The organism is Lysinibacillus sp. UBA5994, from assembly GCF_002429725.1.
GTDB lineage: Bacteria > Bacillota > Bacilli > Bacillales_A > Planococcaceae > Lysinibacillus > Lysinibacillus capsici.
Genome location: NZ_DJAU01000035.1, coordinates 1 through 115,343 on the forward strand (window position 1 = coordinate 1; position 115,343 = coordinate 115,343).

General features: G+C 37.7%; 111 protein-coding genes and 3 riboswitches (1 of these 114 running past the window's edge). Of the genes, 25 read left to right on the forward strand and 86 right to left on the reverse strand.

The window, feature by feature from the left end:
- From B3D98_RS11855 to mutY, 8 genes are all read right to left on the reverse strand, one after another.
- Positions 1-893 (reverse strand): ABC transporter permease (locus B3D98_RS11855; RefSeq protein WP_288583159.1); only part of this gene is annotated, 893 nt, incomplete at its 3' end.
- A gap of 225 nt (positions 894-1,118) precedes the next feature.
- Positions 1,119-2,735 (reverse strand): ABC transporter substrate-binding protein, encoded by a 1,617-nt coding sequence (locus tag B3D98_RS11860; RefSeq protein ID WP_048394768.1) that lies wholly within the window; start codon positions 2,733-2,735, stop codon positions 1,119-1,121.
- A gap of 30 nt (positions 2,736-2,765) precedes the next feature.
- Entirely contained in the window at positions 2,766-3,746 is a 981-nt protein-coding gene (locus B3D98_RS11865) for an ABC transporter ATP-binding protein (RefSeq protein WP_112116672.1), read from the reverse strand.
- Complete coding sequence (locus B3D98_RS11870; RefSeq protein ID WP_288583163.1) at positions 3,721-4,734, reverse strand: ABC transporter ATP-binding protein; 1,014 nt, start codon at positions 4,732-4,734, stop codon at positions 3,721-3,723. The genes B3D98_RS11865 and B3D98_RS11870 overlap by 26 nt, the downstream gene beginning before the upstream one ends.
- A gap of 296 nt (positions 4,735-5,030) precedes the next feature.
- Positions 5,031-6,776: an ABC transporter ATP-binding protein gene (locus B3D98_RS11875; protein ID WP_288583164.1), complete on the reverse strand. Its 1,746-nt coding sequence runs from the start codon at positions 6,774-6,776 to the stop codon at positions 5,031-5,033.
- A 179-nt stretch (positions 6,777-6,955) separates the two neighbouring features.
- The gene (gene ntdP, locus B3D98_RS11880; protein ID WP_004230486.1) at positions 6,956-7,507 is read right to left on the reverse strand and encodes a nucleoside tri-diphosphate phosphatase; all 552 of its coding nucleotides are present in this window, start codon (positions 7,505-7,507) and stop codon (positions 6,956-6,958) included.
- Positions 7,508-7,825: 318 nt separating this feature from the next.
- Positions 7,826-8,005, reverse strand: a complete 180-nt coding sequence (locus B3D98_RS11885) for a gamma-type small acid-soluble spore protein (protein ID WP_004230485.1) — start codon at positions 8,003-8,005, stop codon at positions 7,826-7,828.
- A gap of 77 nt (positions 8,006-8,082) precedes the next feature.
- Entirely contained in the window at positions 8,083-9,132 is a 1,050-nt protein-coding gene (gene mutY / locus B3D98_RS11890; RefSeq protein WP_048394777.1) for an A/G-specific adenine glycosylase, read from the reverse strand.
- A gap of 197 nt (positions 9,133-9,329) precedes the next feature.
- Here mutY and B3D98_RS11895 point away from each other — a divergent pair, with 197 nt between their 5' ends.
- Positions 9,330-10,316 (forward strand): metal-dependent hydrolase, encoded by a 987-nt coding sequence (locus tag B3D98_RS11895; protein WP_054549020.1) that lies wholly within the window; start codon positions 9,330-9,332, stop codon positions 10,314-10,316.
- Positions 10,317-10,352: 36 nt separating this feature from the next.
- On the opposite strand, the gene B3D98_RS11900 is transcribed toward B3D98_RS11895, so the two are convergent.
- Genes B3D98_RS11900 through recX form a run of 3 tightly spaced genes read right to left on the reverse strand, consistent with a single transcriptional unit; the run spans position 10,353 to position 11,752 of the window.
- A complete protein-coding gene (locus B3D98_RS11900) occupies positions 10,353-10,622 on the reverse strand; it encodes a YfhJ family protein (RefSeq protein ID WP_048394780.1) in 270 nt (89 codons plus the stop codon).
- On the reverse strand, positions 10,623-10,952 hold the full coding sequence (locus tag B3D98_RS11905; protein ID WP_036076977.1) for a YfhH family protein: 330 nt from the start codon (positions 10,950-10,952) through the stop codon (positions 10,623-10,625).
- A complete protein-coding gene (recX, locus tag B3D98_RS11910) occupies positions 10,949-11,752 on the reverse strand; it encodes a recombination regulator RecX (protein ID WP_036219262.1) in 804 nt (267 codons plus the stop codon). The genes B3D98_RS11905 and recX overlap by 4 nt, the downstream gene beginning before the upstream one ends.
- A 205-nt stretch (positions 11,753-11,957) precedes the next feature.
- Here recX and B3D98_RS11915 point away from each other — a divergent pair, with 205 nt between their 5' ends.
- The 3 genes from B3D98_RS11915 to rlmD (B3D98_RS11925) all read left to right on the forward strand — a co-directional run bounded on the left by B3D98_RS11915 (position 11,958) and on the right by rlmD (B3D98_RS11925) (position 15,175).
- A complete protein-coding gene (locus tag B3D98_RS11915) occupies positions 11,958-12,866 on the forward strand; it encodes a TIGR01777 family oxidoreductase (RefSeq protein WP_103118836.1) in 909 nt (302 codons plus the stop codon).
- Positions 12,867-12,933: 67 nt separating this feature from the next.
- Positions 12,934-13,758 carry a polysaccharide deacetylase family protein gene (locus tag B3D98_RS11920; RefSeq protein ID WP_009371550.1) on the forward strand — a complete coding sequence of 275 codons (825 nt, stop codon included), beginning with the start codon at positions 12,934-12,936 and terminating at the stop codon, positions 13,756-13,758.
- A 37-nt stretch (positions 13,759-13,795) separates the two neighbouring features.
- Complete coding sequence (gene rlmD / locus B3D98_RS11925; protein WP_288583171.1) at positions 13,796-15,175, forward strand: 23S rRNA (uracil(1939)-C(5))-methyltransferase RlmD; 1,380 nt, start codon at positions 13,796-13,798, stop codon at positions 15,173-15,175.
- Positions 15,176-15,500: 325 nt separating this feature from the next.
- Here the strand turns inward: rlmD (B3D98_RS11925) and B3D98_RS11930 are convergent, their stop codons facing one another.
- Positions 15,501-16,136 (reverse strand): hypothetical protein, encoded by a 636-nt coding sequence (locus B3D98_RS11930; protein ID WP_066038229.1) that lies wholly within the window; start codon positions 16,134-16,136, stop codon positions 15,501-15,503.
- Between the two features lie 237 nt (positions 16,137-16,373).
- Entirely contained in the window at positions 16,374-17,558 is a 1,185-nt protein-coding gene (locus tag B3D98_RS11935; RefSeq protein WP_288583173.1) for an MFS transporter, read from the reverse strand.
- Positions 17,559-17,929: 371 nt separating this feature from the next.
- Here B3D98_RS11935 and B3D98_RS11940 point away from each other — a divergent pair, with 371 nt between their 5' ends.
- Positions 17,930-18,115 carry an SE1561 family protein gene (locus tag B3D98_RS11940; protein ID WP_016995373.1) on the forward strand — a complete coding sequence of 62 codons (186 nt, stop codon included), beginning with the start codon at positions 17,930-17,932 and terminating at the stop codon, positions 18,113-18,115.
- Between the two features lie 40 nt (positions 18,116-18,155).
- Here the strand turns inward: B3D98_RS11940 and B3D98_RS11945 are convergent, their stop codons facing one another.
- Positions 18,156-18,956 carry a YwqG family protein gene (locus B3D98_RS11945; protein WP_054549016.1) on the reverse strand — a complete coding sequence of 267 codons (801 nt, stop codon included), beginning with the start codon at positions 18,954-18,956 and terminating at the stop codon, positions 18,156-18,158.
- Between the two features lie 188 nt (positions 18,957-19,144).
- Here B3D98_RS11945 and B3D98_RS11950 point away from each other — a divergent pair, with 188 nt between their 5' ends.
- Positions 19,145-20,683 (forward strand): fumarate hydratase, encoded by a 1,539-nt coding sequence (locus B3D98_RS11950; RefSeq protein WP_048394791.1) that lies wholly within the window; start codon positions 19,145-19,147, stop codon positions 20,681-20,683.
- Between the two features lie 272 nt (positions 20,684-20,955).
- Positions 20,956-22,860: a heavy metal translocating P-type ATPase gene (locus tag B3D98_RS11955; RefSeq protein ID WP_054549015.1), complete on the forward strand. Its 1,905-nt coding sequence runs from the start codon at positions 20,956-20,958 to the stop codon at positions 22,858-22,860.
- Positions 22,861-23,034: 174 nt separating this feature from the next.
- On the opposite strand, the gene B3D98_RS11960 is transcribed toward B3D98_RS11955, so the two are convergent.
- The gene (locus tag B3D98_RS11960; protein WP_004225576.1) at positions 23,035-23,952 is read right to left on the reverse strand and encodes a YihY/virulence factor BrkB family protein; all 918 of its coding nucleotides are present in this window, start codon (positions 23,950-23,952) and stop codon (positions 23,035-23,037) included.
- A gap of 22 nt (positions 23,953-23,974) precedes the next feature.
- Positions 23,975-24,301, reverse strand: coding sequence for a YtxH domain-containing protein (locus tag B3D98_RS11965; RefSeq protein WP_115674536.1), 327 nt, complete (start codon positions 24,299-24,301; stop codon positions 23,975-23,977).
- Between the two features lie 177 nt (positions 24,302-24,478).
- Between B3D98_RS11965 and B3D98_RS11970 the strand changes: the two genes are divergently transcribed.
- The gene (locus B3D98_RS11970; protein WP_004225580.1) at positions 24,479-24,700 is read left to right on the forward strand and encodes a DUF1128 domain-containing protein; all 222 of its coding nucleotides are present in this window, start codon (positions 24,479-24,481) and stop codon (positions 24,698-24,700) included.
- A 54-nt stretch (positions 24,701-24,754) separates the two neighbouring features.
- Here B3D98_RS11970 and motB read toward each other — a convergent pair whose 3' ends face one another.
- Together motB and motA are read right to left on the reverse strand one after the other, a co-directional pair.
- Positions 24,755-25,519, reverse strand: a complete 765-nt coding sequence (motB, locus tag B3D98_RS11975; RefSeq protein ID WP_115674537.1) for a flagellar motor protein MotB — start codon at positions 25,517-25,519, stop codon at positions 24,755-24,757.
- A complete protein-coding gene (gene motA, locus B3D98_RS11980; RefSeq protein ID WP_004225583.1) occupies positions 25,503-26,306 on the reverse strand; it encodes a flagellar motor stator protein MotA in 804 nt (267 codons plus the stop codon). Before motA ends, motB begins: the two co-directional genes overlap by 17 nt.
- Before the next feature lie 191 nt (positions 26,307-26,497).
- On the opposite strand from motA, the gene B3D98_RS11985 reads away from it, so the two are divergent.
- The 3 genes from B3D98_RS11985 to B3D98_RS11995 all read left to right on the forward strand — a co-directional run bounded on the left by B3D98_RS11985 (position 26,498) and on the right by B3D98_RS11995 (position 28,758).
- A complete protein-coding gene (locus tag B3D98_RS11985; protein WP_054549013.1) occupies positions 26,498-27,739 on the forward strand; it encodes an aminopeptidase in 1,242 nt (413 codons plus the stop codon).
- A gap of 140 nt (positions 27,740-27,879) precedes the next feature.
- Complete coding sequence (locus B3D98_RS11990; RefSeq protein ID WP_004225590.1) at positions 27,880-28,014, forward strand: hypothetical protein; 135 nt, start codon at positions 27,880-27,882, stop codon at positions 28,012-28,014.
- A gap of 180 nt (positions 28,015-28,194) precedes the next feature.
- Positions 28,195-28,758 carry a beta-class carbonic anhydrase gene (locus B3D98_RS11995; protein ID WP_004225593.1) on the forward strand — a complete coding sequence of 188 codons (564 nt, stop codon included), beginning with the start codon at positions 28,195-28,197 and terminating at the stop codon, positions 28,756-28,758.
- Between the two features lie 72 nt (positions 28,759-28,830).
- Here the strand turns inward: B3D98_RS11995 and B3D98_RS12000 are convergent, their stop codons facing one another.
- Both B3D98_RS12000 and B3D98_RS12005 read right to left on the reverse strand, forming a co-directional pair.
- Positions 28,831-29,418 (reverse strand): GNAT family N-acetyltransferase, encoded by a 588-nt coding sequence (locus B3D98_RS12000; protein WP_054549012.1) that lies wholly within the window; start codon positions 29,416-29,418, stop codon positions 28,831-28,833.
- A gap of 160 nt (positions 29,419-29,578) precedes the next feature.
- Positions 29,579-30,403, reverse strand: coding sequence for a polyphosphate kinase 2 family protein (locus B3D98_RS12005; protein ID WP_048394803.1), 825 nt, complete (start codon positions 30,401-30,403; stop codon positions 29,579-29,581).
- 199 nt (positions 30,404-30,602) lie between these two features.
- Between B3D98_RS12005 and B3D98_RS12010 the strand changes: the two genes are divergently transcribed.
- Positions 30,603-31,316: a hypothetical protein gene (locus B3D98_RS12010; protein WP_048394805.1), complete on the forward strand. Its 714-nt coding sequence runs from the start codon at positions 30,603-30,605 to the stop codon at positions 31,314-31,316.
- 29 nt (positions 31,317-31,345) lie between these two features.
- Here the strand turns inward: B3D98_RS12010 and map are convergent, their stop codons facing one another.
- Both map and thiT read right to left on the reverse strand, forming a co-directional pair.
- Positions 31,346-32,101 (reverse strand): type I methionyl aminopeptidase, encoded by a 756-nt coding sequence (gene map / locus B3D98_RS12015; protein ID WP_048394807.1) that lies wholly within the window; start codon positions 32,099-32,101, stop codon positions 31,346-31,348.
- A 162-nt stretch (positions 32,102-32,263) separates the two neighbouring features.
- Complete coding sequence (thiT, locus tag B3D98_RS12020) at positions 32,264-32,824, reverse strand: energy-coupled thiamine transporter ThiT (RefSeq protein ID WP_259951024.1); 561 nt, start codon at positions 32,822-32,824, stop codon at positions 32,264-32,266.
- A 134-nt stretch (positions 32,825-32,958) separates the two neighbouring features.
- Positions 32,959-33,066, reverse strand: a riboswitch (TPP riboswitch).
- A gap of 125 nt (positions 33,067-33,191) precedes the next feature.
- Here thiT and B3D98_RS12025 point away from each other — a divergent pair.
- Both B3D98_RS12025 and B3D98_RS12030 read left to right on the forward strand, forming a co-directional pair.
- Entirely contained in the window at positions 33,192-33,515 is a 324-nt protein-coding gene (locus B3D98_RS12025; protein ID WP_054549009.1) for a DUF4870 domain-containing protein, read from the forward strand.
- 55 nt (positions 33,516-33,570) lie between these two features.
- Positions 33,571-33,693: a hypothetical protein gene (locus B3D98_RS12030; protein ID WP_004225603.1), complete on the forward strand. Its 123-nt coding sequence runs from the start codon at positions 33,571-33,573 to the stop codon at positions 33,691-33,693.
- A 40-nt stretch (positions 33,694-33,733) separates the two neighbouring features.
- Here the strand turns inward: B3D98_RS12030 and B3D98_RS12035 are convergent, their stop codons facing one another.
- The 9 genes from B3D98_RS12035 to B3D98_RS12075 all read right to left on the reverse strand — a co-directional run bounded on the left by B3D98_RS12035 (position 33,734) and on the right by B3D98_RS12075 (position 46,320).
- On the reverse strand, positions 33,734-36,814 hold the full coding sequence (locus tag B3D98_RS12035) for an AAA family ATPase (RefSeq protein ID WP_288583191.1): 3,081 nt from the start codon (positions 36,812-36,814) through the stop codon (positions 33,734-33,736).
- Positions 36,811-37,968 (reverse strand): exonuclease SbcCD subunit D, encoded by a 1,158-nt coding sequence (locus B3D98_RS12040; RefSeq protein WP_054549007.1) that lies wholly within the window; start codon positions 37,966-37,968, stop codon positions 36,811-36,813. The genes B3D98_RS12035 and B3D98_RS12040 overlap by 4 nt, the downstream gene beginning before the upstream one ends.
- 140 nt (positions 37,969-38,108) lie before the next feature.
- Positions 38,109-39,011: a GDSL-type esterase/lipase family protein gene (locus B3D98_RS12045; RefSeq protein WP_288583195.1), complete on the reverse strand. Its 903-nt coding sequence runs from the start codon at positions 39,009-39,011 to the stop codon at positions 38,109-38,111.
- 31 nt (positions 39,012-39,042) lie between these two features.
- Positions 39,043-40,272 (reverse strand): aminopeptidase, encoded by a 1,230-nt coding sequence (locus tag B3D98_RS12050; RefSeq protein WP_004225611.1) that lies wholly within the window; start codon positions 40,270-40,272, stop codon positions 39,043-39,045.
- A 1-nt stretch (position 40,273) separates the two neighbouring features.
- On the reverse strand, positions 40,274-41,422 hold the full coding sequence (locus tag B3D98_RS12055; protein WP_004225614.1) for a DEAD/DEAH box helicase: 1,149 nt from the start codon (positions 41,420-41,422) through the stop codon (positions 40,274-40,276).
- A gap of 215 nt (positions 41,423-41,637) precedes the next feature.
- A complete protein-coding gene (locus tag B3D98_RS12060) occupies positions 41,638-42,339 on the reverse strand; it encodes an aspartate/glutamate racemase family protein (protein ID WP_288583201.1) in 702 nt (233 codons plus the stop codon).
- Positions 42,336-43,568 carry a hypothetical protein gene (locus B3D98_RS12065; protein WP_054549004.1) on the reverse strand — a complete coding sequence of 411 codons (1,233 nt, stop codon included), beginning with the start codon at positions 43,566-43,568 and terminating at the stop codon, positions 42,336-42,338. Before B3D98_RS12065 ends, B3D98_RS12060 begins: the two co-directional genes overlap by 4 nt.
- 55 nt (positions 43,569-43,623) lie before the next feature.
- Positions 43,624-44,706: a C39 family peptidase gene (locus tag B3D98_RS12070; protein ID WP_269897872.1), complete on the reverse strand. Its 1,083-nt coding sequence runs from the start codon at positions 44,704-44,706 to the stop codon at positions 43,624-43,626.
- Between the two features lie 117 nt (positions 44,707-44,823).
- Complete coding sequence (locus B3D98_RS12075) at positions 44,824-46,320, reverse strand: class I adenylate-forming enzyme family protein (protein ID WP_257962115.1); 1,497 nt, start codon at positions 46,318-46,320, stop codon at positions 44,824-44,826.
- A gap of 244 nt (positions 46,321-46,564) precedes the next feature.
- On the opposite strand from B3D98_RS12075, the gene B3D98_RS12080 reads away from it, so the two are divergent.
- A complete protein-coding gene (locus B3D98_RS12080) occupies positions 46,565-47,158 on the forward strand; it encodes a metallophosphoesterase family protein (protein ID WP_048394823.1) in 594 nt (197 codons plus the stop codon).
- Between the two features lie 40 nt (positions 47,159-47,198).
- Here the strand turns inward: B3D98_RS12080 and B3D98_RS12085 are convergent, their stop codons facing one another.
- The 6 genes from B3D98_RS12085 to B3D98_RS12110 form a co-directional block, all read right to left on the reverse strand.
- Entirely contained in the window at positions 47,199-48,950 is a 1,752-nt protein-coding gene (locus tag B3D98_RS12085; protein ID WP_004225627.1) for a methyl-accepting chemotaxis protein, read from the reverse strand.
- 281 nt (positions 48,951-49,231) lie between these two features.
- Positions 49,232-49,816, reverse strand: a complete 585-nt coding sequence (locus tag B3D98_RS12090; RefSeq protein ID WP_004225628.1) for a DUF305 domain-containing protein — start codon at positions 49,814-49,816, stop codon at positions 49,232-49,234.
- 102 nt (positions 49,817-49,918) lie between these two features.
- On the reverse strand, positions 49,919-50,107 hold the full coding sequence (locus B3D98_RS12095) for a cysteine-rich CWC family protein (RefSeq protein WP_054549001.1): 189 nt from the start codon (positions 50,105-50,107) through the stop codon (positions 49,919-49,921).
- Positions 50,108-50,185: 78 nt separating this feature from the next.
- Positions 50,186-50,383: a hypothetical protein gene (locus B3D98_RS12100; protein ID WP_054549000.1), complete on the reverse strand. Its 198-nt coding sequence runs from the start codon at positions 50,381-50,383 to the stop codon at positions 50,186-50,188.
- 12 nt (positions 50,384-50,395) lie between these two features.
- Complete coding sequence (locus tag B3D98_RS12105) at positions 50,396-50,605, reverse strand: hypothetical protein (protein ID WP_004225632.1); 210 nt, start codon at positions 50,603-50,605, stop codon at positions 50,396-50,398.
- A gap of 44 nt (positions 50,606-50,649) precedes the next feature.
- Positions 50,650-50,883: a hypothetical protein gene (locus B3D98_RS12110; RefSeq protein ID WP_048394826.1), complete on the reverse strand. Its 234-nt coding sequence runs from the start codon at positions 50,881-50,883 to the stop codon at positions 50,650-50,652.
- 133 nt (positions 50,884-51,016) lie between these two features.
- Here B3D98_RS12110 and B3D98_RS12115 point away from each other — a divergent pair, with 133 nt between their 5' ends.
- Positions 51,017-51,511 carry a L,D-transpeptidase family protein gene (locus B3D98_RS12115; protein WP_048394827.1) on the forward strand — a complete coding sequence of 165 codons (495 nt, stop codon included), beginning with the start codon at positions 51,017-51,019 and terminating at the stop codon, positions 51,509-51,511.
- A gap of 39 nt (positions 51,512-51,550) precedes the next feature.
- On the opposite strand, the gene B3D98_RS12120 is transcribed toward B3D98_RS12115, so the two are convergent.
- Positions 51,551-52,318: a DUF2935 domain-containing protein gene (locus tag B3D98_RS12120; RefSeq protein ID WP_288583208.1), complete on the reverse strand. Its 768-nt coding sequence runs from the start codon at positions 52,316-52,318 to the stop codon at positions 51,551-51,553.
- Between the two features lie 210 nt (positions 52,319-52,528).
- On the opposite strand from B3D98_RS12120, the gene B3D98_RS12125 reads away from it, so the two are divergent.
- Positions 52,529-54,202 (forward strand): ribonuclease J, encoded by a 1,674-nt coding sequence (locus B3D98_RS12125; protein ID WP_048394832.1) that lies wholly within the window; start codon positions 52,529-52,531, stop codon positions 54,200-54,202.
- 44 nt (positions 54,203-54,246) lie between these two features.
- Here B3D98_RS12125 and B3D98_RS12130 read toward each other — a convergent pair whose 3' ends face one another.
- Entirely contained in the window at positions 54,247-54,900 is a 654-nt protein-coding gene (locus B3D98_RS12130; RefSeq protein WP_048394834.1) for a hypothetical protein, read from the reverse strand.
- A gap of 211 nt (positions 54,901-55,111) precedes the next feature.
- Between B3D98_RS12130 and B3D98_RS12135 the strand changes: the two genes are divergently transcribed.
- A complete protein-coding gene (locus B3D98_RS12135; protein ID WP_004225641.1) occupies positions 55,112-55,501 on the forward strand; it encodes a helix-turn-helix domain-containing protein in 390 nt (129 codons plus the stop codon).
- A gap of 41 nt (positions 55,502-55,542) precedes the next feature.
- Here the strand turns inward: B3D98_RS12135 and B3D98_RS12140 are convergent, their stop codons facing one another.
- On the reverse strand, positions 55,543-56,418 hold the full coding sequence (locus B3D98_RS12140; protein ID WP_048394836.1) for a radical SAM/SPASM domain-containing protein: 876 nt from the start codon (positions 56,416-56,418) through the stop codon (positions 55,543-55,545).
- Positions 56,419-56,612: 194 nt separating this feature from the next.
- On the opposite strand from B3D98_RS12140, the gene B3D98_RS12145 reads away from it, so the two are divergent.
- Positions 56,613-57,026: a hypothetical protein gene (locus B3D98_RS12145; RefSeq protein WP_048394838.1), complete on the forward strand. Its 414-nt coding sequence runs from the start codon at positions 56,613-56,615 to the stop codon at positions 57,024-57,026.
- Positions 57,027-57,228: 202 nt separating this feature from the next.
- Here B3D98_RS12145 and B3D98_RS12150 read toward each other — a convergent pair whose 3' ends face one another.
- The 3 genes from B3D98_RS12150 to B3D98_RS12160 all read right to left on the reverse strand — a co-directional run bounded on the left by B3D98_RS12150 (position 57,229) and on the right by B3D98_RS12160 (position 61,969).
- Complete coding sequence (locus tag B3D98_RS12150; RefSeq protein ID WP_288583210.1) at positions 57,229-58,632, reverse strand: SpoVR family protein; 1,404 nt, start codon at positions 58,630-58,632, stop codon at positions 57,229-57,231.
- Positions 58,633-58,676: 44 nt separating this feature from the next.
- A complete protein-coding gene (yhbH, locus tag B3D98_RS12155) occupies positions 58,677-59,834 on the reverse strand; it encodes a sporulation protein YhbH (RefSeq protein WP_048394843.1) in 1,158 nt (385 codons plus the stop codon).
- 239 nt (positions 59,835-60,073) lie between these two features.
- On the reverse strand, positions 60,074-61,969 hold the full coding sequence (locus tag B3D98_RS12160) for a PrkA family serine protein kinase (RefSeq protein WP_039884612.1): 1,896 nt from the start codon (positions 61,967-61,969) through the stop codon (positions 60,074-60,076).
- A 212-nt stretch (positions 61,970-62,181) separates the two neighbouring features.
- Here B3D98_RS12160 and B3D98_RS12165 point away from each other — a divergent pair, with 212 nt between their 5' ends.
- On the forward strand, positions 62,182-63,177 hold the full coding sequence (locus tag B3D98_RS12165) for a M23 family metallopeptidase (protein WP_288583211.1): 996 nt from the start codon (positions 62,182-62,184) through the stop codon (positions 63,175-63,177).
- Positions 63,178-63,439: 262 nt separating this feature from the next.
- Positions 63,440-65,134, forward strand: a complete 1,695-nt coding sequence (locus B3D98_RS12170; RefSeq protein WP_115674550.1) for a methyl-accepting chemotaxis protein — start codon at positions 63,440-63,442, stop codon at positions 65,132-65,134.
- A 56-nt stretch (positions 65,135-65,190) separates the two neighbouring features.
- Here B3D98_RS12170 and B3D98_RS12175 read toward each other — a convergent pair whose 3' ends face one another.
- From B3D98_RS12175 to B3D98_RS12200, 6 genes are all read right to left on the reverse strand, one after another.
- Positions 65,191-65,865, reverse strand: coding sequence for a hypothetical protein (locus tag B3D98_RS12175; RefSeq protein WP_054548995.1), 675 nt, complete (start codon positions 65,863-65,865; stop codon positions 65,191-65,193).
- Positions 65,866-66,002: 137 nt separating this feature from the next.
- The gene (locus B3D98_RS12180; protein WP_048394850.1) at positions 66,003-67,493 is read right to left on the reverse strand and encodes a sodium:solute symporter family protein; all 1,491 of its coding nucleotides are present in this window, start codon (positions 67,491-67,493) and stop codon (positions 66,003-66,005) included.
- Between the two features lie 21 nt (positions 67,494-67,514).
- Positions 67,515-68,267 carry an SDR family NAD(P)-dependent oxidoreductase gene (locus B3D98_RS12185; protein ID WP_009374257.1) on the reverse strand — a complete coding sequence of 251 codons (753 nt, stop codon included), beginning with the start codon at positions 68,265-68,267 and terminating at the stop codon, positions 67,515-67,517.
- Entirely contained in the window at positions 68,257-70,008 is a 1,752-nt protein-coding gene (locus B3D98_RS12190) for a methyl-accepting chemotaxis protein (protein ID WP_288583212.1), read from the reverse strand. The genes B3D98_RS12185 and B3D98_RS12190 overlap by 11 nt, the downstream gene beginning before the upstream one ends.
- Before the next feature lie 105 nt (positions 70,009-70,113).
- A riboswitch (cyclic di-GMP riboswitch) is annotated at positions 70,114-70,199 on the reverse strand.
- Between the two features lie 202 nt (positions 70,200-70,401).
- Positions 70,402-70,596, reverse strand: coding sequence for a hypothetical protein (locus B3D98_RS12195; protein WP_004225659.1), 195 nt, complete (start codon positions 70,594-70,596; stop codon positions 70,402-70,404).
- Between the two features lie 141 nt (positions 70,597-70,737).
- Complete coding sequence (locus tag B3D98_RS12200) at positions 70,738-71,232, reverse strand: DUF1456 family protein (RefSeq protein ID WP_103118849.1); 495 nt, start codon at positions 71,230-71,232, stop codon at positions 70,738-70,740.
- 184 nt (positions 71,233-71,416) lie between these two features.
- Here B3D98_RS12200 and B3D98_RS12205 point away from each other — a divergent pair, with 184 nt between their 5' ends.
- Positions 71,417-71,620, forward strand: coding sequence for an alpha/beta-type small acid-soluble spore protein (locus B3D98_RS12205; RefSeq protein ID WP_004225662.1), 204 nt, complete (start codon positions 71,417-71,419; stop codon positions 71,618-71,620).
- Positions 71,621-71,690: 70 nt separating this feature from the next.
- Here the strand turns inward: B3D98_RS12205 and B3D98_RS12210 are convergent, their stop codons facing one another.
- Positions 71,691-72,887 carry an MFS transporter gene (locus B3D98_RS12210; protein ID WP_004225665.1) on the reverse strand — a complete coding sequence of 399 codons (1,197 nt, stop codon included), beginning with the start codon at positions 72,885-72,887 and terminating at the stop codon, positions 71,691-71,693.
- 302 nt (positions 72,888-73,189) lie between these two features.
- Positions 73,190-74,527 carry a trypsin-like peptidase domain-containing protein gene (locus tag B3D98_RS12215; RefSeq protein ID WP_288583216.1) on the reverse strand — a complete coding sequence of 446 codons (1,338 nt, stop codon included), beginning with the start codon at positions 74,525-74,527 and terminating at the stop codon, positions 73,190-73,192.
- Positions 74,528-74,820: 293 nt separating this feature from the next.
- Here B3D98_RS12215 and B3D98_RS12220 point away from each other — a divergent pair, with 293 nt between their 5' ends.
- Positions 74,821-75,141: a general stress protein gene (locus B3D98_RS12220; RefSeq protein ID WP_054548992.1), complete on the forward strand. Its 321-nt coding sequence runs from the start codon at positions 74,821-74,823 to the stop codon at positions 75,139-75,141.
- A 226-nt stretch (positions 75,142-75,367) separates the two neighbouring features.
- On the opposite strand, the gene B3D98_RS12225 is transcribed toward B3D98_RS12220, so the two are convergent.
- The 5 genes from B3D98_RS12225 to B3D98_RS12245 form a co-directional block, all read right to left on the reverse strand.
- Positions 75,368-76,027, reverse strand: a complete 660-nt coding sequence (locus B3D98_RS12225) for a zf-HC2 domain-containing protein (RefSeq protein ID WP_048394860.1) — start codon at positions 76,025-76,027, stop codon at positions 75,368-75,370.
- A complete protein-coding gene (locus B3D98_RS12230; protein WP_048394861.1) occupies positions 76,014-76,508 on the reverse strand; it encodes an RNA polymerase sigma factor in 495 nt (164 codons plus the stop codon). The genes B3D98_RS12225 and B3D98_RS12230 overlap by 14 nt, the downstream gene beginning before the upstream one ends.
- A gap of 264 nt (positions 76,509-76,772) precedes the next feature.
- Positions 76,773-77,741, reverse strand: coding sequence for a tRNA dihydrouridine synthase (locus B3D98_RS12235; RefSeq protein WP_066038210.1), 969 nt, complete (start codon positions 77,739-77,741; stop codon positions 76,773-76,775).
- Positions 77,742-78,048: 307 nt separating this feature from the next.
- Complete coding sequence (locus B3D98_RS12240; protein ID WP_048394864.1) at positions 78,049-79,032, reverse strand: bile acid:sodium symporter family protein; 984 nt, start codon at positions 79,030-79,032, stop codon at positions 78,049-78,051.
- Positions 79,033-79,043: 11 nt separating this feature from the next.
- Entirely contained in the window at positions 79,044-80,429 is a 1,386-nt protein-coding gene (locus B3D98_RS12245) for an FAD-binding oxidoreductase (RefSeq protein WP_048394866.1), read from the reverse strand.
- 225 nt (positions 80,430-80,654) lie between these two features.
- Here B3D98_RS12245 and B3D98_RS12250 point away from each other — a divergent pair, with 225 nt between their 5' ends.
- Positions 80,655-81,380 (forward strand): FadR/GntR family transcriptional regulator, encoded by a 726-nt coding sequence (locus tag B3D98_RS12250; RefSeq protein WP_066038209.1) that lies wholly within the window; start codon positions 80,655-80,657, stop codon positions 81,378-81,380.
- A gap of 221 nt (positions 81,381-81,601) precedes the next feature.
- Here the strand turns inward: B3D98_RS12250 and rlmD (B3D98_RS12255) are convergent, their stop codons facing one another.
- The 16 genes from rlmD (B3D98_RS12255) to B3D98_RS12330 all read right to left on the reverse strand — a co-directional run bounded on the left by rlmD (B3D98_RS12255) (position 81,602) and on the right by B3D98_RS12330 (position 100,705).
- Complete coding sequence (rlmD, locus tag B3D98_RS12255) at positions 81,602-82,969, reverse strand: 23S rRNA (uracil(1939)-C(5))-methyltransferase RlmD (protein ID WP_066038233.1); 1,368 nt, start codon at positions 82,967-82,969, stop codon at positions 81,602-81,604.
- A gap of 109 nt (positions 82,970-83,078) precedes the next feature.
- Entirely contained in the window at positions 83,079-83,201 is a 123-nt protein-coding gene (gene cydS, locus B3D98_RS12260) for a cytochrome bd oxidase small subunit CydS (protein ID WP_004225690.1), read from the reverse strand.
- A 13-nt stretch (positions 83,202-83,214) separates the two neighbouring features.
- Complete coding sequence (locus B3D98_RS12265) at positions 83,215-84,240, reverse strand: cytochrome d ubiquinol oxidase subunit II (RefSeq protein WP_004225693.1); 1,026 nt, start codon at positions 84,238-84,240, stop codon at positions 83,215-83,217.
- Positions 84,237-85,583 carry a cytochrome ubiquinol oxidase subunit I gene (locus B3D98_RS12270; RefSeq protein ID WP_288583224.1) on the reverse strand — a complete coding sequence of 449 codons (1,347 nt, stop codon included), beginning with the start codon at positions 85,581-85,583 and terminating at the stop codon, positions 84,237-84,239. Before B3D98_RS12270 ends, B3D98_RS12265 begins: the two co-directional genes overlap by 4 nt.
- A gap of 429 nt (positions 85,584-86,012) precedes the next feature.
- Positions 86,013-86,927, reverse strand: a complete 915-nt coding sequence (locus B3D98_RS12275) for a diacylglycerol kinase (protein WP_004225701.1) — start codon at positions 86,925-86,927, stop codon at positions 86,013-86,015.
- Between the two features lie 72 nt (positions 86,928-86,999).
- The gene (locus B3D98_RS12280) at positions 87,000-87,563 is read right to left on the reverse strand and encodes a thioredoxin family protein (protein WP_054548986.1); all 564 of its coding nucleotides are present in this window, start codon (positions 87,561-87,563) and stop codon (positions 87,000-87,002) included.
- 157 nt (positions 87,564-87,720) lie between these two features.
- Positions 87,721-89,148 carry an Asp-tRNA(Asn)/Glu-tRNA(Gln) amidotransferase subunit GatB gene (gatB, locus tag B3D98_RS12285; protein ID WP_016995192.1) on the reverse strand — a complete coding sequence of 476 codons (1,428 nt, stop codon included), beginning with the start codon at positions 89,146-89,148 and terminating at the stop codon, positions 87,721-87,723.
- Between the two features lies 1 nt (position 89,149).
- Entirely contained in the window at positions 89,150-90,613 is a 1,464-nt protein-coding gene (gene gatA / locus B3D98_RS12290; RefSeq protein WP_004225706.1) for an Asp-tRNA(Asn)/Glu-tRNA(Gln) amidotransferase subunit GatA, read from the reverse strand.
- Between the two features lie 24 nt (positions 90,614-90,637).
- The gene (gatC, locus tag B3D98_RS12295; RefSeq protein ID WP_004225708.1) at positions 90,638-90,925 is read right to left on the reverse strand and encodes an Asp-tRNA(Asn)/Glu-tRNA(Gln) amidotransferase subunit GatC; all 288 of its coding nucleotides are present in this window, start codon (positions 90,923-90,925) and stop codon (positions 90,638-90,640) included.
- Between the two features lie 233 nt (positions 90,926-91,158).
- Entirely contained in the window at positions 91,159-92,298 is a 1,140-nt protein-coding gene (locus B3D98_RS12300) for a CamS family sex pheromone protein (protein WP_054548985.1), read from the reverse strand.
- Between the two features lie 121 nt (positions 92,299-92,419).
- A complete protein-coding gene (gene ligA, locus B3D98_RS12305; RefSeq protein ID WP_288583229.1) occupies positions 92,420-94,423 on the reverse strand; it encodes an NAD-dependent DNA ligase LigA in 2,004 nt (667 codons plus the stop codon).
- Between the two features lie 14 nt (positions 94,424-94,437).
- Positions 94,438-96,690, reverse strand: coding sequence for a DNA helicase PcrA (pcrA, locus tag B3D98_RS12310; RefSeq protein ID WP_054548983.1), 2,253 nt, complete (start codon positions 96,688-96,690; stop codon positions 94,438-94,440).
- Between the two features lie 32 nt (positions 96,691-96,722).
- Positions 96,723-97,412 carry a heptaprenylglyceryl phosphate synthase gene (locus B3D98_RS12315; RefSeq protein ID WP_054548982.1) on the reverse strand — a complete coding sequence of 230 codons (690 nt, stop codon included), beginning with the start codon at positions 97,410-97,412 and terminating at the stop codon, positions 96,723-96,725.
- A 111-nt stretch (positions 97,413-97,523) separates the two neighbouring features.
- Positions 97,524-97,844 carry a YerC/YecD family TrpR-related protein gene (locus tag B3D98_RS12320; RefSeq protein WP_004225717.1) on the reverse strand — a complete coding sequence of 107 codons (321 nt, stop codon included), beginning with the start codon at positions 97,842-97,844 and terminating at the stop codon, positions 97,524-97,526.
- A gap of 15 nt (positions 97,845-97,859) precedes the next feature.
- Positions 97,860-98,915: a DUF3048 domain-containing protein gene (locus B3D98_RS12325; RefSeq protein ID WP_054548981.1), complete on the reverse strand. Its 1,056-nt coding sequence runs from the start codon at positions 98,913-98,915 to the stop codon at positions 97,860-97,862.
- A gap of 68 nt (positions 98,916-98,983) precedes the next feature.
- Positions 98,984-100,705, reverse strand: coding sequence for an adenine deaminase C-terminal domain-containing protein (locus B3D98_RS12330; protein WP_281217430.1), 1,722 nt, complete (start codon positions 100,703-100,705; stop codon positions 98,984-98,986).
- A gap of 201 nt (positions 100,706-100,906) precedes the next feature.
- Here B3D98_RS12330 and B3D98_RS12335 point away from each other — a divergent pair, with 201 nt between their 5' ends.
- On the forward strand, positions 100,907-101,332 hold the full coding sequence (locus B3D98_RS12335; RefSeq protein ID WP_288583247.1) for a hypothetical protein: 426 nt from the start codon (positions 100,907-100,909) through the stop codon (positions 101,330-101,332).
- Positions 101,333-101,438: 106 nt separating this feature from the next.
- Here the strand turns inward: B3D98_RS12335 and purD are convergent, their stop codons facing one another.
- The 14 genes from purD to B3D98_RS12405 form a co-directional block, all read right to left on the reverse strand.
- Positions 101,439-102,695 (reverse strand): phosphoribosylamine--glycine ligase, encoded by a 1,257-nt coding sequence (purD, locus tag B3D98_RS12340; RefSeq protein WP_288583249.1) that lies wholly within the window; start codon positions 102,693-102,695, stop codon positions 101,439-101,441.
- Positions 102,696-102,776: 81 nt separating this feature from the next.
- Positions 102,777-104,303 (reverse strand): bifunctional phosphoribosylaminoimidazolecarboxamide formyltransferase/IMP cyclohydrolase, encoded by a 1,527-nt coding sequence (gene purH / locus B3D98_RS12345; RefSeq protein WP_288583251.1) that lies wholly within the window; start codon positions 104,301-104,303, stop codon positions 102,777-102,779.
- 113 nt (positions 104,304-104,416) lie between these two features.
- On the reverse strand, positions 104,417-104,986 hold the full coding sequence (purN, locus tag B3D98_RS12350; protein WP_004225729.1) for a phosphoribosylglycinamide formyltransferase: 570 nt from the start codon (positions 104,984-104,986) through the stop codon (positions 104,417-104,419).
- Positions 104,986-106,041 carry a phosphoribosylformylglycinamidine cyclo-ligase gene (gene purM, locus B3D98_RS12355; protein ID WP_288583255.1) on the reverse strand — a complete coding sequence of 352 codons (1,056 nt, stop codon included), beginning with the start codon at positions 106,039-106,041 and terminating at the stop codon, positions 104,986-104,988. The genes purN and purM overlap by 1 nt, the downstream gene beginning before the upstream one ends.
- Positions 106,042-106,125: 84 nt before the next feature.
- The gene (gene purF, locus B3D98_RS12360) at positions 106,126-107,550 is read right to left on the reverse strand and encodes an amidophosphoribosyltransferase (protein WP_288583257.1); all 1,425 of its coding nucleotides are present in this window, start codon (positions 107,548-107,550) and stop codon (positions 106,126-106,128) included.
- The gene (gene purL, locus B3D98_RS12365; RefSeq protein ID WP_048394894.1) at positions 107,526-109,760 is read right to left on the reverse strand and encodes a phosphoribosylformylglycinamidine synthase subunit PurL; all 2,235 of its coding nucleotides are present in this window, start codon (positions 109,758-109,760) and stop codon (positions 107,526-107,528) included. The genes purF and purL overlap by 25 nt, the downstream gene beginning before the upstream one ends.
- On the reverse strand, positions 109,747-110,430 hold the full coding sequence (purQ, locus tag B3D98_RS12370; protein ID WP_048394895.1) for a phosphoribosylformylglycinamidine synthase subunit PurQ: 684 nt from the start codon (positions 110,428-110,430) through the stop codon (positions 109,747-109,749). The genes purL and purQ overlap by 14 nt, the downstream gene beginning before the upstream one ends.
- Positions 110,431-110,432: 2 nt before the next feature.
- Entirely contained in the window at positions 110,433-110,681 is a 249-nt protein-coding gene (purS, locus tag B3D98_RS12375) for a phosphoribosylformylglycinamidine synthase subunit PurS (protein WP_054548974.1), read from the reverse strand.
- Positions 110,682-110,683: 2 nt separating this feature from the next.
- A complete protein-coding gene (purC, locus tag B3D98_RS12380; RefSeq protein ID WP_048394896.1) occupies positions 110,684-111,394 on the reverse strand; it encodes a phosphoribosylaminoimidazolesuccinocarboxamide synthase in 711 nt (236 codons plus the stop codon).
- Positions 111,395-111,522: 128 nt separating this feature from the next.
- Complete coding sequence (purB, locus tag B3D98_RS12385) at positions 111,523-112,818, reverse strand: adenylosuccinate lyase (protein ID WP_004225746.1); 1,296 nt, start codon at positions 112,816-112,818, stop codon at positions 111,523-111,525.
- A 13-nt stretch (positions 112,819-112,831) separates the two neighbouring features.
- Entirely contained in the window at positions 112,832-113,956 is a 1,125-nt protein-coding gene (gene purK / locus B3D98_RS12390) for a 5-(carboxyamino)imidazole ribonucleotide synthase (RefSeq protein ID WP_004225748.1), read from the reverse strand.
- Positions 113,953-114,441, reverse strand: coding sequence for a 5-(carboxyamino)imidazole ribonucleotide mutase (gene purE / locus B3D98_RS12395; protein ID WP_288583262.1), 489 nt, complete (start codon positions 114,439-114,441; stop codon positions 113,953-113,955). Before purE ends, purK begins: the two co-directional genes overlap by 4 nt.
- 208 nt (positions 114,442-114,649) lie before the next feature.
- Positions 114,650-114,748: riboswitch (purine riboswitch) on the reverse strand.
- Positions 114,749-114,841: 93 nt separating this feature from the next.
- On the reverse strand, positions 114,842-115,036 hold the full coding sequence (locus B3D98_RS12400) for an NETI motif-containing protein (protein WP_036076850.1): 195 nt from the start codon (positions 115,034-115,036) through the stop codon (positions 114,842-114,844).
- A gap of 104 nt (positions 115,037-115,140) precedes the next feature.
- Positions 115,141-115,343 carry the 3' portion of a hypothetical protein gene (locus B3D98_RS12405; protein ID WP_288583265.1) on the reverse strand. 64 nt of this gene lie beyond the right edge of the window, so 203 of the gene's 267 nt are visible here — the last part of the coding sequence; its start codon lies off the right edge, out of view; its stop codon occupies positions 115,141-115,143.

Genomic DNA, 115,343 nt, shown 5'->3' on the forward strand with positions numbered 1-115,343 from the left:
TCCCTGAAGCCAATCGCATCATAAATATAACGACCAATTCCTGGCCAACTAAAAATCGTCTCTGTTAAAATGGCACCACCTAGCAGTAATCCAGTTTGTAGACCAATTACCGTTAACACAGGAATAACTGCATTCTTTAATGCATGCTTATAAACAACAATAAACATTTTTTGTCCTTTTGCTCTTGCAGTCCTTACATAATCTGAACGCATAACTTCCAGCATGGAGGACCTTGTGATTCTGGCAATGATAGCCATCGGAATCGTTGCAAGTGCTACTCCTGGTAATATTAATCGTTTTATAACTTCGATGAATTGATCAAAGCGGCCTTGAATAAGCGTATCCAATAAATAGAAATGGGTTATGGCGGTAATTGGATTTCGCACATCTTCTCGACCAGATGTAGGCAGCCATCCAAGCTTACTACTAAATGTCCATTGCTCCATCAATCCAAGCCAGAACACGGGTACAGATACACCGATTAACGCTATAATCATTGCTGTATAATCAAACCAAGAATTTTGGAACCACGCAGAAATAATGCCAGCATTCACACCAATAACAATCGCAATGATCATCGCAAATAGTGCAAGTTCGGCCGTTGCTGCAAAGTATGGGAAAATTTCTTCTGATACAGGTAGTTTCGTACGTAGGGAAACCCCTAAATCTCCCTGAAAAATACCTGCTAAGTAACTAAAATATTGTGTATACCAAGGCTTATCTAATCCTAAACTTGCGTTTAACGCCTCGACCGCCTCTTTTGTTGCCTGTTGTCCTAAAATAACTTGTGCTGGATTTCCAGGAATTGCCCGTATCAACATAAAGACGATAAAAGTCATTCCAAGCAAAACTGGGATTAGTTGAAGTAAACGTCTCCCCATATAGTGAAGCATTTTCATCACCTCTCTATGATTTTCATAATCTACTGTGAAGTCTTTATATACTGTTGAAAGGTTGAGCCTTCACTAAACGGTTTTGAATGTTTAGTTGAATTCTTTCATACAGGAAATAATCATTATCTTTACTTGAAAAGAATCTGCGAGATTTCCACGGCTTACCCGCAGAAAAGCAAGCAGATTCTTCACATTCCTTTGTTCAATTAAAAATGATGAAATTTACTATTGAATATCTACTGCATCTAAACGGTCAGAACCAGTAGGATGCGCAATGTAATTTGTAACTTTCTTGTTAGCAGCTAAAATTGGAATAGAGTGAGCAAGTGGAACCCATGGAGCATCTTCAGAAATAATTACTTGAGCTTGCTTATAAAGTTCATTACGCTTGTCTTCATCAATCTCAGTTTGAGCAGCTGTTAATATCTTGTGTAATTCTGGATTATCATAGAACGTATAGTTATTAGAACCAATATTATCGCCGTCTAATAACGTGTATAGGAAGTTATCCGCATCCCCATTATCGCCTGTCCAGCCAAGTAGGAATGCATCCGCTTCACCGTTTTGAGCTTTTTCTAAATACGTAGCCCATTCAAATGACACAATTTTAGATTTAATACCCACGTCTTCTAAGTTCTTTTGAATCGCTTCAGCCACTTTTTGTCCGTCTGGCATGTATGGACGTGGTACTGGCATTGCCCATAGCTCAATTTCCTTGCCATCGTAGCCTGCTTCAGCAAGTAATGCTTTCGCTTTTTCAGGATCATACGTATAGCCTGTCACTTCATCGTTATAACCAGAAATTACTGGTGGCATTGGGTTTTTCGCTGGCTCAGCTAGCCCTTCATAAAATGCATCTACTAATGCTTGTTTATCAATTGCATAGTTGACTGCTTGACGCACTTTTACATTATCAAAAGGAGGACGTGTAACAGTTAAACCAAGGTAACCAACGTTCATAGATGGACGTTCGATTAACTGTAAATTAGCATCACCTTCGATTGTTGCTTTATCAGATGGGCTTAAGCCATCAGCTACATCAATATTGCCTGCTAATAAATCATTTAAACGTGCTGAGTTTTCTGGAATAGAACGATAAATTACTTTATCTAATTTAGGATAGCCATCAATATAGTAGTCCGGGTTTTTCTCAATTGTGATTGAATCATTACGTACCCAGCTAACAAATTTGAATGGACCTGTTCCTACAGGATTTGCAGATAAACCTTCTTCATCTGCTTCAAATGCTGTTGGAGAAGCAATCGCAAATGGTGACATTGCTAAATTTTTCAGGAATGGTGCTTGAGGTTGACTTAACTTAAAGACAACTGTGTAGTCTCCCTCTGCAGTTACTGATTCAATTACTTGCTTATCACCAACGACAAATTGCGAACTAAAGTAAGGGTGTTTATCTGCACCTGTTTTCCAACGTTCAATATTTTTAACAACAGCCTCAGCATTGAAATCTGTGCCATCATGGAATTTCACACCTTCTTGTAGCTGGAAAGTATACGTTAAACCATCCTCTGATGCCTCCCATGATTTGGCTAAGCCTGGTTGAATTGTTACATCTTGCTCTCCGAAGTTTACAAGTGTTTCATAAATATTAGCTGTCACCGTGAAGGATTCACCGTCTGTAACAACAGCAGGGTCAAGTGCTACAGAATCTCCACCACGACCATACACTAAAATTTTTGGTTCTCCACTGCTAGCTGTATCGCCACCAGTTGAAGTATCTTTACTACCCGTATCCTTAGTATCTGAGCCGCCACAAGCTGCTAAGATTGTCGAGAGAATAAGGAGTAGCATTACACCTAAAGTCCAAAACTTCTTTTTCTTCATCGAATTTCCCCCTATGAGTTTTTATATCATTTAATGTTGGAGTGCCTCGTAAAGATGGCAAGCAACATAATGACCTGGTTTCACTTCTTGCATTTTAGGTACTACCTGTGAGCATTGATCCTTTTTAAACGGACATCTCGTATGGAAAGTACAACCGCTTGGCGGATTTGATGCACTTGGAATATCTCCAGAAATGATGATCTGTTCCCGTTCAAACGTAGGATCTGGAACAGGAACCGAAGATAAAAGTGCTTGTGTATATGGATGAAGCGGTTCAGCATATAAATCCTCACTCGCTGTCAGCTCAACTAATTTACCTAAATACATAACGCCAACTCGATTACTAATATGACGCACAACCCCTAAATCATGGGAAATAAAAATATAAGTTAGCCTTAAATCCTTTTGCAGCTTTTGCAATAAATTCAAAACCTGTGCCTGGATGGATACATCAAGTGCAGATACTGGCTCGTCCGCAATAATTAAGCGTGGATTGGTCATCAGGGCTCTAGCAATGCCAATACGTTGCCTTTGCCCTCCACTAAATTGATGCGGATAGCGTTTGATATGATATTCATTCAATCCAACAATCTCAAGTAGCTCCAACACTTTTTGTTTTCGCTCTTTGGCATTACCTATCCCATGAACAATAAGAGGCTCCTCTAAAATTTTGCCGATGTTATGGCGAGGATTTAGTGAGGCATAGGGATCCTGAAAAATCATTTGAATATCTCTACGTGCCTTCCTCATTTCGTTGTTGGATAATTCTGAAATCATTTTACCTGCGAATTCTATCTTACCTCCAGTGGGCTCTAGTAAACGCATTAATAAGCGACCCGTTGTGGATTTACCACAGCCTGATTCGCCAACAATTCCTAATGTTTCTCCTTCAAATACTTCAAAGGAAACATCATCTACAGCCTTTACATCCCCGGCATGTGAATTAAGGACTCCTTTTCGAATCGGAAAATATTTTTTTAACCCCTCAACCTTTAATAACGCTTTCGACACGTTGCTCCACCTCCTGTTTTTCTAGTAAAAAACATCTCGATTTATGATTCTCTGCTGCTTCAAATAAAGGTGGTGTTTCCTGTAAACAACGTTCCATTGCATATTGACATCGTGCTGCAAAACGACAGCCTACTTGAATATTTCCTGGTTTCGGTACACTTCCAGGAATGGAGTATAAATTTTCCTTTTTATAACGCATGTCAGGTACTGATTGAATGAGTCCTTGTGTATAGGGATGTTTAGGATTAGTGAAAATTTCATGAATCGGCGCCTCTTCCACTATTTGTCCTGCATACATAACAATCACTCGCTCACAGGTTTCCGCGACAACCCCCAGATCATGTGTAATTAACAACACAGCTGTATTCAATCGTTTATTTAAGTCTTTCATAAGCTGTAAAATTTGGGCTTGTATTGTAACATCCAATGCAGTTGTAGGCTCATCTGCAATTAATACTTGAGGATCACAGACAAGTGCCATGGCAATCATCACACGTTGACGCATACCGCCAGACAGCTGATGTGGGTAGTCCTTTAGCAATTCCTCAGCACGTGGTAGACCCACCAATTTCATAATTTCAACCGCTCTTGCAAACGCTTCCTTTTTCGACCATTTTGGATTATGGATTAATATAGCTTCCTTTAACTGGTCACCAATCGTGAACAAAGGGTTTAGCGAAGTCATTGGCTCTTGGAAAATCATTGCAATGTCTTTTCCACGTATTTTTTGCATTTGCTTATCCGTACATTTAGCAATATTTTTGCCATCTAGCAAAATTTCTCCACCCGTTATTTTACCTGGTGGTGATGGAATTAATCCCATGATGGACAGCGACGTAACACTTTTACCACTTCCCGATTCTCCTACAATCCCTAAAATTTCTCCTTCATGGACAGAAAAATCGATATCGTCTACAGCAGGAATTTGCCCATTATCTGTGAAAAAGGTTGTTTTCAAACCTTTTATTTCTAGTAGTTTTTTCCTCATGTGTAACGCCCCACCCTACCTATATTTTACTTAAATGTATAATAATATTAATAGAATACTATAACTTTCGTTAAATTCCTTATTTTCAGATAATTCTAACTAAAAATCCTTACTCTTTCAATCATTAATATTCTGCAAATTACATAGAATTTCTACAATAATCGCCTTCCATAATAATAAAATCTTATAAAGAGATAATTTTTTACATTTTTCAAAAAAAAATAGCCTTCCATTTTCGAATAAATGAAAGACCTTTTTTGAAAAAATTTCTTAAACCGTGTAATTTTCGGGAAATTTTAATCTAAGTGCTGTACTTGGAATAAATTATAATATGTTCCTTGACTGTCCATTAACTGTTCATGTGTTCCACTTTCGATTAATTGACCATGATCGATGACGAAAATCTTGTCAGCATGGGTAATTGTAGAAAGACGGTGCGCAATAATAATAGTTGTTCGTTCATGAGCAAGCTTGTCTAATGATTCTTGAATCAGTGCCTCACTTTCCAAATCTAATGCAGAAGTAGCCTCATCCAGGATTAGAATTGGTGGATTTTTTAAAAACACACGCGCAATGGCAACTCGTTGTTTTTGTCCGCCAGAGAGCTTTACTCCTCTTTCCCCAACCTTTGTGTCATAACCATTAGGCAGACTCATAATAAAGTCATGGGCATTTGCCGCTTTGGCTGCTTCGATGACCTGTGCATCTGTTGCATCTGGTTTCCCCATTAATATATTCTCTTTGACAGAGTCACTAAAAAGTATATTGTCTTGCAGGACAATACCAATTTGAGATCGTAAAGAATGTAAAGTAACATCCCGTACATCTTTTCCATCAATGGTCACTTTCCCGCTTGTTGTATCATAAAAGCGAGGAATTAAACTGATAATCGTTGACTTACCACCACCACTCATCCCTACAAAGGCAACAGTCTCCCCAGGATTTATCGTTAAATCGATAGCATCTATAATAGGTGAGCCAGTTTCTTCATATTGGAAGGATACATTGTGAAAGCGAACCTGCCCATTTGCATGTGGTAGTTCACCAGCATAGTCCTTATCCTTGACTTCATAAGGCTCATCTATTAAATCGAACATTCGATCCATTGAAGCGATTGACTGTGTTAAAGTTGTGGACGAGCTAACAAGTCGACGAAGTGGGCCATATAAACGTTCAATATAAGCAATAAAAGCAACCATTGTTCCAACTGAAAGTGACCCATTTATTACTTGATAGCCCGCATAGGCTATAACTAGTAATGGTGCTACATCTGTAATGGTATTCACGACAGCAAATGATTTTGCGTTCCACTTTGTTTGATCAAGCGCTTTTTCTAAAAACTCACCGTTTGCTGAATCGAACAATTTTTGTTCATGCTTTTCTAAAGTAAAGCTTTTAATAATGCTCATACCAGCTACACGTTCATGTAAATAGCTTTGTACACCTGCAAGTGCTTGAGAACGTTTCCGTGTCAAATCTCTCAATTTGCCAAAGAAGTATTTCACACTGAAAGCATAAAATGGAAATGCGACCAACGCTACTAGTGTTAGCTTCACATCCATGGTTAGCATAATGGCAATCGCAATTACAATCGTCGCCAAATCTAACCAAACATTCATTAACCCCGTCATGACAAAGGTTTTTGTTTGTTCAACGTCATTAATTACCCTTGAAATAACATCCCCTGCCCGTGTATTGGCATAATACCTTAAGCTTAAACGCTGTAAATGTGCATAAATTTCCTTACGAATATCAAATAGTACCTTGTTGCTTACGTGTTGTGCAAAATATTGTCGATAATACTCAATAGGTGGACGGATAATAAAGAACACAATAATAGTTCCACCTAGCCAATAAAATAGTTCTTTTGTTTTTTCTACATCTGTTAAGTCATCTGCTGCAATAATATCGTCTAGCACAATCTTAATGAGCAGTGGAATAAATAGTGGAATAGCAAATTTTACTATACCAATGATAATCGTTAAAATAATTTCCCATGTATATGGTTTAACAAAGCGCATATATCGCTTAATGCTTCCCAATTTATCATCACATCCTTACAAAAAGAAACAGACATCCGAAGATGAATGCCCTAAGTATTATAGCAATATTTTGATTAAAATACAGTTATGATGACTTTATAGCGAACTATTTTACCTTTACCTTAACAACACTCTGTCCCCTCCAATAAAAAAACACCTATTAGTTAAACTAATAGGTGTCATGATTGATCATCTGACTGCATATCAAGCTGGAACTTGTAACGATTTGTCCAGACATCGATGAAATCGGGTGCAAATGGTCCTCTTTTTTGTTGAATCCAGCTTATTAATTTATCGACATTGCGCTTTAAAATCTTATCTATGACATCAGGATAAGACATTTCCTTACGATGGAGCTCATATTCATCCTCGTCTAAAAGGGTATAAGACATGTCAGGAAAAACTTTAATATCTAAATCATAGTCGATATATTTAATGGCATTATTATCGAAAACAAATGGTGAGCTTAGATTGCAATAATAATACACACCGTCTTCACGTAGCATACAGATGATGTTAAACCAGTGTTCCGCATGGAAGTAGCAAATAGAGGGCTCTCTCGTTAGCCATGTACGACCATCGGATTCTGTCACAAGTGTCCGTTCATTCGCACCGATTACGATATTTTTCGTTCCTTTTAAAACCATCGTTTCTTGCCAAACACGGTGGATACGGCCATTGTGCTTATAACTATGTATTTGTATCGTTTCTCCTTCTACCGGTAATGCCATTTTGTTAGCCCACCTTTTCGTCTATGCTACCTAAATCTAGCAGTCTCTAGTATATTATAGCAATGTGTACGCGAAAGGTGTAGTTAGAAAACCACAAATTTCACTACGCTATTTTGAATTTGTATAAAATTTAGTCAATTATAAGCGAATTTTATTATAATGTCAGCTTTGATGGGATTTTTTAGTTAATGCCATAGAGAATTTCCTTTTAAGCTGACGATTTACTTACCTAAACAATTTAAAAGGGGCTGTCTTTTTCATCTTTTCGGATTTAAGACAGCCCCTTAGAGGTAAATGCAATTATGCAATTACAAAGTGTTACTCACCTAAATCTTGGTTAGTTTTTGAGAAACGGCCAGAAGCTGGAGCTTTCTTTTGCTCTGCTTTCGCATTTTGCTTTTGCACTTCATTTACGTCCGTTTCATAACCAAACTCTTCACTTTGACGTTGCATGTTTTTATTCGGTTGGAAATTTTGGTTGTTTTGTTTTTTCATCATTCATTCACCTCCACGCTAGTTATTGTGTACGGAGGTGATGACTTTTATGCTCATGTATCAATGATTTTAAGAAGGTTTTATTTTCCTGCCGTTTGCTTTTTTACTTCATCCCAAATTTTTAGCATAGGCACAGGCATCGGTAAAAGTTCTATTTGCTCACGATTTAGCCAATCACCTAGCTCAGTCGATTCGCATTTTATATAATAGCTATTTAAATGCCAAGTTAAATGTGAAAAAACATGTTTAAATGTAAGTAATTCATGTTTGGCTTGGACAATTACTTTATATTCCATTGTAAAGTTTTCTACCGAAGATTGGCTTGTATCAATCATTGGAAATTGCCATAGATTAGCTAGCAGGCCTTGCTCAGGACGTTGTTGCATTAAAAATTGTCCTTTGTCATTTTCATATACGAGAACATCATATGTGAGATGCTTCATTTTTATCTTTTTTGATTTGACAGGTAATTTTTCTGGTTCTCCCTCATTAAAAGCTGTGCAATACTCTCTGACTGGGCATAATAAACATTTTGGAGAGGTAGGTGTACAAATAAGTGCACCCAGCTCCATTAAGCCCTGGTTAAACGATGAAGCATGATCAGGATCAATTAGTTCCTCAACCGCACTTTCGAAAATTTTCTTCGTTTTGGGAATAGCTATATCTTCATGTATATCAAGCACTCTACTTAGAACCCGCATAACATTACCGTCAACTGCATGTTCAGGCTTATTATAGGCAATACTTAAAATAGCACCTGCAGTATAGGGACCAACTCCTTTTAATTTAGATATTTCATGGCGATTGTCAGGTACTATACCACCGTAATTTTCTATAACCTCACGAGCACCTGCTTGTAAATTGCGAGCACGAGAATAATAGCCAAGACCTTCCCAATGCTTTAATAAGTATTCTTGGGGTGCTTCCGCAAGCAAATCTAATGTTGGAAAACTTTCCATAAAGCGATTGTAATAAGGAATAACTGTGTCGACACGTGTCTGTTGTAGCATCACTTCAGATACCCAAATTTTATAAGGATCTGTTGTGTGTCTCCACGGTAAATCACGCTTCTCTGTGTTAAACCAGTCAACTAATGATTGTCGAAATTCTGTTACATATGGGTAATTCACAGTGACCTCCGTTGTTTTTACGATTTAATTTATGATGAAAAGGGTATACAATGAAGAAAAGAATATTCGTGGAAGATCGACAATAAGCGTCGCTTTCGCACGAGTGTCAGAATATTTCAATATACCTTTTATTATGTTCGAAATAAAGTTGTATGCACATTGTACTCGATTTTAATGCATACTAGGAGTGGATATTTTTGGATTCAGGTACACATTTCGTTATGGGTATTGCCCTTGGCGGTCTTGCATTAGCTGACCCTGTAGTAGCCAATCATTCAATGACTTTTACAGCAGTAATGGCAGGTACAATTATTGGCTCACAAGCTCCAGATGTCGACACTGTGTTAAAACTACGTAATAACGCCATCTATATCAGACATCATCGAGGAATTACACACTCACTACCAGCTGTAGCTATATGGCCTATTTTAATTACAATTGTTTTATCACTGATTTTGCAAGATGTGAATGTGTTACATTTATGGCTTTGGACATTTTTAGCTGTTGCACTTCATGTTTTTGTCGATATTTTTAACGCGTATGGTACACAAGCAATTCGACCTTTCTCTCGAAAATGGGTTGCGTTAGGTGTCATTAATACCTTCGATCCCATCATTTTTACCTTACATTGTGTAGGTATTGTGTTATGGGCATTTGGCACAAATCCAGTATGGACATTCAGTATCATGTACGTGGTTATCGTGATTTACTATATTTTGCGTTTTGCTGTGCAAAAAGCAGTAAAAAACGCGGTGCATCATACTATTCAAGATGAAGAATATGTCATTGTAGCACCTACTATGCGCTTCTTCCACTGGCGAATCGCAGCAAAGTCCAAAACTCATTATTATGTTGGCCGTGCTTATGGAAGGACTGTTAATATTTACGATAAATTCGAAATTAAGCCTTTGCCTAAAACTGCGCTTGTAGATGCTGCAATGAAAGATCCTAACTTAGCTGCATTTGTGTCTTTCTCTCCTATGTATCGATGGGAGATTTCCGAGCTTGAAAACGGCTTAATAGAAGTAAGGTTAATCGATTTGCGTTACCGTAGTGACAATCGCTATCCTTTCGTTGCCGTAGCACATTTAAATGATGCGAATGACATTATTACGTCTTACACAGGCTGGATCTTTACAGAAGATAAGCTACAGAAAAAACTACAAATTGGTGCGAGTAATTAAGCAGTAAACCCTGACCAATATTGGTCAGGGTTTTTATTATTGTACCATATCATCACTAGCATCTAGTAAATGTATATACTTCGGATTGCGCCCTGCAAAAGCATGTAGTTTATCACCATAGCTAGCAATTAATTGACGAACAAGATTTTCTGTATACTCTGCCCCACGATAATCATACCCTGCTTTCGCGGCAGTTGATTCAAAGTCACTCCATAACAACTCCACCCAAACCTGTGCCCGTCCAACAGACATCTGAGGATTCTTTGCAAGTAACTCTTGTGTTAGTTTCTCAATTTTTTCATCCATTTATTTGCCCACCTTTACTGGTGAAAGGATAGATACTGGTAGTGCCTCTTGGTACTTGTCTCCGCCTAAACGATGACCCCAAGCAAAGCGTCCCTTCAAATAATCTACTTGGAAAAACTCATTATCTGAACCATCAATACGATACATTTCTCCTGGAACGATTGTATCAAGATCCACTAAATAAGCCGCAGCCATTAAAGCTTTGCGTTCATAAACAGCAAACTCATTGATGATCCCTAGCTGTTCTGCCTTTCGAGCTTTCTCTTTTAGAAAAGCAATTTCCTCTCGCAATTCATGTTCAGACATAGCTGCATAATTTTTTTCACTCATTCTTCATTCTCCTTCTCTTCTATAAAACGATCTATTACTTCTATAGGAAAACCCTTTTGATAGAGCGCCTGTTTAACCTTCATTTTTAGCTCATAACCAGTATACTTCGATACGTACTTTTTCCAAACTTTTTCGCCTTGAGCATCAAGTAGCTGCTGCCAGTTGTCATCATCCTGCCCTATCTCAACTTGGCTAAGCACCTCTTCTACAATCGAGAAAGCATACCCTTTTCTTAATAAGTAATCCTGAATTTTGGTCTTAATCTGTGTTGGGGTCTTCTTGCTCTCCGCTCGAACAATTTTCTCTGCCAGTTGCTTCGCCAGTTTTACTTGTTCCTCAAAACTATATGTAGCAAGCACCTCATCCTGCAAGTTTTTCTCAATGCCTTTTTTGATCATGTCTTGTCTAATGGCTCTTGGTCCTTTTTTCATAGTAGCTTTCTTTGTATCAAGCAGAGCCTTTGAATAGTTTTCATCATTAATAAAGCCATAGGATTTTAACTTTTGGATTGCCTCTAACACTACAGCTTCTCCAAATTCTAAGTTGAGCAGTTTTTTCTTAACCTCATGCTCACTTCGCATTTGATATGAAAGGAAGTTTAACCCCTTATTAAATGCCTTACGTATCTCATCTTCATAGGCAATCTCTTGAATTTCGAATTCATCGAGCACCTTTCCCTTTGTTAAACCAAATTGAATGAGAATGGCTTCATCAACCGGAAAAGCATACTCTTCATTTAAATAGATATTATAGCGTTCAGGATTGTTTTTTTGACGTGCAATTTTTGTAATCATACGCATAGCAAACACCTCACTATTATCATTATAGCATTTCTTTAGGAGGGATCTGACAATTAGCACGGTTAATTTCCCTATGTTCGCGGGCATTCTCTTCCCTTCCACGGGTAAACTTTCTTCTCTGCAATTAATGCCTAAAGATGTTTACTTTTTGGTTACATGATAAACTTAAAAGTAAGCGTTTTATTCGAGAAAAGAGGTGCTTGTTATGAAAATAGTGATTGCAGGTGGCACTGGCTTTGTTGGAAATGCTCTTATACAGCTATTGCAGCACAACGGACACGACATTTTTGTCTTAACGCGTCATGAGTCAAAGCTAGAAAATGGCGTTCACTATGTTCAATGGCTACATCAGCAGGAGCAAGCTTTGGAAATCTTTGAAGGTGTAGATGCCTTTGTGAATTTAGCAGGTGTTTCATTAAATAATGGTCGTTGGACAAAAAAGCAAAAGAAAGCTATCTATTGGAGCAGAATGAATGCCACATTAGAGATTATACGTATAATGGACATGCTCACGATAAAACCAAAAGTCCTTGTCAATGCTAGTGCGGTTGGTATATACCCAACTTCCACACAAGCCATCTATGATGAAGATTTTACGGATTACGCAACTGATTTTTTAGGCACTACAGTCCACGATTGGGAGCGACATGCGAAACGAGCAGAAGCATTAGGTATTCGTGTGGCTCTTGCACGCTTTGGTGTCATTTTAGGTAGAAATAGTGGCGCACTTCCACCAATGCTATTGCCCTATCAAATGCATATAGGTGGAACGATTGGCTCTGGAGAGCAATGGCTTTCATGGGTACATATTGAAGATGTAGCACGTGCTATTTATTTCGCTATTACAAATGAAAATATTCATGGACCATTTAATATAACAGCCCCGCATCCTATGAGAATGAAGGAATTTGGTCAAACGATTGCCGAAGTCATGGGCAGACGTCATTGGCTGCCTGTTCCTAGCTTTGCGATGCGTTTAGCTCTCGGCGAACAAAGCACACTTGTTTTAGAAGGACAACAAGTGCTACCAACCCTATTAGAACAACAACATTTTATATTTAAATACCCTTATTTAAAGCAAGCACTTGAAAATTTGTTAAAGGCTCAAAATTAGAAAAAATTAAGTTGGATAATTTTTTTAGTAATTACGCATTCTAATGAAAAAGAAAGGATGCGTTTTTATGTGGAAACAACATATTGTTGGTGCGGTAATTGCTACTTTTATTATTGCCGCAGGAATTAGCTTTAATCCATTTTTTGCTGCTGGTTCTGATGAACACCATTGGGGCTTTAAACGTGCTAAAAACGGTGAGCAGGCAGAGGCAGGAGCACAGCTCGATCAGTTACTTGACAAATATGGTGCGATTTATAAAGGGAAGGCAGATAAAAAAATTGCCTATTTAACATTTGATAATGGCTATGAAAACGGCTTTACTGAAAGTATTTTGGATACATTGAAAAAAGAAAATGTACCTGCTACTTTCTTTTTAACAGGCCATTACTTAGACAGTGCAAGCGACTTAGTGAAACGCATGGTGAAGGATGGTCATACTATCGGGAATCACTCATATGGTCACCCAAATATGGCTCGACTTTCACCAGATGGCATGCGTGCAGAATGGCAAAAGTTCGATGGCAAGTTACGTGAATTGACAGGCATCGATCGTACAACATATGCTCGTCCACCTGAAGGAATTTTTAATGCAAAAGTGCTAGAGGTGGGTAATGCAGAAGGTTATCGTCATATTTTCTGGTCTGTGGCCTTTAAGGATTGGATGAAGGATGAGCGTCGTGGTGCAGATTATGCTTATAATGCACTTATGGAACAACTGCATCCTGGTGCCGTTATTTTAATGCATACAGTAGCACAGGATAATGCGGAAGCATTACCAATGTTTATTGCAGAAGCTAAAAAGCAAGGTTATACGTTCTTATCGCTTGACGATTTAGTATTAGAATATGAAGATTTCCCTGTTGCTTTGCAATCGCCTGCTCCTTCGCTATAATGGGGAGATGACAATATAGAGCAGGGACGTGGAACGTTTGACGCAGCAAACAACAATGATCGTGGGACAAAAATTCCCACTAACAATAAAAAGGCTAGGCATTAATGGTGAAGGTGTAGGCTTTTATAAACGTAATGTGATATTTGTAAAAGGAGCCATTCCTGGTGAAGAGATCACAGCTCAAGTAACAAAAACACAACGTAATTTTGCTGAAGCAGAGATATTAGCCATTCGTAAAGCTTCAAAACATCGTCAGGAAGCACCTTGCCCAGTGTACAATGAGTGCGGGGGCTGCCAGCTTCAGCATATGACCTATGAAAAACAGCTAATAGAAAAGCGAGACATTGTTATACAAGCATTAGAGCGTTATGCTAAACCTTTACTCGAAACTATTGAAGTGCGAAAAACACTTGGCATGGATGATCCTTGGCATTATCGTAATAAAAGCCAATTCCAAGTACGTAAAGAAGGCAAGCGTGTTTACGCAGGTTTATTTGCTGAAGGAAGTAATAAGCTGTTAAACATTAATGATTGCCTTGTTCAGCACCCAATTACTTCCAAAATAACCGTTGCCACTCGAAAAATTTTGCAAAAGCTAAATATCACTATTTACGATGGTCGTACGCTAGATGGTTTAGTGCGTACGATTGTTGTACGTACAGGTATTCGTACCGGGGAGACACAAGTCGTTCTTGTCACAACAAGGAAAGAAATCCCTCATTTAGCTGAATTGATTACACGTATTAAAAAAATTGATCCGAGTATTGTATCCATTGCACAAAATATTAACCGTGAAAAAACATCGTTAATCTTCGGTGATGAAACTGTTGTACTTGATGGCAAAGAAACTATTCATGAAGAGCTTGGCGAATTGGCTTTTGATTTATCTGCCCGCGCCTTCTTCCAACTAAATCCAAAGCAAACAGTTCATCTTTATGATGAAATTAAAAAGGCTGCTGCTTTAACGGGAAAAGAAACAGTGGTTGATGCATACTGTGGCGTTGGCACAATTGGATTATGGTTAGCGGATAAAGCGAAGGAAGTTCGAGGAATGGATGTCATTCCTGAAAGCATTCAGGATGCTCGTAAAAATGCTCGAAATCACGGCTTCAAGCATACGAAATATGCAGTCGGTACAGCGGAAAGTGTCCTAGCGAAATGGCGCAAGGAAGGATTTACTCCTGATGTGATTACGGTAGATCCACCACGTACAGGACTAGCACCTGAATTTATTCGAACAGTCCTTAAACTAAAACCTAAACGTTTTGTTTATACCTCCTGTAACCCATCCACTTTGGCAAAGGACTTACAACAATTATCTAAGCTTTATCATGTTGAGTATATTCAGCCTGTCGATATGTTCGCACAAACGGCGCAGGTGGAATGCGTTGCAAAACTTGTTTTAAAAAACAAATAGTATGAAAAGGACGTTTCCCTAGGAGACGTCCTTTTTCTAATGCACAGCACAAGCTGCCTGGTGGATGATGGATGGTCCAGAAAAGTCGATACCTTAACCAATAACCCAGGATTTAAATGATTATTAAATGTTAAATTTTCAGCTTTTATTCAAAGAACTTTAAAACGTAAGATTTGTACTTTCACCTTTTACCTTTGAGCTTTCAAATCAGTTTAGTTGAAAATTACCATTGGAGTAAGGCATGTTTTACGTTTTAACTCGCACACATGCCTTGAAGCGCGAGCGACTTTTCGTTTTCCATTTTCGCTAGGACATGCAAATCTTTTTAAACTTGTACTTCAATGAAGGTTGTGGCATTCGACTCTGATAAGACAGCGTCCACCTCTGATTCAAATTCTTCAATCCGATTGCTCAATTTCTCAATTTGTTGTTTAACATTTAGGGGATCAATGATTTCAAACTCATTTCTTTTCATAAATGTTTCGGTATGTAATTTGACTTCCTCTGGTGATTGTTTATCTTTATTGCCCAATATGTTAATTAAATAGGTTTCCAGCTTTGCAGGTAATGCATCATTTTCTTTGGCAACCGTATTGATAGCTGAACGATGCTGATGCTGTATAACTTCTAGCAAATTCTTTTCGTATTGAATGGATTGTTTCCGTTCAATTGCCTCCGCTACAGTCATTTCCTCTTTGCCCACCAACACCTTTGTGTTTGCATTGGACTGCACAACTAGTGCTTTTATTTTATTTCGATAGGAAATTAAACCTAGCACTTTATCATAGGATGCTTGCATTTGTTTTTCATATTCAGGAATGTCTACACCATTAATTTTACGATTGCTTTTTCGATTAGCTACGACTGCACTAACCTCATTTGTTGCTGCTTCAATTCGCAGAGTCAGCATTTTTAATTCTGTTAAAGCACGGTGGATAGATAGTTTTTTCATTTCTGCCATGTAAAAACCTCCTTTTTAAGCAAGTGTTCTTTTATTATAAATAGAAAGATGGATAATGTCCAAAAATACCCATTTTCTTTTTTATTGCTTTCATTAGAACATGTCTGTATAATAATTTTCTAGGTGCCAAACCTATGTAACTTGGACGGAACATCCTTGTTACGCAAAAAACGCCATAACAGCACGGATTTGCTGGGCGTTTTTTGTTTTTTGAGCGGGAGATGAGCCCCGCTCTTTTTATTTTGCCATCGTTGGTTGTTGATGCTTGCGGCGTCCAAATATAAATAAAACGATTGCAACGGCTAGCAAAAGCAAAGCCACAAGTAAAAGAAAGCTATAATTTTTTACATATTCTAAATAAACTCCACCTAAAAATGGACCTGTTAAGCTACCAATACTTAAAGCAATTCCGCAAAGTAAATTCCCCGTAGGCAGTAGCTCCTTTGGTGTCAAATCAGCCATAAATGTAATCCCTAAAGAAAACATCGAGCCAACCAGCGTACCCGTTAAGAAAAATGCGACAGCCACAGCGAATTGTGAATGCTCTAAAAAGCTTGCAATTGCAAAAATAATTGCGCTACCAAATGACCCAATCATCAAAATATTCCTTCTCCCTACTTTATCTCCTAGTGCACCAAGCGGTACTTGCGTTAAAATACCACCAAATGTAAACACAGATAAAATGATAGGAATCATGCCGACTTCAAAGCCCTTGCGTAGTGCATAGACAGGAAACAAGGCATTTAGTGAAGACTCCAGAAAACCATAAACAAATGGACCTAAAAAGGCAATCCACCCAAATACAATAGCCATTTTATACCGTTGCCATCCTCTGGCATTTAAATCACCTGTTAAACGCTCAGGCTTTTCATTTTGTAAGAGAAATACAAAGGACCATGCAAAGAGGCACATTATTGAAGATACGATAAACGGTAGCGCTTCAGCAATTTCAATGAGCTTCACCATAAGTGGCCCAACAGCAAAACCTATGCTAAATGATAAGCCATAAATGGCCATCCCCTTCCCTAAGCTTTTATGATCTGCAGTACTAGTAATCCATGTTTGTGTGGCATAATGCAAGGCATGATCGCCTACGCCAATTAATAAACGAAGGACAAACCAAAAGGTCACACTTTTCCATAGAGGAAATGCAAGTAAAGACGCAAAAACTAGTGCTCCACCAATTAAAATAATCGGTTTATAGCCCCACCTGCGTAAGGGCTGCTCGATAAATGGTGAAATCAGTAATGTTCCTATGTATAAGCCTGTTGCATTCAAACCATTCAATGCAGAGGATACCCCATCACGTTCAAATATTATCGAAATAAGCGGTAATAGCATCCCTTGTGAAAAGCCTGATATGGATACAATTACTACTAAAATGGTAAATCTTTTTTTGCTGTAATCTGAGAAGTACGTCATTTTTCCCTCCACTATCTAGTCATTCTTCCAAAGAACAGCATACCAAAAAGCCTTAGCGCTCACCACATGTGATTTTACGCTAAGGCTTAACTAATACTTATCCTCATTTAATTGTATAAACACGATTTTCGGCTTTTGAATATTACCGATTACTTGTTTAAACTCCCTCCTTTTCGAGTTAGCGTTGCAGATGACTTTTTCCAATCAGCTCCTTTACTTTATCTTAAAACAACTTTAACATACATCCTCAATATTGTAAATATTCTGTTTATTGTTTTTTAAAATTAATCTCTTAGTCCTAGGTGTTTCCCTAAACATTGAAATTTAAGCTCAAATCGGCTACGATGAAAGGGATGAAATGAGGTGTACGAATGTCAAAGCCAATCACTGATAAAGAGCAACAAGTAACCTATTTAAAAGAGCGTCTGGAGATGTTTTTAGAAGTATTAGATGCCCTTGATCCTGAAACAGCTGAGTTAGAAGATATTGATCGCTTAATCCAAATGATGGATGATTTAGAGGACAAAATGGAGCAATTTCATGCTCGTGAACAATAATGAATAAAAAACAAGCGAGCATCGTGTGCTCGCTTGTTTTTTAATGGCAATCCCAATTATAAAGTACCTTGCTAAAATCTTTATTCATTAACTCTTCCTCTGTGATAAAGAAATTGCCAACGCCACAATCGCCCCAAAGAATATTGTCGCCGACACTATCAATCTGTAACAGCAAAATGATTGAATCTTTATAATCACCATATGCTCGAGGATCCTCTTGCGTAAAGAATGGATACCCTCCAATTTTATGACCATCACCAGTCATAGCATCATAGAAGCTGTCTTCTAATGCTTCGTCATCCTCCAAAGCTGTTAAGATGCTAGCATACTTTTCATTGCTTCTAAAATCATCAATCGACATCGGCTCAACGCCTGTAATAAAGGATAATGCCATTTCACGCTCGACAGGAAAATATAATTCCTCATCATCTATTTCTATAAAAGAAAAGTCTTGAATAAGCTGTGCTTCATCTTGCATAACTTGTTCATGAAATATTACACGAAAGCCTTCTTGATTTTGTCCATTATCAAAATCCATTCCTAAAACATCGTCATAACCATCAATATAAAACTGCAATATTCCCTCTTCTGGGAAATTGGGTAAATGCATAGGAACCTCTGCAAAGTTAATTTGAGCTAATAGCTTTAACGGTTGTCCCTTCATGTTTTTTGGATAGTCCATTCCCAATGGGAAATAAGGATCTCCTGCAAACTTACTTTGAAATAAAGTTGTTTTACTTATTTCCGTATTAACCAATACAACAGGCTTCATTGTCCCTTCTATTAATGGTCTATATTGCTCAAATGCTTCGGGTAATTCAAGTAAAGTTTTAGCAGTCATGCAAGTTCCTCCTAATATTGGATTTATTCTATTTTAGAACAAACGTTCTATAAAATCAATACTCTCCTTCTATATTATTAAAATATGTTTTAATTTAGCGGTCTCAGATAAGGACTCTTTTTTTCATTAGTTGAAAAGAGTATAATGTAACGTGGAAATAATCAATTTTTCTATGGGGGGCAATACCAATGAATCTACAAAATTTGGAGAAGAGTCTTTACGATTTAATTACTGAAACATCTACGAATTTACCTAAGGATGTACGTCGTGCTATTAAAAAAGCAAAAGAAGCTGAGAATGCTGGTACTCGTGCAGCAATGAGCTTAGACACAATTGCAAATAATATTATTATGGCAGAAGATAACGTGTCACCAATTTGTCAGGATACAGGGCTACCAACTTTCAAAATTTATACTCCTGTTGGCGTAAACCAATTAGAAATTAAAGCTGCAATCAAAAAAGCAATCAACGATACAACTGCAGATGCTAAATTACGTCCTAATGCGGTGGATTCATTATCTGGTGCAAACAGTGGTAATAATCTTGGTGATGGTTTGCCAGTAATGAAATTTGAGCAATGGGAAAAAGATTACATTACAATCAAGTTAATTCTCAAAGGTGGCGGCTGTGAAAATAAAAACATTCAATACAGTCTACCATGTGAACTAGAAGGTCTTGGTCGTGCAGGGCGTGACTTAGATGGTATTCGTAAATGTATTTTACACTCTGTATACCAAGCACAAGGTCAAGGGTGTTCTGCTGGTTTCATTGGTGTAGGTATTGGTGGAGACCGTTCTTCGGGCTATGATTTAGCAAAAGAGCAATTATTCCGCCATGTTGAAGATACAAATCCAAATGCAGATCTTGCTAAGTTAGAAGAGTATGTTGTTAAAACGGCTAACACATTTGGTATCGGTACAATGGGCTTTGGTGGTGAAGCAACATTATTAGGCTGTAAAATTGGCGTAATGCATCGTATACCTGCCTCTTTCTATGTATCAGTAGCATATAATTGTTGGGCTTACCGACGTATGGCTGTGGACATCGATCCTCAAACTGGCGAAATTTTGAATTGGCACTATCAAGAAGGTGAAAAAATTACCTTCAAAGAGAATGAAGTAGCTGCTACAACAGAAGATACAACTACAGATGTAGTAGAACTTACTGCGCCAATTACTGAAGAACAAATTCGTTCATTAAAAGTTGGAGATGTCGTTTCTATTACTGGTCGTATGTATACTGGCCGTGACGCAATCCACCATCATTTAATGAGCCACGATGCACCAGTTGATTTAAATGGACAAGTTATTTATCACTGCGGACCTGTAATGGCTAAGGATGAAGAAGGCAATTGGACAGTGAAAGCTGCTGGCCCAACTACTTCAATTCGTGAGGAGCCTTATCAAGGCGATATCATGAAAAAATTCGGTATCCGTGCTGTTATTGGTAAAGGTGGAATGGGACCAAAAACATTAAAAGCGCTTAATGAGCATGGTGGCGTTTACTTGAATGCAATTGGTGGAGCAGCACAATACTATGCGGACTGTATTAAAGGCGTTGATGGTGTTGATTTAATGGAATTCGGTATTCCTGAAGCTATGTGGCACTTAAATGTAGAAAAATTTACAGCAGTTGTAACAATGGATTCACATGGTAACTCACTACATGCAGATGTGGATAAATCATCATTAGAAAAACTTGCTCTGCATGCAGAAAGAGTCTTCTAATTAAATAATAGATAGCAGTAGTAACTCATTTTATTGCACAATTTTGTAAGGCACAGAATATTCCTAGTGAATAGACTGTGCCTTTTTCAATCCTTTCGCATATTGTTTAAAAATCTCCATCAAACTTCCTACTTTATTTTTATAAATTCCTTTGTTATAATAATTCTAAACAAAAGAGATGGTAATTGAAATCCATTTTCAATTGAATAGCTCAAAACAACGCTAATTTATAAAGGTTTTGATATTGATTTTCATTATCAGGAGGGATAAAGATGGAATACTCTAATCGAGAAAACATAAACATAATTGAGAAAATAAAAGAACATGCAGAATTAATTGCTGCATTAATGGCTGGAATTTTCATCTTACTAGCATGGCGTTTAGACACAAGTGGACAAACAACAGCTTCTGTTCTACTATATTTAATTGCCTTTTGTGTAGGTGGTTTCGCGAAAGCAAAAGAAGGCATTGAAGAAACCATAGAAGAGCGAAAGCTAAATGTTGAGCTGTTGATGGTATTAGCTGCAATTGGCTCAGCTGCAATTGGCTATTGGACAGAGGGGGCCATCCTAATATTTATTTTTGCAGTAAGTGGTGCACTTGAAACTTATGCGATGAATAAAAGTCATCGCGAAATATCTGCACTTATGAATTTACAGCCAGAAGAAGCTTGGTTAGTGCGTGGCGGATTTGAGCCTATGAAAGTATCAGTTTCCACATTACAAATCGGGGATCATTTATTGATTAAACCGGGCGAACGAATTCCAGCAGACGGCATTATTTTTAAAGGCCAATCTTCTATTGATGAGTCAGCTATTAGCGGTGAGCCACTGCCAATCTCAAAAAGTGAAGGAGACGAAGTTTTTGCAGGCACGGTCAACTTAAATGGTGCTATTACTATGGAAATGACAAAGGCGAATTCAGAGACCCTTTTCCAAAAAATTATACAGCTCGTTCAAAGTGCCCAAAGTGAAAAATCTCCCTCTCAACAATTCATCGAAAAGTTTGAAGGGACTTATGTAAAATTTGTTTTACTTGGTGTTGCCATTATGATGGTTCTTCCCCACTTCTTACTCGGCTGGGACTGGACAACAACCTTTTACCGAGCAATGGTGTTATTAGTGGTTGCTTCACCTTGTGCACTCGTTGCCTCCATTATGCCTGCAACACTCGCTACTATATCAAATGGTGCAAAAAATGGTGTGCTATTTAAAGGTGGTTTACATTTAGAGCATCTTAGTGTGTTACGTGCATTGGCGGTCGATAAAACAGGTACTTTAACGCAAGGAAAACCAGTTGTTACAGATTTTATTGTCCGTGATGGAGTAGAACGTGAGACGGCTCTAGCAATTCTTGCAGGAATTGAATCTCAATCCAATCATCCCCTTGCCCAAGCGATTACCTCCTATGCTAAGGCTGAAGGAATCGACATACTGCCACAAGCAACAATTGAAGATATTCCTGGCTGGGGTATTAAAGGAACGATTCAAAACGAGGAGTATCAAGTAGGCAAACCAGAGTTTGTTGATGTACAACTTGCTAACAGTTTTGCAAATGCTGCTGTAACTAAACTTACAGAAGAGGGAAAAACAGTTATTTTCATTCGCGATCAACATGGTATTGTTGCATTAACAGCATTAAAAGATACTGTGCGCTCTGAAGCTAAGAAAGCTGTTACATTATTAAAAGAGCTTGGTATTCAAGTGGTGATGCTTACAGGTGACAATGAAAAAACAGCGAAAGTTATCGCGAAGGAGGCTGGCGTTACTGAATACGTCGCAGAATGTCTGCCAGAAACGAAGGTAACTGAAATGAAACGCCTACTTACACAACATCAATTTGTTGGCATGGTCGGCGACGGTATTAATGATGCACCTGCATTGGCTACCGCAACTACTGGCATCGCTATGGGTGAAGGCACAGACGTGGCACTTGAAACAGCGGATGTCGTGCTAATGAAAAATGACTTATCAAAAATCGCCTATGCTGTTCGTTTATCACGTAAAATGCAACGTATTGTGAAACAAAATATTTTCTTTTCTATCGGGGTTATTATCTTTTTAATCGCCTCTAACTTTTTACAAGTTGTCGACTTGCCATTAGGCGTAATCGGGCATGAAGGTAGTACAATTCTAGTTATTCTAAATGGTTTACGTATGCTCAATAAAAATGTTTAACATCAAGTAAGCCTTAGCATAATTGAGTCCAGCTTGCTTGAAGCTACTCTTCCTGTGACATGCGCTGAGGCTTTCATTGAATAATTGATGCATTTAATCAGGTAAAATCAAGTAAAATAGCCTCGCTACTCTTTAGGAGTTTAGCGAGGCTCTTGTTAATGAATGATCATTTCCTTATCGACGAATTTCCTTTTGAAGTGCTCTTTTCTGCATTGTAGCATTTAATACGCCACCAAAGATTAAAATGATTCCCGTAAAATATAACCAGAGCATTAAAATAATGACGCCACCAATACTACCGTATGTAGCAGAATAATTTGCAAAATTATTAATATAAAAAGAGAAACCGTATGTGACTGCTAACCAAGCAAGCGTGGCAAATAACGCTCCTGGCCATACGCCCATTATTTTCAAACGAGGACTTGTATTTGGCACAAACCAGTAGATGCCCATTAATACGATGAAAATCAATAATGGCGGGATTGACCATCTTAATCTATGCCAAACTGATTCAAATTGCTCCTCTATTCCGACGATTGAGAATAGGAAATGTCCAATTTGCTGACCAAAGACCGGTAATAAGAGCGCAACGGCAATAACAATAACGAGAGCGATTGTAAAAACAAGTGATAAACCCCTATCTAATATGCCTGCTCTCCCTTCTGTATCGTAGGCTTTATTTAAAGCACGAAGTAATGCATTAATGCCTTTAGATGCAGACCAAATAGTACCTAAAACCCCAATGGACAGTAAACTACTGTTGCGATTTGTTAAAATCTCATTCAGTGTATTTTCAATCAGCTTATACACTTCATCAGGTAAGATATTCACTAAAAATGAATAGACCTGAGTGGTTTCTAAGTTAAGATATGGTAATAGTGTCACCAAGAAAATAAGTAAGGGGAAGAACGATAGTAAAAAGAAATAAGCCAATTGTGCAGCAAGCGCAGATATTTCAACTCGCTTGAGCCGACCTATTAAATCTTGGATAAAGCCTTTGGATGTCATAATATCAATCGCTCCCTCCTCTGGAGAAACAAACGATTTTACAAACCCAAAAGCGTTATGCAATGTTGCTTTATTCTTTTCCATACAATTCCTCCTAAAACGACCTTTACTCCTTATGAGGTAAAGTAAAGGCTGATTTCGTATCTTCAATCATTCCCTGTATCGTGGAAGGTAAATCCTTAAATTCATCCACCTTTTCAGCAATTGTGTTGACATTATCTGACACACTTTCACAAAGCACCTTTGCCGCGAGTACTTTTTCCTCTACCAAAACCTGCAATTCTTCTCGATTTGCTGCATAGTATGAGATGGCTTCCTTCATCTTTTTTGTTGAGGCAATTGTTTTTTCTCGTGTAGCCCGATCTAACATACTTAATGCTGCTCCTACTGCTGCTCCTGCTACAATAGATGCTAATAATTTACTTTGACCCATATTAAAACCCCCTGCTTGTATAGTTGCATATTCCCTATTATTTCATAAATAAACAGTCTTCTGCACTTATTCTACCCAATAACAGTCTATTTTTAAAGCAATGCCCAAATACGGAGTTGACATTTTTTTTATTCAATGAAATGATATGTGCGAGGATGACGAAAGGTAGGGTAAAAAATGGATTTATCAGTTCCATCTAAAGAAAACGTTATGTATATGGTTGATCAAATGAAGGACAAGCTTCGTATGGTGAATGTCGATGCAATGAAATCAGAAAACTTCGATGAAGCAAATTATGAAGATTTAGTTTATCTATATGAAATGGTTATGAAGAGAGAAACTTTTAGTCCAAGCGAAATGCAAGCGATTGTTGCTGAATTAGGATCTTTACGTAAATAGGTAAAACAAAAGCTATTAGCTCAAGACCTTTGTCTGCTGCTAATAGCTCTTTTATTACGGTGTACTCTTTGTTTCTGAACCATCCTCTGTAACTAATGGTTGAATTAAAACTTCTACACGACGATTCTTTGCGCGTCCTTCGGCTGTGTCATTTGGTGCAATTGCACGATACTCACCGTTTCCTTTTGCACTAAAGCGCGTAGGATCTAACTGGTCATTACTTTCAATAAGAAGATTTAAAAAATTCGTTGCACGCAAAACAGATAGTTCAAAGTTTGATGAGAAATTCGGACCTGCTGGTACATTATCTGTATGACCTGTGATGACAATATTTCGAGCTGGATCAGATACCAACATAGTTGATAGCTCTTTGGCAATAGGGACATACTCAGGTTTAACTTTTGCCTGCCCTGGGTCAAATAAAATACTATCGCGGATTGTCACTAGTAATCCTTCATCCGTCATTTCTGTGGCAAACTGATCTTCCATTTCATTGACTGCAATAAAATTATCCACACTATCTTTTATTTCAGCTAACTCCTGTTGATCCTTTAAATAGGCAGAGTTTTGCTGTGGCGTTTGGTCGCTATCCGCATTCGGAGTAGGGACTGGTGCAGGTTGCTCTAGAAAACTAGTTCCACCATCAAAGACTTGACTAAAAACTGCCGACATTCTTTCTAGCTTTTCTTGATCGACTGAACTTGAGGCAAACAAAATAATGAACACGGCTAGCAGCAAAGTTAAAATATCTGCGTATGGCACTAACCAAGATTCATCAATATGTTCATCATGCTTTTTCTTCTTAGCTTTCTTTGCCAAGGCCACCCGCCCCGCTTTCACCAGAAATTTGACGACGTTCTTCCATCGTTAAGTATGATGATAGTTTTTGTTCAATTACACGTGGAGCCTCCCCTTCTAATACTGAAAGGATACCCTCAATCATCATTCTCTTTTGTTTTACCTCTAAAGCAGATTTACGTTTTAGCTTGTTCGCAAATGGATGCCATAAAACATACCCTGTAAAGATACCGAGTAATGTAGCCATGAAGGCAGCTGAGATAGCATGTCCTAGCTTTTCGATATCATTCATATCAGCCAATGCGGCGATTAACCCTACTACTGCACCAAGAACCCCTAAAGTAGGTGCATATGTACCTGCTTGTGTAAAAATAGCTGCTCCACTAGTATGTCGCTCTTCCATCGCTTCTACTTCTTCTGTTAAGACATCACGTATGTAGTCAGCATTTTGACCATCAATTGCTAATGTAAGGCCATTTTTTAAAAATGGATCTTCAATCTCTGAGGCCTTACTTTCAAGTGCTAATAGCCCTTCGCGACGAGCTAAGTCAGCCCATTGTGAAAACATTTTAATAATCTCTATATCATTTGCTAATTTTGTTTCTTTAAAAAGAATCTTAAATAGCTTCGGCACACGCTTTAACTCCTGCATAGGAAAGGCAATTGTTACTGCGGAAATAGTACCAAAAATGATAATTAGGATAGCTGCAGGGTTATAAAATGCAGATAAACTTACACCCTTCATTACCATCCCTGTTAATAGTGCTACTAAAGCAAGTATTAACCCTATAATCGACGACTTATCCATTCTAGAACCTCCAAATCTACTATCTAATGTTATTTCGTCTTTTTTTCCATATTTTAAATATATATATTCCTAGTATAAATGTATTTCATATATTTTTCGATGTAATTAATGCTTTTTATTCACATTTCGACCATTTTTGATTATATTGAATTAAGAATATTACACTTAACTGTCTTAAATTGAAAGGGGATATGATTTTGTTATTATCGTTTGACACAAAATTACTAAAATATGCCGAGTTAGCGGTGAAAGTAGGAGTAAATATCCAAAAAGATCAGTATCTTTATATAAGCTGTTCGACTGATAACCTAAAACTCGCACAAATAATTACTAAAATTGCCTATAAAAATGGTGCTAAACAAGTTTTTGTCGATATATCCGATGATGAACTTGTACGTGCTCGCTATGAAGGGGCACCAAAAGACTCATTTGATTTCTTCCCACCTTGGAAAGTGAAGGAACGTGAATGGTTAGCTGAACATGGTGCTGCTTTCTTAAGCATTAGCTCACAAAATCCCGATTTATTAAAAGGTATTGAGCGTGATAGAATCATGGCATTCCAAAAAGCATCTGGCCAAGCACTTGCCAACTATTATCAATGGTTACAAGCAGATAAGTTTAGCTGGTCTGTTATTGCTGCTCCATCTAAAGCTTGGGCAGCAAAGGTCTTTCCTCACCTTCCAGAAGAACAGCAAATGGATGCATTATGGGAAGCTATCTTTGCAGCCACACGTATAGACGTTGAAAATCCTGTTGAAGCTTGGCATACACATGATCAGGAATTACATAGCAAAGCTGATTATTTAAATGCAAAGCAATTTAAGTCACTGCACTATACTGCACCAGGCACAGATCTAACAATTGAGCTGCCTCCACACCATGTGTGGACAGGGGGTAGTAGTATAAGTACACAAGGCCAAACATTTATGGCCAATATGCCTACTGAAGAGATTTTTACAGCACCGTTAAAAACAGGTGTTAATGGTTATGTATCAAGCACTAAGCCTTTAAGCTATGGCGGCAATATTATAGATAATTTCACACTAACATTTAAAGATGGTCGAATCATTGACGTCAAGGCAGAGCAAGGCCAAGAAATTTTAGCTTCTCTTATTGAAACAGATGAAGGTGCTCATTACCTTGGTGAAATAGCATTAGTACCACATCAATCACCTATTTCACAATCCGACCTATTATTTTACAATACATTGTTTGATGAAAATGCATCCAATCATTTTGCCATTGGTAGTGCATATGCTTTTTGCATTGAGGGCGGCAAAGAAATGACTTCTGAGGAACTAAGCGCGCATGGTCTTAATCAAAGCTTGACACATGTAGACTTTATGATTGGCTCTACCAAAATGAATATAGATGGAATAACACATGATGATCAAATAGACCCAATATTCCGTGATGGAAATTGGGCATTCTAAATAATCCATTCCTACTAATAGTATTCTAGGCTAAGTATGTTAAGGTTGTCATAAATTATCCTTAGATTTTCCTAGTAACCTATTGTATAATTGTTTTAGGGAATTTTAGTAGATCATTTAAGTAGAGAGGAGCTCTAATAATGTTCATTACAACTGTTCTTGGCTTTTCAGCAGTTTTATTAATTTCAACGGGATTCTTCATCCACTACCTACAAGTTGGTTTAGATAGCAAGTCTTCAGTAACTGTAGATCCAAAGCCAAACGAAAAATTTTAATGTGTAAAAAACAGCTACTATTTATAGGTAGCTGTTTTTTTATAGCTTACAAGTTATTTCATCTACTAAAGCGTATGAAACTGCTCCTTTATTGTAAAAATTATCTGAATAAAGTCTTTATTGTTTGCATATTGAAAATTTTGCTCTACAATATTTTTTGTAAGGAAGGGAGCAATATTCATGACAATGTTACAAGATATTCTAGAATTTAACAAAGAGTTTGTACAAGAAAAAAAATATGAGCCATTCATCACTACGAAATATCCTGATAAACGTATTGTTGTTTTATCTTGTATGGATACTCGTCTTGTAGAGCTTTTACCAAAAGCGATGAATTTGCGTAATGGCGATGTAAAAATAGTGAAAAGTGCTGGTGCGTTAGTGAGCCATCCTTTCGGTGCAGTTATGCGTAGTTTATTAGTTGCTGTCTACGGCCTACAAGCTGATGAAGTGTATGTTGTTGGACATTATGACTGTGGTATGAGTGCGGTTGATCCTGACGCCATGCTTAGCGAAATGGTACAACGAGGCATCGATCCAGAAACAATCAAAATGTTGGAATATTCTGGTTTTGATTTGAAAGAATTTTTACGAGGTTTCGGTGATGTAGCAACAAGTGTTAAGAAAAGTGTCGATACAATTCGTAATCATCCATTAATGGTAAAAGACGTACCTGTTCATGGTTTAATAATTGATCCAAATACAGGTCATCTAGATTTAATTGAAGATGGAAATAAACAATAAAATTATTTCTTCATACATTAATAAAAGAGCAAGTGCCTATCCTCTCTATGTGGAAGATAGGCACTTATTTTTCTATTCATCCTCTAAACGTGCATACATATAGTGATCTACCCAATGACCATTGATATACAGTAGCTTTCTTAGCAGACCCTCCTGCTGAAATCCAGCCTTCTCTAATACACGCATGGAGGCATTATTTTGTGTCGATACGTAGGCCTCTACACGATGTAGACCAATTTGTTCAAATGCAAATCGGACCACCATATTCACAGCTTCTGTGACAATGCCCTTTCCAACATAAATCTCATCCATCGCATAGCCAACAAATGCACTCGAGTACGGTAAGCGTTTGACAGCATAAAGTGCAATATGCCCTATTAGATTATTTGTACTATGCTCAAAAATACCAAAAGTAAATTCACGCTTAGACTCCATTAAATAGAGACTTTCTTGAATTTTTTTGTATTGAGCATCGACTGTATAGTATTCAGGTCTTTGCAGTGGCTCGTATATAGACCAAAAGTATTTATTACGGCTTACGAGACCCGTTAAACTTCGTGCATCTTTTTCTTGGAATGTGCGGATGTAGCATTTTTCCCCCTTTATTGTTACCACATTCCCACCCTTTTTTCTTAATAGATTCCAAATTTTAAGCACCATTTCTCCACACTAGCCTTCCAATAAAAATCAATACATTTCTCTTTGTTTCATTGGCTACAAGCCATAATTGCAAACCCTATTTATATTTCATTGTATGTAAAAAAACAGGCTGCTACAACCAAAACAGCTTATGTCTTATTGTCATAGCAGCACAATTCAATTATTTAGTTTTTTGTTCTTTCTTTTTCTCGTTTACTATTTCTAAGCTGGAGGAATCAGCATCCTCTAGTTGAGTATTGTCTAACACATTTGTTAAATGAAGACCACGCCTTTGAGCCTCTCGTTCAATGTGTGCAATAGTTTCCTGTAGCACCTGAACACGTGCATACTTTTTGTCATCTCCAGCGACTAAGACCCATGGTGCATCTTTTTTATCTGTCTTTTCAAACATCGCATTTGCTGCTTCAATATACTGAGGTGTTTTATCTCGATTGCGCCAATCCTCGGCTGTTAACTTCCAAGATTTATAAGGGTTTTGTTCACGTTCTTTAAAGCGTTTTAATTGCTCCTCATCTGAAACATGAAGCCAGAACTTAATAATTATGTAATCTCCTGCAGTTAAAATCTTCTCGAAATTATTAATTTCTTCATAAGCACGAGACCATTCATCCTTTGTTGCGAATCCTTCGATGCGTTCTACTAGTACGCGGCCATACCACGAGCGATCAAAAATAGCGATTTGCCCATGTTGAGGCAATTTTCTCCAAAATCGTTGTAAATAATTGTAGCGTAATTCATGAGCTTGAGGAGCAGAAATAGGATGTACAACATAACCGCGGGGATCGACACGTTCGATTAATCGTTTAATAGCGCCACCTTTACCAGCTGCATCCATTCCTTCAAATACCAAGATCAAGCCAATCTTGTTTTTTAATAAAAATTGTTGTGCGTTCAACATTTCATATTGGAGTACTTTTAATTTCTTTTTATACATCTTTTTGTCTAGTTCAACAGTTAGATCTAGATTTTTCAAATTTTGTGTCATGAAACTTCACTCCTTTTATTTGGCTATTCTTATTGTACTAAAGAAATATATGGATGCCTATCAGACATGGTAAATTGTAGGTATTAATAGTAAAACAACACGATACATTGTTGGAAATTTCCGTTATAATAAAAAAAGTGACAGTACTATACTTATTTGTCTTTTCCCTATACAATCTAACACGAAGGGAGAGGAAAACATGCCTCGGTTTATCTTGATGACAATCTCTTATCTTGTCTCAATCATCCTAACCTTTTCATCCTTTTTCGTGAACATCAACGGTCAATCTTCGCTAGAAATCGCTAATCGTTTTTCTGTTGTATTTGCACCAGTTAGTGTAAGTCATGTAATTTGGATTATCATTTATTTTTTACTCGGTTATTGGTTAGTTATGAACATGAAAAAGACAACTTTGAAACAGTCTGCGCTTTTTAGTTGCATAAATATATTACAAGCATTGACGATATATGTCTGGCACCATGAGTTATTTATTGTTTCTCTTGGCATTACATTACTCTTAGTCTTGTATTTGTTTATGTTGTATAATACGTACCCTCTTCAGGACAAATCCTTGTTTGGTCGTATTCCTTTCTCTATTTATTTAGCATGGATGACATTTATTTTTATCACAAATACAAGCTTTACGTTAACGGCTTATGGTTGGAACGGCTTTGGTCTTAGTACGCCTCTTTGGGCAGTGATTTTACTTACTTTAGGAGGAGCCATTGCGCTACATATCCGTTTCCATCACTTTGATGTTATGTATCCAAGTGTTTTTATTTGGGCTTATATTGGAATCGCCATACATAATGGTTTTGATGAGCTACTTGTCACTACAGCTGCTTTATTTTTATGCGGTGTTCTCTTTGTTGGCATTTTATTTATTAAAAAAAATCCTGCCTACCAAAAATAAATTGGTTAGCAGGATTTTTTCATTACATCCTATTCTTCGTCTAATGACGTTAAGATAATTGGTTTATCTTTTGTTACAATGACTGAATGTTCGATTTGTGCTACAAGTGATTTATCAGGCGTCACGAATGTCCAGCCATCACCTGCTTCTACGATATGTTCTGCATTTGCTGAGATAAATGGCTCAACCGCAAGGACCATACCTTCTTTCATAATAGTAGTATCCCATGCATCGTAATAATTTAAAATATGGTTTGGTTCATCATGTAAAGATTGACCTAAGCCATGACCTGTTAAATTCATAATAACAGTTAACCCATTAGCATTTGCCTCGCGTTCAACAGCTTTACCAATTTGATTTAATTTAGATCCAGCCTTTACCTTTGTCATTGCTCGATCAAAGGCACTTTTAGCAACACGGCAAAGCTTTTCTTTGTCCTCATAGCCATCACCCACAACAAATGAAATACCTGTGTCAGCAAAATAGCCATTTAAAGAGCCTGAAACATCAATATTTACGATATCTCCCTCTTGAATAACACGCTTTCCTGGAATACCATGTGCTACTTCTTCATTGACGCTAATACATGTATACCCTGGAAAATCATATTCTCCCTTTGGTCCTGAAATAGCGCCAGCCTCTGCAAACATGCGACCAGCAATTTCATCAAGCTCAAGTGTTGTAACACCTGGTTTTGTGGCAGCTTTCATTGCTTCGCGAATTTCAGCACAAATGCGTCCTATTTTTTTAAAAGCTTCAATCTCTTCTTGCGTTTTTACAATCATGTATAACGTCCCTTTCATCTAATATCTATTCTTTAATATAACATAACTTTTTATGCGTATAACGATAAACGCTTTAAATATTGTATGCTTTCCTACTTTGCAAAGTGCTAAAAGAGTTATTCACGACAAAAAAGTCCCTCCACTCATGTGAAGGGACTAGCGTTAAAATTTTCTTTGCATTAATTGGGGAGCGGCTGTGAATAAAAGAACACCAACGACAGCCGTTAAAATGGTTGCTGGTAGCATATATGTACCATTGTAGATGATGGAATAGATCCATGCATTCTGGTCACCCGCATATTCGGCAAAAAATACAGCACCAGCGATTGTATGTGCTGTGTATCGTAAGAAGCCTGCGAAAACGGTACCTATGATTATATAAAGTGCCATTTTTGTTTTGTTCATATGTTTAGCAGCGTCTAACACTGGTCCACGTACAACCGCCGCTAATCCTACAACAGTAAAAGCAACACCATAATCTAGTAATCCTTGTAGCCAGTGCACGATATAAGAACCAAACATTGTTTGCATAACACCCACAAGTAGTCCCGTAGTAAGACCAGCTACTAAGCCCCAGCGAAATGCTATTAACATAATCGGTACCATAACAAGACTAACTGAGCCGCCTTGTGCCCATACTTTAAAGGAAACCTGATCCAGTACGAGACCTATCGCTGCAAAAATCGCAATCTCCACTAGCATTAATAGTCTTTTTTTGTCCATACATATTCTCTCCTTTGTTCCGATGTAGGATACAAGAGCAGGAATAGAAAAGCGCTGATATGTCTCTTTCTGACACCTTTTTTCCTTTACGGACGAAAAAACGATGTCAGGACAGAGCCTCACATCGTACAAGTGTCGGTTTCTATCCACATCCCTACGCAAGCGTTAACTTACAGGTTCGAAGAGTCAAGGCATTACGTGCCCAGTCTCAGCTGACATCATCAGCTCCCCTTGTGGTCGTTACATCTGAATTTATTTGAACACTCTCATTGTACGCAAAGGATTGAAGGATTACAACCTTCCATACATCATTTTTTTGAAACTTTGCTGTTTTTCATGCGTAAATATTTAAAAAGGAGGTACAACTATGGAGAATCAAAAAATTTTAGCTGCCTTTAGTTATCTTAGTATTTTCTTCGCCCCTTTTATCGTTCCATTAATTGTATATTTCGTGACTAAAGATAGTGATGTAAAAAAACATTCGATTCGTGCACTTGTCTCTCATTTAGTTCCTTTTGTTTTTGGCATCCTGTTCTTTATTGTCTTTGTTTTTTCCACATTTAGTTTAGATCCAACCTCCAGTAATAATACAGTGATGATTATTTGGTTTGTTTCATTCGCCATCTATGCTCTCGTCTCACTAGGTATTGTGATTTGGAATATAATTCAGGCTGTTCGTGTTATCCGTTAATGTTTTATTTTTAAGTGAAACAGGTAGTAGTAATTGTAAAAGGAGCTGTTTTGGGATGAAAGTATCAAACGTTGTAAAAACTGCCGTTAAGTTAGCACCTATTGTTATTCCTATCGTAAAAAAAGTAATGGCTGCAAAAAAGGGCACAACGCCTACAACCACAACTCGAAAAAAATAAAACGGAGGCGTATTCCTTTTAGAGGAAATACGCCTTCGTTTTATTTCACTTCAAAATGGGTTTGACTATGGCCATTTAATGTTTTTTCCACATGTAAAACTGCTGGCATCGCAGATTTCAATTCAGGCACATGCGAAATAACGCCAATCATACGACCAGAATCCTGCAAATCAATTAATGTATCGATTGCTTTATTTAGTGATTCCTCATCGAGCGAGCCAAAGCCCTCATCAATAAACATCGTTTCAATATGAATATTACCTTGGTAGCTTTGAATCACATCTGCCATCCCCAATGCAAGGCTCAACGAAGCATTAAACTTTTCGCCACCTGATAAAGTTTTGACATCTCGTAATTGATCTGTATAAGCATCATAAACATCAAGACCAAGGCCACTTTGCTTCGCATGCTTTTCTAATCTATCTGAACGTCTAAGCTCAAATTGACCGTTTGATAAATGATACAGACGTATATTGGCAGCTTCTGTAATTTGATCTAAGTAGTTAATTTGTATATAACGCTCAAAGGATAGCTTTTTCGAATTTTGTCCATTTAATAATCCATAGAGCTCCTTTACTCGTCCTGCTTCTTGTTCAAGTAAATGAAGCTCTTTCGCTATTTCTTCCACCCTTTCACTAAAGCCTTGGCATGCTTGTATAAAGCCATTCATCTGTTGCAAACGTTTAAATGCTTCCTCATAGGAAATTCGCTGCTGTTCTACTCTTGCTTCCATCGCCTCTAAATCTTGCTTCTCTTTTCCTTGAAGGTATGTAGCCCCTTCGGTAATCTGAATTTGCAACGTGTGTACTTGTAAAGCATAGTCGCTACATGCTTTTCGAAGTGCATCCAATTGTATGGCACTCCGTTTAGCAGTTGCATAAGCCTCATAGCTTTCGAAACCTATTTCTTGCATATCTGCTGAAAATTGCTGAAGCTTTTCATTCATTTTAAGCTGTAATTCCTCAAAGGACTGTTTGGCAATTTCTACAGTTAGTGTTGCATTGCTAGCTGCTTCCTTTGCTGCATGCAAATTTTCTTGACTCACTCGCCAACTTTTTTGAAGCTCTTCTTTCTGTTTACTAACTTCATTTAGTTGTTGCTTTAATTGCTGTAAAGTTGGTAAATTAGGGGGCATCTGCTTAAGTTGTTCGTCTACAACCGCTTGTAATTTTGTCCATTCTTTTATCTGCTCTGCTAAATATTGCTCTAGCTTCATATGCTTATTTCGTAGCTGCTCTATTCGGTCATGCTGATGCTTTATTTTTAATCGCACATCAGCTAATTGATGTTGAATAATTTTTAATGCAGCAATCTCTTGTTCCACTTCATGTAAAGTAGCGGTGATCTGTGGTTGGTCTTCTTGTTTAATATGCTGAGCCTCGAGTTGTCGCCATGTATCTTGAAGAAGTTGCTGCGCTGATGCTAAAAATGCCTCTTTCTCTAAATACTTACGCTCGTCTGATGATGCCTTCGCTCTTAATGCTTCCACTTGAGCAAGCTCAATAACTTCCAGTTGCTCATTGTGTGCTTTTTGATGTGTCATACTACCACAAACAGGACAGGGTTCTCCTTCCTTCAGTTGTTCTGCTAAAATACTAGCTTGACTTGTCAGCCATCGTTGCTGCAAAAGTTGAAGAGCCTCTTTACTTTCTTGATAGAGACTTTCTGAAGCAGCTACATCCTGCTTAGCTAAATCAACGGCATGTTTATATTTATCTGCTTGCTTGATTAAAGCAACCTGTTCCCGTAGTTTCGGTAATTGTTCTAAATAGCTTTCATAGGGTTCAACCTGTTTTTCATAGCCTTCTAATGATTGAGAAAAATGATGTAATTGCTCTTGTTCATTTTCCAAAAGTTTGACGTTATCATTTACTGCTCGTTTTGCATTTTCAGCATATTGCTCCGCTATTTGCAGCTGCTGTATATTGTTTTCATAGGCTTCAAATTTCGGTAATAGCGCTAACATCTGCATTTCCTGCTGTAAGATTTGCTGTCGTTCAGATTCTTTAGCCTGCTCTATCTCATAGTTTTCTTGCGCTTCTTGCAACTTTTCTTGTGACTGCTGTTGCTTAACCTTTGCTTGTTGAAATGCTATCTCTTTAACATTCAGTTCAGCACGTAAATCCTTGCATTGTTGTTCGAGCAGCACAAGTCGCTCTGCTTGTTCTGCTAAAGCAATCTCCTTCTCCTTTGCTTGGTATAAATCCTGCTGTTGTAAAAGCATTTGCAGCCGTTGCTGTCGATTAGCTTGTTCATCAAATTGCTCATTTAGCGTTTTTGCTAAGCGATAATATTCCTGCTCTTTTTGATGAAGGCTATACGCTTCTTCATAGTATGACTGTTCATCTTCTCCACATTTCTTATAGTAGCTAAGCTCCTCATCAAGTGCCTCTGTCAGTTGATGTAAATTTTCCGTATTATCAGCAATCACTGTGAATAAAGTGGAAGAACGTTGTGGTAAGGCGCCCACAATTTGACCAAGTAAATGTTCTTTTAATTGTTTGGCACGCTCAAGATCCCTTTCTGCTTCTTTACGCTTGGCATCAAGCTTTTTCGCCATGACACCGAAACGATCTGTTTTAAAAATTTTCCGTAAAATTACTTCTTTATTTGTTGAATCAGAGGTTAATAGTTTTCTAAATTCACCTTGAGGTAGCATGACAATTTGGCTAAATTGATCTTTTGTGAGACCTATGATTTCCTGCACTTTCTTATCGACTTCAAGCGTTTGCTGTTTCTCTACAATGCTATAATCTAGCTTTCCGTCTTTTACTTCTGCTAGCTCTATTTTCTTTCCAGTAACCGTCTTATTTTTTTCTTTAATATGACCTGGCTGTCGTACTATTTGATAGACCTTTCCATGCATTTCAAAGACGAGTTCTACAGCTGTATAAACTTCATCATGTGCAAAGCCGCTTCTTAGTAAAGCTGTATCCTGCCGGTCCTCCCCACTACCTGATCCGTAAAGAGCATAGCAAATAGCATCGAAAATGGTTGTTTTACCAGCACCAGTTTTTCCAGAAATGGCAAACAATCGATGCTCCCCTAGCTCTTGAAAATCAATTACTTCCGTGTCTTTATATGGACCAAACGCTGTAATTGTTAACTTTAAAGGCTTCATTTTACAGTCTCTCGCTCCTCATCTAATAACTCCTGTAACATCTCTGTGAATAGGCGTTCCGTATCTTCATCAGGCTGAATGCCAATAATATTGGTGAAGAATGAACGGAATAAATCAATATCTTCTAGTTTTTCAGCTTCTACTACTTGTAGTTCACGTGGCATATCTTGTCTTAGTACCTTCCGCTCCACATGCATAGCGTGCGGAAATACACTACGAATACGTTCCATCGGTGAAGTCACAGATATTTTATCCGTCAATCTAACAAATACATAATCCTCACTTGGTGTGAGCGTTAATAACTCCTCTAATTGACCTTCTACTACTCGTAGATCTCTTCTTGGCACAAGCTTTCTTTTACTTACTATGGTGTTACCTTGCTCATCTAATTCGATGATTAAAAATCCTTTCTCATGTAAATGCTCAGATAACGAGTACTTTAAGATAGAACCTGCATAGCGTATGGTTTCGTTTAAAACAAAATGTGCCTTATGTAAGTGCCCAAGCGCCGTATAGTGAAAAGGTTTGAATAAAGCTGCATTCACACAATCTGAGCCTCCAATGGAAAGGGGTCGCTCGGAATCACTAGTATTTGCTTCCTCCTCACCATACTTCGTCACAAAGGCATGTCCAACAAAAACATGACGCTTACTTGTGTCCATGTCTTCTGTAATATGCTCAATAATTTTTTGCATGGCTTCTTGATGAGAACGGATTGATTCATCTTCAAAGATGTTGCGAATAGCAGCTGGCTCTGCATAGGGCACTAGGTGAAAATGTACTTCACCATGTTGATCATTCAAAACAATAGGTGCATGATTTTTTGTAAATTGGCCCTTAATATATAAACCACTATCACTCATTAAACGGCTACCAAAATTTAAACGACCTGCACTATCATGATTTCCTGCCACTGCTAGAACAGGAATCTTCTTCTCTAATACTATTTTCGCTAATACATCATTTAGTAAATTAACTGCCTCAATAGGAGGCATCGAACGATCATATAAATCACCTGCGATGATAATTACATCTGGTTTTTCCTCATCAATCGCTTGTATAAATTGTTGAAGAATATAATGTTGATCTTCTGTCATATAGACACCTTGAACAAGCTTTCCTAAATGCCAATCTGCTGTATGAAATATTTTCATTCTAGTACCTCCTAGTCTTCTCTATATTTTAGCATGACTATTCCCAATCTAGTGAACACTAAAGGTTTAGTAGTTCTAGCCAAAATTGGTTTTCATAGAAAAAAGCATCTTATAAGTAAGATGCCTTAGATACCTGTTATTTAGATGTATTTGATAAATGCCTTATATCCCGGGAATCCCTGAATTACGTAAGTCATACGAGGAGATTGATGTTGTGTCACATTTTGCTTCTGAGGTTTCGCTGATGATTGTTGCTTTAGGATTTCCTCAAATGACTTGGGATTTGGCTTTGGCAATTCTGCTGAAGAGATGTTTAAAGCATCACTACCACTATAAACTTGTAAAAATGAGTTAGCCATTTGTCGATAGCCTTCAATATTTGGATGAACATCAGCACTATTTGGTAAGTAGTTGGTTGCATTCAATCCAAAGGCATCATAGACATTTATATAAGCTGCGCCAGCTTGCTCTGCTTGTTGTTGTAAAATCGTATTTAATCTAACTAGCTGGGCATTGGTTCCTTCTTTTTGCGTCGGATGAACTGTTGGATAAGCAAAATAATACCCTATAACATAGATTTTTGCTTTAGGCGCACGTTCTTCTAATTCATCCAAAATCGATAGCATATTTTTTCTTGCCAAATTTAAAGCGTAATCTGCCTGAAGCTGTGAAAAAGCTAAGGTCCCTGCATTTGGGTTAACCTGGACAAGACGTAATAAATCATTAGCCCCTGCCGAAATTGTAATAAGCGTCGCATTTGCTAATAAATTTTGCGCTTCCTCAGATCGTATTCGTTCTAATACATCTGTCGTAGTAAAGCCAGGAAAAGCAAGTTCTTTTGTATAAAATGATAATTGACCAATCGAACTTAATTTCATGGCAATCAAATCACTATACCCTACATCAATTTCTTTGTAGGGTGTTTGACCTGCTGCTAAGGAATCGCCAATAGCCACATAGGTTTCTGTTTGAGCAAAAGCAGATGAAACACAAATTGTCATGAATAATACTGTCATACCTAGCAAGCTACATAATCGTTTCATCTGCTTCCCTCTTTTCTTATTGACTAAAAATTTAAAATGCCCAGCTACCCTTGCGGAAAATTGGCTCAACTGTACCATCTGGTAAAATACCATCGATGTCCATTTCTCCACTGCCAATCATGAAGTCTTCGTGTGTCACAGAAATATTGGCACCCAATGCTTCAAGTTGACCGTTTTCTAGGTCTCTACCACCCTCTAAGCAAGTCGGATATGCCTCACCAATAGCTAAATGGTTTGAAGCATTTTCATCAAACAGCGTATTAAAATATAAAATTTCCGACGCTGAAATTGGTGACTCGTGAGGGACAAGTGCTACTTCACCTAAGTAGCTTGATCCTTCATCCACTTGAATAAGCTCTTGCAATAAATCATGTCCTACTTCTGCCTCTGCCTTAATAATTTTGCCCTCTTCAAATGTTAATTTAAAGCCATCGATGATATTGCCCTGATAGACTAATGGCTTCGTATTACTAACATAACCGTTTACACCTTGTTTCATTGGCAGTGTATAAACTTCTTCTGTTGGCATATTGGCCACAAAGACATTATCTTCTGGTGTTTTACTACCACCAGTTAGCCATTTATGTTGTGGTGCTAAAGCGATTGTTAAATCTGTACCAGGTGCTGTATAGTGAAGCTTTGCATACTTTTTATTATTTAAAAGCTGTGCACGAGATTCTAAATTAGCTACATGCTGACGCCAATTATCAACTGCATTGCCTTCTCCAATATGAACCGTTTTAAAGATAGCTTCCCATAATGCAGGTACTTGCTGCTCCTCTGTTAATTGAGGGAAAACCTTTGCTGCCCATTTAGCTGAAGGAACTGCTACGATGGACCAAGCAATTAAATCCTTCATGACTGCATTGCGATAGTTTTTCAATGCTGCCCCTGATACTTTTTGATGTGTTGCTAGTCTGTCTGCTGGAATTCCTGTTAGCTTATCAGGATCTGCTGCATCAATCCATAATAGAGCTCCTTTACGTTCAATCAGTTCATCACGCATTTTCACAACCCATTCAGGGAAGCGATTAAATTCCTCATCGGATGCATGCTCAAAATAAGCACGATCCAATTCATCATCGGAAAAGTTTACATGAACACGGCCTGCCCCAGCCTTGTAAGCCTCTTTTACAACTAAACGGGCAAAATCTAAAGCATCCACAGATGTATTGACTAATAAGTACTGGCCTGGTTGGATATTCACCCCCACTTTTACTGCAAGCTCTGCATATGCCTGTAATTTCTCTTCAAATGTCATACTATTTCCCTCGCTTCTGTCCAATTGTTTTAGAATTACCTTCAATCAGCTCGCCATCATGCCATATTTTTTGCACAGGCTTGCCCGGAATTTCCCTTGTCCATTTTTTATAGGTTTTTTCATCACGATAAGATAATAAGGTTAATACTTCACCATCAGCTCCAGCACGCCCAGTACGACCAGAACGATGCAAATACTGTTCAATTGTTCGTGGGACATCAACATGAATAACATGTGTTAAACCTGCAATATCTAAACCACGAGCTGCAATATCTGTTGCAATTAAAATACGTGCATCTCCTTTACGGAATGCATCTAACGCTTTTTTACGTTCTTCTTTCTTCATATCAGAATGGAGCGTGACAATCGGTGCTGAACGGTATTGTAGTTTTGTTTCCTTCATTAATAATTGATCGATATTATTAACAAAAGCCAACGCTCTTAAACCCTCTGTATGGGAAAGTCGGCGCAGGAAATCCGTTTTATCACGTTCTTCTACCTTCACAAAAGAATGGACAACTTTACCGACCTTTAACATGTCCTCAGGCTTAATTTTAAAACGCAGTGGCTCAAACATCATACGACTTGCCACTAATTCAATTTCCTCTGTAATCGTAGCCGACACAACAACAACTTGTCGGCCATAGGCAGAACCTTCGATAAAGGATTTGATTACAACACGGTATTCACGACTTAGTAATTGATCACATTCATCTAAAATAACTGTTTCGACTTCTTTGAGTTTTAATTTTCCTGCTCGTGCTAATTCGTTTAAACGCCCAGGTGTGCCAACAACAATCGTTGGCTTTTTCTTCAACTTTTCAATTTGACGAGCAGAATTGGCACCACCAATCAGCTGTTGAACAGTGATGTCTGTTCCAGCTGTCCACTCACGAATAACTTCTACGATTTGCATAGCGAGCTCTTGCGAGGGAGCTACAATCAGTCCTTGTGTTTGCTTTTTTGCCCCATTCACTTTATTTAATAATGGTAAGACATATGCTAACGTTTTACCTGATCCTGTTGGTGATTCCGCCACAATATCTTTGCCTTCAAGCATAGCTGGTATCATTTCATCTTGAATTTTCATGGGTGTTTCAAAGTTCCATTTTGCTTGTAGTTCTTCTTTTAATAAATTTATGACTGACATGTTATTTCCCACCTTCTATCTGCTTGACACTAGTTTAACACACTCCGTAGGTTCCTACTTTATATGTACGTAAGCAATTGTCTAATCGTTTCAAGAGAACATTGCTTCCTTTCATAAAAAATCTGCTTCACTCAACACGGAAAGTAAGCCTGTCCACAACTCTTTCAAGAATTGTAGCTTACCCGTGAAAAGCAAGCAGATTCTTTTCAATTCAACTAATCGACTAATTCATAACCACAAGCTAAAATGGCACATTCAGCTAAAACGATTAATGAATCAATATAAATGTCACTTAGCTTTAAATCTCTGTTTACAACAGATAGCTCTGTACAACCTAATACAATTCGATCACAATTTAGTCCTAGCATCGCCTCTTCTATCGGTTGCCAATCTTCTAGCGTAACATCCTTCCCAGCCTTGACATAATCATAAATGATCGACATCACATAGGATCTCATTTCATTATCTGGAACAACTGGTGTAATACCAAACTCCTCAAGTGCTTCCTGATACATCCGTGATGTTAACGTGCCTGTTGTTGCTAAAATACCTACTCGCTTTGCTCCTAAATCAGCAGCACGCTTCGCTGTTTCGCGAATCATATGCAAGACAGGTATAGGAGAACCCTCTTCAATTTCTTGATAAAACGTATGCGCCGTATTACATGGGATCGCTATTATGTCTGCTCCTACCGAAGCTAATTTTTTTGCATCCTCAATAATGACTGGAACTGGATTATCCTTTGTATTATCTAAAATAAAGGCCGTACGGTCAGGAATATTTGTATCATTATCAATAATGGTATGTAAATGATCCTGATCTTTTTGTGCTTTCGTACGTCTTACAATCATTTCTCCTATAAACATTGTTGCAAGTGGACCAACGCCACCAATTATACCTAAAGTTTGTTTTTTCATGTGTTAGACAGACCTTTGTTATTAAAATATTTCTTATAGCTACGATAAAAGCTTAAATTATCAAGCGTGACATTCAACCAACGTTTTGCATTCATATCCTTATAATTAAAAATAGAATCTGTAGCCATACCTTGACGAATTAAACTTTTCGCCTCCATTACTAGTTGTTCATTTTGAACATATTTGAAAAGCACACCATTCGGTACAATTGTCCAAAGATGCTTGTTCCTCACATATGTTAGTTGTTGTTTACTTCCTCGAACATAATCGTTCGCTACATACTGCATTAAATTAAAGCCACTGGCCGTCACATAATAATTGGAAAGTTCATTATGTAATTCAATACTCAACAATTTATATTGACCATCACGATCATCATATTTCATATCAAATGTGGCAAAGCCTTGGAATTGTATCGCTTCAAGGAATAGCTTAACATTATCCATTAATTCCTGATGATAGGTTGTCATAATCGCTACATAACGTCCTATCCCTTCTGGAGAATGTTCTTCTAAAATAGGGTTTCCTACGGCAAGAAGTTTTGCCTTCCCATCTTGTCCTATATATGCATTAACAACACGCATGTTAGCGTCTTCACCTGGTATATATTGTTGAATCATCAGATCATCACGATAAGCTGATTCTTTATAGATAGCACGTAATATACTGTCCTTTTCGTCCTTATCATATGCAATATATACTTTTTTCTTACCAGGAAAAATACAAGTAGCATATTTTGTCATATTCATGGGCTTAATGACAACTGGATAATCAAATGGCATGTTGTAGTCTTCATAATCATTCACCGTGCATACATGTGTAGCAGGGTATTGAAAACCAAATTGTGCACATAGCTCATACATGCTTTCACGAGTTAAAAGTTGATGCGCAAGTGTGGCGTCTACATAGGGAACTAGAAAATCCTCTGCTAACTCTTCTTTGTGTTCTACGATTCTTTTGACATAAAATTCATCACAGGCTAATAGCAGTAATTTTTTGTCTCGGAACTCCTCCGCTATGGCTTTTAGGGCGGTCACAAATCTTTCTTCGATATGAAGTCGCGGTATCTCGCGAAAAGTCCATAAATCACTTTGTTGAATTTTTTCCATGTTCGTATGGTTTAGTGCAAGTGGCTTCACACCATAGGCTTCGTAAAATGCTCGGGCCATGCCATAAGCATTCATTTCATCTCCAAGTAAAACAGGTAAAAAAACGTGCTCAATGGCCATTCTACTCAACTCACTTTTACTTTTTTATTAGTGTAACATACTAATGATTTATAGCTTATTTATGAACAGCTACAGCTTGTTTGCCTAATTCCTGATAACTTTTGAAAAATTGATCGACATTGTAAGTAACATACCCTTTTAAAGGATCCATTACGACTACCTTATCACCTAAATGTCCCGTTAAGACGACTGCATGTAAGTTCATAAAAGCATCATGTCGAGTCGTTTCCCCTGTATAAATCCAGCCTCTTTCTGCTTTTCGTTTAGGCTTTGATAAATCTAGCGTTACCCATGTCACGACAGGAATACCTTCACGCACAAGCTGTAAAATGTCATCCTGTGAGGCGTTACTCATATTTTTGACATGTAAGTCAGCTTGTTTATCTGTAATAACTGCCTCAGCCGCTTTGACAATTGGAGCAGCAAAAACATACATACCACGAGCTTTATCACGAGGATTACCTGCAAAAGCTTCATTGGGATTTGGTCCAAAACGTTGATTGCCTACTGTTCGTATTTCTTGCTTTGGTAAATACTTGTCAGTCATTTCGAGTTTTGACACATTCATTCCAAAATAATTTAATACGGCTGTAAGTGAAGTAATTTCACAGCCATGTGGCAGCTCGGGGTTTTGCATGACAACAGGGACATCTAACTCCTGATCGTCTCTTAAAAAGTGTGTTTGCAATCGATAATAGGGCTTTGTTGTATCGTAAGTGAAATTCTCGATTGTTGTATACCCATTATTTGTCGTACTATTTTCAAGTGTCGTTGCCGCAATTGCATATTCTCTCCCTGCCTTTAGCTTCGAAAATATAGCTTCTCCCTCTTCTGAACCAATCGCTTCTTCCACTACATCACCTGTTTGTACATCTGTAACCGTAAGGAAAAGATTTGGAATAGGTGCCCCGCTATTAAATTCTACTGTTAAAACCGTTAATTGATTTTTTTGTTCAGCATCTTGCCAAGAAAATGGCTGACAGCCTGAAAGTAACATAATAATCAAAATGCCAATAAGTAAAAGGCGTTTATACCCCGTCCACAAGACAAATTCCGCTCCTATTCTAAGGCGAAGAGCAGCCTCTTCGCCATTCTCATTATTCAATTTGTCGTAGACTCTATTATACGATACTTTCATAGCCGTTCCTATTTTATCTTCATTTAGTAACTATTTTTTGTACTAATAGCGAGTTACACAAGACAGTGAACCCCAAAAATCTGGATAGCAATTATGCCAAAGGATAATTGAACTGTCTTAAATTGTTGTCACTTTCGGCCGTAATGTATGCTTTAGTACCTTCCCAGAGGCATTTCGTGGCAATTCTATTAAAAATTCAATTTCATAAGGTACTTTGTATTTGGCAAGTCGTGTTTGACAATAGGATAGTATCGAATTTTCATCAAGAGACTTCCCTTCCTTTAACACAACAAATGCTTTTGGTACTTCTCCATATACTTCATGTGGCAATCCAACCACTGCTGCTTCTAAAATTTCCGGCATTTGATATAGAACTTCTTCTATTTCGATTGGGTAAATATTTTCTCCACCACGAATAATCATATCTTTTTTTCGATCTACAATATATAAATAGCCTTCCTCATCAAAGCGTCCTAAATCGCCTGAGTACAACCAGCCATCCCTAATCGCTCTTGCTGTTTCCTCTGGATTGCGTAAATAGCCCTTCATTACTTGTGGTCCTCTTACGCATATTTCGCCCACCTCTCCAGCTGGTACGGTCTTTCCTTCACTATCAACTACACAAACCTCTGTCTGTGCTAATGGTTTTCCAACTGAGCCAATTTTCGTCAATGCATCCGTATCTAATAAAGAGGTAGCTGCAGGTGAATTTTCAGTTTGACCATAAAGATTTTGAACCTTTACATTTGGAAATGCTTCTTTCACTTGCTTTACAAGCTCATAAGGCATCGGGGCAGCACCGTAACATAGTAAACGTAAATGATTAAAGCTATGTTCCTTGAATCCAGGAGTATTTAATATAATGGTATACATAGATGGAACACCAAAGAAAATTGTCGCCTCAGTAGCTACAATTTGAGCTAACGTTTTAGTTGGTGAAAATGCTTCTTCAATGACCACTGTTCCCCCTCTATAAAACATAGGCATAGCAAATACATGAAGACCTGCACAATGAAACAAAGGCGTACAAATAAACATTTTGTCCCTGCTAGACATATTCATAGAAGACGACCAAATATCTGCTGTAGCCACGATATTCTGATGCGTTAGCATGACGCCTTTGGGTTTACCTGTTGTTCCCGACGTATACATGACCACTGCCGTATCGTCAGCCTCTAATTGCACAATTTTTCTAGCACGATTATCATATTCAATTATGTTTTTCATTTCTTGAAATCCGATTGTATGTTGGAATGAATAAGAAACGTCCTCTAATACCTCTGTTAATCTTTCATCAAAAATTAAGCCCCTTGCTTGAGAATGATTAAAAATAAAATCAACCTCAGGAGCAGCTAATTTAGTGTTAATTGGCATCACAATAAATCCAGCTAATTGGACACCTAAATATGCGATTAAAAATAAATCTGAATTGAGCGTATATAGGGCAATCACATCATCCTTTTTAAAATCTTGTTCCTGCAAGTAAGTCGCAAATCTTTCTACACGTTGGTAAAAATCATGATAGCTTATTGCCTTTCCATCATACAATGTTGCAATTGCATTTGGTTGTTGCCTTGCATAGTCTTCAAGAATATCTGTCATAAACTTCGTCATTATAAGCCCTCCATACTTTCATTTTATTATTATTAAATAAACAAGAATGGGAAACTATTAAACTTCTTAAAATTCTGAAAATTACGATTATATTTTATCAAGCAATGTATTTCTTGGCAATTTTTCCACACATTCAAAATATGTAGCTGAAGTAACGAAATATTCTTAGACATTTTACTTTTCTAGTAATTTCTATTAGGTGTATGATACTTGTACGATTATTATTAGGAAAGGCCGGGTTTAAATGCTTTATGCACTTTTAGGAGATTTACATTCTAATATAGAAGACACTAAAGCTGTTCTAGCTCATATTCAACAAACAGCAGAGGAAGCAACAATCATTGGGTTAGGGGATTTATATGAATGCACTGTTAGTAAGAAAAAGGCACAAACCATATCTGGCTTACCTTTGCAAAAGGCGGCCATAGTAGAAAGTGAATTTGAAAAACTGCTAACCTTCCCCTCTATTCGAGGCAATCAAGAAGAACGTATTACTCAGGTCACTGGCATTGAACGTTTTAAAGCTTTACCAGAGACAATAGAGATTGATGGAGCCACGCTTATGCACGGACATCAATTTAGGTGGAATGTAAGCTGGCAACCGACTTTCCCACACTTTCAAAAACCATTATTTTTCTTCGGGCATAGTCACGAATCAGGTCTTTATCATCAACAAAAAAAGCTGCCGATTCGTATTCGCTACGGGCAACCAATTGCTTTACAAGACAAACAATATGGTGTGAATGTAGGCTCTGTTATCAATCACCGTGAATGGTGTCTTTATGATAGCCAAAAGCGTACAGTGACATTTATGTGTGTTCCACCTATTAATCTATAAAAGAGCAAGCTAGTATGTAGACTAGCTTGCTTTCCATTTTTTAATGAATATATTGCTTTTTCTCACTCAATAAAATTTCCTTTAACTCTTTTAATTTTTCAATTACAACATACGATTCATCCGTAATTTCTTTCAGGTATTTTTCAGCGCCCGTTTTATTGCCTACATTGTACTCACGCACTGCTTTTTTTGCTATATCATGCACGTGAATAAATGGTTGTTCTAACTCTGCGTAGACACGCTCATCACCTAACAGTTTCTTTCCTGTGCCGTAGTACCATTCGCCAAGGCGTGATTCTTTTGGAGACCCTACATCCTGCTCCGTCATCGTTTCAAAGCCTAGTAGCAAATTGTAGATTTTCCATCTCCACAATAGGTGATCGGTAATAGCTAATTCAATAATATCCTCTTGGCTAATAATAAAGTTTTTAGAAATTGTTGTGGATCGGTATCCATCAATCATTTTACTTAATTTATAAATGGCGGAGCCCATATCAAAAACGATTACCTTACTTTTTTGCATGCTCTCTGTAATTGTATGGTTACGTTCAGAAATAGTAGTAGCAGATTGTGCCTGTACCTTTGTCGTTGTAGCTATTTCCTCAAAGCGCGCCCCCTGCTGCTGTAAGTTTTTATTTAGCTCAGCTAGCGTCTGTGATATATATAAGGTATCTGTAACACCTTGATGTAAATCTTGGGAAAATTGAGTCGTTAATGAACTAATATTATGGGTAATATGAAGTAGCTCCTGTATATCTGTATGTATAGATTTGACAGATGTACTTGTATCATCAGCAAGTTTCCGAACTTCCTCTGCAACAACCGCAAAACCTTTTCCTGCTTCTCCAGCACGAGCGGCCTCTATTGATGCATTTAAAGCCAACAAATTTGTTTGATCTGCTATTTTTTTTATTAATTCCATTAATTTCGCTACACTATTTACACGCTCAACTAAACGCCTAATATCTTCCTGCATTGATTTATGGCCTTCATCGGTTGTCTGTAAAATAGATGATACTTGTTGTAATGATTCCAAATCCTGATTTAATTTTTTAAAGGCATGCTTTGTTTGCTCTGAAATATCACCCACTGATGTGGCAATTTCTTCAATACTTTCGTCTAACTCATGCATTAATTGATCTGCTGCAACAATCTCCTGTTGCTGAATCTCCTGAAATTCAATCAGTTCCTTAATGGTGTCTAACTGTGTATTATAAGTAATTATTTCACCTAATCCATTTACTACAGATCCTGCTTGAATTTCAATATAGGTCTCCAAAATAATTTGTTGATCAATTGTTACTAAGCTATCGTAAGACAATAAAACATCCAGCATTTTTTCTTCATCACGAGATAGTTCTTTGACAATAAGTGGAATGATTAATTGATTAATCAGTGTATAGGCAGATATCATCCAATTCGGTAGTACACCAATTCTTGCATGAACATAAGCAATTTTACGACGCTTAAAGACATAATCTAAATCTAATTCATCATCAAATAAGCTAATAAAATGTGTATCAAATAATCCTTTTAAGCGCTCTACTGTCGAATGTGTATTGATGACATGATTAAACTCTGGGATTTCCAGTAGACGAGCATAAAAATTATCGAGTATATGCTGTCGATTATTCTCATAAATTTTACGTAAAAACCCAACAGATTCTCTTCTAATTCTAGATAAAGCAAGGAAATCCAATTTTTCTTTAAAGCGTTCATTTGTTTCGATGTCTGAATTTTTCGTAGCCGAAAAATAATCATAACTTTGATTAATCTTCTTCCTTTTGAACATAGCTCCCACTCCTAGTTGTATTCAAGTAAATTAAAATTACCAATATTTTAAAGCCAATTATAGATTTCTCTTCATTACCTTCAACTAATAAAACATATATATTTTACCAACAATAGAATGACAAAAATAGATTCTCATTTAATTCTTTACACTTTATTATTTTTTCGTCCACTTTATTGACAATTTCTTATTTTCTTAGTTAAACACTGTCTTTACGCAGAAAAAGCGCTAAAATCCTGATTGATTTAGCGCCTTCTTCCCATATAAACTTCTCGTTAGTGCTAGCACTCGCAATCGCAATTTTGTAAACTATCCAGTAGCTTTTCCATGGCTTCTAGTTGCTCACACAGCGTTTGAATCATGCAACGTAGGATTGGAATTAACTCTTGACAGATGCAGAATCTAAGCACATTTTGTGCCAGTCGTATACCACCCTGATGATGGACAATCATTTCCCGAAGATAATTGATATTAATGCTATTAGAGACTGGTGGAGCACACATTGCATTGAACATAGCTTCTGTAATTTCTTTGTAAGCACACATATACTCGTATAATTCATACTCTGAATTTTGTACGACACAACATCGATTTTGTATCGCTTCAAGACTCTCAACCATTTCTGTATGTGTGCGAATGATTTCTAAGGCGAGATTTTGCACAGGTATATTCGTTGTATAACGTAAAACATTTTCAGACATTTGTATTGCTGCAACTTGATGAGGGATGATTTGCTTAATAAAATTTTCTGAGATACTACAAGTAATGGTTACGTAGGTCATACCCTGCATCATTTTTTTGAGGATTCGCTGATATTCCTCTAAATATGCCTTTGTCACATTACTGAGTTCAATTGGTTTAGCCATTAGACACACTCCTTTCAGAGTAATGTATGCCTGCTAGGTTGTTGTGCGATAGACAATTGTACCAATTGCTCAATTTTTACCAACCTTTATCATCGTAAAAAACTATACTTCCTCTTTCTTATATGTAGCTATGCATGTTGAACAAATGCATAGATTTGGCTCTCTTTGCACTGTATTTAACAGGGTTTCTGGAATGCTAACTGTCATACACCAGCACTCTTTTTCACCTTTTGCCACGCCACAATGGTTTTCGCCTCCGCATAATGGACATTTTATTTCTCCAGTTGACATGCTTTTACAACTCCTTTATTTTTCATCATTGTAAAATAAAAAGGGAAGAGCGCTCAATACCTTGCTCCTCCCAAAACTTTAATGTTGATGCTTGTGTATATCTTGTTTTACTTCTTCAATGTCAGTGTCACTATAAATAGATGTTCCACGTCCGCCACCTTTTGCTAACAGGGCCTTCACTTCATTATAGGATAATCCTGCCTCTGCATTTTTTTGCTTCACTTCGTTAATATTTGTGCCTGCAGATGTAAACTGGATGTCTTTTTCACGATTCATCATTTTTACCTCCTATAATTCATCTGGCTGCATTTCAATTAATTCGTCGCCTTCTCTTTTTACACGCTTATTGAGTTCCTCTATCGGAATGGCATCTACAGTTTGCATATCCTCATGCAGATCGAAAAGACTAATCGTATCTGATTCAACCATGTCAGGCTTGTCCTTACTATTTAAATTCATGAACATTTTCTTTTCATGTGGTATTTTTTCGATGTCCATTCTGTCACACTCCTTTTCCTATAATGTGTGTAATGCTGAACAGATTATGTGTCTTTCTCTTTCGTACTTTTATCAATTCGATGATACTCAGCTATTTGAATAACTCGTACATGTTTTGTGTGCAGTTCATGGTATATCCCCCTACTATCCGTAAAGGAGATATATTGATCACGTTCATTTTTCACTAATTTTTCTGCCTCTTGTTGCGATTCAATAAAAATGAATCTTCGTACATAATGTACCTCATCAAAAAAATACGTAATTTTAAATTCCTTCATCTTTATGCCCCTTAATCCTGAATGTCACCGCTTATTCTGTCCAGAAACTGAAAAACCTTGCATTCCTAAAATTACATAAAACATCTGATGCATATAGTAGAGCAATAAACCTTTGCATTGGAGGGAACAATAATTGATTCATACTGTCAAAGCTGGTGAAACCCTAACTCAAATTTCTCAAGATTACCGTACATCTTTGGCATCCATTCTCGCTGCTAATCCAGGAATTCAGCCTGATCATCTTTTCATGGGTCAACAAATCGTCATCCCTGGCTTGCCTGAGCCCGACACAATTCCTTACCGTATTGAGATATCTACCAACAATCGCTGGCTCCGTTTATATAGAGATAATATCCTTCAAAAACAATACCCAATTGCAGTTGGACGCATGCTTCACGAAACACCAGTAGGTAGTTTTATGATCATCAATAAAGCGCCAAACCCTGGTGGTCCTTTTGGCACGATGTGGATGAGTCTTTCTAAACAACACTACGGAATTCATGGCACAAATGATCCTAGCTCTATTGGGCATGCTGTTTCACATGGGTGTATCCGCATGCAAAATCGAGATGTTGAAGAGCTAGCCAGTATTGTGCCAATAGGTACAGAAGTAGTGATTCATCCCTAACTTAAAAGGCTATCTAGTTAGTTTAGATAGCCTCTTGTTTTACTTATCTTGTTCTCTAGCCTGTGCGAGCTTCGTTAAATAGTATTGCTCCTCACGCCACATATGGTCCGCCATAGGAGCTGTAAATGTACCTAGCACCTCTGCACTTAGCTCCATCTCTTCTAGCTCTCTTAAAAATGTTTTAAATAATGTCATTTCAAGCTCAACATCTTTACTAAAGCGTTTTAAAGCAGGAAAGGAATTCATATTCGTACGTAAATAGCCTGTTAATTCAACAGCCTTTAAATAAAATTGCTCAAAGTGTTGAGCAAACTCATGGCTCTTTTTCTTCAAACGCTTCTCAACACCATCTAAATCATCATTAATAATGCCTGCATGACCGGAGGCATCTAAAAGCCAAACTAAATGATGATGAAGCTCATGAAAAATAGGTGGTGCTTCTCCTTTTTTTAAATAACCCAGCACATTTTGATATTCTTCTAATTCATTAACCATATGATTGACAAACGTAGGCGTTAAATGAATCCCAATATCCCCCAATAGTTGATGTCTGAGTAGATGAAGCTTGAACTGCTTAAATTGCTCAATATTGTCGTCCACGGACACTGAAAAGGATACAGCATTTGAATCATCGAGTGAAGTGACATAGGTAAGTAACTGCGAGAATTGATAAATATACGTATGGGCTCTTTGAATATCTTCTTCTTCTGAGGGATAAAGGGCGTCATGAATAAATTGAGCGTGGTTTTGCATGATTTCTAGCCAAAATTTATGCTCGAAAATGGCATGTTGCACAAAATTTGACAAAGGTCTACCTCCTCTTATCTTGATTTTAGAGAAATAAACTAAAAAACTTCCCTCGAGCTGTCTTTGCTTTTTGTTATCTCCCCATTCTATTCTTCGTGCTATACAATTAGTCGTACTGTAAATTTCGTATAGGATGAAATGCTAAAAGCTATACTACCTATGGCAAAACCATTTAGATGGCTTTATTTAAAACTATAGGAGGGAAATACGTTGTCAACGAGTAAACAGCTATTATCCATATTTGCCCTAGGTGGGATAAATGAAATTGGTAAAAATATGTATGTAGTACAATATGCAGATGACATAATTATTATTGATTGTGGAGCAAAATTTCCGGATGAAACCCTGCTCGGAATTGATTTAATCATTCCTGATATTACATTTTTACTTGATAATAAGGAGAAAATTAAGGCATTAATTGTCACACATGGACATGAGGATCATATTGGTGGAATTCCCTATTTACTAAAAAAATTAAATGTCCCTGTGTATGCTACCCGATTCACCCTCGGACTTATTGAGTTAAAGCTTAAGGAACATAAACTTTTAAGAGAAACGGATTTAATTGAAATTCATGCTGATTCAGCACTACATTTAGGACAAATCGATATTAGTTTCTTTAGAACCAATCATAGTATACCCGATTGTTTAGGAATCGTTTTAGCTACCCCTGAAGGAAATGTTGTCCATACGGGAGACTTTAAATTTGATCTAACGCCCGTTAACAATCAGTTTGCTGATATTCATAAAATGGCTGAAATCGGTTCAAAGGGTGTGCTTGTCCTTATTTCTGAAAGTACAAATGCAGAAAGACCAGGTTTGACCCCTTCTGAGCAACTTGTAGGGCATCATATAGAGGAAGCCTTTTTACATGCTGAACGAAAAGTAATCATCTCAACCTTTGCTTCAAATGTTAATCGCATCCAACAAATCGTACATGCTGCAATTGCCACCAATAGGAAGCTAGCTTTAGTAGGGCGTAGCATGGTCAATGTCGTTGATGTCGCGATTGAACGAGGTTATTTATTTGTACCAGAAGATCTGTTAATTGATGCACGAGAGGTCAAATACCTCCCACCAGAAGAGGTCGTGGTCCTCTGCACAGGTAGCCAAGGTGAGCCTCTAGCTGCACTAGCAAGAATAGCAAATGGTAATCATCGTGAAATTAAAGTTTTACCAGACGATACAGTCATTCTTGCGGCTTCACCAATCCCAGGTAATGAAAAGGGCGTTTCTCGCATTGTAGACAATTTGTTTCAGCTTGGTGCTAAGGTTATTTATGGTTCTTCAAGTCATACAGGTATGCATGTATCAGGACATGGTCATCAAGAGGACTTGAAACTTATGCTGACGTTTATGAAGCCTAAATTCTTCATCCCTATTCATGGTGAGTATCGTATGTTACATCAACATCGTTTATTAGCAGAATCTATTGGCGTTCAAAAGGGACATACATTTATTATGAAAAATGGTGATGTAGTTGATATTGAAAATTCAAAAGCAAGGCAGACACGGAAAATTCCTGCTGGGGATACCTATGTTGATGGAATTGGCATTGGTGAGGTGGAAGGTATTGTCCTCCGTGATCGCAAGCAACTTTCAGAAGACGGAATGCTTGTTATTGTGTTGACACTCAATAAAGCTGACGGTGCTTTTATTTCAGAACCCGATACCATTTCACGTGGTTTTGTTTATGCTAAAGATTTCGAGGCACTGTTAACTAAAGTCAATGTGCTTACCAAAGAAATCGTCAATGAGCTTCAAGAAGAGGGCAGACAGCAAATACATGTCCTTCGCCGAGAAATTAAAAGAGCTGTTGGACAATATTTATTTACCCAAACAAAAAGAAAGCCCATGATTTTACCAATTATTATTGAAATTTAACAAGTCGGTGCAAGGATTGCCCAATCCATTTGCACCGACTTATGTTAATTGCTCAACCTTTGAAAGGAATCATTTAAGAAATCTCCATTATAAACCTTATGTAACATATCAGCATATAAATATTGGAGCTGTTCAAAGCTATGATGTAAGTTTTTTGAATGCTGATTTACTTGTTTTGATACATTATCGAAATACTGTGGAAGTTTTTCTACCGCTGTGACTAAAGAATCTTTATTCATTAATAAATGTTGAATAGCGTTTAATAGTTGAGCTGCTCTATGCTGTATATCAAGAGGAGGTAATTCAATTATTAAACGAAGGATATGACGCCTCTCTTTATTTATTTGATACCATTTAAAAAAGTGAAATAAATAGTCACTAACAACAATGGATTCATTTGGAATAATGGCAATGATATCATGACCGATGCACACAGCTTTTTTACATTGATAAATTATGGTTTCCTTTAAATTTAATTTGTTGAGAAGAATGCTTTTTGCAGGTACCAGTGACAAATTTAATGAATCAACCGTGTGATCAATCTTTGGCACTTGACTAGCATCATCATCTACCAATAATTTCAATAGTGTTGCTTTGGTGATAAAAGGAGTACCTTCCCTAGTAAAACATTGATCGTTCACAATTAAATGACCAATTTGGACTTTTGCTATTTCTTCTAAAAAAAACTGCTTCACCATGTATGAACCCTCCAATCCTCTGTCCCAATTAATACCCTAAATACAATCTTCATTAACGCATACCTAGTTATTTATTTAGGTCATTTGTCTGGATAAAAGTATTACTCTAAAGATTGTACCATTTTAATGTAACTTTTTCTCTATTATACCACTATAATAGTATAGTCATTTCCATTGTTTTTCACTAGCTTTTAACATAGAGGTGAATCATATGTCAGATTTTTTAAAGCTAGTAGGTGAACAACTTCGGATTATTCGATTATCTAAAGGACTTAGCCAAGAAGAAGTGGCTGAAAGAACAGGGAAGTTAGGTTTCAGTAAAGGAAGAGTTTCCAATATTGAGCATGGACAATCTAATATTACCTTAAGTACTTTGGAAACAATCATGAAGGCATTAGACATTACCCCTGAGGAGCTATTTAATTTTCAAAAATTATCTGGCGTTACTGATATTGAGGAGAAAAACCTCATGCTAGACATTCATCGCTCATTATTAAGAGAACGAAATTTAGACGAGGTAAAATATGTAGTTCGTATAACGAAGGATTTTTTAGATACGATTGATTCTCAATCAAAGAAAAACAGCTCTAACGGTCAATGACCATTGGAGCTGCTTTTTTATTTCAAAGTAACTTTTAGTAGCTACATACCGAACTTTTGACGATAGCCACATTTTCTACATAATTCTTCCACAGCTTCTCTTCTTGAGAAGCCTTCAACAATCTTATTGGCACGCTCCCCTTCTACAATGTCGGAGAAGGATTTTTCATGTACATTTCCTAAATTAATGACACCTTCCCCATCCAAACAGCAAGGTACTACGGTACCATCCACCAATATAGCTGCTTGACTACGCAGTGCATGGCAAAAACCCTTACCTTCATCCTCTGGCTCTAGGAGACTTGGCCATCTAAACTCATGATCCTGATTTAAATATACATGAGGGGCAATTTTTACCCCTTTACCAGGTTCTACTTTTTCTTCTATACGATAATCAAGATGATACTCATTTTCTAATATTTCTAAAGTCTCGCGGTTGCGACGAGCTGCAACATCCGAAACATGATCCTGTTGTAGATTCCATAAACGATAGGAAATAATCGTATTGTATTCCCTCGAATCTCGCACAAAATCCAATATATCCTCTAAATATTTTTCACGATTTTCAGAGCCTTCATGCCCATCAAAGCTATGCAACGAGAAATTAATTTGACGTAATGCTGGCTTTCCTAATATTTTCTCACGATTTTTTTTGATTAGCGTACCATTCGTTGTAATATTGACTTTGAATCCTTTTGCATGGGCAGCGTCTAATAGCTGATCAATTCTTGGATGTAGTAATGGCTCTCCTTTCACATGCAAATAAATATATTTTGTATGTGGACGAATTTCATCTAATATTTTATTAAATTGTTCGACTTTTATAAGCCCCTTTGCACGCGCTGTAGGTGGACAAAAACTACATGCTAAATTACAAACACTCGTAATTTCTATATAAACCTTTTTAAATGTTCTCAATGTTGCTTCTCCGTTCCCATTCACTAAATAATCAAATCTCATTCATTTTAACAAATTTATTGGATAGATAGCAAAAATCGTTGAGCTTTCCCTAGACACACCTACCTTTTCTCTAGGTAACATGGCTACACGTACAGGTGGGTTCAAGAAGCGCTAATATCTTAATAGTAATAGGAAAGGAAGGAGGAGAAACGATGTCTGGTTTTAATTCTAAAAAATTTTATGGACCTGACGAACCTGAGCAGGAATCCTCTAACAAGCAAGGGAAAAATCATATAACAATAAATTTCACATTCAATATAGGAAATACTGATTTTCACTTTGAGCAACGTGCAGAAGGCGGAGGCCAAATCAATCATGATGTAGGCACAAATGCCAACCAAGGTGGACAAAATGCTAGTAACGGTAGTCATACACGCAACGTCAATTCGCAATTTGCTGACGGTAATGGAAGAAGTGGTATTGCTGGTAATAATAATGACGAGGCTGGTGGGCAACAAGGCATTAAAGTACGAGATAGTCTTGTCATTGAAAGTGATATTCATTCATCCTCTAACCATAGTGAAAGTAATGAAGAAACTGATGTATTAACTGAAGAAGATGAGTAGGTTGGTTTCAAAAAGATCATGTCAGTAGCAAAAAAAAAGGACATTTTACACGAAGAGGCTCTGTGCTCTGCCACTGGAAAGCAAGTAGCCTGCAACCGATTGTTGACCTTTCACAAAAATACTATTGATGGTTTTGTTTTTTGACACGATGAAAAAACTTCTATCTGCTTGATGGTACCCTCAACAGATAGAAGTTTTTTTATTATACATTGCGTTTATAATTTTTTGTGCCGTCATATGAATAGAGCATCGGCTTTTTATCGACATAGGTTTCTAAATGAACAGGACGTCCCCATAGCTGGTAAATATAAGGTAATACATTTTCTAAATAGTGTGGATCTAACTCCATCCCTTCATAGCCATGAACTAAATATAGCTCGCCATTCCGCAAATAATCACCATTTTTTACAACAATATATGGGAAGCCTCCGTTTACACGCATGGATACGAGTTGATCGCGAACTATCTCATGATCCTTATCCGTTATACGGTATTCATTCCCTTTCTTTTGGAACAAGTACAAATCTTCACGCTTCGCTAAATCCTTTGTTAAATAGTTTCGAATAAAGGAAATATCTGATTCTACCTCTCTTACCTCAAAAATCTTTTCACGTCCCGTATTTGGCAAAACACCTAACCGTTTCATTTCCTCGGTAGGATTATTATAGCGATTTTCAATATCCTCGAAAATTTTAATCCCAAGATAATATGGATTAATCGATGTTTTGGAGGGCTGCACAACCCCCGCATTTAATTTGGCATATTCGATAGTTTCAGCAGTAGTTAACTTTAGCTCCCTCATGATTCGTTGATGCCAGAATGAGGCCCAACCCTCATTCATTATTTTAGTCTCTAATTGAGGCCAAAAATAAAGCATTTCCTCTCGCATCATTGTTAATATATCTCGTTGCCAGTCTTCCAATTCACGGCTATGTTCCTCTAAGAATAACAACAGGTCCTTTTCTGGCTGAGGAGGAAATTGCTTTAATCTGCGTCGAATTGGTTTATAAACTTTTTCTTTTTCTTCTATACTCCATAAATCATCATACGGTGATTTTGTTGGTGGTTTTTCCTCCTCAAGCTCATCCTCTTCACTCCAGGATAGCTTCGGTCTTAAAATTGACGGATCAATATGTTCTTGAATAGCTAAAACAGCATCTAAAAACTGCTCCACCTCATCCTTGCCATACTCTCTCTCATAGCCAGCTATTCGCTCCGCAGTTGCGGTCATACTTTCTACCATATCTCTTCTTGTATTAGAAAAACGTATATTATTTTTGAAGAAATCGCAGTGTCCTAGAACATGGGCAATAATCAATTTATTTTGGGTTAAAGTATTGGTATCGAGTAAAAATGCATAGCAAGGATTTGAATTAATGACAAGCTCATAAATCTGACTAAGTCCTAAATCATATTGAAGCTTCATTTTATGAAATTGTTTTCCAAAGCTCCAATGGGAAAAGCGCGTGGGCATACCGTAGGCGCCAAATGTATAAATAATATCTGCTGGACAAATTTCATAACGCATTGGATAAAAATCTAAGCCAAAGCTTGAGGCAATTTCGGTAATTTCATCTATTGCACGATGAAGCTCTTTTGTGTCCATTTTACGCCCCCTCCTTTGAACGTGGTGCTGAGGATACTTCCATGTTACTCTTCACTTTTCTTGAAAAAGCTCTTTAAGGCGTCATACACATCGCCTTTTTTTCTCAGAATATGGTATCTGAATTTAGGATCATCAATTTTTTTATACGTATACATAAGCGTTGAGAAACGGTTATGCTGATTCACCTCACCATAGCCAAACATGCTGGATACATCCATTAACTCTCCTACTAACTTCAAGCACTTTTCATTGTCCATCGATATATTTTCACCATCTGAAAAATGGACAGGATAAATATTGTAGCGAGACGGATGATATTTATCCTGAATTAATTCCAATGCCTTTTTATAAGCTGAAGAACAAATGGTTCCACCACTTTCGCCCTTTGTAAAAAACTCCTCTTCTGTGACAACCTTTGCCTCAGTATGATGAGCAATAAATTCAATTTCTACTGTTTCATATTTTGACCGTAAAAACTTCGTCATCCAAAAGAAGAAGCTTCTCGCACAATATTTTTCAAATGCGCCCATTGAGCCACTTGTATCCATCATGGCGAGCACTACTGCTTTGGATTCTGGCTTCTCCACTTCATCCCATGTTTTAAAACGTAAATCGTCATTGTGGATTGGCGTTATTTCTGCTTTCCCATGCATTGCATTGCGCTTTAATGCATTTAAAATGGTACGCTTTTTATCGACATTACCCATGAGTCCTTTTTTACGAATATCATTAAACTCTATTTTTTCTGTTTTAATATCTGCCTTTTCTTTTTGCTGTAAATTAGGTAACTCTAGTTCATGAAATAAAACATTTTGAATTTCCTCAATACTGACTTCCGCTTCATAATAATCTTGGCCAGGCTTGTCACCCGCTTCTTTTCCTTTACCTGGAGCCTGATTGGCCTTACTGCCATCCCGCGCTACTACATCTCCAACACTACTATCCCCTTGTCCCTGCCCTACATGCTTAGAGTTATCATAGTTATATCGAATTTTATATTCATCAAGTGACCGAATTGGTATCTTAATAACCTCGCGACCATTGGACATCACAATACTTTCTTCGCTAACTAAATCAGGTAAATTATTTTTAATCGCATCTTTCACTTTTTCCATATGGCGTTGTTGGTCCTGGTGCCCTTTACGATGGAGGGACCAATTTTCCTGAGAAATGACAAAGCGTTTATTTTCGTGTTCAGTCATTTTTATCCTCACCCATCTATCAAATTCGCTTTTTCTATACTATGCTTGTGAGCTAAATTTTTGAACTTTTTTCATAAAATCAATTGTATATTTATCAATCACGCCTCAAACGTCCAGATTTTTTTCGACCATGCTCTAAAGTATCTCTTCAAAGTCTCGGACATCTTCTCCTCCTGATAATAAAAGGAGTGCCCTAAAAATGGGACACTCCTATCTTACTTGGAACAATGAACATCAAGTTATCGATTGAGCAAACTTCCTACATACTGTAGCAACTCATTTGCTGATGTTGTATTATAGCCATGTTCATCAACAAGCCTTGCCACAACCTCATTAATCTTCTTCAGTTGAGATTCATCTGGCATTTTAGAAGAAGTAGTAATTTTAACGATATCTTTCAAATCTGCAAATAATTTCTTCTGAATGGCTTCTCGCAATCTTTCATGAGAATTATAATCAAAACGTTTACCTTTTCGTGCATAGGCAGAAATTCGAATGAGAATCTCTTCACGGAATGCCTTTTTAGCATTTTCTGAAATGCCAATTTGCTCCTCAATCGAGCGCATTAATTTTTCATCTGGATTCATTTCTTCCCCAGTAAGTGGATCATAAATTTTATTTTTATTACAGAATGCCTCTACATTATCAAGGTAGTTATTCATCAATGTTTTTGCTGATTCCTCATAGGAGTACACAAAAGCCTTTTGTACTTCATTTTTAGCAATTTCATCATATTCTCTACGAGCAACCGCAATGTAATTCATGTATTTTTCACGATCCTCTTGAGAAATCGATGCATGCTGATCTAACCCATCCTTCAATGCTCGTAAAACGTCTAATGCATTTATCGATGGTATCTCTTTGCGGATAATAGCAGAAGAAATACGGTTAATAATATAGCGTGGATCAATACCGTTCATGCCTTCATTCGGGAACTCTTTCTTCAGCTCCTCTAAGTCAACGGAATTAAATCCCTCCACATTTTCTCCGTCGTACAAGCGCATTTTTTTAATTAGATCCACACCTTGTTTTTTCGGAACTTCCAAACGAGTGAGAACCGAAAAGATTGCTGCGGCCTTTAAAGCATGCGGTGCAATATGGACATGGGACATATCGCTCTCTTTTATCATCTTTTCATAAATATGCTCTTCCTGACTAACTTTGAGGTTGTAGGGAATTGGCATAACGATAATTCGAGAATGTAATGCCTCATTCTTTTTGTTCGAAATAAATGAACGATACTCTGTTTCATTTGTATGAGCAACGATTAACTCATCTGCACTAATTAAAGCAAATCTTCCTGCTTTGAAATTTCCTTCCTGCGTTAATGATAATAAATTCCATAAGAATTTTTCATCTAGTTTTAGCATCTCCTGGAATTCCATCATTCCTCTATTGGCCTTATTCAGCTCCCCATCAAAGCGGTAAGCACGAGGATCTGACTCTGAACCAAATTCACCAATTGTAGAAAAATCAATACTTCCTGTTAAATCTGCAATATCCTGTGATTTAGGGTCTGATGGTGTAAATGTCCCTATACCCACACGTTTATCTTCTGAAAAAGTAATACGTTCAATCATTACATTTTCAATACGTCCATCGTATTCCTTTTCAAGACGCATTGTATTTAAAGGCGATAAACTTCCTTCAATTCTAATCCCATATTCCTCAAAGAACTCATTACGCAAATGATGTGGAATTAAATGGAGCGGATCTTCATGCATTGGACATCCCTTAATTGCGTAAACTGCACCTTCATCTGTTCGCGAATATTGCTCTAATCCGCGTTTTAGTAAGGTAACGATAGTTGATTTACCACCACTAACTGGTCCCATTAATAATAAAATACGTTTTCTAACATCTAACCTGCGTGCTGCTGGATGGAAATATTCCTCCACCAGTCTTTCAATTGCTGTTTCAAGCCCAAAAATTTCTTGTCCGAAAAATTTGTACATTTTTTGCCCATCGCGTTCCTCTACACCAGAACTTTTTATCATATTGTAGACGCGTGAATGGGCTGTTTGAGCAACTTCAGGTCTTTCCCTAATGATGTTTAAATAATCTGCAAATGTCCCTTCCCACTTCAGCCTGTTTTCTTCTTCGCGATAGTTTTTCACTTTATCTAAAATGTTAATAGCCTTCCCTCCATTCAGGGCTTGATTTATAACATAGTATGAAGTTAATGGCATGATGATACCATTACTTTTTCTTTGATGAAGTTTCTTCTTATTATTTCTATTTTTGGGGGCAAAAAAATTGCCGATATATCAACTGTTTTCATACATAGAACCTTACTGAATGAAGATAAAAATTTCGGTTATTCTAACGTTAGAAAGGAGGTCCATCATTGCATCGCCATTTTATATTTCTTTTCACATTTTTATTTTTAGGGATTATGCTGTACCCATCTGCCTCTTTTGCAAAGGAGGATCTTACAGAAGAAGAAATTTTACAGCAGCGTATGTCCTATTATGTACAATTCGATGAATTACTCATTCCATGGCATTTTTTAGCTGCTATCGATCAGTATGAGAGAAACCTACAATTAGTTCGTAAAGACATCCCTAAACGAGAAGGCTATTTGGCTATCCAATTTTCTGATGAATACTGGTCAGGTGCATTAAATCCTGTAAAGGAAGACACTTCTCCTGAGACAATTAGCTATTTCGGAGGAATGGGCCTTGACGGTAATCATGATGGAATCGCTAGTCCAAAGGATGATGAGGATGTCATTTTTTCGATGGCTAGTTATTTAGGGAAATTTGGAACAACAGATGAGGATTTTAAATTAGCATTATGGGAATATTACGGAAGCGAAGAAGCAGTCAATCAAATATTTACCATCTCCACATTGTACAGACATTTTAAAACTATAGAACTTGATGCACATACCTTCCCGCTAAATATCCGCTCTGATTACAGTTACAGGGGCACTTGGGGCGCCAATCGTGGTTGGGGTGGACGCCGTATTCATGAGGGAACTGATATTTTTGCCAGCTATGGAACGCCTGTATTATCTACCTCTTATGGAATAGTGGAGGTAAAAGGATGGAATCAATTTGGTGGCTGGCGTATTGGTATTCGCGACAATCATAATTCCTACCACTATTATGCCCACCTCGGTAGCTATCATAAGGAAATTGAAGTAGGTACAATTGTTAAACCTGGTACTGTTCTTGGCTATGTTGGAAGCTCTGGATATGGGAAAGAAGGTACATCGGGCAAATTCCCTCCACATCTCCATTATGGTATTTATAAATTTAATGGAAAAACTGAATGGGCTTTTGACCCTTATCCTTCCCTTCTACAGTGGGAACGCCAGGCGAAAAATCAAAAACAATAGAGAATCCTTTACTTATGGCACTTGAAGCATTTTGCTTCAGGTGTATTTTCTTTCTATATAGGAAATTCTACATAAACATATAAATTAGTTGTTAGACATCTATATATATTTAACTATTAAGAAAAGGAAAATAATTATATCATTGTACTAAAAAACTATTTTTAAATATTTCTATCGAAAGGCTTATTAATACACATAATTAGTTATAAAATAATACTTGTGTTGAAAAAATTTCTCAATGAGATAGTAAAGGGATGGGAAAATGAAAGGCATTATCAAGTTTAAAACACTTAAAACACGAATTTTAAGTGCATTTATTCTTTTGTTAGTTTTAGTAGTTAGCTTTACAACCTACACTTACAATTCCAATACAAATATGGAAAAACAGGCAAAAGATTTAGTGAAAGAAGATTTAGTTGTTTTAAATGCAAGTAAAAATTTAGCACTCTCTATGAGTGTCCGTCTATCTGCAGCGTTAAATTATGTGTTGACAGGCGACGAAAAATACAAAGAATCATTTGATGAGTATCGCAAAATGGCTGAGGAAAATAATGCTATTCTAGACAAATATGAAAAATCAGATGAACGCGATCAACTTGTAGCAATCGCTCGTGATTGGAGTACCCTTGTCAATACAGAGGTATTTGATATCTACCAAAAGGGCAATAAAGAATTAGCTTTAGAAAATTTAATGGATACACATGAACTCGTAACGAAAGTGCGATATGGTTACGAAAAACTGGCAGATGAACGAGCTAAAGCCATTACAGATGTCGGTAATGATGTTGTATCAACTAGCTCTGAGAATCGAACAATTGGTATCGCCTTTAGCTTGATTCTAACTATAGCTGGTATTCTAATTGCCTTTATCACAGCCAGTACCATCTCTAAACCTGTTACAGTAGTAGCCGACCGGATGAAAGAATTAGCAGATGGAAATTTGCAACTAGAGCCTCTGCCTGTAAAAGCCCGAGATGAAATTGGAACATTAATGGTAGCAGCCAATGACATGAACGAAAAATTAAAACAAACGATCCAGTCTATCTACTCGGTTTCTGAAACAGTAGCAGCTAGTAGTGAAGAACTTGCTCAATCATCGAATGAGGTACAAGCAGGTACTGAGCAAATTACAGTAACGATGCAAGAGCTGGCATCTGGTACAGAAACACAAGCATCTACCACAGGTGATTTGGCAGAAACAATGACAGCATTTAAGCGTAGCATTCATGAAACTACACAAGAGGGCATTGAATTAAGCGAACATTCTAGTCATGTTCAAAAATTAACGGTTTCAGGGAAAAGTTTAATGGTGCAATCTACCAAACAAATGGCTACAATAAATGAAATTGTATTAGACTCTGTGAAAAAGGTAGAAAATTTAAATGAACAGTCTGCCGAAATATCCAAGCTAGTGTCAGTTATCGATGATATTTCAAACCAAACAAATTTACTTGCATTAAATGCAGCAATCGAAGCAGCACGAGCAGGTGAGCATGGCAAGGGCTTTGCTGTTGTGGCAGATGAAGTCCGAAAGCTTGCTGAGCAAGTACAGTTCTCTGTCACGGATATTGCAACAATTGTCCAGCGTATTCAAGGTGAAACTGGCAATGTAACATCTGCCCTTCAGACTGGCTATGAGGAAGTAAGAAGAGGAACCACACAGCTCGATGAAACTAATGAAACATTTGAAAAAATTTCTGATGCTGTTGGGGATATGATAGTTAATATTTCAACGATTACAACGAATTTAAATCAGCTTGCTCAAAATTCGGAAACCATTAATGCTTCTATTGATGATATGGCCTCCATTTCACAGGAATCCGCTGCTGGCGTTGAGCAAACAACAGCAACTGTTGAGGAAACCGCCGCTACAATGGATGAAATCGCTAGAAGTGCAAATCAGCTTGCTGGAATGGCCGAAGAGTTAAATACGCAGCTACAGCAATTTAAAATTTAATCATCTAAACAACAAAGGCTATCTCAAATTTTTCTATTTTGAGATAGCCTTCTCTCTTATTGCCAATGACTTATTGGCACTCGTTCCAGTTCATGACGTTTAATAATAACACTTATCTTTTGAAACCATTTCTCACAAAGCTCTATAGCTTCTTTATAGTCATCCTCCTCTTTTGATATTGGATCTTCACTATTATCCATGAACATATATTCTTGAATAGGCTCTGATAAATGATCTACTACTAACTTTAGCGATAGCTGTGAAATTGTATCTTCTTCTACCTCCTCTTCTTCTATTTCATCTGCTTCAGCAAGTAAGGAACCACTCATTAGATGATTCTTTGTTCTAACCGTAAATACTTCATCTTCCATGATGGCAACCTCATATATTCTGTTAAATGGAACCTCTATAATTTTTAGTTCTTCGTCTAAAGCTTCTCTTCGGGCGAAAATAAGCATGTTTGTCTGTTCATTTAACAGTAAAGCATTTAAAGCATCATTGGAAACTGTACATTGTGTATGAGGAATAGCCATTATCTCCTCCTCACTAGCTTCCGTCATGGCTGTCAAAGTTTGTATGGCAATATAACGCTCTTTTAAATAACGGATACTCCCTAGACCGACTAAAGCCAGCCCGATTAAAAAAAATAGTTGCTTAATAATGACTAATTCAATGGCATTTGCTAGATAAAGATAGACAATCCCTAATAAAATGAAGAAAATATTTTTCATCCAATTCCCGCCTTTATCAAGATAATCACTAGAAAAATTCAGATGATGTACTAGCAATAGTATTCTTGATTCTATCGTTTCATTCTAATAAAAAACACGAATTCATTGAACTTTACAATGAATCCGTGCTTTTGCTTTTAACGACCAATTAGCTCTTCTTTACTACTTACGTCGTCTAATGTTTTATCTTTTTCTATTTTATGCATCTCAAGAACATGCTCAGATGGCGGAACGAGTATGCTCACCACGACAATTGTGATACCAGTTATAACAACACCTGAAAATACAGGAGCCTGCCATAATTCATTTAATAGACCTATGAAGCCTTCTGATTGGATTGTCAGACTAGGTACGAATGTTAGTGATGTAACAATGTAATAAACTAAGCCAACGGAAATACTTGCCCAAACTGCTGGTGTACTGACACGTTTCCAAAATGGTCCTAAAACGATTGGCCAGAATATTGTTACGAATATAATATCCCAAGCTAAATAAGCTAAATCAATTACTTTTTGGAAGCTTACAGCTAGCACTAAACCTAATAAAGCACTAGCTAGAATAATAGATCGCGAAAATCTTAATAGCTTCTTAGGATCAGGATTGTGATTAATAAAATCTAAATAAATATTCTTTGTCACAATCCCTGAAGTCGCTACATAACATGCAGCTACTGTAGACATCCCCATGGCTGCCATGGCTGTTAAGAAAATAGCTGCTAATAAAGGAGGAAAATAACCTTGTGCAAAGGTAAGCATCAATGTTTCTGGGTTTGTGCTTTCAGGATAAATAGACTTAAAGGCTTCCCCTAGCATCCCTGGAATCCAGCTAATTGCAATGACAATAATACCAGCAATAATCATGCTTCGTTGTGCCACCCGTGGACTTTTTGCAGCAGCTACCCTCTGCCCAAGGTCAACTGCAGGGATATCTCCAAGTGCTAGTACAAGATACAAAGTCCAGAATTCTGCTCCTGCCTTCTCAAATAATGTACTGATATTCCACCACTCGGGATTAAATGTAACGTCTGGATAGTAAAACAAAATAAAAATGGTAATACCCAAAATACCTGCCACTGCAAGCGCACCTTGTACGATTTCAGTATAGGCTACTGCCCATAAACCACCAATAACTGAATAAATAGCCGTTAGCGATACAAATAGAAGCGCCGCAGGTATAAAATCAATTTGCAACAATTGCTGAATAATATACGTTCCACCAACTGTTAACGCCGCTGCATTAAAAACTCCAAAAGCAATTGCCATAACAACCCCTGTATAGGCTCCTAGCTTTTTACTGCCATAGCGTAAACCGTAGTAATCTGCTAATGTCCAGCCCTTTAAACGTCGTAATGGCTTTGTCCAAATGAGTGCTCCAAGAATCATACAAGTCCCTAAACCACCCATTGTTGCCGAACCTTCAAAGCCACCACTTGTATAGCCAGAGCCTACCGCTGCAAAAAAGAAGGGAGCTGCTAATAATGCAGCGACTAAACTACCCGTGACAACGGATAAAGGCATGCTCCAGCCAGCAACAATTAAATCCTCGGCTGTGTTGACACGCTTATAGCCTTTATAGCCAATATAATAGATAAATAATAAGTATAAGCAAAAGATAATAATATTTAACATTATTTACTCCTTCGTTTTCCATTAACCGTTCATTACGACCCCACCATTTGGCGTTAAAATTTGACCTGTATAGAAGTCAGCATGATTAGAGGCTAAAAATAATACACTTTTCGCAATTTCTTCTGGTTGTGCTAAACGTTTTAATGGATATTTTGCGGATTCTTCCTCCACATAGTTATCGCCAAACTCTTGTAGAATGTCCGTAAATGTTCCACTAGGAGCAACTGCATTGACAAGTATAGAAGGTGCTAATTCTCTTGCTAAAGCCTTTGTAAAAGCATTAATAGCACCCTTTGCAGCTGAATAATGCGTGAATTCTTCACAACCCAAGCTACCAATATCAGATGAAATATTGATGATTTTTCCTGTATTACGTTCCTTCATTCTTTTTGCTGCTTCACGGCAATTATAGAAACAGCCATATAAATGAACTTTAATCATACGATCCCACTGCTCATCCGTTAAATCTGTAATGCTGGAACCCTGTGCAAATCCAGCGTTATTTACAAGAATATCAAGATTCCCGAGATGCTCGTCCATAAATTGATGCATCGCTTGTACTTCTTGAGAGTTAGAAACATCTGCGTGGAATATTAAAGCTTTCACACCCAACTTTTCTGCTTCTGCACGTACAGCTTCTGCCTCTTGCTCATCCCCAATATAATTAATTAAAATATTGGCTCCATGTTGCGCAAAGCCTAAAGCAATTGCTTTACCGATTCCTTTACTAGAGCCTGTAATTAAAACATTTTTTCCTGTAAAATTAATGTCCATTATGATTATTCTCCAATTTGAATTTTGCCACTAGACCTTGCAGCTCTTCTGCTGTTTTGCCCAGTGATGAAGAGGCATCCTTTACTTCCTGCATGGTAGATAATTGCTCTTGTGTAGAATTCGAGACATTTGAAGAGAACTCTGCTGACTGCTCTGCAGATTGTTTAATATTATTAACAGATGCCGCCACTTCTTCTGAGGATGCAGAAATTTGTTGTGAGGCTGCTGAAATTTCACGTATTTGGCTAGCTACTTCTTCTGAGGAAGTAAGAATTTCTTTAAAGATTTCGCCTACTTCATTGGTAAATGCCATCCCTACCTTAACATCCTCTTTACCTTTCTCCATAACCGTGATAGAAGCGTTTGAATCAGACTGAATAGAACTAATTAAATTGTAAATTTCTGTTGCTGATTGAGAGGATTGTTCAGCTAAGCGTCTCACTTCATCCGCAACAACGGCAAAGCCTTTACCGTGTTCACCTGCTCGTGCCGCTTCGATCGCAGCATTTAAAGCTAATAGATTTGTTTGATCAGCTATAGCAGTAATTAAGCTAACAATTTCACTTATTTTTTTAGTATTAACATGTAGTCCATTAATGGTTGTCCCTATTTGTTCAACAGAATCATTAATTAACTCCATTTGAGCAATAACTTGTTGTACAACTTCATTGCCTCGTTCAGAAGCCTGTGATGCTGAAATAGAGGATTCCGCAGCTACATTTGCAGAATCAGCAATTTGCTGAATACCTGTTGCCGTTTCTTCCATAGCAGCAGCTGTTTCCTCTGTCATGGTCATCGAGGCCTCAGCATTTTGTGTAATTTGATTCATGTCTAGTGCAATATTTGTTGAGCTGTTATAAGTTTCACCAGCATGTACCGTTAATTGATTGGCTGCTGAAGAAACGTGATTGGATGTATTGCGTATGTTTAAAATAATATGTTGCAAATTAGCCACCATTGTACGAATGGATTCAGATAATTTACCAATTTCATCCTTTGATGTCTCTAAATCCACATCTATTAATTCACCATTTGCCACTTGATTGGCAACGTTCACTACTTTTTTCAGTGGCTTTAATAGTCGATCTATAATTATGTAAACTAAAACTAATAAAATTAAAATGCCGATAATGGCAATGACAATTTGCTTAATCACACTTGTTTTAATAATCGTATTGATATAATCAGCGGAGTAATCAATCCCTAATAGGGCAATCAGTTGGCCATTATCATCTTTAATAGGACTAAAAACCGTTCTCCAAGAACCAAAAGGATCCTCGAAAATATCAGTTACCTCTGTACTATTATTTTCAATAGCTAATTTTGCTGTTTCTACATGTTCATCCGCTAAATCAGTAAAAATTTCACCGGCTTCATATACTTCATTTAGATTAGAGGTATAGCCAATTGGATTGACGCCACCCTCATCCTTGACATCCCAAATATAACTCCAGCTCATAATACCTTGCTGGTCCTGAATCATATCAAGTTGCTTTTGGATCTTTGTAAACTTTGCGTTTGTTTCCCCTTTTTCGGACAGCAAATCTTTTACTTCATCACTGTCTAAGTTCATAGCTGTTAATAAACCAACACTTTTTAATTCTTGCTCCAAATCCACATTCATCCGATTATTCAATTCACTAATACTTTGCGTCGTAATAATAGCGATAAGCAGTAATACAACGATAGAGACTGTTAGTAAAAGCTTATTTTTTAATGATGTGTTTTTTAACAACTTCATTTCCCCTTTTCCTCCTTTGAACTTTACTTGCAAAAAAATGCCTATTTCAAAAGAAATAGGCATAAAAGAACAAAAACTAGAATGAGAATGATACAACTAGCACTCTTTTGCAACCCAGCCGCCATAGCATTTATTGCCTTAGACCTGTAGCTTTGCGTCTTTACTTTTCAGTAAATTTGCCTATATTTCCCTACCAAAATTAACACAGTAGGTAAAAGTAGTCAATGCTCTCTACTTAAAACATACATATTTTATACTAGCTGTTCCTTCATTAATAATTATATAAATTACTTAATTATGATTCATCTATTGAACAAAATAAAACAGCTACAACCTCAATTAGCGTTGTAGCTGTCCACTTTCAATTCACTTACCCCTAAGTGTTTGAATAAATTATACGTTTTGTGTGACAAGTAATACGGAAGGTATAAAGGATAACGCAAACATAGCGATATACCATACGGAAGTACGACGTAATGAAAAGCGTACTTTTTTTCGTTCCGCATAAAAAATATCTAACATAACTGCAACAATAAAAGGCATTGTAATACATGCAATAGCTACTAATAAGATGTCAAAATAAATCATACAAGCACCCCTTTGTCTGTGAACATTTTTCATCTTTTTTGTGAACATTTTGTGATAATTTTATTGTACACAATTTCGTCACAAATTGTCAACGAGTTTTAAAGAAAAAAATGGCACTTTATGATTGATATCCATTGTGCATTATGCTCTATATTTATATGTTAGGCCCCTTAAAAAATTTCGTACGAATGAATCGCCACACTCTTTATAATTACGATGACTTGGATTTCTTAAAATAGCACCTAATTCACCTTTTGTAACTTTAATGCCGCCGTCATATAAAATCTCAAGCATCTCCTCAGTTGTTAAAGCTAAAGCAATTTTTACTTTCTTTAGCAGCATATTATTTGGGCTTTCTTTACCTGACACAGGTAAAGGTCCAACAGCCTGTCCTTCTCTTGGTTTCTGAGGCCCGCGTTTAAAAGTAATTAATCCATTTAAAAATGCCTCTAACATTTTATTATTACATTTGATGTATTCCTCTGGCGCTTCTTCCTCATCATTAATCTTAATCAGCATATTTAATACTTCTTCCTTTGTATAATCCATGCCACCAAGTTTAAAAATTTCTACCATATCTACATTTTTTATATCGAACGCATAGCGTAAACGAATTAAGATATCATTATTTGTCATTATATTTCCTCCTTTAATTAACCTTATATAGTAAAGAGCCAGGCTTAATTATAACAGAGAGTTTGCTGATTATTGCTAGCTTTCCACAAGTTGTTGTTGTTAGCAAATAGCGTGTGCATTTCCTACTTTTTAAATGTATGAAAAATTTAATCGCAACCATTCTAAGGTCAAGGAGGTGAGAACAATGGCTAACAATAACCGCAGTTCAAATAAACTTCTAGTACCTGGAGTACATGAGGCTGTCAATCAAATGAAATATGAAATTGCACAAGAGTTTGGCGTTCAGCTTGGGCCAGAAGCATCTTCTCGTGCAAATGGTTCCGTTGGAGGAGAGATTACAAAACGTCTTGTTGAAATCGCTGAAAAACGTTCAAAAGGTTTATTATAATTAAATACTAATAAGAAAAGAACGAATCCCATTTACATAATTGGAATTCGTTCTTTCGTGCTCTATAAAATTATGCTGTTTGCAATTCCTTCCCTGAGCTCTTAAGCGTTAGCATAACGATAAAGGAAATACAATACAGTGCTGCTAAGTAAATCATCACGACAGTCATATCGTAGCTTTGTAAAATAAAACCTACAAAGATTGGTGAAAACCCACCTATAGCTCGTCCAAAGTTAAAAATGGTGTTTGTTGCTGTACTGCGAATTTGTACTGGATAAAAGCTACTAATTAATGCACCATACCCTGCAAACATTCCATTAGAGAAGAATCCTACAACCGCACCGCCTACTAATATCGCTACTGCACCTGTTGCAAACGAGTAAAAGAATACAGCACATGCAGAGGCTACTAAAAAGATCCCGAATGTTCGCTTTGCACCAAAACGATCCATAAATCTACCAAACGTCAGCATTCCAATGATCATGCCAACTGCGGTACTAATTGTCCACAATGCTGAGCTTGAAACCGATAAACCTTGCGATTTCTGTAACATCGAAGGTAGCCAAATCATTAGACCATTATAGCCTGCAATTTGAACAGTTGCCATTAGAATTAGGGAGAGTGTTGTCATGGTGATACGAGGTGAAGCAAATAATTGTGCTAATTTCCCGTTCTCTTGCTTATTATTTTGTTGTTTCTGCGCTGCTAACCATTCTGGTGATTCATCAATATTTTTACGTACGATAAAGGCGAAAATAACTGGTAGTAATCCTACAAAGAATAATGCACGCCACCCTAAAGTTGGTAAAATAATAGCACTTAATAAAGCAGCTAAAATTACTCCATATTGTGCACCTACACTGACATAAGAGGATGCTCTACCTTGTTTATTCTTTGGCCAAGCCTCCGCCACAAGCGCCATCCCAATACCATATTCTCCGCCAGCACCTAAACCAGCGATAAATCTATAAACATAAACTTGTTCAATACTTGTTGCTACTCCTGTTAAGGCCGTTCCGATGGCAAACAAAATAATCGTATACGTAAACACTTTTACTCGACCATATTTATCTGCTAATACACCGAAAATAATACCACCCAGTAGCATCCCAATATTCGTGATGGATGAAATCAATCCACCTGTTGCAAGATCAATATTAAATTCTGCAATAATCATTGTCATAGCAAAGGAAATAAACATAATGTCCATTCCTTCTAGCGTTAGCCCTGCCACTGAAGCAACCACGGTTTTTTTACGATAATCCATTCTTTTTAGCCTCCATTTTCTAGTTGTCGATCTCTTTTAGTGAATGGATTATAGCTGTCTTGTCCATTCTCTTTTGAAGCCTCACGGGACTTCCTTTAAAAGAGGGGTACGAAACAATAATAAAAGCCCTTCCGTCACAGAGGACAAAAGGGCATGACAAAGCAAAGATATTAGCTTAAAAATATCACATAGCCCTTTTCAGCCTCTCTGGACCGTATTAAAGGATTTATATATCGTTCATTTATACCGTTCTACATTCTATAAGATTACTGAAGAAAAAGCAATGGTCGAATAGTGGAAATTCAACACGGTATTTCTATAAAGTTTTGAGCAAACTGATAAATTAGATTGGCAGGTACAGCCAAATTAAGGTTTTGACCATCATCGAAGCCTGCTGTAATCAGACCAACCAATCGCCCATGCATATCCAATAAAGCACCACCTGAACTGCCATTTGATATAGCGGCTGTAAATTGAATCATAGACATTTGCCGAATATCACGAAAACCCGAAACAATCCCATCAGAAACTGAGTTAAACAATCCTAACGGACTGCCAATCGCCACAATTTTTTGCCCTCGAACTAATTGTCCATCCATTTTTACAGGTAAAGGATGGCTTATTCTGTCTACCTTCAAAATAGCCAAATCATGCATATCATGATATTTTACAAATTGATGGGTAATATACTCGTTGGTATCATTTTCATAGAGCACAGAATAATATTTTCCACCACCCACAACATGCAGGTTTGTTAAAATATATCCATCTTGGTGGAGAACGACACCAGAGCCATAGCATAAAACCTTGTCATCCTCCCCGAAGGTCTTAATCATCACAACAGATGTGGCTAAGGAGGCTAATTGCTCATAGCTCCACTCCTCCGTCGCATTCGTTTTTTGAGCAGGAATGTTCAATTGTCTTGAAGTACTTTTAATAGGCAATGTTATTTCTTTTTCATAGAAATGTCGACACATATGTAAGGTAGATGACGCTTCTATTATAGGGTACAAATTGGCAATATCTCCTTTGGGATTCATGTAACAAATATCGCACCCCAGTGACGATAAGAAATATAAAAATAGTAATTCATGCTGCGTAATGTCACCTATAAAAACAATTTTGGGGGAAGTTGGATTTTCCTCCGAAAAAATTTGTGGTAAATAATAATCCATCCAATACAAAAATTTAACTGCAAAATTTTTTAACAACGTTTCATTAGGATAAGGCTGATTTTCTTTAAATAGTTGAATCATCTGTTTAAAGCTTAGCTTTTTTGTCCATTCAAGTTGATCACTCGCTAATTTACTGCACAAAGATAGCTTATACAGTAATTGCGGGTTTTCAGCAGCAGTCTGCCACATTCTCCAACTTTCCGACAATCTATCTACATCTTCCTTATTACGAATGACCTCAAGCTTATGCAGTCGTAAATAAAAAATGCTTTGCTTGGAGAAATACTCCTCCATTTTTAGAATCTCATCTTTATAAAAATCTACAGAATCAGGTATACCGATATATCGTAGAAAAACAACTTCCTTCGTAAGAGAATGTTTGTTGTGATTAATTTGCATAAACTCCTGAAAAGTATTTGCTGATTTATTGTATTTAATTTTTAACGGTCTAGTTGTCACAATCATCTTCATACAACTCCTATAAGCTCTTCATTACATATAATGGTACTTATATACAATTCTCTGATGTTTCTCTAAATCCTCTATTGATTGCAAACAAAAAAACCCGACTCTATAAAGAATTGGACGTAGCTTTGGAATAAAGATTTAGAATAACAACTCCCAATGTTTTCTAGTTGTTCATTAGTATTCCATTAGTTGTTAATGCCACTCTAACATAATTAAAAACTAAAAAGATGTTTTATCCATTCAATTTAGTGGAATAGATTGAATGTGAACATATATAGGAGGGATCAATAATGACAGTCAAATTGACAGTAGAAAACGTAGTACAGGCGAAACAAGAAGTGGAGAAATTAGAAGCGCAAGGATATCTTCGAGATAACATTTACATCTTTGCGCACTATGAAGAACGTGAAGATGATATTAACGAAGCACTCGGGACAGAAGAAGCTGGTATTAGCGAGCAAGGGTTCCTGACTTCTCTGAAGAACCTGGTGAATTCCCGTGGAGATGAACTCCGCAACAAGTTAGCTTCTGTCGGATTAAGTGAATCGGAAGCTGCTCAATTCGAGAAGGAACTGGATACAGGTAAATTGGTCATAATTGCCAATAAGTAAAAACAAACCCGGGAATCCAATCCCGGGTTTGTTTCATTTACACCTTCGTCTCTGTATTCAAGATAGCCTTTCAACTATTGTCAATGATCTGCTCGAGGAAATTTTCTTCTTCTTCATTAAAGAGTCTTCTTTAGCAATATGGTCCTATTCATAAAGAATGACACTTTTCCTTATTACGGAAAAGCACCCGATAATGGAATAACTAAATATGATTTCCATCAGATTATTATTTCTCCCAAATTAATACTGCACGTTCTAAAACTGAATCCCAAGAATCCTTTCCTCCAGGAACCATCTCTTCTGAATCAAATTCCACATAATATACCGCATCGTTATTTCCACTTTCAGGTAGAACAAAGGTATCTTCTTGTCCAAGCCTCTTTTCATCATCAATCAGGTTTCTCGAAGGTGAATCAGTCATTGTTTTTGTATAATAAATAAAACTCACAATCTTTTTCTCTCCATCAATTTCAAATTCCTTAGGAAACGTTCCGTGAACACCTGCACGGCTTTTGCCATAATATCGGGAAACCAACTGATGATCATTTTGTCTTTCGATTTTGATCAAATCTTCCGAATAAGGAATAACCGTTTCAAAATAGAAAACAGACAAATAGGTCCCCAATAAAATAAGTGCCGTTATGAAAACCGAAGTAATGGAAATGATCACTTTTTTCTTACGCCATTTTTTACTGATCTCTTTAAATTGAAAAGCCTTATTTTCTGCCGGGATATAAAGTTCCTGTTTCATGGCTTCATATTCTTTTTGACATTTTTCACAATGCTGTAAATGTTCGTCTACCATTTCTTTTGTATCTTCACTAACTACCTCATCAACATACAGAGGTAAAACATCTTGAATAATTGTGCATTTAATCTCTTTCATAATTCATCGCCTCCATATACTCGATAATTTGTTTTCTCGCTCTGTAAAAGGTAACCCTTGCCCACCCTGCACTTTTTCCAAAAAGACGTCCTATCTTTTCAAAAGGTAATTCTCCAAAAGTACGTAATGAAAAGACCTCCTTATATGGCTCATTCATCGAGTGAAGAAACTGATGAACCATGAAGGCATCTTCTTCATTCATCAAATGCTTTACAATTTGCACTTCCATACTTGATTCTTCTACTGCACCTGAATCTACTTGTCGTTTCTTTCTTTTGTAGTGTGAGAAATATGTATTTTTCGCAATTGTAAAAAGCCATGCTCGAATATCCTTAGAACCATCAAATTTTTTTATTGCTTTTAATGCCTTAAAAAATGCTTCTTGTGTTATTTCCTCGGCTATGCGCTCATCGTGACTTAATGATAGGATATATAAATAAACTTCTTTAAAGTATTCGTGATAGATTTCCTCAAAGTCCACCTATTTTCACCCCTTTCACTTATATAACTCTTAGAATTTAATTACGTTACAAAAATATGTTATTTTCGATTACCAATCTACAAATGATTCAGGGGCAATATTGTTATTTTCACAAACATAAAAACAAGAGCCCCCTAGCATCTGACAAAACCTCAATAGCGACAAATTGAAAGGAGCAAAGAAAGGGAAATCTCATCCCAAAATCTTTGCTCCTATTTCTACTGTTATTTACTTGACTTTATTGGTGGTTTCATCATTTCATTGTCAATCAATATCGTTTGATTCAAAGTTGTCTAGCAATACACGCACTTCATCCGTTGATTTTGTGTTCATCAATTGACTTCTTAATTCACCAGCTCCTCTGAATCCTTTGACATAAATTTTGAAGAAGCGATGAAGTCCTGTGATGGAACGTGGTAGTTCTTCCGCGTATTGATCTTGAAGATCGAGCTGCAGTCTTAAAAGATTAAGATACTCTTTACTGCTATGCTCTTTTGGCTCTTTTTCAAAAGCAAAAGGATTTTTAAAAATACCTCGTCCAATCATCACGCCATCAATCCCGTATTGTTCAGCTAGTTGGAGTCCCGTTTGACGGTCAGGAATATCTCCATTGATCGTCAGTAGCGTATTAGGTGCAATACGGTCACGAAGTTTTTTGATTTCCGGAATAAGCTCCCAATGCGCATCTACTAGGCTCATTTCCTTTCTTGTTCGTAGATGAATCGAAAGGTTCGCAATATCCTGCTTTAATATATGCGTTAGCCAATCCTCCCACTCATTTACATCCTTGTAGCCAAGCCGTGTTTTCACGCTAACAGGCAGTCCGCCCGCTTTTGCTGCTTGAATTAATTCTGCGGCCACATCTGGTCGGAGAATAAGGCCACTCCCCTTCCCTCTTGATGCTACATTCGGTACAGGGCAGCCCATGTTAATATCAATGCCTTTAAAACCTAGCTCTGCCATCCCAATACTCATTTCACGGAAATATTCGGGATTATCTCCCCAAATATGTGCCACCATTGGCTGCTCATCTTCTGTAAAGAGCAAACGACCGTGCACACTTTTCTTTCCCTCTGGATGACAGTAGCTATCCGAATTTGTAAACTCAGTAAAAAACACATCTGGTCGACCTGCTTCACTTACAACGTGACGAAAAACAACATCCGTTACATCTTCCATCGGTGCAAGCACGAAAAAAGGCCGTGGTAAATCGCGCCAAAAATTATCTATCATGTTAATTCCAAATCCTCTCACTATGGACATATTGATATATTTACCTCATTACCTAATAGAGGTAGAAGCATTATTTATCAAGAGCTAATGTAAAAATCAACAATGTTTATTTTAACGAAAATCAGTCCTAAATGGTATTTTAACAAACAAAAAAGTAGATGGTATAGATTATTTCTACCTCATCTACTTTTATTATACCTAATTTTCATTTCTATATTTTTTCGAATGGATCCATTTGTGAGGTGGATTTAAACAAAATAGATAATATGACTGCAATACTATCGGGTGGAACTCAAATATTTACTTTCTATATTTGAGTTCTGCCGTTATCTTCTTGCATCTGTTTATTATACTGTACCTCTGGTTTCTCTGGTTTTTTCGACCAATAGGTAGCGAGAATCGGACCAGAAATATTATGCCAAACAGCCCCAAGTACACTAGGTAGGGCCGCTAAGGGACCGAAGTGGGCAGTGGCTAACGCTACACCCAGACCAGAGTTCTGCATTCCAACTTCAATTGAAATAGCTCTTCGATTGCTTTCATCAAGGCCTAATACACGGGCTGTTATATAACCAAATAACAATCCGAATGCGTTATGAAGCACTACAGCTGCAAAAATAATGGAGCCTGCCGAAGCGATGGTATCGACATTACCAGCAACAACAGCAGATACAATAATCATAATAGCAACTACTGAAATAAGAGGAATCACATTAATACTTTTTTCTACGATTTGAGGAACAACTCTTCTGATAATAATCCCTAGGATAATAGGGATAATAATTACTTGAATAATTGAAGTAAACATTGCTATTGGATCAACTGGCATCCATTTACCTGCAAGTAATAATAGGATGATTGGTGTGGCAATTGGAGCTAATAATGTCGAAAAGGATGTCATTGTGATGGACAAAGGTACATTTCCTTTAGCTAAATACACCATGACGTTTGAAGCAGTTCCACCAGGTACAGATCCAAGAAGGACTAGCCCTGCAGCTAATTCTGCTGGCAAGTTCATTATATAAGCAATTAAAAAAGCGGAAAGTGGCATGATAACATATTGAGCACATACACCAATAATGACTGGTACTGGATTCGTGATAACCAATTTAAAATCAACTGCTTTTAACGTCAGACCCATGCCAAACATAACAATGCCTAGCAAAATCGTGATATACCCGCCAAATATTAAAAAGGGTTCTGGAGCTATAAAGGCAATAACAGCAATACAAATAACCCATATAGCAAAGTATTTTCCAGCAATCGTACTAATCGCTTCTAAAATTTTCATATTTCCACTCCCTATATTTTTATTTTCAATATTTTATTCGGATTGAAAAGTGTGTCAGGGTCAAGTGCTTGTTTAATCTTTTCCATCACTAGAAGTGCTTTACCGTGTTCTTTCTCTTGATATTTCTGCTTACCAATGCCCACACCATGTTCTCCTGTGCAAGTTCCTCCTCGTTCCAGTGCATACATCACAATCAACTCATTTAATTCATCAGCTTTCTTTATTTCCTTTGGATCATTCATATCAATCATTAATAGTACATGGAAATTTCCATCACCAACATGTCCAACAACCCCACCTGTAAGCGCTAACATATCAAGTGCTTCTCTTGCATGTTCAATAGCACCTGCTAACTCGGATATCGGTAAGCAAACATCGGTTACCATTAGTTTTTTTCCTGGATGTCCATGGACATAGGCGTAAGCTAAATTATGGCGAGCTTCCCATAGTTGATTTCGGGCTGCATTATCCATCTCAAATTCAATATTTTTGCAATTATGAGCCGCTACAATCTCTTTCATAAATTCTACATCCTGCCTTAAGCCAGCCTCATTTCCCTCAAATTCCAAAAATAAGGTTGGTTGTTCTTCATAAGCTGTTTGACTATACAAGTTCACTTGTTTCATTGAAGGTTCATCTACAAGTTCAACTCTTGCAATGGGAATTGCCGCTTGTAGAATACTCACAACTCCTTCCACAGCATCATTCACTGTTTCGAAGGACGCTCTAGCAGCCATGACACATTCAGGAATACCATAAACTCTTAACGTCAACTCAGTAAAACAACCAAGTGTTCCCTCTGACCCAACAAATAGACCGTTTAAATGATAGCCCGATGAAGATTTCTCTGCTAAATTCCCTGTATGAATCACTGTTCCATCTGACAGAACAACCTCTAAATCTCGAACTTGATCGCGCATAGTACCATATTTAACAGATGTTGTCCCACTAGCATTTGTTGCGGCCATTCCTCCAATTGTCGCATCTGCTCCTGGGTCTACGGAGAAAAATAATCCATATTTCTTCAACTCTTTATTCAATTGAGAACGTGTCACCCCTGGTTGAACTTTCACAAGAAAGTCCTTCTCTCTAACTTCTACTATTCTGTTCATGAGTGAAAAATCAATTGTTATCCCATGATTATAAGGAATCACATGTCCTTCTAAGCTTGTTCCTCTTCCAAATGGCACTATTGGTACTTTGTATTGATTTGCTATGTTCATTATCTTACTCACTTCTTCTGTCTTTGTCGGAAATACCACAATATCGGGTAGACAGGCACTATGATAGGATTCATCACTGCTATGCTGTTCTAAAATCGTTTGATTGATTGTCACTTCAATTTCTGGAAGAACACTTCGTAGGGCCATCACTAATTCTTCATTTGTAGTAATCATTTTTTCCTTCCCCTTTTGCTCTCATAGTATTTGGATGGTTTAATTATTAATTTTATATGTCATACCAATTTTCTATATTCTTAAAATTGGTCCAACCTTTTTACATTGTACTAAATATTCAGAAAATATCAACTATTATTTTTTTTCGTAAATTGATAAACATGCTGTATTTCTGTATGATTAAAGCGTTTATAGTACTATGTATTTAAGGTGGTGAGATAGGTAATGCCTCAACCAAAGAAAAAAGCGTATCAAGTAATTGTTGATCAAATAAAGGAATATTTTTTAAATGGTGAATTACAGCCTGGGGATAAACTCCCGACAGAAAGAGAATTAGCGAGTCGTTTTAATGTCAGTCGAACATCGGTAAGAGAGGCACTTCGAAAGCTTGAAATAAAGGGATTTATTGAAATTAAACAAGGCAGTGGTAGCTTTATTAAAACAGCAGAGTCCCATACTTTAGGTGAAGAACTCTCCTCTACAATTATTAATACTGAAAAAAAATTAATTTATGAAATGTTGGAGCTTCGCCAAGCACTTGAAGTAGAGTGTGCCTTTTTAGCTTCACGACGAGCTACTTCTGTAGACTTAGAGCGAATTAGCCAAGCATTAGACATGATGGATCAAGGTAAAAATGATGTAGAATTAGGAATTCAAGCAGACCTAAGTTTCCATCATAATATTGTACTCGCTTCACATAACTCTATATTTTTACAACTGTTCCAAACCCTTAGTGAGCATATGCAAGACACAATCCGAGCTACCCGCAGACAACGCTTGGAAGATCCAGAACGAACGCAAGAGACTATCGATGAACATAAAAAAATTTACTTAGCCATCGCCTCTGGAGATGCGAACCAAGCTAAGCAACTCATGGAAAACCATATCACGCAAATAAGACGAGAATTAACAGAGTCTCTTTTAAGTCATATTGGAGAAAAAAACAATTAAAACTAGAGATACACAATTATATATAGTTTATAAGTGATGGGATGTTCTGAATGGTTTTTGTCAGTGGGAATTGGCTCAATTAGTGAATGTTACAGATGGAAGAAATTACATCGAAAAAAACTCGGATTCGTATTTGATCGAATCCGAGTTTTTATTGATTTTAACTAAATTCCGTCCTAAAACGGTAATTTTTATATTGTATAGATGAGTTTAGTAATGTGTTACACATTTAACTTAAGCCATGCCACGGCTTCACAATGTGTGGAGTGCGGGAACATATCCACTGGCTGGATTTCCTGCGTTTGATAGCCGCCATCCTCTAAAATGCGAAGATCGCGTGCTAGTGTGGCTGGGTTACAGGATACGTAGACCACTCGTTTTGGTCGTTGCTCTAGAATAGTAGTTAGCAGTGCTTCATCGCAGCCTTTGCGCGGTGGATCAACTACTAGTACGTCTGCTTCCTTGCCTTCTTTATACCATCTTGGGATAACTTCCTCTGCTGGGCCTGCCTCAAAATAAGTATTTGTAAAACCATTAAGCACTGCGTTGCGTTTGGCATCTTCAATCGCTTGTGGGACAATTTCCACGCCCATGACAGTCTTTGCTTTTTGAGCAAGGAATAAAGAAATCGTACCAATTCCACAATACGCATCAATGACACGTTCATCTCCCTGTAAGTCAGCATAATCTAGTGCTTGCTTGTAGAGGACCTCTGTTTGCTCTGGGTTGACTTGATAGAAAGAACGAGCAGAGATTTCAAAACGTACATTACCGATAGTATCAATAATAACGTCTTTACCCCAAAGGTTGATTGTGTCATCACCAAAAATAACATTGGTTTTCTCACTATTCACATTTTGCATAATTGATGTAACGTTTGGCACTAGCTTTTGGATTACTGCAATAGCTGCCTCTTTTTGTGGTAACTTTTTCTTTTTCGTTACAAGGACAACCATGACTTCTCCTGTTGCTCGTGCTTTACGGATAACGACATGACGCAACATGCCTTCATGTGTATGCTCATTGTAAGAGCGAACACCTAACGTTGCTAATTCCTTTTTCAAGCCTGCAAGAATAGCATCTGCTTCTCCTGTTTGAATTAAACAGCGATCCATATCCACAATGCTATGCGTTTTTGTTTTATAAAAGCCGGCAATCGCTTGTCCTGCTTCATTTTCAGAGAAAGGAATTTGTGCTTTATTACGGTAGTGCCAAGGTTCTTTCATACCTTTTACTGGGTGAACAGGTGCATGAATTTTACCAATCCGCTGCATCACATTGCGCACCATATTTTCTTTCCATTTTAGCTGCCCCTCATAGGATAAATGCTGTAATTGACAGCCGCCACACTGCTTGAAGTAATCACATGGAGCTTCAACACGGTCTGGAGATGGCTTGATAATATCTATTACCTTTGCAAAGCCATAGTTTTTTAATGTTTTTAACACATGGATTTCGGCCGTTTCGTTTGGCAGTGCGCCTTGTATGAATAGTGGATAACCTTCAACCTTTGCGACACCATTGCCATCATGCGTTAGATCTTCTATATAAACTGAAAGTCGTTCATTTTTTTTCACGGGTGCTGACATTCGTACATCCTCCATTTCAATCTCCTTATTGTAGCATGTGTTGGCGAATGAAAAAAGAACAAGACTTGGCTGTTGCGCGTCTCTGCTAATTAACTTGAAAAAAGAGTCGCTATTCGCGACTCTTTTCCTGCTCTTTTGTAATATGATAATCCCTTGGTGCCCACCAAAATGCACACAAGATCCCAAGAATGACGACAATAAAAGGCGCATAAAAAATTAAAAAACTTTGCATATGTGCTTTCCTCCTATGCGTGATTATCTTCTTTTCCTGTCACATATTTTTTATTGAATAAGAATAGTTTCATCAATAAATAAAGTGAAGGAAGAAGAAGACACAGTCCTAAAATAAATGCGATAACTAAAGCGATCGCCATTTGTGTGCTTGTAAAGCTATCGTAAATGGTTAAATACGGATACAGTAGATATGGATATTGAGCAATTCCATAAGCAAAGAAGGCTACGGCAAATTGAGCAATCAGGAGCCCAACTGCAAGTCCGTACTTTTTACGCATGGCAATGAGTACGACTGTGACAATAAATAAGACAGCTGAAATCGCAAACATCCACCATAAATTTACCATATGACTGTAGCTCTCTGGGTTGATGGATTTCATTTCATACATAATGCCAAGCGCACTAATCATTAGCGGTGCTGCCCACACAAGAGCATATTTTCTCATTAGTTTCGTTGCTTCGCTATCATTTGCTTTATGCGCGTACCATGTTAAAAATACGGCTGAAATATACAATACCGCAGCGATACTTAGTACCACAATGCTCCAAGCAAATGGACTTGTATATAAAGTCCAGTAGTTCAGCACAGGCTGCCCATCAATTACATCAACATAGCCTCCACCAGCAATGGCAAAGACAACGGATAAAGAAGCGGGAATTAATAAACCTGCTACACCATATGTCAGTGTATATCCGATATGGCCTCGTGTACCATACGATTCAAAGGCATAGTAGGAGCCTCGAATTGCCAATAGTACAAGCGAAATACTAACGGGCACAAGTAAAATCGTTCCGTAATAAAAAGCGGTTTGCGGGAAAAAACCTACGATTCCTACAAAGAAGAATACTAAAAAGACATTGGTAACTTCCCAAACAGGCGATAAATAACGTTTAATAATATTTGTTAAAATATGATTTTTTCCAATAAGTAGGCTGTATGCATTAAAGAAGCCAGCACCAAAATCGATTGATGCGACTATGACATAGCCAAATAGGAATATCCATAATACTGAAATACCTAAAATCTCTAACGTCATAGGATGTCACCGCCTTTTTCAGAGTGGCGATCTTCAATCTCTTGTTCGATTGGGTTCTTTTTAAACATTCTTACCAATACGACAATACTTCCCACTGCTAATACTGCATAGACTCCTGCGAATAAAAGCAGCATTAAATCCACATGGTCGCTCGTCGTAGCTCCCTCAGGTGTACGCATTAGTCCATAAAGTATCCATGGTTGACGTCCAACTTCGGCAAGCCACCAACCTGCTTCAATAGCGATAATTGATAGTGGTCCTCCCGCTACGATAATCCATCTATACCATCGTGAATGAATAAACTGCCAGCACCGTGCTTTCCCTACAACATAAAGTAATGAAACTAGCATCATAAACATACCAATGGAAACCATGATATCAAAGAGATAGTGAATATAGAGTGGTGGTAGATCCTCTTCCTCAAATTGATCTAAGCCGATTACCTCTGCATTAGGATTAAAATGTGCAAGAATGCTTAAAGCATACGGAATTTTGATAGCATATTTAACTTCTTCTCCATCTAAGACACCAAATAATACAAGAGACGCCTTACCTTCTGTTTCAAAATGCCATTCTGCTGCTGCTAGTTTTTCGGGTTGATATTCGGCTAAGTATTTTCCTGAAAAATCTCCAATCACAGCGGCTGCTATGGAGAAAATCAAGCCAATTTTCATTAGTAAAAGTAGTGATTTTTTATGGTATACATGCTTCGAGCCTTTTAACATTCTAAATCCTGCAATAGCTGCTAGCACAAATGCCGATGTCATGTACGCTGTCACAAGTACATGTGCAACCTTCGTTGGCATGGCGGGGTTAAACATTGCAAGAAAAGGTTGAATATTAACAAGTTCTCCGTCTACGATATCAAATCCTCTTGGTGCGTTCATAAAAGCATTAACGATTGTGATAAAGACTGCCGACATCGATGCTCCGACAGCAACAGGGATTAACAGAAGCATATGCTTTTTCTGACTATCAAAGCGATCCCAAGTATATAAATAGATGCCCAAGAAAATCGCCTCAAAGAAAAATGCAAACGTTTCCATAAAAAGTGGTAACGCAATTGTTTGACCAGCGAGTTGCATAAAATTAGGCCATAATAATGATAGTTGTAAGCCGATTGCGGTTCCAGTTACCACACCGACTGCTACAGTAATGACAAAACCACGGGCCCAACGTCTTGCCATTAAGATATAATGTTCATCATTCTTTTTATACCCAGTCCATTGAGCAATCATAATCATTAACGGGACACCCACACCAATTGTTGCATAAATAATATGGAACGATAATGTTAACTCCGTTAATGCTCGGCTCCAATAGACCGCTGATTCATTAATCATCTCATTGCCCCCTTAACTTCCAAATATTCTTCCAAGAATAGAAAGTAGCATAATGATTGCAACACCAAAGCTTAGCCATATAAGCTTCTTTTCTTGTGACTTATACAAAGGCAACACTTCCTTTCCCTTATCCATACCCCCATTTTCCACTATTCCAACGAAAAAAACCTTAATAACGGACCGAAACTTCAGTCTATTATTAAGGTTTCAAATTTTGTTCAAGTAATATACGCACATTTGCCAAACATTTTTCTAATTTCATTCACATTCTTACTTCTAAAGCTTAGTTTATGGGATTTAGCCAGTTTTATTCTAATGATGGAATTTTAATTTGGAGCGGCCTCTCCTTCTTTGAGAGCACTTCAAGCAATCAAAAAAATACAAAATAAAGCTCATCCACAATAAAATCGGATGAGCTTTTCGGGTTCATTAAATACGGTCTTCCTCTCGAATATCTGCGAGTGGAACAAAGATTTCGATGTGACGCTTTAGGTTTTCAAATGTAGCAGGAGCGTCTCCGCCATATTCGCCATCGAGGTTAAGGTGGACCTCATTTTCTGTAGTAACTTTGACAACGCTAGCTTTTTTGTAGATGACACGATCATCATTTAAATGTTCGCCTCTTAGTGCCATGGCAGCTAGTTGAATAAATTCAGGAAGACTTACCTTCTTTAGCACTATTAAAGTAAAGTAACCATCATTAATGCTTGCATCAGGAGCTAGTTTTTCAAAGCCGCCTACTGAATTCGTTAACCCACATAGGAACATCATAGCGTCGCCATCAAATACTTCGCCATCATATTCAATGCGCATATGTGAGGCTTTGATGGATGGAATCATCTCAACTGCCTTTACATAATAGGCTAACTGACCAAGCATTGTTTTCATTTTGCTTGGTACTTCGTATGTTAGCTCTGTAATACGTCCGCCAGCAGCAATATTGATGAAATAGCGTTCGCCATTTAAGAGACCAACATCCACTGGCAATGTGTCGCCTTGAATAATAATGTCTACTGCCTCTTCAATATTTCGAGGGATATGCACGGCACGGGCAAAATCATTTGTAGTGCCCATTGGAATTAGACCAACTTTCGGACGGTTTTCAAATGGACTTACACCTGAAACAACTTCATTTAATGTGCCATCTCCACCAACTGCGATGATGATATCAAAACCGCGTTCTACCGCATTTTTTGCTGCAAGCGTTGCATCGCCTTCACATGTTGTTGCGTGACAGGATGTCTCATAGCCTGCTACCTCTAGTTTTTCCAACACCTCTGGTAGATGTTTCTTAAACACTTCGCGTCCAGATGTAGGATTATAAATGATTCTTGCTCGTTTCATAACATACCTTCCTGCTTCATAAGATTCTACTTCATTCAACGATTTGTACGTTGAAATGTTGCAATACTCTTGTTATTTTTGTAATGCTTCTGTTACTTGCTTCTTAAAGTCCTCATAAACAAATGTCCAATATGTTTGATTGGAGATATTTTCTTCACGAATTTCTGCATAAAGAGCCTTTTGTGCCTCTTCAAATGTTGGATCTTCTTTATCTGGTAAGCTTGCTCGTTTCGTTACGACGAACTCTTGTAATTCTGGTGCGCGTGGTCCCCATTTTCCAATCACTTCTCCAGCATCATCTAATAATAGATAAATTGGAATTGCACGACCACCGTTTGTTAAATAACGATCAATTAGTTCTGTATCAGCATCACGGAAAACGGTACGCATATCTAATCCTGCCGCTTCAGCAATACGGCGAATAATTGGATTATTTAACATTGCGTCTCCGCACCAATCCTCTGTAATCGTTAAAATTTTAGGTTGTTTTTCTTTTAATAACTCAATAAAATCATCGTTTGTTGGTACTTCAAAGCCATCATAAATACGAAAGCTTTCTTCTTTTAACGTCGTCATGTTCTCCATATATTGCTGTATTGATATAGCTTCATTAAAATACTGTTGTTCTGTTTTCATTGGCTCGTCCCCCTTATTACTGTCTATTCTATATTTTGCTATGAATACTCTTTTTAAACAACTATTAAGTTTCGCAAAATGCAAATTTGTTACATTTTTGAAAATTAATAGCCGAGGGAGCAATGAAGCTCTCTCGGCTATTATGTTACAACGAGTATTATCGTTTGGCAATTTCTTGTTGTAATAATTTATTAACCATTGGTGGGTTAGCTTGACCTTTTGTTGCCTTCATAATTTGACCAACTAAGAAGCCAATCGCACGATCTTTACCATTTTTGAAGTCCTCGATAGATTGAGCATTGTTATCTAAAACTTCTGTTACGATTGCTAGTAATGCACCTTCATCAGAAATTTGCACTAAGCCTTTTGCTTTCACAATATCCTGTGCAGATCCGCCATTTTCTACCAATTCAGCAAATACTTTTTTACCGATCTTAGAAGAAATTGTACCGTCTGTGATTAATTTCACCATTTCAGCAAGGTTTTCTGGTGTTAATGCAGTATCTTTTAGATCTTTTTGCTCTGCGTTTAAATAAGCAGAAACATCTCCCATTAACCAGTTAGCAGAAAGCTTAGCATCTGCCCCATTTGCTACCATTGCCTCAAAGAAGTCTGAGATCTCTTTAGAGATAACAAGAACTCCAGCATCATAAGGTGTTAAGCCTAGTTCTTCAACATAGCGTTTTTTACGAGCATCTGGAAGCTCAGGAATTTCAGATTTCACACGCTCTAACCATTCATCATCAATTGAAAGACGAACTAAGTCTGGCTCTGGGAAGTAACGGTAATCGTCTGTTCCCTCTTTAACACGCATTAAAATTGTTTTACCTGTTTTTTCATCAAAACGACGTGTTTCTTGCTCAATCACGCCACCAGATAATAATACATCTGCTTGACGTAATTCTTCATGTTCTAAACCACGACGAACATAGTTGAAGGAGTTCAGGTTTTTAAGCTCTGTTTTTGTACCAAATTCTTCTTGACCATAAGGGCGAATAGAAATATTGGCATCACAACGTAATGAGCCTTCTTCCATCTTACAATCAGATACGTCAGTATATTGAATAATCGATTTTAACTTTTCGAGATATGCATATGCTTCGTTTGGTGTACGAATATCTGGCTCAGAAACGATTTCAACAAGCGGTGTTCCTTGACGGTTAAAGTCAACTAGTGAATGGTCACCAGCATGTGAAAGTTTACCAGCATCTTCTTCCATATGAAGACGTGTGATACCGATACGTTTTGTATAGCCGTCTACTTCAATATCAATCCAACCATTTTTACCGATTGGTTTATCGAATTGTGAAATTTGATAAGCTTTCGGATTATCTGGATAGAAGTAGTTTTTACGGTCAAACTTTGTTTCTTGTTCGATTTCCATATTGAGTGCAAGTGCTGCACGCATAGCGAAATCTACTACATTTTTGTTCAGGACTGGTAGGACCCCAGGATAGCCTAAATCGATTACTGTTGTATTTGTATTTGGTTCAGCACCAAAGTGAGCAGGTGCTGGTGAGAAGATTTTTGAGTTAGTCTTCAACTCAACGTGTACTTCTAAACCAATGACTGTTTCAAAGTTCATGTTATTTTCCCTCCCACATTTGAGGAACTTCTTTATGGAACTCAGTTGCTTGTTCAAAAGCATGAGCCACACGGTAAATAGTTGCTTCATCGAAATATTTACCAATTATTTGTAAACCTAATGGTAGGCCGTTTTCAAAGCCACAAGGAATTGAAATCGCTGGTACACCTGCTAAGTTCATCGGGATTGTTAAAATATCGTTTGCATACATTGTCATTGGATCATCAACATTTTCACCAATCTTGAATGCTGGTGTTGGAGCTGTTGGTCCAATGATAACATCAAAGTCTTCAAATACTTTATCGTAGTCTGCTTTGATCAATGTACGTGCTTGTTGTGCTTTTTTGTAGTACGCATCATACGTACCTGCACTTAGTGAATAAGTACCTAGCATGATACGTCGTTTTACTTCATCACCAAAGCCTTGTGCACGTGTTTCTTTATAAAGGTCCATTAAATTTGTAACGTTTTCTGCACGGAAACCATAGCGGATACCATCGAAACGAGATAAGTTAGAAGACGCTTCAGATGAAGAAAGGATATAGTACGCAGCTAGTGCATATTTCGAGTGAGGAAGTGATACCTCTTCTACAGTAGCACCTAAGCCTTTTAATACCTCTAATGCCGCAAGCACTGATTGACGAGCTGCTTCACCAACTCCTTCACCAAGGAATTCTTTTGGCACAGCGATACGTAAGCCCTTAACATCACCAGTAAGAGCTGCAGCGTAATTTGGCACCTCAACATTCGCAGAAGTCGAATCATTTGGATCTAATCCAGCGATAGCTTCTAGTAATAGCGCATTATCTTCAACATTGCGTGTAATTGGTCCAATTTGATCTAGAGAAGATGCGAATGCAACGAGACCAAAACGAGATACACGACCATATGTAGGTTTCATCCCTACAACACCACAGTAAGCTGCAGGTTGACGGATTGAACCACCTGTATCTGATCCAAGAGAGAATGGTACTTCACCAGCTGCTACAGCTGCTGCAGATGCACCTGAAGAACCTCCTGGTACGTGGTTTAAGTTCCATGGATTTTTTGTTGTTTTATAGTATGAGTTTTCGTTTGAAGAACCCATTGCAAATTCATCCATGTTTAATTTACCAACTGTAATCATGCCAGCTTCACGTAGCTTGTTGACAACAGTTGCATCATAGATCGGCATAAAGCCTTCTAGAATTTTAGAGGCACATGTTGTTTCTAAGCCTTCTGTTACGATGTTGTCTTTCACACCAATCGGTAGACCGAATAATGGTCCACGCTTTTCAAATGGTACTTTATCCATTTCAGCAGCTTGAGCAGTTGCTTTTTCTTCGTTTGAAGCAAGGAATGCTTGTACATCGCCATCAAGCTTTGCAATACGCTCGTATGCTTCTTTCGTTAAGTCAGCGATAGATAAGTTACCCGCTTTAATTTCTGCTTGTAACTCCTTAGCTGAACGTTCAAATAGCGTCATGAGGAATCCTCCTATGTTTTAGTATTACATGATAGCTGGTACTTTTACTTGACCATCTTCTTGTTCTTTTACGTTTAACATCATTACTTCGCGGTCTAAACCTTTTACTGCTACGTCTTCACGCATTACATTCACTAATGGTAAAACGTGCGTTGTTGGTTCAACATTTGTTGTATCCAGTTCATTTAACTGCTCCGCAAAGTCTGTAATTTTACCAAGCTGTTCAGCAAATTTCTCTGCTTCTTCTTCTGTAATTGCAAGACGTGCTAAATTTGCCACGTGCTTTACTTCTTCTTTTGTTAATTTAGCCATTTTTCACACCTCCGAATACTTGTTCAATTCATTGTTTTTATTGATAACAATAGGGTTGAATAAAGTTAACCATGCCAATAATCATAACATTTTTCATTTTAAAAATCACAACTTTCACTAAAAATATAGAAACTTTCACTACTATAACAAAGTGTTGTCTCTATCATCCTGTTGTGTTCCTCTATTTCAATCCATTACCATAAAAAATATAGTCAGCACAAAGGCTGACTATATTAATCATAGACATGCACGTAAGGGTCCTTGTCATTGGCCTTTTTGATGATTAATGCCTCAGGACCATTCACTGAAGTAACACTCACTTCCACATGAATATTATCAAATTGATTGATTAAAATCCCTGTTAAATATTGCGTAAATCCTATTATCTCTGCTTTGCCGAAAAATTGGATTGGGATTTCAATCGAAAGGTTTTGTATTTGTTTATTACGATAGAAACCAGTTCCGATCACACTTGTATAGTTAGAAAAATATTTATCAACATCTTGCTTGAAGTTCTTGAAGTTATTGTTGACATCTCGGTATACATCTTGTGAATCATCTGTTGGGAACAAGACGTAATTTTCATCTATACCTTCCCAATCAGCGATGCTGTTCTGCCCAGCTTTTGCTACACCATAGCTAAAGTATGTCCCTGGAATAATTTGATTACGGGCTTGCTGCTTAAACAGACCGACTACAATCGGTACATCCTTTAACTCTTCACGTGAACGTAAACGAGAAACGATTTCAGTAGCCATTTTTTTGCCCTGCTCAATAAGAGTAGACTCTGAAATTGGTTCCTCGTAATATTCGCCATACTGTTCTTTTTGATAGTAATAGATAGAATTTAAGGCAAGACCGATTGAAATCCCGCCTAGTTTCACTTTATTATCCTTCGTTTTTGTTAAGTAGTTTTGCTCTACAATATGGGATAAATAAACTGGAGCCTTTGTTGCTCGCTCCTCAGGTGTCATTGTGTCTGTTGTCGGTGGATTTAATCCATCCTCTGTTTGTGAACTACGAGCAAGCCAAGAGCTTACTGTACTTTCAGCTAAATATTGACCTTCTTGGAAGTAGTAGTTTTCTGTGTCGAACTCGTTTTGAGATAAACGCATTAAACCTGATTCAACTTCCTTCATATCATACTTCGTATAAATGTTAGATACCACTAGACCTCTACTTGCACTCTCTTTATAAGGGATAAGCGTCTTATAATAAGATTCATCAATTTGTATGCTTGGGATAATTGTTGTTTCAGCTTTTTCTTTCTGTTGCGTTTCCTGTGTAAGCTCTGTCTCCTTCTTGTCAGAAGGCACACAGCCGACTAGCATTGCAGCAGCTACGATTGCTGGAATGAGTCGAAAAGACTTCATTATTTAGTGCTCCTTTACTAATAGTCAATTTTAGGTCGACGAATCTACTCGACGCCTTGTTGTAACGGTTGTGCACTCAACATTGCCTCCTATTCATAAAAGGGAGGATATCATGCACTTATTAAATGAGGTTAAGTTGTTCAATTAAGTTATCTTCAGTCCAAACTTCGATACCCAATTGCTCAGCCTTTGTTAGTTTAGAGCCTGCATCCGCACCTGCGATCACTAGATCTGTTTTTTTGCTGACACTACCCGTGACTGTACCACCTAACTCTTCTATTTTCGCTTTTGCTTCGTTGCGTGTCAATTGCTCAAGTTTACCAGTTAAGACAATTGTTTTACCTGCAAAAGGACTATCACCTATCGCTACTTCTACTTTTTTACCTTTGTATGTCATATTCACGCCTGCTTCAGCAAGACGCTTAATGACTGCTCGTGCATCTTCATTTGAGAAATACTCCACTAACGATGAAGCCATTTTATCTCCAATTTCATAAATTGCCACAAGCTGCTCCTCTGTTGCAGCCATCACTGCTTCCATTGAACCAAATTCCTCTGATACGATTTTGGCTGCTTTTTCACCAACATGACGAATTCCTAGTCCAATTAATAAACGCTCCATCGAATTTTCCTTCGATGCTTGAATGGCATTTACTAAATTAGTTGCTGATTTTTCGCCCATACGCTCCAATTCCACAAGCTGCTCTACCGTTAAATGATACAGGTCAGAAACATCATGTATTAAATCTGCACGTAATAATTGCTCCACTACTTTATCCCCAAGACCGTCAATATTCATCGCGTTTCGAGAAACAAAATATTTTATGCTTTCTGCAATTTGCGCAAAGCACGCAGGATTTACACAGCGCAGGGCAACTTCGCCTTCAATCCGAATCAATTCACTATCACAAACAGGGCAATTTTTTGGCATGACAAAAGGGACTGAACCCTCAGGACGTTGTTCTATTAGCACACCCACAACTTGAGGAATAATGTCACCAGCTTTTCGAATAATAACTGTATCTCCAAGACGAATATCCTTATCTCGAATTAAATCTTCATTGTGTAAAGAAGCACGTTGAACCGTCGTTCCCGCTACTTGTACGGGGGTTAAAATCGCTGTAGGAGTAACAACACCTGTACGACCTACTGTTAAATCAATATCAAGTAACGTTGTAACAACTTCCTCTGCGGGAAATTTATAGGCAATCGCCCAGCGTGGACTCTTTGCTGTATAACCTAGTTCATCTTGCTGAGCATAACGGTCAACTTTAATAACAATTCCGTCAATCTCGTAAGCTAATTTTGGACGGTTTTCTGTCCAATGTTCTATAAAGGCCATTACCTCTTCAATAGTAGAGCATCGTTGGCGTTCTTTATTGGAAGGGAAGCCTAAGCCTTCTAAATAATCAAGCATTTCTGCATGACCGTCGATACCATATACTTCACCGTCTCCGCCAATGGCATAGATAAACGTTGATAATTGGCGACTGGCCGCAATTTTAGGGTCTAACTGACGTAATGAGCCAGCAGCAGCATTCCGTGGATTAGCAAACAACTCCTCACCATTGTTAGCACGTTGGGCATTTAAGTTTTCAAAGGATTTTTTTGGCATATACGCCTCACCACGTACTTCAATCGTAATGGGTTCCTTTAAACGAAGGGGAATCGCACGGATTGTCTTTAAATTGGCGGTAATATCTTCTCCTACCACACCATCTCCTCTTGTAGCCCCTTGTACAAACATGCCATTTTCATATTTTAATGAAATAGCTAAACCATCTATTTTCAGCTCACATACATATGAAAATTGATCTCCGATAGCCTGACGCACTTTACGATCGAATTCTCGTAAATCCGCTTCATGAAAAGCATTTGAAAGACTAAGCATTGGGTAATCATGCGTCACTTTTTTAAAACCCTCTACCACTGCTCCACCAACACGCTGCGTAGGAGAATCGGGGTAAATAAGGGATGGGTTCGCTTCTTCTAATGCAATCAGTTCCTGTAATAGCTGGTCATAGACACTATCTGCTACGACAGGTTTATCTAACACATAATAGGCATAACCATATTCATGCAGTAATTTATTTAACTCCGCTATACGCTGTTCTATTTCGTTCATTTACGTTCCTCCGCTTACGCTTTTTCAATCGGTGCAAATTGAGCAAGTAATCGCTTTATACCAATTGGTTGTGGGAATGCGATATCAAGCTCTGTACTATCACCTTCACCTTTTACACTAACAACCATACCTGTTCCCCATTTTTTATGAATCGCCTTATCTCCAGCTTTCCATCCAAATTGATCTCCCCCCGTTGCTTGTAAACGTGCTGTGGCAGGTTGTGTTTGCTGAATAGCACCCAGCGTACGCTTTTGATGGCCACCGATTGAACGATTGTTAGTAGCAAATGGTACTGTTGATGTTGTCCCTGCCTTAGAAATTGACTCTGTAATATCTTGAGAAATTTCACCTAAAAATCGGGATGCATTATTAAAGCTTGAACGACCAAAAATCGTTCGGCTTTGGGCACATGTTAAATATAGACGTTCCTCAGCACGGGTCACACCTACGTACATAAGGCGGCGCTCCTCTTCCATTTCTTCTTGATCGTCTAGTGAGCGTGAATGTGGGAAGATGTTTTCCTCCATACCGATAATAAAGACAACTGGGAACTCTAAGCCTTTAGCTGCATGCATCGTCATTAAAATAATATTGCCTTTAGATGCATCCTCTTTGTCAAGTGCATCAATATCAGCTATAAGGGCTAAATCTGTTAAAAAGGCAATTAAGCTTTTATCATCACTGCGCTCTTCAAAAGCCTTTGTGACAGATAAAAACTCTTCAATATTTTCTAAACGGCTTTCTGCTTCAATTGTTTTTTCGTTTTGTAACATTGCTCGATAACCCGATTTATCAATAACTTGCTCCACAATTTCAGTGACAGATAGATATTCCTGCATTTGTGTAAAGCCTTTAATCATGGCATAAAATTGCTCAGCCGAATTTGCTGCTTTCCCTGATAATCCCATGAAAACAAGATCATTCATCGCGTCAAAAATCGAACGATCTTGATCTATCGCATAACGTGCCATTTTTTCAAAGGAAGTTGCACCAATACTGCGCTTTGGCTCATTAATAATACGTGCTAGTGATAAATCATCATCATTATTAGCAATAAGTCGTAAATATGCTAGTAAGTCCTTTATCTCTTTTCGATCATAGAACTTTGTTCCGCCTACTATTTGATATGCCATATTGGACTTAACAAGTACTTCCTCCATTACACGAGATTGAGCGTTTGTACGATATAAAATAGCAAAGTCATCAAATGAACGATTTTCTTTTTCAATTAACTGTTGAATCGTTTGTACAACAAATTGCGCTTCCTCCTGCTCGTTATAAGCTTTATATAGTGCAATCTTTTCACCTTCTGAATTTTCTGTGCGTAATTCTTTTGGGTAACGTGTTGTATTATTTTGAATGACGTCATTGGCTGCCTGTAGGATGCGTTTAGTTGAACGATAATTTTGCTCTAGCATAATCACCTTTGCAGTTGGATAATCCTTTTCGAAGGATAGGATATTCCCAATATCTGCACCACGCCAACGATAGATAGACTGATCGGAATCACCTACAACACAAATATTTTTAAATTTCTTTGCTAGTAATTGTACAAGTAAATACTGAGATTTATTGGTATCTTGATATTCATCGACATGAATATATTGAAATTTATTTTGATAATATTCAAGCACTTCAGGTACACGTTTAAACAACGTAATCGTCGTCATAATCAAATCATCAAAATCAAGGGATTGGTTGCGGCGTAATCTTTTCTCATAGCCTTTATAGACACGTGCAACTGTTTGTTCATAAGGATTCTTATCATTCATTTGGCCTGCGTAATCATCCGCTGCTATACACTCGTTTTTTGCTGCACTAATAGCATTTAAAATTGCTCGTGGCTCAAAACGTTTTGGATCAATATTTTCTTCCTTCATCACATTTTTGATGACTGAAAGCTGATCCGTAGAATCTAAAATAGAGAAATTACGAGAAATGCCTAGTTGATCGATATTACGACGTAAAATTCTTACACACATAGAGTGGAAAGTAGAAACCCACATACTATCGCCCGTACCATTACCAAGAATGCCATCAATACGTTCACGCATTTCTCGTGCTGCTTTATTTGTAAATGTAATCGCTAAAATTTTAGAAGGATATACTTCCTTTTCGATAACTAGGTAAGCAATACGATGTGTTAAAACTCGTGTTTTTCCTGACCCAGCGCCTGCCATAATGAGTAATGGTCCTTCAGTTGTTTTAACTGCTCTTTCTTGTTCAGGATTCATGCCTGCTAGTAAATTTTTTGTTAACTGTTCCATTTCGCACCGCCTTACAAACATTTGTTCTAAAATTATAACGTATTTTTAACAGCCTTAACAGTCGCAAGTGCAGCTTTTAAATCTTCGTAAATAATATTTCCAACTACTACCGTATCTGCAACGCGTGCCATTTCCTCTGCTTGCTTTACAGATGTTATGCCACCACCGTAAAAGAGTTTGGTATGCTTCAGTTCGTTTTTCACAGCACTAACTACCTCTAGATTGCCATACATTCCACTGTACTCTAAATAAAAAACAGGCAGTTTAAAGAAATTCTCTGCCATGCGTGCATAAGCTACCACGTCATCAATCGTTAAATCTGTTTTCGCACCCGTTACATGGGCTACTTTACAATCAGGATTTAAAATACAATATCCTTCCGCTACTAATTCATCCCATACCATAATATCGCCGTATTCTTTAATAGCCTCATGATGTAAATTTTTAATCCATTTTGGATCATCACTATTTAATACCGTTGGGATGAAATAATAGTCGTAACCTGGTGTTACCGCATCGATCGTAGAAATTTCAAGTGCTATCGGCACCTCAAAACGACGCACTCGAACAAGTAAATCTAATACCCCATCCAACGTTACATTATCTGTTCCCCCGACCAAAATAACATCTGTCCCAGACTCGCAAATTTTTTCTAATGCTTCATCGGAAATGTCCTTCGCTGGATCTAGCTTGAACACATGTCTCCATTCTAAATAATCCATCTATGTTTACCACCTATCATTTTCTATCTATTCGTTTACAAGTATAGCTTATGATACACGACAAAAAAATGAAAAAGACCGAGTAGAACTTCTACTCAGCCTTTTTTCTGACTATTCTTTTGGTGCTTGGAATGGTTTTTCATCTGGATACAAACGACCTAACATTTCATCATATGTATCATTCCCATAATCGAAGCAGCGACGCACGCGCGAAATAGTTGCAGTACTTGCCCCTGTTTCCTTTTTAATGGATTCGTAGGTTTTCTTTAATCGTAATAAATGTGCAACCTCAAAGCGTTGTGCCAACGATTGAATTTCACTAATCGTACATAAATCATCAAAAAACTTATAGCATTCCTCGATGTCCTTCAACTCTAACACTGCTTTAAATAATTGATCTGTTTGATGCCCCCGAATTTTTTCGATTTGCATACAATTTTCCTCCCTTTAAGGCTGCGTTTTCACCATTGCTTGTAACCCTGGCGAAGATGGTACGAAATGAACCCACGACTTTCCTGGTACAAGCTTTACAGGATCCCCTGTTTGCTCTACAGCCATTGGTATTCCATTAACATTAGCCCATTTGACTTCCCTCAAATAGCCATTTTGAAATACATACGCATTTCCACCAGACGTTAAATCAATTGCTTGGCGACCAATATCATCAATTGTTTGGTGATCCATTTCGAAAAATAGAACATTTGCTAATGACACTGTTTCGCCTGTTAACATATCTTTTGTGTCCACGCTAGCCGATTGTCGTTCATAGTGATTCGTTTGATGATTATACACATACGCGTTATGGAAATCTTCATTATTTCCGTAATAAATGTCAACTTGACTTGTTTCAATACCTATTTTACCACGTTCATCTGGTTCATAAAAAGCCTGAAGTACTTTTTCACTGTAATTCATTGAAGCGCCTACCATTTCAGCACCTTTTAGAATGTTTTCTGATGTAATATAGGAATTGTGTGGCGCAACGCGGTCGTTAGAACGTTTAAACAGAATACCATCATAAGCCATACCGTTGATATTGTCGACGATACGATGATCAAGCATTGTTTTCGCCTCAGGACTATAGCCATGTGCTACATAAAAGGCATCAAATCCCTTGGCCATATCGATAAAATAAGAGCGTGCACTACGAACTGGCCCAATATTTTCAGGCAGTTCACTTTGGTATACTGCTAAAAAGCGTGTCACATTACCTTCTGCAAGCATTTCATAAGTGATATCCGCCGCAGCTAAGCCTGATTGTGGACGTGCCGCTGGATGATTATTAATGGTTACGATAATTGGTCGCTGTGTAATTTCTTCTTGTACAGCCTCCCCAGTAAGTGGTGCAACAAATGCTGGTTGTTGCACAGGCTCCTCCACTACTGCTTCTTCCTCTACAATTGGTTCATCATCCTCTTTGACTTTTGGTGTATCCTTTGAACATCCCCCGATTACCAAAGCACTAAATGCAAAAGCAATCCATAATTTTTTCGATTTGAACACAAGCATATCTCTCCTTTGAACAATTACAATATTTGTAATTGTTTAAACAACTGAAACACTTTCATGAATTAGCGCATAACAGCAGGTAATAATAACTTATTCTTCATCACATCGAAAATTCCTTGTGGTGTTATACGAATATATGGTAAATGAGTAGATTGTAAAAATAATAATGTATAAATGGCATCTCCTAATTGATAGCCTCTATCTGCTAAAGCTTGTTTTAAAGCCTTTTCTTTCTCTGTTAAAGTGAATACATCTCCATCATATAAAAGTCCACCAATTGTTAATGGTATGTCCGCTATAACTTCTCCTTTTTCGACGAGAACAATACCACCATTCATTGCCTTCATTTCTTCGAAGGCTTTAATCATATCGTCTTTATTTTTTCCAATTAACAATATGTCACCAGTGTTTGAATAAGAGGATGCAAAGCCTTGGACATCTGTTGCAAATCCTTTAATCATTGTATTTACATGCCAGTTGCCTTTTCGGTTAATGAGCATTAAATAGCACTCATCATGATTTGCCAATTGCCCTTCTTTCGTAATTAAAGAATTATAAGGCTTTGTAATCACATCATTAACTAATTGAATCCCAAACGGCATAGAAAACTGGAAATCCTGTGAATCTAATGAGAAATCTAAATCTAAAGCTGGGATGGAAGAATAATCAATTGTCGCCATTCTATGCACACGATCTCCATTACGCTTCAACCAGACACCCTTTGATAAGACACTTTCTGGAACAGGATGATATTCATCTTGTAAAATATTGAGTGAAGCAAAACGCCCTGTTGCGATAAAACCATGTAAATTAGACATGTTGTAATAACGTGCTACATTATAGGAAGCCATTTGATAAGCATCAATAGGAGATACCCCTGCATCTAAAGCTACTTGAATGCATTTATCCATCACACCATCCTCATGGAATGAAGGTGTTGAACCGTCTGTTGTCATCATTAAATGATCAAAGATCGGAAGCTCTTTTTCTACTATTCCTTTTAGTAGATGTGGTAAATCTGGTCGAATGGAAGAATGACGTAAAGTTACAGCATAGCCCTGCATAATACGACGCTCTACCTCTTCTACTGTCATTGCCTCATGATCACCATCAGCACCAAGGAGTTTCATTCGTGCCAATGTTCTTTCTGAAGCTCCAGGGAAATGACCTTCAATTTTTTTTCCCAGTCCCTTAGCCATTTGCATACGATAAAGCATTTGATCGTCGCCATGCAACAGCTTAGGCCAGCCTGTCAACTCTCCACCAAGTAAGACATCACTTCGCCCTAACCACTCTAATATAGAAGTATTAGAGAAAACCTCTTCTTCTTGCTCCAATTCGGTTTGTGAGTCAAAGCGAGTCCACCAATAAAAAGAAAAAGGTAGCTTTTTCAAACTCTCTAAAATTGAAAACGCTTTCTTATTTTCTAAATTTAAAACAAAGCTTAAATTATCCGAAATAAAAGTTGTTGTCCCAAGCTGACCACAAAAATCTGCAAATGACTGTGGATGATAAAGCTGGAATGGGTGTACATGTGGCTCAATATAGCCAGGTACGATTGTTTTTCCTGTACAATCCACCACTTCTGTTCCTTCTAATAAAGGAGGCATTCTGTCACCAGCATAGACAATGCGATCTCCCAAAATCCAAATGTTCCCTACTATGAATTGCTTTAACATACTATGCAAATAACGTGCATTCTTCAGCACGATATCTGGTGCCTTTTTCCCATCGATTACTGCTAATTGTTGACGTATTTTTGTTATTTTCCATACTGGATCCATGCTATTCGCTCCTTCCTAAAATTACGTAATTTTTCATTGTGTAAATCCAACTTGAAATCACATACTACTACTGCATAATCGCATATTTTCATAAAAATCATGCTTTATGCAATCATCTTGTTTCAATCGTAACACAGCACTTTCATAAAGCAAAGTGCACCTCGCTTATTTTTTCCACAATGACTAAAGGAGGAAGTAATGATGATGCAGCTAGCAAATTTAAGCGAAAAGAATGCATTTTGTCGTTTTGCCATGGGGACAAGTTTAACCGCATTTGGTATCGCTAAAGTTTCTAGAAATCCTAATTGTACAAAAGGTCGATTAATGATTGCATTAGGTGCCATGAAAATGGCTGAGGGACTTTTTAAATATTGTCCAACGAAAGCAGTTTTAAGCTCCAATATGCAGAATGCCATGAACACCTCTATGCAAAGTATGTTCAGCGGGCAAAATTCTATGTCTACTGAACAAATCGATAAGCTCATGAAGGATTTTTCCTCTGCTATAGCTGGTAATTCTTCAGGTTCACAAGCTACTGCTTCAAAACAATCTAACACCAGCATTTCAACTCAAAATTCCTCAAATAGTAGCGATTCTTCAACGAATAAAGCTCAGAATCCTTCTTAGTCAAAGGAGCCGTCCCAATCTATTATTGAGACGGCTCTTACCTCTTACGTTTTGAAACAACAAGAGGTTTCAAAAGACGATAAAAAATATTTAGTGAAAATAATAATTACTTAAACGTACGCCAGCCAATATCTTTACGGAAGAAAAAGTGATCCCATGTTTCCGTGGCAATACCTTCATAAACCTTTTCCTGTGCTTCTTGTAAAGTAGCTGCTTTTGCACCAACTAACAGTACACGTCCTCCATTACCAACGAATTGACCGTCTACTAATTTTGTACCTGCATGGAAAACTGCATGTGATGTCGAAAGTGCCTCTAAATTCGGTAATACCTTACCTTTTTCAACGTCTCCTGGGTAACCCTCTGCTGCAATGACTACACCAAGCATTGCTTCTTCTGACCATTGTAAATCAAAAGGCTGTTCATCCATTAACGCCATCATAAATGCACCAAAATCTGAAACCATACGTGGCAATACAACTTGCGTTTCAGGATCACCAAAACGAGCATTAAACTCTATGACCTGAGGACCTTTATTCGTTAAAATTAACCCTGCGTATAAAATACCTGTAAAGGAAGCACCATCTGCCTCCATCCCTTTAACAGTTGGTTCTACAATAGTTTGAAATGCAATATCTACTACCTCTTGTGGGATTTGTGGTACTGGTGAATAAGCACCCATACCTCCTGTGTTTGGTCCTTTATCACCGTCATAAGCTCGTTTATGATCTTGTGCAATAACCATTGGATAAATTTGTCCTTTGTGCACAAAAGACATAAAGGAGAATTCTTCACCGTCTAAAAATTCCTCAACGACAACACGTGAAGAGGATTCACCAAAACGTTGGTTTCCAATCATATCCTCTACAGCTTCAATCGCTTCTTCCTCTGTCATTGCCACAACGACGCCCTTACCAGCCGCTAAACCATCAGCCTTAATGACAATAGGCGCCCCTTGTTCTTTAATATACGCTATTGCTTTTTCTGCTTCAGTAAATGTTTCATGTGCTGCTGTAGGAATATTGTATTTATTCATAATTTCTTTCGCATAGGATTTACTGCTTTCTATTTGAGCAGCAACTTTTGTAGGACCAAAAATACGTAAACCTCTAGCTGTAAAGAAATCGACAATGCCTTCAGCAAGCGGCTGTTCTGGGCCAACAAATGTTAATGCAATATCATTTTCCTTGGCAAATTGAGCGAGACCTGCGAAATCCATTGTATCAATAGCAACAACTTCTACTTCGCCTCGCATCCCTTCATTTCCTGGCGCTACGAATACGTTGTTCACTGATGGAGAGATGCTAAATTGTTTAGCGATTGCATGCTCACGGCCACCGCTTCCGATTACTAATACATTCATTTTAGAGAATCCTCCTCTTTGTAAGTAAAACCGAGATGAACCAACATCTCGGTCTGTTTAGATTTCTATATAATTCTACAATTAATGTTTAAAATGACGTACGCCTGTGAATACCATCGCAATGCCGTATTCATTTGCTTTATCAATGGAATCTTGATCTTTAATGGAACCACCTGGTTGAATAATTGCTGTAATTCCTGCAGCTGCTGCCGCCTCCACAGTATCGCTCATTGGGAAAAATGCATCCGATGCTAATGCAGCACCTTTCGCTTTTTCTCCAGCTTGTTCAAAGGCAATTTTAGCTGCACCTACACGATTCATTTGCCCTGCACCAACCCCAAGTGTCATTTGAGAATCTGTTACAACAATCGCATTGGATTTCACATGTTTGACAACAGACCAACCAAGTTGCAATGCTTCCCATTCTTGCTCTGTTGGTTCACGATCTGTCACCACTTTAATATCCGCATTGCCAAAGCCATAACGATCTGGCTCCTGTACAAGAAGGCCACCCTCAACTGATACTACATTGAATGAATCTTGTTTCGCTTGCTCGAAAGGAATTGTTAGTAAGCGGATATTTTTCTTTTTCGTTAAAATATCTAATGCTTCTTGTGAGAAAGCAGGTGCAATAATAATCTCTAGGAAAATATGACTTAGCTTCTCAGCAGTTGCTGCATCCACTTCCATATTTAATGCGATAATACCGCCAAAAATAGATGTTGGATCTGCTTCATATGCTTTATCGAATGCTGCCTCTAACGTGACACCAGTGCCAACACCACATGGATTCATATGTTTCACCGCTACAGCAGCTGGCATTTCAAATTCTTTTACAATTTGCAATGCTGCATTACCATCTTGAATATTATTGTAGGATAACTCTTTACCATGTAATTGTGTAGCATAAGCTAATGAAAAGTCAGAGCCAAGACGCTTTTGGTAGAAGGCCGCTTTTTGGTGAGGGTTTTCGCCATAGCGTAAATTTTGCTTTAATTCATATGTCATCGTTAAGCTCTCTGGGAACTCTTCTTCAGTCAGGTAGTTCGAAATATAAGAATCATAAGCGGCTGTGTGACGGAAAACTTTCGCAGCTAGTTTACGACGTGTTTCAATTGTTGTAGCACCGTCTGCTTTAAGTTCCTCTAATACTGTTGCATAGTCATTGCTGTCCACGATTACTGTTACATATTGATGGTTTTTTGCAGCAGAACGTAACATTGTTGGACCACCGATATCAATGTTTTCAATTGCATCATCCCAAGTTACATTAGGCTTTGAAATTGTTTCAACAAACGGATAGAGATTCACACAAACAATTTCAATTGGTTCAATTCCATGCTCATTCATCTGTGCTTGATGAGAGACATCATCAAACTTTCCTAATAGACCACCGTGAATCATTGGATTTAAAGTTTTCACACGACCATCTAAAATTTCAGGAAACTTCGTTACTTCATCTACTGCTGTTACAGCTACCGCATTATTCTGTAACATTTTTTTTGTACCGCCAGTTGATAAAATTTCATAACCTAATGCTACTAATTCCTTTGCAAATTCTAAAATACCATCTTTATTGGAAACACTGATTAATGCACGTTTTGTCACAACAATATCCTCCTAATTTTTATCGTGCTGTCCACGAACTGACTTGCTTCAATAGATTAATAGAGTTAGGTCTTACTTGTTGAGTAGGATTCTCGACCTAACTCCCTCTTCAGTTACTGTAATAATTGCTGTAATGCCTTTGTATATAATAAATGCTCTTGTTTGTGAATTTCAGCTTCTGTTGCCTCGCGATTTCCTTCAATGACAGGTACCGCTGCCTGAGCGATAATTGGTCCAGTATCCATTCCTTCATCAACAAAATGCACTGTTACACCTGTTATTTTCACACCATGATTAATGGCTTGTCCAATAGCGTCCTTTCCAGGAAAGGCAGGCAATAGGGACGGGTGAATATTAACAATTCGCTGTGGAAAGGCTGCTAATAATACGTCACTGATTAAACGCATATACCCAGCAAGCACAATCCATTTCACATCGCACTCATGTAAAGCTTCGATAATAGCTGTCTCATATGCTGACTTCGAGACAAACTCTTTTGGATTCAATGCTAACACTGGAATCCCAAAGTTTTCAGCACGTGTTACTACAAATGCTCCAGGCTTATCTGTGACCACTAGTGCGACCTTTGCATGGAGTTCACCACGTTCAATGGCCTCTTGAATGGCTTGAAAATTGCTACCGCTACCTGACGCGAACACGGCTATTTTTGTTGGTGCAGTCATTACACTAAACTCCCATCATGTGAGCCATTAAATACTACTCCGTCACCTTTAATAACACGTCCGATTGTATAAGCCTTTTCACCATTTGCTTCAACTGCAGCGATTACTTTATCAGCTTCAGTTTCTGGCACAGCTATTACAAAGCCAATACCCATGTTAAACACATTATATAAATCTTTATCTTCTAGCTGACCTTTCTCTTTTAGGAATTCAAAGATACGTAATACAGGCCAAGAACCTAAGTCGATTTCCGTTGCTAGTCCCTCTGGCATCATGCGTGGTAGATTTTCATAGAAACCGCCACCTGTAACATGTGCACAGCCATGTACATCTGCTGCCTTTAAAGCTGCTAGCACAGGTTTAGCATATAGCTTTGTTGGCACTAGAAGCGCCTCACCGATTGGGCCTAGATCTTCATAGCCTTCTACAATAGCATCCACAGCATATTGATGATCTGCAAAGACAATTTTACGCACTAAAGAATAACCGTTTGAATGTACACCACTTGATGCAATTCCAATAAGTACATCGCCTTCTACGATTTCTTCACCTGTCACGATGGCAGACTTTTCACACGCGCCTACTGCAAAGCCAGCTAGATCATATTCATCTTCTTCATAAAGACCAGGCATTTCCGCAGTTTCTCCACCTATTAGAGCCGCACCTGATTGCACACAGCCATCTGCAACACCTTTGACAATTTGTTCGATTTTTGCAGGCTTTGCTTTTCCAAGAGCTACGTAATCTAAAAAGTACAGCGGTTCTGCTCCTTGAGCAACAATATCATTTACACACATTGCTACACAGTCAACACCGATTGTATCGTGCTTGTCTACCATGAAGGCTAGCTTTAGCTTTGTTCCAACACCATCTGTCCCCGAAATAAGAACAGGTTCTTTAAGATTCAGTTCTGACAAGTCAAACATGCCACCAAAACCACCAAATGTCCCCATTACACCTAGACGGTTCGTACGTTCAACATGAGACTTCATTCGTTTTACGGCTTCATAGCCCGCTTCAATATTTACACCTGCTTGTTCATATGCCTTTGACACGCAGAGTTCCTCCTTATCATCCAAGTCGCCTAAGTTTCCTAGATAGAAATGACTGTAAGACACTAATTTGTTGCGATGTTGTTCTTAACGTAATAATTCTTTTTCATGTGGCAAAATCGTATCCGGGAAAATCTCTGTTGGATATTTGCCTGTAAAGCATGCAAGACAAAGTCCTCGGTTTTCATCTTCGTATGGTCGTGCAATTGTTTCTACCATCCCCTCAACAGAAAGGAATGTCAGAGAATCTGCACCAATTGCTTCACGAATTTCATCTACATTATGACTAGAAGCAATCAGTTCTTCATGCGTTGATGTATCAATGCCATAATAACAAGGGTTTGTCATCGGCGGTGATGAAATCACAACATGAACTTCCGCTGCACCAGCATCTTTTAGCATTTTGACAATGCGACGAGATGTTGTACCACGAACGATAGAATCATCAACCATTACTACTTTTTTTCCTTTTACGACTTGAACAACAGGTGAAAGTTTCATTTTCACACCACGTTCACGTAGCTCCTGTGTCGGCTGAATAAATGTACGACCAACATAACGGTTTTTAATAAGACCTAATTCATAAGGGATTCCACTTTCTTCTGCAAAACCAATCGCTGCGGAAATACTTGAATCAGGAACACCTGTTACAACATCTGCTTCAATATGCGCACACTCACGAGCAAGCTGTTTACCCATACATTTTCGTGCCATATGAACGTTAATACCATCAATATCCGAATCAGGACGTGCTAAATAAACATATTCCATCGCACACATCGAACGTTTATCCATATCAGCAAAACGATCTGATTTTACGCCCTCATCATTAATAATGATTAATTCACCTGGTTCTACCGAACGAACGAATTCTGCACCAATTAAATCGAATGCACAAGTTTCAGAAGCTACCACCCAGCCATCTCCTAGCTTTCCAAGAGATAATGGACGTAAACCATGTGGATCACGTGCAACAAGCATTTCATCCTTTGTCATAATTAAGAAAGAATAGGCACCCTTTAAAAGAGATAGGGCATTTTTCACCTTCGCACGGAATGGTGAATGCGAACTTTTCTTAATAAGATGCGCCAACACCTCTGTATCAGAGCTAGAGTGGAAAATGCTACCTTGTCGCTCTAGATATTGCTTTAAATGTGTCGCATTGACTAAGTTACCGTTATGGGCAATTGAAAGGCTACCAGTTGAGGAGTGGAATAATAATGGCTGTACATTTTCAATACCGCCACCACCAGCAGTCGTATAACGAACATGCGCAATAGCTGCTTTGCCGTTCACTGCTTTTAATTTATCTTCGTTGAAAACATCATTAACTAGTCCTTCGCCTTTCACCGCGCGAAGATGCTGTCCGTCTGAAACGACAATTCCAGCGCCTTCTTGTCCACGGTGTTGAAGAGCATGAAGCCCGTAATAGCTAAGGTGTGCTGGATTTGGGTTACCCCAAATACCAAACACCCCACATTCTTCGTTTAAGCCTCTGAGTTCAGCAAGCATGGGATTGCTCCTTTCCAATTAGAACGGAATTCCTCCACTGTACCTTCTACAAGCACACCTTTGTCCCCGTTGATTTTCACAAGTGCATCGTTTGTTACGACACCAATTTTTTGAGCATCTTTCATGATTTCTACAAATGCTGCAGCATTTTCTTCTTTAACTGTGACAACAAAACGAGATTGACTCTCACTGAATAGCGCAGTTGTTGCAGAGCCTGTTAATGTTACATCCACACCAAGACCGTTAGCGCCAAATGTTGTTTCAGCAATCGCCACAGCTAGACCTCCCTCTGCTACATCATGCGCAGATTGAACAAGGCCTGCTTTAATCGCCTTTAATAAAGCTTGCTGACGTGTCGCTTCAACCTCTAAATCAATAGCTGGCGCTTTCCCTGAAATAACACCATTATTTAAAAGTTTTTGAAGCTCTGAACCGCCAAATTCTGTTTTTGTCTCACCAATAACAAAGACAAGATCTCCTGCTGCCTTTACATCCTGTGTCGTTACATGTGCTAAGTCTTCAATAAGACCAACCATACCAATTGTTGGCGTTGGATACACCGCTTCGCCTGAACGCTCATTATAAAGAGAAACGTTACCTCCGATTACTGGAGCATTTAATGCCGTACAAGCTGCCGAAATACCATCTGCAGATTTTTCAATTTGCCAGAAGATTTCTGGTTTCTCTGGATTACCAAAGTTTAAGCAGTCTGTAATCGCAAGTGGCGTGCCACCAGTTGCCACGATATTACGAGCTGCTTCGGCTACTGCGATAGCACCACCCACTTCTGGATCTAAATAGATATAACGTGAGTTACAGTCTGTTGTCATTGCCAACCCTTTATTTGTGCCACGTACTCGAATAACAGCAGCGTCAGAGCCTGGTTTAACAACTGTTGATGTACGTACCTGATAATCATATTGATCGTATACCCATTCTTTAGAAGCAATTGTCGGTGCTTTTAATAAAGCAATGAGTGTTTCTTTGTAATCAGTCACAGCAGGTTCAGTGTTTTCGATTGCTTGGAACTGAGCATAGTATGCAGGTTCTGCAGATGGTTTATGATAAACAGGTGCATCTTCTGCTAATGCGTCTGCAGGTACCTCTGCAACTACTTGTCCTTTGTGTAGCAGACGAAGCATTTTATCATCTGTAACGCGACCAATCGCTACTGCATCTAAATCGTATTTATCGAAAATCGCTTTAATTTCATCTTCGCGACCTTTTTTCACAACTAAAAGCATACGTTCTTGAGACTCAGACAACATCATTTCATACGCTGACATTCCTGTTTCACGCTGAGGCACTAAGTCTAAGTTCATTTCTACACCAGAACCAGCCTTTGAAGCCATTTCTGCTGAAGAAGAAGTAAGACCAGCTGCACCCATATCTTGAATACCAACTAGAGCATCCGATTTTACAACCTCTAAACAAGCTTCAAGTAAAAGCTTCTCCATAAATGGATCTCCAACTTGTACTGCTGGACGTTGGTTTTCTGATTCCTCAGTTAATTCCTCAGAGGCGAATGTTGCACCATGAATACCATCACGGCCTGTTTTCGCTCCAACATACATCACTGTATTACCTACACCAGCAGCAATGCCTCGTTGAATATCTTTATGATCAATTAAACCGACACACATAGCATTCACTAGAGGATTACCTTCATAGCAAGGATCAAATTGAATTTCGCCACCTACTGTTGGGATTCCGATACAGTTACCATATCCTGCGATTCCCGCTACTACTTCTTCAAATAGATATTTACCACGTGCTGACTTTAATTCACCAAAGCGTAATGAGTTTAACATAGCGATTGGACGTGCACCCATTGAGAAAACGTCACGGATAATACCACCGACACCCGTTGCAGCCCCTTGATAAGGTTCAATTGCAGATGGATGGTTATGCGATTCCATTTTAAACACTACTGCTTGTTCGTCACCAATATCAACAATACCTGCACCTTCACCTGGTCCTTGTAATACCTGTGGCCCTTTAGTAGGGAATTTACGTAGTACTGGCTTTGAATTTTTGTATGAGCAGTGTTCAGACCACATTACTGAGAAAAGACCTGTCTCTGTCCAATTAGGTAGACGTCCTAAAATACCTTCTACCATTGCAAATTCTTCGTCTGACATCCCCATTCCAGCGTATAGCTTCTCATCTTTAATCTGCTGTGCTGTTGGCTCAAACTTAGTTGTTGACATGATTTTCCCTCCACTGCTTCACGATTGATTTAAATACTGCTAGACCGTCTGCGCCGCCCACCAGTGCATCAACAGCTCGCTCTGGGTGTGGCATCATCCCTAATACATTGCCGCGCTCGTTTATAATCCCTGCGATATCTTCTAAAGAACCGTTTGGATTGTCACCTGAGTATGTGAATACGATTTGATTATTATCTTTTAGTGATTGTAAAGTTTCCTCGTCACAGTAGTAGTTACCTTCACCATGTGCGATTGGAATATTGATGATTTGACCTTGCTCATATTGATTTGTGAATAATGTATTGTTGTTTTCAACTTTAAGCTGCACTGTACGGCACATAAATTTTAAGTTTTTATTGCGCAATAAAGCTCCTGGCAATAAACCTGCTTCCGTTAGGATTTGGAAGCCATTACATACACCTAATACAGGTTTACCAGCATCTGCTGCCTTCTTAACTTCTGTCATAATGTTAGATTGATTAGCCATTGCACCACAACGAAGATAATCCCCATAGGAGAATCCTCCAGGTACTAATACACCATCAAAACCACTTAGATCTGTTGCTGTATGCCATACATATTCTACTTCTTCACCTAGCTCGTCTTTAATCGCATGATACATATCGATATCACAGTTTGACCCAGGGAATACGAGTACTGCGAATTTCATGATTAAATAGCCTCCTCGACTTCGTAACGGTAGTCTTCAATTACAACGTTCGTTAAAACCTTTTCACACATTTCTTTTACTAGAATATCAATGTCACGTTCTGAATCTTTAATTGATAGTTCAAGATATTTACCGATACGTAAATCTTCTACTTCACCGTAGCCCATCTTAGCTAAAGAACCTTGTACTGCAGAGCCTTGAGGATCAAGAATACTCTCACGTAATGTTACATAGATTTTTACTTTTTTCATTGTTATTTGCCTCCGAGTCTAGAAAGTATAATAGTATAAACTTCAGTTAAATTACCAAGGTCACGACGAAAAACATCTTTGTCTAACTTTTGCTTCGTTGTTGCATCCCAAAGTCGACATGTATCTGGTGAAATTTCATCTGCCAATAATACATGACCATCCATATCACGGCCGAACTCTAATTTAAAATCAATCAATGTCACATTGACATCTGCAAAGATCGGCTGTAGCACTTTGTTAACGGCTAATGCACCATCATAAATAGCTGTTACTTCAGTTGGTGTGGCAAGTTCAAGAACATCAATATGTTCTGTCGTAATAAGTGGGTCGCCTAAATCATCGTCTTTATAATAAAATTCAACGATTGGTCGTTTTAAAGGTGTCCCTTCTTCAAGACCTAGACGCTTTGCTAAACTTCCAGCAGCAATATTACGAACAACTACCTCAATCGGAATAATTTCTACTTTTTTTACAAGTTGTTGTGTATCGGATAATCGTTTTACGAAATGTGACGCAATTCCGTTAGCTTGTAATTTTTCGAAAATTAATGAAGTAATGCGATTATTTAAAATGCCCTTACCTTCAATTTCCTCTTTCTTTTCACCATTGAATGCTGTTGCACTATCCTTGTACTCAACAAGTAGCACATTTGGCTCCTCTGTTGTGAACAATTTTTTTGCTTTACCTTCATACAAAAGTTGACCTTTAGTCATTTCGTTTTCCCCCTGATATTATGAGATACGCTTGTAATAATGTTCAGAATTGAACCGTATCTCTACGATTCAACTCTGAAACTTTTACTGGTGGCTCTAACATTTATTATTAGATGGCTAAATAAATATTAGTTAAGTCCTAGTCGTTCAAAAATCATATCAACATGCTGTAAGTGGTAGTTGTAATCAAAACAATCATCCAACTCTTCTTTTGTTAAATAAGATGTGATTTTTTCACTTGCATCGACTAATGTACGGAACTGAACTTGCTCGTCCCAAGCCTGCATTGCTAAAGGTTGTACTGTATCATAAGCTTCTTCACGTACTAGTCCTTTATCAATCAATGCTAGTAAGATGCGTTGAGAATAAATAAGACCAAATGTACGATCCATATTACGTTTCATGTTCTCAGGGAATACTGTTAAGTTTTTCACAATATTACCGAAGCGATTTAGCATATAGTTAAGAGTAATTGTTGCATCCGGTAAAATAACACGCTCTGCAGATGAATGTGAAATATCACGCTCATGCCATAATGCTACATTTTCATAAGCAGTCACCATATAACCTCGCATTAAACGAGACATACCAACCATGTTTTCAGAACCGATTGGATTACGCTTATGTGGCATTGCAGATGATCCTTTTTGTCCTTTTGCAAAAGCTTCTTCCACTTCACGTGTTTCAGATTTCTGTAGTCCACGAATTTCTGTTGCGAATTTTTCAATTGAAGTAGCGATTAAAGCTAATGCACCTAAATACTGAGCATGGCGATCACGCTGTAAAGTTTGTGTGGAGATCGGTGATGCTGCAAGTCCTAATTTATCGCAAACATATTGCTCAACACGAGGATCGATATTGGCATATGTTCCAACAGCTCCAGACATTTTTCCTGTTTCAATTACTTTGGCAGCTGCTTCAAAACGTTCAAGGTTACGCTTCATTTCCTCATACCATAAACCAAGTTTCAAACCGAAAGTTGTTGGTTCAGCATGAACACCATGTGTGCGTCCCATCATAACTGTATGTTTATGTTCTTTTGCCTTAGTAGCAATAATATCAATGAAATTTACTATATCTTTTCGTAAAATATCATTTGCTTGTTTGATTAAATAAGAAAGTGCTGTATCTACTACGTCCGTAGAAGTTAAACCATAATGTACCCATTTGCGCTCTTCTCCAAGTGTTTCAGAAACAGCACGAGTAAAGGCTACAACGTCATGACGAGTTTCTTGTTCAATTTCTAATATACGATTCACATCAAATGAAGCATTTTCGCGAATTTTAGCAACATCCTCTTTAGGGATATCTCCTAACTCTGCCCATGCTTCACAAGCTAAAATTTCAACCTCTAGCCAAGCTTGGTATTTATTTTGTTCTGTCCAAATTGCGCCCATTTCGGGTCTTGTGTAACGTTCAATCATCGCGTATCTCCTTCTATTCTGACCAAATGCCAGAACTCTCGATTTGTTGTAGTGTAGCTTCTAAGTCTTTTGTCATAATCGTCACATGGCCCATTTTACGGTTGACCTTAGCTTCAGCTTTCCCATAAAGATGTATGGACCATTCAGGATATTTAGCAATTGAGTTACTGAGTGGCACGACATGCTGCCCTAATACATTGACCATAATGGATGGTGCCCATAGTTGTGGCTTACGTAACGGCCATCCACAAACAGCACGAATATGCTGATGGAATTGTGAAACATTACATGCTTCAATTGAATAGTGACCAGAATTATGAGGTCTTGGTGCTAATTCATTGATAACAATACTACCATCTTCTAATACAAACATTTCTACCGCTAGCGTTCCTACTAAATGTAAATAATCTGCAATTTTCAAAGCTTCTCGTTCTGCAGCTTGAGCTGTGCTTTCAGTTATGCGAGCAGGTACTATTGTCTCGTGAAGAATATGATGAACATGAATGTTCTCTCCAACTGGCTGACAATACGATTCACCATGACCATTTCTTTGAACAATGACCGATACTTCCTTTACGAAAGGAACAAATCCTTCTGCAATACATTGCGAATGCGTGAATAATTCTTTCGCTAAAGGCAAATCTTCAGTTGATTTTAAAAGCTGCTGTCCCTTGCCATCATAACCACCTCTTGCTGTTTTGACTATACAAGGATAACCAATCGAATCAATATTGGCTACTAATTCTTCATAAGTTTTTGCAACAATATATGGTGCTACTGGGCAACCAGCTTTCACAATAGCTTCTTTCTCTGTTATACGGTTTTGTGTAATACGTACCAACTCTGCTCCTTGAGGAACATAAGCCATTTGTGATAAACGTTTTAAGCCTTCATAATCAATATTTTCAAATTCATATGTGATAATATCACTTACTTCTGCAAGTTCTTCTAAAGCAGCTTCATCATCATATGGAGCTACAATGCGAATATCTGCTACCTGCCCACAAGGTGAGTCCATTGCTGGTTCAAGAACAGCCACTTTAAAACCTGACTCCTTTGCAGCAAGTGCCATCATTCGACCAAGTTGCCCTCCGCCTATAATGCCTATCGTTTGTCCAGGATAAATAATCTTCGTCACACTAAGTCACCTGTACTTTCTAATACTTGCTGCTTTGTTGCTTCACGTCTAGCATCTAATTTATTAGCAAGCTCCGCATCTGTTGTTGACAAAATTTGAGCTGCAAGTAACCCTGCATTAGTCGCTCCTGCTTTGCCAATCGCTACAGTAGCTACAGGTACGCCACCAGGCATTTGAACGATGGATAATAGTGAATCAAGTCCATTAAGTGCACGGGATTGAACTGGTACACCGATGACAGGTAATGTTGTTTTAGCTGCCACCATTCCTGGTAAATGTGCAGCACCGCCTGCTCCAGCAATAATTACTTGTATTCCTCGCTCGCGAGCTGCCTCTGCATATTCAAACATTAAATCAGGTGTACGATGTGCTGATACAACTTTCTTTTCGTACGGTACTTGTAATTCATCTAAAATATCACATGCATGTTTCATTGTTTCCCAGTCACTTGAACTACCCATAATGACATCGATTTTCGGATTCATAAATTGTCGCTCCTTTTAAACGATAGAAAAATGATCAATTATTTATTGTGCTAGCCTCTATTTTGAATAGCTACTGCAATTATTATTTACAAAGAAAATCCCCAAATAAACTACTCTCTACCAGTACACGTGAAAGCAGTTTACTTGAGGATTATTCGGACAAGATCGTCTCCATGTACATAGCTGTACAAAGACCTTCTCACCATACGCCAAAAGTGCTTTCCCGCATAGTCCAGCATTTACGGTGCCGGGTAGAGACACTAGAGCCAATCCTCTAGCATATATGTGGGATCTATTTGTTTTTCCTTCTCACATTTTAACAAGGGATTGTCTTATCGTCAATCCAAAAATGCGAACATTTTTTATTAGGTGAAAAAAAACGTTCGGTTTTTAGTCAAAATCATTCGATATCTTGAGCAGGTATACCTTTAAACTGAATTTTTTGGCGCAAATAAGCTGGCTCACCATCTACGATATGAAAAAGTGGCTCTTCTTTTCGTCCTATGACCATAAAGCCATCTTTCCGCATTCTTGCCAAGCAATCCTCGATTGACTCGTTTTCCTGTACCTCATACCAAATTTGCTTTTTTCCCAACTTTTTCTTCCTTTCATTTGTACATATTCATTTTACAGAAGTATGTAAGAACTTAAATAAATAGAAAAAACTGCAGAATTCCTCTCCGCAGTTTTGATGAATGCTCATGGAACAAAAAATGCCTTTAAATAGATACAAAAAAATAATAGCAGTAGGAACAAATGAAGAACAACAAGAACCATACGATATCCTTTGATGCCAAATAGGGCACTGGTGATGCCTAAACCACCTAAAATAAACGGCATAAACATATTTACACGATAGAGAAATGTAAAAAAGTTTCCATACCATTTGGATGAATCATAGC

Excerpts from the sequence above, each read along its gene's own strand:
- B3D98_RS11940 (WP_016995373.1), top strand. The coding sequence starts at position 17,930 with ATGTCAAAGCCAATCACTGATAAAGAGCAACAAGTAACCTATTTAAAA.
- B3D98_RS12010 (WP_048394805.1), top strand. The coding sequence starts at position 30,603 with ATGCCTCGGTTTATCTTGATGACAATCTCTTATCTTGTCTCAATCATC.
- B3D98_RS12240 (WP_048394864.1), bottom strand. The coding sequence starts at position 79,032 with ATGAAAATTTTAGAAGCGATTAGTACGATTGCTGGAAAATACTTTGCT.
- B3D98_RS12250 (WP_066038209.1), top strand. The coding sequence starts at position 80,655 with ATGCCTCAACCAAAGAAAAAAGCGTATCAAGTAATTGTTGATCAAATA.
- B3D98_RS12235 (WP_066038210.1), bottom strand. The coding sequence starts at position 77,741 with ATGATAGATAATTTTTGGCGCGATTTACCACGGCCTTTTTTCGTGCTT.
- B3D98_RS12135 (WP_004225641.1), top strand. The coding sequence starts at position 55,112 with ATGTCAGATTTTTTAAAGCTAGTAGGTGAACAACTTCGGATTATTCGA.
- B3D98_RS11920 (WP_009371550.1), top strand. The coding sequence starts at position 12,934 with ATGTGGAAACAACATATTGTTGGTGCGGTAATTGCTACTTTTATTATT.
- recX (WP_036219262.1), bottom strand. The coding sequence starts at position 11,752 with ATGCGTATGATTACAAAAATTGCACGTCAAAAAAACAATCCTGAACGC.
- thiT (WP_259951024.1), bottom strand. The coding sequence starts at position 32,824 with ATGGACAAAAAAAGACTATTAATGCTAGTGGAGATTGCGATTTTTGCA.
- B3D98_RS11870 (WP_288583163.1), bottom strand. The coding sequence starts at position 4,734 with ATGAGGAAAAAACTACTAGAAATAAAAGGTTTGAAAACAACCTTTTTC.
- B3D98_RS11900 (WP_048394780.1), bottom strand. The coding sequence starts at position 10,622 with ATGGATGAAAAAATTGAGAAACTAACACAAGAGTTACTTGCAAAGAAT.
- B3D98_RS12225 (WP_048394860.1), bottom strand. The coding sequence starts at position 76,027 with ATGAAAGAGATTAAATGCACAATTATTCAAGATGTTTTACCTCTGTAT.
- B3D98_RS12320 (WP_004225717.1), bottom strand. The coding sequence starts at position 97,844 with ATGCAAATCGAAAAAATTCGGGGGCATCAAACAGATCAATTATTTAAA.
- B3D98_RS12215 (WP_288583216.1), bottom strand. The coding sequence starts at position 74,527 with ATGATTGTGACAACTAGACCGTTAAAAATTAAATACAATAAATCAGCA.
- B3D98_RS12200 (WP_103118849.1), bottom strand. The coding sequence starts at position 71,232 with ATGACAAATAATGATATCTTAATTCGTTTACGCTATGCGTTCGATATA.
- B3D98_RS12060 (WP_288583201.1), bottom strand. The coding sequence starts at position 42,339 with ATGAAAAAACAAACTTTAGGTATAATTGGTGGCGTTGGTCCACTTGCA.
- B3D98_RS12035 (WP_288583191.1), bottom strand. The coding sequence starts at position 36,814 with ATGAAGCCTTTAAAGTTAACAATTACAGCGTTTGGTCCATATAAAGAC.
- ligA (WP_288583229.1), bottom strand. The coding sequence starts at position 94,423 with ATGAACGAAATAGAACAGCGTATAGCGGAGTTAAATAAATTACTGCAT.
- B3D98_RS12110 (WP_048394826.1), bottom strand. The coding sequence starts at position 50,883 with ATGAAGGAATTTAAAATTACGTATTTTTTTGATGAGGTACATTATGTA.
- yhbH (WP_048394843.1), bottom strand. The coding sequence starts at position 59,834 with ATGACTGAACACGAAAATAAACGCTTTGTCATTTCTCAGGAAAATTGG.
- purN (WP_004225729.1), bottom strand. The coding sequence starts at position 104,986 with ATGACTGCACCAACAAAAATAGCCGTGTTCGCGTCAGGTAGCGGTAGC.
- B3D98_RS12210 (WP_004225665.1), bottom strand. The coding sequence starts at position 72,887 with ATGGATTATCGTAAAAAAACCGTGGTTGCTTCAGTGGCAGGGCTAACG.
- B3D98_RS11960 (WP_004225576.1), bottom strand. The coding sequence starts at position 23,952 with ATGGAAAAGAATAAAGCAACATTGCATAACGCTTTTGGGTTTGTAAAA.
- rlmD (WP_066038233.1), bottom strand. The coding sequence starts at position 82,969 with ATGTCAGCACCCGTGAAAAAAAATGAACGACTTTCAGTTTATATAGAA.
- B3D98_RS12050 (WP_004225611.1), bottom strand. The coding sequence starts at position 40,272 with ATGACATTTGAAGAGAAATTACAGGCATATGCAGAGCTTGCAGTAAAA.
- B3D98_RS11935 (WP_288583173.1), bottom strand. The coding sequence starts at position 17,558 with ATGACGTACTTCTCAGATTACAGCAAAAAAAGATTTACCATTTTAGTA.
- B3D98_RS12270 (WP_288583224.1), bottom strand. The coding sequence starts at position 85,583 with ATGATTAATGAATCAGCGGTCTATTGGAGCCGAGCATTAACGGAGTTA.
- B3D98_RS12040 (WP_054549007.1), bottom strand. The coding sequence starts at position 37,968 with ATGAAAATATTTCATACAGCAGATTGGCATTTAGGAAAGCTTGTTCAA.
- B3D98_RS12000 (WP_054549012.1), bottom strand. The coding sequence starts at position 29,418 with ATGGTGCTTAAAATTTGGAATCTATTAAGAAAAAAGGGTGGGAATGTG.
- gatC (WP_004225708.1), bottom strand. The coding sequence starts at position 90,925 with ATGGCTAAATTAACAAAAGAAGAAGTAAAGCACGTGGCAAATTTAGCA.
- B3D98_RS11945 (WP_054549016.1), bottom strand. The coding sequence starts at position 18,956 with ATGACTGCTAAAACTTTACTTGAATTACCCGAAGCATTTGAGCAATAT.
- B3D98_RS12095 (WP_054549001.1), bottom strand. The coding sequence starts at position 50,107 with ATGTCAACTGGAGAAATAAAATGTCCATTATGCGGAGGCGAAAACCAT.
- B3D98_RS12220 (WP_054548992.1), top strand. The coding sequence starts at position 74,821 with ATGACAGTCAAATTGACAGTAGAAAACGTAGTACAGGCGAAACAAGAA.
- B3D98_RS12090 (WP_004225628.1), bottom strand. The coding sequence starts at position 49,816 with ATGGCTAAACCAATTGAACTCAGTAATGTGACAAAGGCATATTTAGAG.
- B3D98_RS12100 (WP_054549000.1), bottom strand. The coding sequence starts at position 50,383 with ATGAATCGTGAAAAAGACATCCAGTTTACATCTGCAGGCACAAATATT.
- B3D98_RS12145 (WP_048394838.1), top strand. The coding sequence starts at position 56,613 with ATGTCTGGTTTTAATTCTAAAAAATTTTATGGACCTGACGAACCTGAG.
- B3D98_RS12205 (WP_004225662.1), top strand. The coding sequence starts at position 71,417 with ATGGCTAACAATAACCGCAGTTCAAATAAACTTCTAGTACCTGGAGTA.
- B3D98_RS12300 (WP_054548985.1), bottom strand. The coding sequence starts at position 92,298 with ATGAAGTCTTTTCGACTCATTCCAGCAATCGTAGCTGCTGCAATGCTA.
- B3D98_RS12065 (WP_054549004.1), bottom strand. The coding sequence starts at position 43,568 with ATGGCCATTGAGCACGTTTTTTTACCTGTTTTACTTGGAGATGAAATG.
- purQ (WP_048394895.1), bottom strand. The coding sequence starts at position 110,430 with ATGAAATTCGCAGTACTCGTATTCCCTGGGTCAAACTGTGATATCGAT.
- B3D98_RS11930 (WP_066038229.1), bottom strand. The coding sequence starts at position 16,136 with ATGGCAGAAATGAAAAAACTATCTATCCACCGTGCTTTAACAGAATTA.
- purC (WP_048394896.1), bottom strand. The coding sequence starts at position 111,394 with ATGACTAAAGGTCAACTTTTGTATGAAGGTAAAGCAAAAAAATTGTTC.
- B3D98_RS11915 (WP_103118836.1), top strand. The coding sequence starts at position 11,958 with ATGAAAATAGTGATTGCAGGTGGCACTGGCTTTGTTGGAAATGCTCTT.
- B3D98_RS12130 (WP_048394834.1), bottom strand. The coding sequence starts at position 54,900 with ATGGTGAAGCAGTTTTTTTTAGAAGAAATAGCAAAAGTCCAAATTGGT.
- B3D98_RS12085 (WP_004225627.1), bottom strand. The coding sequence starts at position 48,950 with ATGTTCAAAAGGAAGAAGATTAATCAAAGTTATGATTATTTTTCGGCT.
- gatA (WP_004225706.1), bottom strand. The coding sequence starts at position 90,613 with ATGACGCTATTTGAACGTTCAGCTAAGGAGTTACAAGCAGAAATTAAA.
- B3D98_RS12330 (WP_281217430.1), bottom strand. The coding sequence starts at position 100,705 with ATGGATCCAGTATGGAAAATAACAAAAATACGTCAACAATTAGCAGTA.
- B3D98_RS12185 (WP_009374257.1), bottom strand. The coding sequence starts at position 68,267 with ATGGACATTAATTTTACAGGAAAAAATGTTTTAATTACAGGCTCTAGT.
- B3D98_RS12055 (WP_004225614.1), bottom strand. The coding sequence starts at position 41,422 with ATGTCAGTCATAAATTTATTAAAAGAAGAACTACAAGCAAAATGGAAC.
- B3D98_RS12005 (WP_048394803.1), bottom strand. The coding sequence starts at position 30,403 with ATGACACAAAATTTGAAAAATCTAGATCTAACTGTTGAACTAGACAAA.
- B3D98_RS12180 (WP_048394850.1), bottom strand. The coding sequence starts at position 67,493 with ATGTTAAATATTATTATCTTTTGCTTATACTTATTATTTATCTATTAT.
- B3D98_RS11950 (WP_048394791.1), top strand. The coding sequence starts at position 19,145 with ATGAATCTACAAAATTTGGAGAAGAGTCTTTACGATTTAATTACTGAA.
- B3D98_RS12105 (WP_004225632.1), bottom strand. The coding sequence starts at position 50,605 with ATGGACATCGAAAAAATACCACATGAAAAGAAAATGTTCATGAATTTA.
- B3D98_RS11970 (WP_004225580.1), top strand. The coding sequence starts at position 24,479 with ATGGATTTATCAGTTCCATCTAAAGAAAACGTTATGTATATGGTTGAT.
- B3D98_RS12245 (WP_048394866.1), bottom strand. The coding sequence starts at position 80,429 with ATGATTACTACAAATGAAGAATTAGTGATGGCCCTACGAAGTGTTCTT.
- B3D98_RS11965 (WP_115674536.1), bottom strand. The coding sequence starts at position 24,301 with ATGGGTCAAAGTAAATTATTAGCATCTATTGTAGCAGGAGCAGCAGTA.
- B3D98_RS11955 (WP_054549015.1), top strand. The coding sequence starts at position 20,956 with ATGGAATACTCTAATCGAGAAAACATAAACATAATTGAGAAAATAAAA.
- purL (WP_048394894.1), bottom strand. The coding sequence starts at position 109,760 with ATGTCAACAACTAAGTTTGAGCCAACAGCACAGCAGATTAAAGATGAG.
- B3D98_RS12175 (WP_054548995.1), bottom strand. The coding sequence starts at position 65,865 with ATGAAAAATATTTTCTTCATTTTATTAGGGATTGTCTATCTTTATCTA.
- B3D98_RS12315 (WP_054548982.1), bottom strand. The coding sequence starts at position 97,412 with ATGGATTATTTAGAATGGAGACATGTGTTCAAGCTAGATCCAGCGAAG.
- B3D98_RS12030 (WP_004225603.1), top strand. The coding sequence starts at position 33,571 with ATGAAAGTATCAAACGTTGTAAAAACTGCCGTTAAGTTAGCACCTATT.
- B3D98_RS12195 (WP_004225659.1), bottom strand. The coding sequence starts at position 70,596 with ATGATTTATTTTGACATCTTATTAGTAGCTATTGCATGTATTACAATG.
- purE (WP_288583262.1), bottom strand. The coding sequence starts at position 114,441 with ATGAATCCGAAAATCGATGTCATTATGGGTAGTTCAAGTGACTGGGAA.
- B3D98_RS12275 (WP_004225701.1), bottom strand. The coding sequence starts at position 86,927 with ATGAAACGAGCAAGAATCATTTATAATCCTACATCTGGACGCGAAGTG.
- ntdP (WP_004230486.1), bottom strand. The coding sequence starts at position 7,507 with ATGGCATTACCGGTAGAAGGAGAAACGATACAAATACATAGTTATAAG.
- B3D98_RS11905 (WP_036076977.1), bottom strand. The coding sequence starts at position 10,952 with ATGAGTGAAAAAAATTATGCAGCTATGTCTGAACATGAATTGCGAGAG.
- B3D98_RS12150 (WP_288583210.1), bottom strand. The coding sequence starts at position 58,632 with ATGGACACAAAAGAGCTTCATCGTGCAATAGATGAAATTACCGAAATT.
- motA (WP_004225583.1), bottom strand. The coding sequence starts at position 26,306 with ATGGATAAGTCGTCGATTATAGGGTTAATACTTGCTTTAGTAGCACTA.
- B3D98_RS11995 (WP_004225593.1), top strand. The coding sequence starts at position 28,195 with ATGACAATGTTACAAGATATTCTAGAATTTAACAAAGAGTTTGTACAA.
- B3D98_RS11985 (WP_054549013.1), top strand. The coding sequence starts at position 26,498 with ATGATTTTGTTATTATCGTTTGACACAAAATTACTAAAATATGCCGAG.
- B3D98_RS12070 (WP_269897872.1), bottom strand. The coding sequence starts at position 44,706 with ATGAAAGTATCGTATAATAGAGTCTACGACAAATTGAATAATGAGAAT.
- purF (WP_288583257.1), bottom strand. The coding sequence starts at position 107,550 with ATGCTTGCTGAACTCAGAGGCTTAAACGAAGAATGTGGGGTGTTTGGT.
- B3D98_RS11990 (WP_004225590.1), top strand. The coding sequence starts at position 27,880 with ATGTTCATTACAACTGTTCTTGGCTTTTCAGCAGTTTTATTAATTTCA.
- purD (WP_288583249.1), bottom strand. The coding sequence starts at position 102,695 with ATGAATGTATTAGTAATCGGAAGCGGTGGCCGTGAGCATGCAATCGCT.
- B3D98_RS12280 (WP_054548986.1), bottom strand. The coding sequence starts at position 87,563 with ATGAAAACAGAACAACAGTATTTTAATGAAGCTATATCAATACAGCAA.
- B3D98_RS12265 (WP_004225693.1), bottom strand. The coding sequence starts at position 84,240 with ATGACGTTAGAGATTTTAGGTATTTCAGTATTATGGATATTCCTATTT.
- purS (WP_054548974.1), bottom strand. The coding sequence starts at position 110,681 with ATGAAAAAAGTAAAAATCTATGTAACATTACGTGAGAGTATTCTTGAT.
- B3D98_RS12170 (WP_115674550.1), top strand. The coding sequence starts at position 63,440 with ATGAAAGGCATTATCAAGTTTAAAACACTTAAAACACGAATTTTAAGT.
- B3D98_RS12025 (WP_054549009.1), top strand. The coding sequence starts at position 33,192 with ATGGAGAATCAAAAAATTTTAGCTGCCTTTAGTTATCTTAGTATTTTC.
- map (WP_048394807.1), bottom strand. The coding sequence starts at position 32,101 with ATGATTGTAAAAACGCAAGAAGAGATTGAAGCTTTTAAAAAAATAGGA.
- cydS (WP_004225690.1), bottom strand. The coding sequence starts at position 83,201 with ATGCAAAGTTTTTTAATTTTTTATGCGCCTTTTATTGTCGTCATTCTT.
- B3D98_RS12335 (WP_288583247.1), top strand. The coding sequence starts at position 100,907 with ATGATGCAGCTAGCAAATTTAAGCGAAAAGAATGCATTTTGTCGTTTT.
- gatB (WP_016995192.1), bottom strand. The coding sequence starts at position 89,148 with ATGAACTTTGAAACAGTCATTGGTTTAGAAGTACACGTTGAGTTGAAG.
- B3D98_RS12045 (WP_288583195.1), bottom strand. The coding sequence starts at position 39,011 with ATGAAACGATTATGTAGCTTGCTAGGTATGACAGTATTATTCATGACA.
- B3D98_RS12190 (WP_288583212.1), bottom strand. The coding sequence starts at position 70,008 with ATGAAGTTGTTAAAAAACACATCATTAAAAAATAAGCTTTTACTAACA.
- B3D98_RS11885 (WP_004230485.1), bottom strand. The coding sequence starts at position 8,005 with ATGATGAAAAAACAAAACAACCAAAATTTCCAACCGAATAAAAACATG.
- purB (WP_004225746.1), bottom strand. The coding sequence starts at position 112,818 with ATGATTGAACGTTACACAAGACCCGAAATGGGCGCAATTTGGACAGAA.
- B3D98_RS12075 (WP_257962115.1), bottom strand. The coding sequence starts at position 46,320 with ATGACGAAGTTTATGACAGATATTCTTGAAGACTATGCAAGGCAACAA.
- B3D98_RS12080 (WP_048394823.1), top strand. The coding sequence starts at position 46,565 with ATGCTTTATGCACTTTTAGGAGATTTACATTCTAATATAGAAGACACT.
- pcrA (WP_054548983.1), bottom strand. The coding sequence starts at position 96,690 with ATGGAACAGTTAACAAAAAATTTACTAGCAGGCATGAATCCTGAACAA.
- B3D98_RS11860 (WP_048394768.1), bottom strand. The coding sequence starts at position 2,735 with ATGAAGAAAAAGAAGTTTTGGACTTTAGGTGTAATGCTACTCCTTATT.